We start from the raw sequence: 114,423 nt of genomic DNA, 5'->3' as shown, positions 1-114,423 counted from the left end.
CGGCCGCGGCGGTGAGGAGTGCGACCACGGCTAGCGATCGGGCGGCTCTCCGCATGACGCGAAGCTCCTTCCAGGCAGGGATCGTGTGACGCACGTTACTGGCTGGTCAAGGATTCGCGAAAGAGCTTCGCGTTTGAGGTGGGTGCGGTTGGTGGTCTTCGCCCGTCCGGGTGTGGAGTCTTGACCTATTGGCCTGATATTGGGAAAAAGGTCAACATGATGCGACGTCGATCGCTGCTCACCGGTCTCGCCGGCGCGGGGGTGCTCGTTGGTCTGGGCTCCTCGCCGGCCCTTGGCTCGCCCATCCTGCCCATCCGCAGTTGCGCCGACTGGGGCGCGAGGCCGCCGGCGCAGCCGACGAGCGTTGTGAACGAGCGGCCCGTGCGGATCCTCATCCACCACACCGCGTCGGCGAACGTGACCGATTACTCGCAGGCGGCGGCGTACGCCAACGCCAGGTGGATCCAGAACCTCCACATGGACACCAACGGCTGGATCGACTCCGGCCAGCACTTCACCAACAGCCGCGGTGGGTTCCTCATGGAGGGCAGGCACGGCAGCCTGGCGGCGTTGCGGGCCGGCGACCGGGTCGTGGTGGGCGCGCACTGCCCCGGCCAGAACACCGCGGCCATCGGAATCGAGAACGAAGGCCTCTACATGGACGTGGAGCCGCCCAAGTTGCAGTGGGACTCGCTGGTGTCGTTCTGCGTGTACACGTGCGAGCAGTACGGCATCCCGCCGTCGTCGATCCAGGGCCACCGGGACTACCGGGACACCCTCTGCCCGGGCGACAAGCTCTACGCCCTGCTGCCGCGACTGCGCCAGGAAGTTGCGCAGGTCCTGAGCTGACCTCGGTTATTTCCTGGCAACTGTGAACAGGCTGAACCCGCGTCTTTCCGTGGTGAGATAACGGGGAATTAACGTCAGCTTGCGTGTTCGTGCACGAGGCTGGGCGGGCACGGACACGAAACGCCAACGCGGGGAGGCGTCGTGATCAAGGTGATGCTGGCCGATGACGAAGACCTCGTCCGGTCCGGCCTTCGCATGATCCTCAGCAGCGCAGGCGACATGGAGGTCGTGGCCGAGTGCGACGACGGGCACCTGGTGGCCGACCTGGCACGCCGGCACCGCCCGCACGTCGTGCTGCTGGACATCCGGATGCGGTCGTCCGACGGGTTGATGGCGCTGCGCAGGCTGCGTGCCATCCCCGACCCGCCGAAGATCGCCATGCTGACCACGTTCGACGTGGACGAGTACGTGTCGGAGGCGCTGCGGTTGGGCGCTTCGGGGTTCCTGCTCAAGGACACCGAGCCCGAGCAGCTGGTGCGGGCCGTGCGCGACCTCGCGCTGGGCGGAGCGGTGCTCGACCCCGGTGTGGCGGCGCGGGTGCTGGCGGCGGTCGCCGACGGTGAGCGGGCGGCCGAGCCGGCTCGGCGGTTGCTGGCGTCTTTGTCCGAACGGGAGCGCGAGGTGTTGGTCCTCATCGGACAGGGGATGTCGAACGCCGAGATCGGTGGGACGTTGCACCTGTCCGAGGCGACGGTGAAGGGGTACGTGTCGTCGGTGTTGGGCAAGATCGGTGCGGTGAACCGGGTGCAGGCGGCGTTGGTGGCGTTTCGGGGTGGGTTGATCGCGTGAGGGTTGGGGCGGGGTTTCCGGGCGGGGCGGTGGTGGTCTCGTTCGGCTCGATTTGACATGGGGCCCTTACGGGTGCCCCAGGCAGGCCAAAGCCGGGCAGGCCTGGCGGGAAAAGCGTCCGCCAAGCCTGCCCGGCTTCGACCAGCCTATGGCACCCGAACCCATGTCAAATCGGGCCTCGGTGGGGCGGTTCCGGGTCCGTTGTGGGCGGGCTGGGTGTGGTGGACTCGGTGGGTGAGCTGCGGGTCCGTTGTGGGCGGGTGGGGGATGTTCCAGGGTGCCGGTTACGGGGCTGTTGGGGGGCAAGTGGTCTCAGTGGGTGCGGTGGCCGCGGAGGGAGCGGCTGCCGGCGTATTCGGCTTGTGAGCCCAGCTCCTGCTCGATGCGGATCAGTTGGTTGTACTTGGCGGTGCGGTCGGAGCGGGACAGGGAGCCCGTCTTGATCTGGCCGCAGTTCACCGCCACGGCGAGGTCGGCGATGGTGGAGTCCTCGGTCTCGCCGGAGCGGTGGGACATGACGACCGAGTAGCCGGCGCGGAAGGCCGTGTTGACGGTCAGCAGGGTTTCGGTGAGGGTGCCGATCTGGTTCACCTTGACCAGGATCGAGTTGGTGATGCCGAGGTCGATGCCCTTGCGCAGCAGGTCGACGTTGGTGCAGAAGACGTCGTCCCCGACCAGTTGGCAGCGGTCGCCGAGGGTGTCGGTGATCAGCTTCCAGCCGTCGAAGTCGTCCTGCGCCATGGCGTCCTCGATCGAGACGATCGGGAACTTGTCGACCAGTTCGGCCAGGTAGGCGACGTGCTCCTCGACCGACCGCTTGAGGCCCTCGCCCCGGTAGTCGTACACGCCTTCGGCGTAGAACTCGGAAGCGGCGGGGTCCAGCAGCAGCGCCACGTCCTCGCCGGGGGTGTAGCCGGACTTCTCGATCGCGTCGACCACGAAGGACAGCGCCTCGTCCGCGGAGTTGAGGTTCGGGGCGAAGCCGCCCTCGTCGCCGACGTTGGTGTTGTGGCCGGCGTCGTGCAGGCTCTTGCGCAGGGTGTGGAAGACCTCCGAGCCGACCCGCACGGCCTCCTCGAAGTTCTCCGCGCCGATCGGCGCGATCATGAACTCCTGGAAGTCGATGGCGTTGTCGGCGTGCGCGCCACCGTTGATGATGTTCATCATCGGCATCGGCAGCACGTGGGCGAACACGCCGCCGACGTAGCGGTAGAGCGGCTGGCGGTGCGCCGCGGCGGCGGCCTTGGCCACCGCGAGCGAGACGCCCAGGGTGGCGTTGGCGCCGAGCCTCGCCTTGTTCGCGGTGCCGTCCAGCTCGATCATCGTCTGGTCGATGACGGCCTGCTCCTCGGCGTCCAGACCCTTGACCGCGTCGGCGATCTCGCCGTTCACCGCGGCGACGGCCTTGCGCACGCCCTTGCCGTGGTAGCGGGACCGGTCGCCGTCGCGCAGTTCGACGGCCTCGTTCGTGCCGGTCGACGCGCCCGAGGGCACCGCGGCGCGGCCGAGCGAGCCGTCCGCCAGTTCGACGTCGACCTCGACGGTCGGGTTGCCGCGGCTGTCCAGGACCTGTCGTCCCACGACGCGCACAATCGCGGTCATGTCGCTCCTCAAGGCAGGTGTATCGGTCAAGACACATCCTGCACCGACCCGGCCCCGTCGAGCCACCCCGGCGGGTGGCTAGTTGCCGGAGACGGTCTCGGTGACGACCAGGTGGGGTTCGACCTCGACGCGGTTGCGGCCGTGGCGCTTCGCGCGGTACAGGGCCATGTCGGCGGCGGCGAAGAGCTCGTCCAGCTTGGCCGGGCCGGCGGCGACGCCGATGCTCACGGTGGGGTGGCAGGTGGCGCCCAGCACGACGGTCCAGTCGTGGCCGTCCACGGCGGCGCGGATGCGCTCGGCGACGGTCGGGCCCACTTCGACGGTGCTGCCGTCGGCGTCGCCGAGCAGGACCACGAACTCGTCGCCCGCCCACCGGGCCACGAGGTCGGCGGCGCGGCACTCGCGGCGCAGCAGTTGGGCGATCTCGCGCAGGGTGGCGTCGCCCGCGGCGTGGCCGGCGTCGTCGTTGACGCCTTTGAAGCGGTCGACGTCGACGAGGACGAGCCAGGGCACCCGGCCGCGGGCCGCGGTGCTCTCCAGCAGGCCCGCGGCGGCGCGCTCCAGGCCGAGGCGGTTGGCCAGGCCGGTGAGCGGGTCGCGGGCGGCGGCTTCCTGGGCGGCGACGGCCAGGCGTTGGGCCTGGACGGCGACGCGGCGTTGTTCCAGCGCTTGGCCGAGTCCTTCCTGGAGGGTCTCGGTGGCGGTCCGGCTCGCCGCCACGGAGCAGCGCAGCGCGGTGGCCTCGCCGACGTGGTCGCCCATCTCGGCGCAGATGTCGGCCAGGTCGAGGGAGAACCGCAGGAGCAGGGACGGGTCGTTGATGGACTCCGAGGCGGCGACCGCGCGGCTGGCGAGGGTGCGGGCGCTGACCAGGTCGCCCTGTTCGCGGCGGACCACCGCGAGGACCCAACCGGCCACGGCGGACGCCCACTTGTCACCGGCCTCCTGGGCCTGGCGCAGCGCCTCTTGGGCGTTCTCCTCGGCCTGGCCCAGCTCGCCGACGCCGGCCAGCGAACGGCTGTACGCGGCGAGCAGGGCGCGCCGCATCTGCTTCTCCTCGGCCAGGTCGAGGCCCTCTTTGAGGTAGCCGCGGGCCTCTTCGAAGATCGCGCGGGCCCGTTCGGGCGGTGAGGAGATCGCGCGGAAGTTCAAGGTGCCGCCCAGGCCCTGCAGGCAGTGGCCCAGGACCTCGACGGCGGACGGCGAGCGCTCGGCGGCGCGGCGGGCCACCTGGACGGACAGGCGGAGCATGTCCACCGCGGCACGGCGGTTGCCGATGCCTTCCAGCAGGTAGGCCAGGGCGTGCATCGCCTGGGCGGCGGCCGGGTTGTCGCTGTGCTCGCCCTCGAGGTCGGTCCAGCCCTCGGCGGCCAGCTCCAGCGCGAGCGGGATGCGGCCCAGGCGCCAGGCGAGCTTGGCGCGGTTGACCAGCACGGCGGAGCGCTGCCAGCGGTCGGCGCCCGGAGGCACGCGGCTCACCACCTGGTCGAACAGGGTGTTGGCCTCCGGCAGGCGGCCAGCGTTCAGCAACGCCTTGACCTCGAGGTCGAGTTGCGGAACCTGTCCGGCTACCAGCCGATCTCGCTGCTCCACTCGTGCTGACACTCCATTCCGACTCGGCGATGCGGTACGCGGTGACCGCTCGCCGCCGGCACGGCTACCACAGGCTACCGGCCCGAACGCCGGGTGTACCGCTCCTCGTGGAGCACTGCCTCCAGGGGCAGCCGGTTGCGCCAGCCGTGCCGCTCCAGGTCGGGCGTGTCCGGCAGGCACTCGACGGGGCCCACGCACAGCCAGGCCACCGGGCGCAGGGGCGGCGGGATGTCGAGCATCCGGCGGAGCACGTCCTCGCGGTAGAAGCTGACCCAGCCGACGCCGAGGCCCTCGGCGGTGGCGGCCAGCCACAGGTTCTGGATGGCCAGGCACACCGAGTACAGCCCGGCGTCGGCGATGGCGTGCCTGCCGAGCACGGCGGGCGAGCCGCGGTCGGGGTCGTAGGTGACGACGATCCCGACCGTGGACTCCAGGATGCCCTCGACCTTGATCCGGGAGAACAGCTCGGCCTGCCCGGCGTCCAGTTCGGAGGCGAAGACGCTGCGCTCGGCGTGGACGTGGTCGCGGAACGCGCGGCGGGTGTGCTCGTCGCGCACGACGATGAAGTCCCACGGCTGGGACAGGCCGACGCTGGGCGCGGCGTGCGCCGCGGTGAGCACCCGGCGCAGCACGTCGGGCGGGATCGGGGCGCCGGTGAACTCGCCCCTGGTGTCCCTCCGGCGGTGCAGGACGTCGTAGAAGCTCATTCGGACGATCGTGCCTCACGCGTTCCGGTGAACCTGACCGGGAGAGGGTGGCGTGCGTCTCAGCTCGGCGTTGAATGGCCGGTCATGGTCGGAACGGTGCACGGGTCCGCGCTGGGTTTCGCGGGCGGAGTGGTGGTGACCGCGCTGGCGGGGAGCTGGCCGGTGTTCGCCCTGCTCCTGCTGGTGGTGGTCGTGGTGGTCGTCTCGTGGTGGACGACCGTGCTCGGCGCGGCGCTGACCGCGGTGCAGTGCTGGGGCCTGTACGGGAGCTTCGTCGTCGGCGAGGAGGGGCACCTGGTGGCGGACTGGCCGGCGTTGGCGGTGCTGGCGGTGGCGGGCACGGTGTCGCTGAGTGGACTGGTGCGCGACCGCTCCGCCATGGTGGATTCCGCGGTCGGTTGACCTTCACCCCGGGTGAAGCCGCACGGTGGTCCCAGCCGGGCCGTCGGGGTCCGGCCGGGGGAGGGGTCGTGCAGCTGCTGACGATCGGCGCGTTCGCGCGCGCCGCCCGCCTGTCGCCGAAGGCGTTGCGCCTCTACGACGAGCTGGGGCTGGTGACGCCGGCCAGGGTGGACCCGAGGTCGGGCTACCGGCTGTACTCGCCGGACCAGCTCGAGCGGGCCCGGCTGGTGGCGTGGTTGCGCCGGCTCGGGATGCCGCTGGCCCGCATCCGAGGGGTGTGCGAGCTGGCGCCGGCGGACGCCGCGGCCGAGGTGCGCGCCTACTGGGCGCGGGTCGAGGCCGACACCGCGGCACGGCGGAGCCTCGCCTCCTTCCTCGTGGAACAGCTCTCCGGGAAGGACACCACCATGACCGTCGCGCTCAGGTACGCGGTGCGGACCGACCGAGGACTGGTGCGGGACTCGAACCAGGACGTCGGCTACGCGGGCGAGCGGCTGCTGGCCGTCGCCGACGGGTTCGGCGCCCGCGGCGAGCCGCTCAGCTCCATGGCCATCGACACGCTCGCCCCGCTGGACACCGCCATCCCCGCAGGCGAGTTGCTCAACACGCTGGCGGACGCCGTGCACCGGGCCGGCGCGGCGGTCGGCGAGTACCTGTCGGCCAACCCCGCCGACGAGTGCAGCGGGACGACGTTGACCGCGCTGGTGCTGTCCGGCTCACGGCTCGGCCTCGTGCACGTCGGCGACGCGCGGGTGTACCTGCTGCGCGGCGGCCGGCTGTTCCGCATCACGCACGACCACACGGTGGTGCAGTCGCTGATCGCCGAGGGCCGGCTGACGGAGGAGGAAGCGGTCAGCCACCCGCAGCGGTCGATGCTGCTGCGCGCCCTGCACGGCAAGGCGGTGGAGCCGGACCTGGCGCTGCACGACGCGCTGCCCGGCGACCGGTACCTGCTGTGCTCGGACGGCCTGCACACCGTCGTGCCCGAAGCCGACGTGCGGGACGTGCTGGCGTCGGAGCGCGAGCCGGAGGAGGCGACGCGGCGGCTGGTGGAGCTGGCCAACGCCGGTGGCGGGCCGGACAACGTGGTGTGCGTGGTCGCGGACGTCGTGCCGGGCTAGCCGATCGGTCCCTGGGTCTCGCCGTCCGGGGACTCCCGCCACTGGTCGAACGGCCGGTCCAGGCGCCACGCCCGGCCGTCGTGGGTCAGGACCCGGTCCTCGCACGTCTCCAGGTTCGACAGCGACTCGAACAGCTCGATGCTCCACCCGAACAGGCGGCGGCACAGCAGCCGGATGGTGAGGCCGTGCGAGACGACCAGGACCGTGCCGGGGTGCGCCGGGTCCCGCATCCGGGTCTCCAGGTCGGTCAGGAACGCGGCCAGGCGGTCGTCCACGTCCGCGCCGGACTCGCCGTTGGGCAGCCGGAAGAAGAAGTGCCCGAACGCGTGCCGCTGGTGCTTGAGCACCTCCTGCCGCACCGGGTCCTGGAGGTTGCCCCAGTCCTGCTCGCGCAACCTCGGCTCGGCGACCGTGCGCTCCAGCTGGTCGCCGAGGCCGAGGTTGCGCAGGGTGGCCCTGGTCCGCACGTACGGGCTGACGTACCCGGCCGCCCGGTCGCCGCCGAGGAGCTCCTTGATCCGCGGCCCGGCGGCCCGGGCCTGCTGTTCGCCCAGCTCGGTCAACGGGAGGGCGTGGTCGGGTATGCGGCAGTACGCCAGCTCGTCGACGTTGCCCAGGCTCTGTCCGTGGCGCAGCAGGATGATCCGCACCGCTCCATGGTGCCGGTGTTACATTCGCAGGCGAAACCGGACGGAAGGTGTCACATGGTCAAGTACGTCGCCCTGTACCGGAAACCGGCCGACGTCGAGGCGTTCGACGAGGCCTACTTCGCGTCCCACCTGCCGTTGGTCGACCGGACGCCGGGCCTGCTGCGCGCCGAGGTGGCGAAGGTCTCGCGCGTCTTCGCGCCCGGTTTCCTCGGCGAGCACGAGCCGCACGTCGTGGCCGAGATGTACTTCGAGTCCGCCGAGGCCATGAAGGAGGCCTTCCGCTCGCCCGAGTGGCAGGCCGCGGGCGCGAACCTGGCCGAGATCGGCGGCGTCGAGCTGGTGGCGATGTTCGCGGCGGAGGTCGTGGACCGGTGATCGCGGTGGTGATCGGCGGCGGCACGATGGGCGCCGGTGTCGCCCACCTGTTCCTGGCCGGCGGGCACGAGGTGGTGCTCGTCGAGGCGGGCGCCGACCGGGCGTCGGCCGCGCGGCGCGCGGTGGAGGCGTCGCTGGCCAAGGCGGCCGACCGGGGCAGGCTGGACGCCGTGCCGCACGAGCTGCTCCAGCGCCTGACCGTGGTCGAACGGCTCGACACGCGGGTCGGGCGTGGTGCCGCGCTCGTGGTCGAGGCCGTGCCGGAGGACCTCGGGCTGAAGCGGCAGGTGCTCGGCGACGCCGCGCGGGCCTGCCCGGACGCGGTGCTGGCGTCGAACACGTCGTCGTTGTCGATCTCGGCGTTGGCCGAGGGCCTGCCGGGCGAGCGGGTGCTGGGGATGCACTTCTTCAACCCCGTGCCCGTGCAGCAGCTGGTCGAGCTCGTGCACCACCCCGGGGTCGCCGCCGACGTGGTGGCGCGGGTCCGCGGGTGGGCCGAGGAGCTGGGCAAGACCGTCATCGAGGTGCGGGACGCGCCGGGGTTCGCCACGTCGCGGCTCGGGGTCGCGGTCGGCATGGAGGCGATCCGGATGCTCGAGGACGGCGTCGCCTCCGCCGAGGACATCGACACCGGCATGCGGCTCGGGTACGGGTGGCCGATGGGGCCGCTGCGGCTGACCGACCTGGTCGGGCTGGACGTCCGGCTGGCCATCGCCGAGCACCTGGCGGCCGAGCTGGGTCCGCGCTTCGAGCCGCCGGCGTTGTTGCGGGAGAAGGTGGCGGCCGGTCAGCTCGGCCGCAAGACCGGCCAGGGGTTCTTCACCTGGTGAGGAGGACGGCGTGCGGATCCGCGAGCTGACCCAGGACGACGTCGGCGAGGCCGACCGGCTGCGCCGGGTGGCGTTCGGCGGCATCGGCGAGCCGTCGTTGCGGCCCGGTCGGCGAGGGCTGCTCGCCGAGGTCGACGGGCACGTCGCCGGCCTGCTCACGATCAAGGACTTCCACCAGTTCTGGGGCGGCACGACGGTGCCGATGGGCGGGGTCGGCGGCGTGGCCGTCGACTCCTGGGCGCGGGGGCGCGGGGTGGCCGGGGCGCTGCTCGACGCGGCGTTGCGGGACCTGCGCGAACGCGGGCAGGTGCTGTCCGCCCTGTACGCGACCGTGCCCGCGGTGTACCGGTCGCGCGGCTGGGAGCGGTCGGGCGTGTTCGAGTGGCTGGAGTTCCCGCTGGACCGGATGCCCGCGGGCGCGCGGGCCGCCACCCGGCCCCTGGTCGAGGGCGACCTCCCGGCGGTGCAGGCGTGCTACCTCGACGTCGCGTCCACCGTGGACGGGCTCGTGGACCGCAGCCCGCCGACCATCGCGGTGGACGACCTGCTCAAGGAGACCGTGGTGTCGGTGGTGCCCGGCCACGACGGCGAGGTGCGCGGGTACCTGGCCGCCGAGCGCGACGCCGACGGGCTGCGGGTGCACGACCTCGTCGCCCGGGACGTGGCGACCCAGCTGGGGCTGCTGCGGGAGCTGGGCGGCTGGGCCGGGGTGCTGGACCGGGCCCGGCTGCTGGTCACCGACCCGGCCGTGACCGGCCTGCTGACGAACCAGGCGATCGAGCACACCGTGACCACGTCCACCTGGCTGCTGCGCGTGGTCGACCTGCCGGCGGCGGTGGCGGCGCGCGGCTGGCCGTCGGCGGCGTGGCTCAAGCCCGCCGCGGTGGACCTCGACGTGGTCGACGAGCACGCGCCGTGGCACGCCGGGCGGTGCCGCCTGGTGGTCGAGGACGGCGCGGTGCGCGTCGAGGCGGGTGGCACCGGCGCCGTGCGGCTGCACGCGCGTGCGCTGGGGCCGTGGTTCAGCGGGATGCAGAACAGCCACGCGCTGCGCCGCGCCGGGCTGCTCGACGGTGACGGCGCGCTGCTCGACCGGGTGGTCGGCGCACCTGGCGTGCCGCGCCTGGCCGACTACTTCTAACCTGACCAGCCGTGCTGCTCGCCGCGCTGGAACTGGTCGGCATCGCCGCGTTCGCCGCCTCCGGGGCGGTCGCGGCGGTGCGAGCCCGGCTGGACGTGTTCGGGGTCATCGTGCTGGCGCTGACCACGGCGTTGGGCGGCGGGATCATCCGGGACGTGCTGCTGGGCGTGCACCCGCCGGCGGCCTTGGTGAGCTGGCCGTACCTGGCGGTGGCGGGGGTCACCGGATTGGTGGTCTTCTGGTTTCACCCGACCGTGGCGAAGCTGTGGCGGGCGGTCCTGCTGCTGGACGCGATCGGGCTCGGCCTGTTCGTCACGGCGGGCACCACGACGGCGCTCGGGCTCGGCGCCCCGCCGTACGCGGCGTGCCTGGTCGGGATGACCACGGGCATCGGCGGCGGCGCGCTGCGCGACGTGCTGCTGCGGGAGATCCCGCTGGTCCTGCGCCGGGAGATCTACGCGGTGGCGGCGCTGTGCGGGGCGGTGGTGGTGGCGTTCGGCGACTACCTCGGCCTGCCCGCGGTGCCGGTGACGCTGGTCGGGTCGGCCGTGATCGTGGGCCTGCGGCTGCTGGCGCTGTGGCGTCGCTGGAACGCCCCGGTGGCCCGCGACGGGCCCGGCGCGTGACGGGGCGCGAAAACTTGACGGGTAGCTCACACCGGCTTCTCAGGCGGCTCTCAGGACCAGCGGCAAGACTGACCGCATGCGCATCCTCGTTGTCGACGACGACCGGGCCGTGCGTGAGTCGCTTCGTCGCTCACTGCAGTTCAACGGCTACCAGGTCGACCTTGCCGGCGACGGCCAGCAGGCCCTCGAGTCCGTCGTCTCCCAGCGCCCCGACGCCATGGTGCTGGACGTGATGATGCCCCGACTCGACGGGTTGGAGGTGTGCCGCCGGCTGCGCAGCACCGGCGACGACCTGCCGATCCTCGTGCTCACCGCCCGTGACGCGGTGTCCGACCGGGTGTCCGGGCTCGACGCGGGCGCCGACGACTACCTGCCCAAGCCGTTCGCGCTGGAGGAGCTGCTGGCACGGCTGCGCGCGCTGCTGCGGCGGGCGGCGTCGGACGCCGAGGAGCCCGCGGGCGCGGTGCTGCGGTTCGCGGACCTGGAGCTCGACCCGAGCACCCGGGACGTGCGGCGCGGCGAGCGCCCGATCAGCCTCACCCGGACCGAGTTCGCCCTGCTGGAGCTGTTCCTGGCGCACCCGAAGCAGGTGCTGACCCGCGGCCGGATCCTCGAGGACGTCTGGGGCTACGACTTCCCCACCTCGGGCAACGCGCTGGAGGTCTACGTCGGCTACCTGCGCCGCAAGACCGAGGCCGAGGGCGAGACCAGGCTGCTGCACACGGTGCGCGGTGTCGGCTACGTGCTGCGGGAGACCCCTCCGTGATCGGTGCCGCCAACGGGCGGCTCCAGCGGGTGTCGCTGCGGGCCCGGGTGACCCTGCTGGCCGCGTTCTGCGTGGCCGGGGCCGTCGCCGTCGTGTCGCTCGGCGCGTACATGACGGTGAGCCAGAACCTGCACGACCAGATGGACTCCAACCTGCGGCAGCGCGCCCAGGCCGCGGTGAACGCGCCGAAGGTCAACAACGACGTCACCGAGATCCCCGGCGCCTTCCTGGCCGCGGGCGACATCCGGATCGGCGTGCTGGACGTGACCGGGCAGATCCTGTACCCGAAGGGCACGGTCGCGCCGCCGACCCAGCCCGCGGACCTGGACGTGGCGCGCGGGTCGCGGCTGGAGAACATCTGGACCGACCTGCGCACCGACTTCCGGGTGATCGCGGTGCCGTACGGCGACGGCCAGGCGATGCTGATCGCGCAGTCCACCAAGCCGTTGAACGTCACGCTGGGCAAGCTGTCCGTGGTGCTGTTCGTGATCAGCGGGCTGGGCGTGCTGGTCGCGGCGGCGGCGGGGACGGCGGTGGCGCGGACCGGGCTGCGGCCCGTGCAGCGGTTGACGGAGGCCACCGAGCGGGTGGCGTTGACCGGCGACCTGCGGCCGATCCCGGTGTCGGGCGACGACGAGCTGGCGCTGTTGTCGCAGCGGTTCAACGCGATGCTGGGCGCGGTGGCGGACTCGCAGGAGCGGCAGCGGCGGCTGGTCGCGGACGCGGGGCACGAGCTGCGGACGCCGTTGACGTCCATGCGCACGAACCTGGAGCTGCTGCTGGCCTCGGAGCGGCCGGACGCGCCGACGTTGTCCGACGAGGACAAGGCGGAGATCAACGCCGACGTGCGGGCGCAGCTGGACGAGCTGACCACGTTGATCGGGGACCTGGTGGAGCTGGCGCGTGAGGACGCGCCGCAGGTCGTGCACGAGCCGGTGGACCTGGTCGAGGTGGTGGAGCGCGCGCTGGATCGCGCGAAGCGCCGTGCGACGGACGTGGACTTCGTGGTGGAAGTGCAGCCGTGGTCGCTGCTGGGTGACTCCAGCGCGCTGGAACGTGCCGTCCTCAACCTCCTGGACAACGCGGTGAAGTTCAGCCCGGCGCGCGGCGTGGTCCGCTTGTCCCTGAAGCAACTGGGCGACGGCAGCGCGGTGGTCGAGGTGGCCGACTCCGGTCCGGGCATCGCCGACGCCGACCTGCCGCACGTCTTCGAACGCTTCTACCGCTCGTCCGAGGCCCGCACCCTGCCCGGCTCGGGCCTCGGCCTGGCCATCGTCAAGCAGGTGGCCGAACGCCACGGCGGCCTCGCGTACGTCGGCCGCGCCCCGGAGGGCGGCGCGATGTTCACCATCCGCCTCCCCGGCCGCCCAGAGCCTGTCGTGCCGCAGTCGGTCGCGGGGTTCTGAGGGGCAGGTCCGGGTTCGGCGGACCTGCCCGGCGCGGTCAGGACAGGGCGGCGAAGACCATCGGGCGGGTCGAGGCGGGCCGGTACTGCGTCGTGACGTTCTCGTTCGGGCCCCACCAGTGGCCGGTGGGCACGTCGTCGGACCCGGTGCTGATGAAGATCCAGCCGCGGCCGACGCCGGTGTACTCGGTGGCGCCGACCCGGCGCGTGTCCGGGAACAGGTGGACCGGCGACCCGGCCCACGTGCTGGGCACGCCGTGCGGCTCCTTGGTGCTGTCGATCACCGGCACGGCGTACTCGCGGGTCGAGGTGTCGCCGTCGCGGTTGTAGAGCTGCGGCGTGCCGGCGACCACCATCACGTGACCGGTCGCGTCACCGGTGCCGCCCGCGGCGTCGAGGTACTCGACCGCGATGACGTCGCCCTGCGCCAGGCTCGGCACCGTCGTCTTGACCGTGAAGTGGTCGGCGCCGGCCTGAAACCCGTCGTGGTACTGCGCGGAGGTGGGGCTGGTGCTGCCGAACTCGGTGGTCAGGTAGCTGTCGGTGGCCCACGCGAACGCGTGCCGCAGGGCCAGGGTGAGCAGGGGCGCGCACTTGGTCTTGCTCTCGTACGTCGTGGGGCCGCCCGGCGTGCCCCACACGGCGGTCGACGCGCCGTCCGGGTGCCCCAGCTCGCCGGGGTAGTAGTTGTAGGTGTCCTGGTCGGGCCAGGGCAGGGAGTTCAGCTCGGCGGCCAGCTCGTCCACCTCGGCGTAGAGCGTGGCCGAGGTGGCCTGCGCGGGCGGTGCCGCCGCGAAGCCGACGGCTGTCGCGGCGGCGCAGGCGACCAGGATCCGACGGGCGAGCATCGGGACGTCCTCTCGACGGGGTGGTGGGTTCCTCGGACAGGGATCACCGCCGGGGGACCTGGATACCGCCGCGGTCGCGGACCACCCCAACGGCCTAGCCCTTGGTGGAGCCCAGGGTCAGGCCGCCGATGAACTGGCGTTGCAGGGTGAAGAAGACGACCAGGGTCGGCAGGGCGACGAGGAGGGAGCCGGCGGCGACCAGGTTGTTGTCCACGAAGAAGGTGCCCTTCAGGTTCTGCAACGCCGACGTGATCGGCATCTTGTCCCCGGTCTGGATCAGGACGAGCGCCCACAGGAAGTCGTTGTAGATCCACGTGAACTCCAGCGTCGCCAGAGCCGCCAGGGCGGGACGGCACAACGGCAGGATCACCTGCCAGTACTGCCGGAACACACCCGCGCCGTCGACGCGCGCGGCCTCACCGAGCTCGTGCGGGATGGTCTTCATGTAGTTGCTCAGCACGAACACGCAGAACCCCGACTGGAACGCCACGTGGATCAGCACCAGCCCCAGCTGCGAGTCCAGCAGCAACCCGCTGTCGCTCAACCACGACGGCAACGGCGTCAGCAGGTACAGCCGGTACAACGGCGTCACGATCACCTGCTGCGGCAACAGGTTCCCCGCCGTGAACAGCACCAGCAGCACCAGGTTGAACCTGAAGCTGTACCGCGACACCCCGTAGGCCACCATCGAGCTGAGCAGCAGCACGAGCACCACCGCCGGCAACGTCACGATCAACGTGTTCAGGTAGTAGTGCGGCAGGTCCGCCTGCGTCCACGCCGACGCGAAGTTGTCGAGCGTCAGGCTCTCCGCGATCGAGAAGTACCCGTTGCGCGCCGTGTCGTCGTACGTCCGCAGCGACGCGTACAACGCCCACAGCAGCGGGGCGAGCGTCGCCAGGCACGTCAGGACCAGGAACACGTGCAGGGCGATGCGCGCCGGTCGGAAAGCGAACGTCACGTCCGGTCCTCCTCGCGGAACACCTGGAACAGGTAGGTGATGATGAACCCGAGCGAGATCAGCAGCAGGACCACGGCCAGCGCCGAACCCCACCCGATCCGGCTCGACTCGCCGATGATGTTGTCCGTCACCAGCACGGACAGCAGCTCCAGCCCGTTGCGCCCCTTGTTGATCACGTACACGATGTCGAACGCCCGCAGGCCCTCGATCACGGTGACCACGAGCACGACCACGTTCACCGGCTTGAGCACCGGGAACGTCACCCGGAAGAACGTCTGCCACGCGTTCGCGCCGTCCAGCGCCGCGGCCTCCTTCAACGCCGGGTCGACCGACTTCAGCCCGGCCAGGTACAGCAGCATGATGTAGCCGGTGTGCCGCCACCCGGCCGCCACCAGCACCGCGTACAGGTTGATGTCCGGATCGCCGAGCCAGTTCACGGGGTCCGACGCGGCGGTGCCGAGCACGTTGTTCAGCAACCCCTGCTCGGGCTGGTAGATCAGCTGCCAGATGAACCCGACCAACGCCAGCGACAGCACCATCGGCAGGTACAGCGCGCTCTGGTAGATCCGCCCGAACCGCAGTTGGCGGTCCAGCAGCACGGCCAGCAGCAGCCCGGCTACGGTCGGCACGACGAGCAGGAACAGCAGCCAGATCAGGTTGTGCTGGAGCGCGGGCCAGAACCGGGGGTACCGGGTGAAGATGTCGACGTAGTTCTGGAAGCCGACCCACTCGATGTCGGCGAACCCGCCGATCCCGTCCCACGAGCTGAACGACAACCCGACCGAGCCGAGCGTGGGCACCCACACCAGCGCGATGTGCGCCAGCGACGGGATGCCGAGCATCAGCCCGAGCACGAGCTTGTCGCGCGGGGCCAACGCGGTGGCGCGGCGACGCCTGCCGCGCCGGGACGTCGGGGAGGGGGCCGACGTCCCGGCGGGCTCCGGTGGGGACTGCAGGGCGGTCACGGCGTCACCCGGTGAAGATCGTCTTGGCCTGGTCGGCCATGCCCTTGAGGATCGAGTCGAGGTCGTCGGGGTTCTGGATGAACGCGTTGAGCCCGTTGGTCGCCGCGTCGCTGGCGAAGCGCGGGTCGGTGTCCCGGTCGAGGAACTGCGTGATGTGCGCGGCTTCCTTGATCACCTGCGCCGACTTCTTCTGCAACGCGTTGTAGCCGGTCGTCTCGGCCTTGTTCGACGCGGCGACCTGGCTCGGGTCGGCCTTGACGTAGGCGAGCTGCGCGGCGGGCGTGGACAGGTACTCCAGCAGCTTGCGCGCGCCCTCGGGGTTGGCGGGCTTGCGGGACATCATGAAGCCGTCGATCGGCGCCTCCACGGTGTCCTGGCCGTGCTCGGGGTTGATCTCCGGGTAGGGGAAGAAGTCCAGGTCGTCCACCTCGGCGCCCTTGAACTGCTGCGCCACGAACGAGCCGAGCAGGTACATGCCCGCCTTGCCCTGCTGCAACGCCTGCGCGGCCTCCTGCCACTCCCGGCCCAGGGCGTTCTCCTGGTGGAACGGCAGCAGCCGCTTCCAGGTGTCGAACACCTCCCGCACCTTCGGCCCCTGCCAGTCCTCCTTGCCCGCCATGAGGTCGACGTGGAACTGGTAGCCGTTGAGCCGGAAGTTCAGCTGGTCGAACGTGCCCATGCCGGGCCAGCCCTGCTTCTGCGCGAACGCGATCGGCACCAGCCCGTCCGCCTGCATCCTCGTGGACAGCGCGACGAGCTCGTCCAGCGTCTTCGGCTGCTCGTACCCGCGCTGCTGCCAGACGCTCTTGCGGTAGAACACGCCCCACGGGTACTGGATGAACGGGATCAGGTACTGCTTGCCGTCCGAGGCGGTGGACGCCTCCTTCAACGCGGGCTCGTACCCGGCGGAGACCTTCGACCACACCTCGCTCAGGTCGCCGGTCAGGCCCTTCTCGGCGAAGAACCGCATCCGGTAGCCCGCGAACCACGCCAGCACGTCGTCCGGCTTGCCCTGCAGGTAGTTGTTGATCTGCTCCTGGTACTGCTCGTGCTGCTTGGTGTTGATCGCGACCTTGAGGCCCGACTCGCCCTCGAACGCCTTGAGCACGGCGGTGATCGCGTCCTTCGGCACCTGGTCGGACTGGTTGTTGCCGAACGACACGGTGTCGGTGGCGGCGGCCCCGCCGTCGGAGCCGCACGCGGCCAGGCCGGGCACGGCCGCGACGCCCGCGCCCGCGACGATCGCCCTCAACAGCGCGCGGCGGCCCAGCAGGGGGTGGGTGCTGGCGGAGAACCTCGTCATCGTCGCTCCTCCGGGTGACACTCAGCGGAAGCCAAGTGAACAAAGAGTCAACAAGAGGCCTCACAATGTGGGCTGCGCCACACGGAATGTCAAGCTATCCGACGGTTCTTGTTGGACTGTGTTGACGTTTTCGCCGCAAATCGACCACTCTTGTGCCATGACGACTTGGCCCACCCGCGTGCGAGGCCTGGCCTGGGGCGCCGACTACAACCCCGAGCAGTGGCCGGAGGACGTCTGGGACGACGACGTCGAGCTGATGCGCCGGGCCGGGGTCAACCTGGTGAGCGTGGCGATCTTCTCCTGGGCGCTGCTGGAAGTGGAAGAGGGCCGCTACGAGTTCGGCTGGTTGGACCGCGTGCTCGACCGTTTGCACGCGGGCGGCATCCGGGTCGACCTGGCCACCGCGACCGCCGCGCCGCCGCCGTGGCTGACCACCGCGCACCCCGAGATGCTGCCGGAGACCGCCGAGGGCGTCCGGCTCGTGCACGGCTCGCGCCAGTCCTACTGCCCGAGCTCGCCGGTCTACCGGACCAAGGCCGTGGCGCTGGCCCGCGCGCTGGCCGAGCGCTACCGCGACCACCCGGCGCTGTCCGCGTGGCACGTCAACAACGAGTACGGCTGCCACGTCCCGCGCTGCTACTGCGACCGGTGCGCGGTGGCGTTCCGCGCCTGGCTGCGCGCCCGCCACGGGACGCTCGACGTGCTGAACGAGGCGTGGGGCACGGCGTTCTGGAGCCAGCGCTACACGTCGTGGGACCAGGTCCTGCCGCCGCGGGCCACGCCGGCGCTGCACAACCCCGGCCAGCTGCTCGACTTCGACCGGTTCTCCTCCGACGCGCTGCTCGAGCTGTACAAGGCCGAGCGGGACGTGCTGCGCGAGGTCACCCCGGACGTGCCGGTGACCACGAACTTCATGGCCGCCGCGTTCTCCGGGCTCGACTACTGGAAGTGGGCCGCCGAGGTCGACTTCGTCTCCAACGACCACTACACGTTCGGCGAGGACCCCGACCGGCACGTCCACCTGGCGTACTCCGCCGACCTGGTGCGCGGCCTCGCGGGCGGGCGGCCCTGGCTGCTGATGGAGCACTCCACGTCGGCGGTGAACTGGCAGCCGCGCAACATCGCCAAGCTGCCCGGCGAGCTGCGCCGCAACTCCTACGCGCACCTGGCCCGCGGCGCGGACGGCACGCTGTTCTTCCAGTGGCGGCAGTCGCGGGCGGGCGCGGAGCGCTACCACTCGGCGATGGTGCCGCACGCGGGGCCGGACACGAAGGTGTTCCGCGAGGTCGAGCAGGTCGGGGCCGAGTACCAGCGGATCGCCGAGGTCGTCGGCTCCACGGTGGACGCGCCGGTCGCCGTCGTCTTCGACTGGGAGTCGTGGTGGGCGCTCGGCCAGTCCGCCCACCCGACGGAGGACTTCGCCTACCCCGAGCACGTCCTCGCGTACTACCGGGCGCTGTGGCGGGCGGGGGTGACGGTCGACTTCGTGCCGCCGGGCGCGGACCTGTCCTCCTACCGGCTGGTCGTGCTGCCGGCGCTGTACGCGGTGGACGACGCGACGCCGTACGAGGAGTACGTCGCGGCGGGCGGGCACGTGCTGGTCACGTACCTGTCGGGCGTCACCGACACGCGCGGCCACGTGCACCTGGGCGGCTACCCCGGCGCGTTCCGCGAGCTGCTCGGCGTGCGGACCGAGGAGTTCCACCCGCTGCGCGCGGGGCAGACCGCTTCGCTGGACGACGGCTCGTCGGCCGCCGTCTGGACCGAGCACCTGCACGCCCGCGGCGCGGAGGTGATCGCCTCCTACGCCGACGGCCCGCTGCCCGGCGTGCCCGCCGTGACCCGCAACGAGCGCGGCGGGGGCGTCGCCTGGTACGTGGCGTGCGGCCTGGTCGGCGACGGGCTGGAGCGGCTGGTGCGGACCGCGCTCGACCAGGCGGGCGTCCCGTCCGGGCCGGGCGGTGACGTCGAGGTGGTGCGTCGGCGCGGTGAGGTGGCCGGCTCCGCCGTATCGTGGCTGGTCGCGGTCAACCACTCCGACGGCGACGCCGAGCTGCCCGCGGTGGGTGTCGAGCTGCTGTCCGGCGCGCGTGCGTCCGGCAGCGTGGTCGTGCCCGCCGGCGGCGTGGTCGTGGTCCGGGAAGAAGAGGTGTGAGGTGCTGGCACGCCAGCGACAAGCGGTGATCCTGGAAGAGGTCCGCCGCACCGGCGCGGTGCGGGTGAGCGACCTGGTCGTCCGGCTGGGCGTCTCGGACATGACCGTGCGCCGCGACCTGGACGTGCTGGCCGCCCGCGGCCTGGTGGAGAAGGTGTACGGCGGCGCCACGTCCGTGGTCGGCCGCAGCACCGACGAGCCCGGTTTCGAGGCCAAGTCGGTGCGCCAGCTGCCGGAGAAGGAGGCCATCGCCGCGTTCGCCGCGGGCCTCGTGCGCCCCGGCACCGCGATCGGCCTGTCGGCGGGCACCACCACGTGGACGCTGGCCCGGTTCCTGGACGACATCCCGGACCTGACCGTGGTGACGAACTCGATCCGGATCGCCGACGTGCTGCAGCAGAGCGGGCGCACCGACCGCACGGTGGTGCTCACCGGCGGGGTGCGCACGCCGTCGGACGCGCTGGTCGGGCCGGTGGCCGTGCAGGCGCTGCGGTCGCTGCACCTGGACGTGGTGTTCCTCGGCGTGCACGGCATGGCCGAGCGCTCCGGCTTCACCACGCCCAACCTGAACGAGAGCGAGACCGACCGCGCGCTGGTCGACGCGGCCGGGCGGGTCGTCGTGGTCGCCGACCACACCAAGTGGGGCACCGTCGGCATCTCCACCATCGCCGCGCTGGACGAGGCGGACGTGCTGGTGACCGACGAGGGATTGGCCGAGCCGGCGCGGACGGTGCTCGGCGATCAGGTCGGCGAACTGGTCCTGGCGCACGTGCCGGGCCGCGGAGAGGAACTGGCGTGAGGCGCACGGCGGGGAAGCTTGCCGATGGTCGCGAGATCATCTACTTCGACGACACCCCGGACGCGCCGCCGCGCGACGCGGTCGACACCCGCGACCTGCCGCGCGCGCAGCCGCTGTCGGAGGTGCGGCGCGACCCGTTGACCGGCGAGTGGGTGGCGATGGCCGCGCACCGGCAGACCCGCACGTACAAGCCGCCGGCCGACCTGTGCCCGCTGTGCCCGTCGACGCCCGGCAAGCCGACCGAGGTGCCCGAGTCGTCCTACGACGTGGTGGTGTTCGAGAACCGGTTCCCCTCGTTCGCGCAGGGCGTGCCGGAGCTGCCGTCCACTGTGGACGGGATGCCGATGGTGGCGCGGGCGGCCGGGCGCGGCCGGTGCGAGGTCATGTGCTTCACGTCCGACCACGACACGTCGTTCGGCTCGCTGCCCGCCTCGCGGGTGCGCACGGTGGTGGACGCGTGGGCGGACCGCACGGCGGCGTTGAACGCGACCCCGGGCGTCGAGCAGGTCTTCCCGTTCGAGAACCGGGGCGAAGAGATCGGCGTGACGCTGTCGCACCCGCACGGCCAGATCTACGGCTACCCCTTCGTGACCCCGAAGACGGAACGGATGCTCGCCGTCGCGGCGGACTACCAGGCGTCACACGGTCGTCCACTGATGGGTGACATCCTGGCGGCTGAACGTGCGGCCGGGACCCGGGTTATCGCCGAAAGTGAGCACTGGACGGCGTTCGTGCCCGCCGCGGCCCGGTGGCCGGTCGAGGTGCACCTGGTCCCGCACCGCCAAGCGCCGGACCTGCCCGCGCTGACGGACGCCGAGCGGGACGACTTCGCGGGGCTCTACCTGACCGTGCTGCACCGCCTGGACGCCCTCTACGACCGCCCGCTGCCCTACATCGCGGCGTGGCACCAGGCGCCCGTGCGCACCGGCCGTGACCTGGCCTGGCTGCACCTGGAGGTGTTCTCGGTGCTGCGTGCGGCGGACAAGCTGAAGTACCTGGCCGGCTCCGAGTCGGGCATGGGCGTGTGGGTGAACGACGCCACGCCGGAGCAGATCGCCGAGAGGCTGCGCGGCTGAACCACGGCCCGGAAACCCGCACCGACTCACAAGGGATGCCCAGTTTCGTTTAAGGCTGCTCTCAGGCGGGCACCGCAGAGTGGTGGACATGACCGAAGACGAGCAGCCGAAGCAGCCACCGCAGTCTCAGCCGGCTCAGCCGCGGAGCCCGTGGGCGCGCGGGGGCGCCGGGCTCGGTCATGAGGACGCCGGCTCCCAGCAGCAGGGTGCTGGTCGGCCGGACAGCGACGACACCGGTGCCGTGCAGGGCGGCACCGGTGCGTCGTCGGAGTCCACCGGCGCGGGAGGTGCCTGGCAGGGAGCCTCGGCGCGGCCGGAGGACGTGACCGACGGGCCGGCGGTAGGGGCCGACCCGTCGGCGGCGGGGTCGGCCGGTGTTCCGCGGGGGAACACCGGCCACCCGGCCGACCTGTACCCGGACAGCGTGACGACGACCGCTGCCGCCTCGAACCCCGGCTCGCCGGCCGCTCCGCACGCGAGCGCCGCCGAGCCCGTGCCCGGGTCGCCGGACGCGTGGTCGCGTCCCGGTCGCCCGGATGACTTCGGCTCGCCGGCCGCCTCGCAGGGTGCCGCCGGCCAGTCGGGAACCGGTCAGGCCGGCGCTGTGCAGGGCGGCGCCGGCCCGACCGGAGCAGGTGTGGTCGGTGCTGTGCAGGGCGGCGCCGGCCATCCCGGAACCGGTGGTCCCGGCGCCGTGCAGGGCGGCGCCGGGCTGCCGGGATCCGGGCCGGAGGCCTGGCACGCGGGCTTCCACCGCCCGGAGCACGCGGGTCCGCACGGCGCTCCGCAGACCGGCGCCCCGGAACACCCGGGCTCGCCGGCCCACTCCCCTTCGGGGTCGGCGCAGCCCGGCGTGTCGGGCCCCTACTACGCGCCGCCCGGGTCGGTCGGCGCCGCACCGCGCCCGCCGCGGGGCCGCGGCAAGGTCGTGGCGGGCGTCGCCGCGCTCGTGCTCGCCGTCGGCGGCGTCGCGGGCGGTGTCGGCGGGTACGTCGGCTTCCAGGCCGCCGAGCAGTCCAGGCCCGTGACCAATGCGCTCAACCAGGCCCCGCCCGCCCAGCAGAGCACCGACGCCCCGGACGGCTCGATCGAGCAGGTGGCGCAGAAGGTGCTGCCGACCGTGGTGCAGGTGCAGGTCAACGGCGGCGCCGGGTCCGGCTTCACGCTCAGCTCCGACGGCTTGGTGCTCACCAACAACCACGTGGTCGAGAGCGCCGCGAACGGCGGGCCCATCGCGGTCCAGCTCCAGGACGGCCGCTCGTTCGACGCGAAGATCGTCGGCCGCGACCCGACGTCCGACCTGGCCGTGCTGAAGATGGAGGACGTCTCCGGCCTGCCCACGGCCGAGCTCGGCAACTCCGGCGACCTGCGGATCGGCCAGGACGTCGTGGCCGTCGGCTCGCCGTTCGACCTCAACGGCACGGTCACCTCCGGCATCGTCAGCTCGCTGAACCGCCCGGTGCGCGCCGGCGGCCAGCAGGGCGGCGTGGACACCGTGCTCAACGCCATCCAGACCGACGCCGCGATCAACCCCGGCAACTCGGGCGGCCCGCTGGTGAACATGCGCGGCCAGGTCGTCGGCATCAACTCGGCCATCTACAGCCCCAACTCCAGCCAGTCCGCGCAGGGCGGCTCGGTCGGCATCGGCTTCGCCATCCCGATCGACCAGGCCCGCCGCACGGCCAAGGAGCTGTCGGAGACCGGCAAGGCCACCCAGACCGTGCTCGGCGTCCAGGTGGGCGACTCGCCGCGGGGCGGCGCGGTGGTCCGCGACGTGACCGCCGGCGGCGCGGCCGAGGCGGCGGGCATCAAGTCCGGCGACGTGATCACCAAGTTCGGCGACCGGCCCATCGAGGCCTCCGACTCCCTGGTCGCGGCCGTCCGGTCCCGCGCGCCGGGCGAGAAGGTGCAGCTCACCATCGGCGAGGACCGCACCGTCGAGGTCACGCTCGGCAGCCAGCCCGTCGAGGTCCGCTAGCACCCGCGAGCCACCGGCTCCCGTGCCCCGAGCCGGTTGTGGAGGCCGCATGCCGACCCGGGTGACCGCCCCTCACCTGTCGGCGTGCGGCCTCTTGTGCCGTCGCACCAGGGTGACCGCGAGGACGCCCAGCCAGCTCACCCCGACCGCCACCAGCAGCCCGACCGAATAGTTCCGGTCGACCAGCCCGGGGTTGGGCCCGCCCGCGAACGGCCGCCAGAGCAGCGGCACGGCGAGCAGCACGAGCACGCCGGTGAACGTGCCGCCGACCACCACGGCCGCCCGCCACGGCTGCGGCACCCACCGGGCGACCAGCAGGCCGAAGCCGGCGAAGAGCGGCGCGAGCAGCGCGTCGTGCACGATCGGGCCCGCGACGAACCACAGCGCCAGGTCCACCGAGACCAGCGGCAGCACGAGGACCGCGCCCCACAGGCCCAGGACGACACCCACCGCGCCGATCACCCACCTCATCGCAGGACCTCCAGCCGGGTGACCCACTTGGTCTGCGTCACGCCCGGTCGGCTCGGTGCGATCAGCCGGCACGGGTAGCCGTGGTCCAGGGGCAGGGTCTCGCCGTTCAGCCGCAGCGCGAGCAGCGTCACCGGGTCGCGGGCGTGGGCGGCGGGCAGGGTGCTCGCGCGGTAGAGGCCGTCGCGTTCCAGCGACTCCACCCGGACGTCACCGGCTTCGAGGCCCGCCAGCGCCAGCAGGTCGCGCACGGGCACGCCGGTCCACCGCGCCGACGCGCTCCAGCCCTCGACGCACGCGATCGGCAGCTCGGCCGTGGTCTGCGGCAGGGCTTCGAGCTCCCGGCGGGAGAACCGGCGTTCGCCGACGGTCAGCCGCCAGTCGTCGTCCACCGCGGGCACGCCGGCGGCGGTGGCGGTGCGGTTGACGGGCAGTGCGGCCGACCGCGTGCCGAGGACGGAGGCGGTCCGCAGCCACGGCACCGTGCTGCCCGCCGTGGCCAGCACCGCGACCGCCGCCGCGCCGCCCGTGGTGAGCAGGAACCCGCGTCGGCTGAGCGCGCCTCGGCGGACCTCCTCGGCGGGCGTGCGCAGGAGCGGCAGCTTGACCGCGACGTGCACCAGCAGCGCGCCGACCGCGATCCAGGCCACGGCGTGGTGCGCAGTCGGGAAGAAGAACTGCCACGGGTAGTTCTGCGCGGCGTTGAACAGGCCGGTGACCAGCTCGAAGAACGACGCGCCGAGCAGCACGAAGATCGAACCGCGTTCCAGCGCGTGGGGCAGCGACTTCACCACCGGCCGTTCGAACAGCTTCGGGTAGACCGTCCACAGCTTCGCCAGGAGCAGCGGGATCGCGGCCACGCCCGAGGTGACGTGCACGCCCTGCGTGAACCGGTAGAGCCAGACCGGGCGGGTGGGCCAGGCGAACCACCCGGGCGGGTGCTGGAGGTAGTGGCTGAGCAGGCCGGTGACGAAGCACAGGCCGAACGCGATGCCCAGCCACAGGCCGATCCGGGTGGCGGTGTGGGGGCTGGAGGTGCGCTTCACGGCCGCACCAACTCGGCGAACCAGCGCCCGTCGCGCTCGACCACCCACCGCGGCTCCAGGCCCGCCCATGCGGCGGTCGGCACGACGGCCCGCGCGTCGACCCGCGCCCAGTCGAACCAGGTGCCACCGGCGACCCGCGCGCGTTCACGGCGCAGCCCGCAGCCGGGCGGCTCGACCTCGACCAGCGCGGTGCCGTGCCGGCGCAGGAGTTGGCGGGCGCGGCGGAGGAGCGCGACGGGGTCGCCGCCGATGCCGATGTTGCCGTCGGCGAGCAGCACGTGCGCCCACCGGCCCGCGCCGGGCAGCCGGCCGAACAGGTCGCGGTGCAGCGCGGGTCCGCCTCTCGCCCGGGTGAGGGCGACGGCGAGCGGCGAGTGGTCCACGCCCAACGCCACCACCCCGCGCCGGACGAGCGCGGCCACCATCCGCCCGGGGCCGCAGCCGAGGTCGACGGTCGGCCCGTGGCAGGCGTCGAGGAGGACGTGGTCGGCCCCGTCGGCGTCCTCGTGCCACCGGTCGACCGGCAGGGGCACCTGATCGCCGCCGGCCAGCTCGAGCCGGCACTCCGCACCGTTGAGGCCGACGTCGAACGCGGTCATCGCGGCGCTCCGCACACCTGACGCGACCTCCGGCGGTCGTGTGGTTCCGCGGCGAGCGGGGTTGTGCGGCATTGCGTATCGGGGTGCGTTTCTGCGGTGGTCATTGCAGTGCTCCCGAAGTCCGGCACGAAGTCGGACGTGCGTGGTGGGTTGCGTGTCGAGATGGGTACTGGCGGTGGTTATTGCAATGCTGCGTAAGTCTTGGGGCGCAGGCGGGTGCGAGTGTCGTGGTGAGCGGGTCCGGGCGGTGTTGCGGATCAGGGCGGGCGGTGGCGGTGGTCATCGCAGGGCTCCCAGGTGTGCGAGAGCGGCGGCGAAGCGGGTCGTCGGCACGGCGGCGGCGACGTCACGAGCGGTGGCCATGTCGTCCACATCGGACAGCACGGGCAGCAGGTCGATGTCCCGGCCGGCGCCGCCCAAGGCCCGCAGCGTCAACGCGCCCGTGTCCGACCGGGACATCGGCACGGAACGGAGGTTCGCGGCGACCGTCGGGTCGTCCAGCCCGAGCGCCCACCAACCTCCGTCGGCCGCCGGACCCAGCACCGCGCCCCGCGCGGCCAGCCGGTCGACCGACTCGGCCAGCAGCACCGGCGTGAGCTGAGGCGTGTCCATGCCGATCTGGAACACCGGCAGGCCGTGCGCCCGGTACGCGTCGGCGTGCGCGTTGGCCAACCGGTCGGCGAACGACCCGCCCCGCTGCGGCAGCACGGTGCACCGCCGCAGCACCGCCCGGATCTCGGCCGACCGCCGGGCGTCGCCGAGCGACCCGGTCACCGCCACCACCGGCCGGACGCCCGGCGTGCCGAGCACGGCGTCGAGCGTGTCCAGCAGCGCGGCGGCGGCGATGTCGGCCGCCTCCTCCGGCGTCGCGGGAGGGCAGAGACGGGTCTTCGCCAGGCCCGGCACCGGCGCCTTGGCCACCACCAGCAGGCTCGCGGAGTACGTCATCAGCGCACGCCCTCCTGCTCGACGCCCCGCTGGACCACCGCCGCCATGTCGCGCACCGCCCGCACGGTCCCGCGCACCGAGCCGGACACCTTCGACTTCGTGCCCGCCGCCCGCGGCCCGTACCGCACGTCCCGCTCGACCACCCGCCACCCGGCCGCCGCCGCACGCAGCAGCAGCTCCAACGGGTAGCCGAACGCCCGGTCCTCGACGCCCAGCTCCAGCAGGTCCCGCCGGCGGAACGCGCGCATCGGCGCGATGTCCCGCACCGCCAACCCCTTGCGCCGCAGCAGCCCGGCCAGCACCGCGTTGCCCGCCCGCGCGTGCCACGGCCAACTACCCGCCCCCGGCACCCGCCGCCCCACGGCCAGCTCCGCCCGCCCGAGCAACGCCACCAGCTGCGGCAGCTGGCCCGGGTCGAGCGAGCCGTCCGCGTCGAGCACGCACACCACTTCGGAGCGCGCGCGCTCGATCCCCGTGTGCACGGCCGCGCCGTACCCGGGCCGCGGCTCGTGCACCACCTCCGCGCCCAACGAGCGGGCGATCTCGGGTGAGCCGTCACGCGATCCGTTGTCCACCACCAATGGCCGGTAGCCGGCGGGCATGGCCCGCAGCACGCCCGGCAACGCCGCCGCCTCGTCCAGGCAGGGGAGCACCACGTCGATTTCGTCCACGCACCACAGCATGGGCCGTCGCGGGCGACCGAAAACCGTTGTGGCGCTTACCGAATCATGACGTGTGCGCCGTTTCTTACGGACCGCTGACGGATCCCGCCACGGGGCCTCCACCGGGCCTCCGCCGGCCTTACCGTGGGCGTGTGCTCCGTGTCCTGGCCGCCGCGGCCCTGGTCGCCTCGGCCGTCGTGGCCGGCGCGATCCTGCCCGATGACCGCGTCCACGCCCCCGCCCCGCCGCTGTTCGCCGAGTGGCTGCCGCACGTCGGCATCGGCACGCCGCTCGCCGTGCTGGTGGCGTTGGCGGTCGTGGTGTGGGGCCCGACGCTGGCCGGGCGGCTGTCGTGGCGCCTCGCCCTCGGCGCGGGTTACGCGACCGCGGTGGCGTGGACGTTCTCGCTGGCCCTGGTGGACGGCTGGGCACGCGGTTTCACCGGCCGGCTGACCACGGAGCACGAGTACCTGGACGAAGTCCCGGGCGTGACGGACGTGGGCGCGATGCTGCGCGAGTTCTCCTCCCGCATCCTGGACTACCAGCCCGACTCGTGGGCCACGCACGTCTCCGCGCACCCGCCGGGCGCGTTCCTGGTGTTCATCGGGCTGGACCGGGTCGGGCTGTCCGGCGGCGCGTGGGCCTCGGCGTTCGTGGTGCTGGTCGGCGCGCTGACGGCGGTCGCGGTGCCGGTGACGGTGCGCGCGTTCGTCTCCGAGGAGCACGCGCGGGCCGTGCTGCCGTTCGTGGCGCTGTTCCCCGGCGCGGTGTGGATGGGCGTGTCGGCGGACGGGCTGTTCGCGGGCGTCACGGCGTGCGGCATCGCGTTGCTGGCGACCCGGCGGGCGTTGGCCGGCGGGGTGGTGCTGGGCTTCGGCGTGTTCCTGTCGTACGGGCTGGTGCTGCTCGGTGTGCTGGCCCTGGTCGTGCTGTTGCTCCATCCTTCGGGGCGCGACTGGCGGCGGATCGGCGTGGCCGTGCTGGGCGCGTCGGCCGTGGTGGTGGTGTTCGCGGCGCTGGGGTTCTGGTGGCTGGACGGCTACCACCTGGTCGTCGAGCGGTACTACCAGGGCATCGCGACACCCCGCGCCTACGGTTACTGGGTGTGGGCCGACCTGGCCGCCGCCGCGTTCGCCTGCGGTTTGGCGCCGTTCGCGGCCCGGTGGCGCGGCAGCACCACAATGGCCAGGGGCGCCGTCACACTGGCGGCAGCGGCGGCGGTGGCGATCCTGGCCGCCGACCTGTCCGGCTTGAGCAAGGCCGAGGTGGAACGGATCTGGCTGCCGTTCACCGTGTGGCTGGTCGTGCTCGTGCCGGACCGGCGGCGGCTGTGGCTGGCGGCGCAAGCGGTGACCGCGCTCGCGGTCAACCACCTCCTGTTGACCAACTGGTGAGGCGCGGACATGGGTGAGACGACCGGGCGGGTGCTCGTCGTGGACGACGACGTGACCGTGCGCGACGTGGTGCGCCGGTACCTGGAGCTGGCAGGCCACGAGGTCGAGCTGGTCGGTGACGGTGAGAGCGCGCTGCGCCGGTTCGCCGAACGCGAGCCGGACCTGGTGGTGCTGGACCTGATGCTGCCGGGCGTCGACGGGCTGGAGGTGTGCCGCCGGCTGCGGCTGCGCAGCGCCGTGCCGGTGGTGATGCTGACCGCGTTGGGCGAGGAGGAGGACCGGATCGCCGGGCTCCAGCTCGGCGCGGACGACTACGTGACCAAGCCGTTCAGCCCGCGCGAGCTGGCGTTGCGGGTCACGTCGGTGCTGCGCCGGTCGCGGGTCGCGGCGGCGCGGACGGCGTCGGTGCTGAGCGACGGCGGGCTGCGGGTGGACGTCGGCGCGCGGTCGGCGTGGCTGGACGGGCGTGAGCTGTCGCTGACCACGCGCGAGTTCGACCTGCTGGTGTTCTTCCTGACCCACCGGGGCACCGCGTTCAACCGCGGCGAGCTGCTCTCGCGGGTGTGGGGCTGGGAGTTCGGCGACCAGTCCACCGTGACCGTCCACGTGCGACGGTTGCGGGAGAAGGTGGAGGTCGACTCGGCCCGGCCGGTGCGGATCGCCACCGTGTGGGGCGTGGGCTACCGGTACGACGGCGGTGCGTGATGCTGATCGAGATCTACCACATCCTCCCGTACGCGGTGCTGTTCTCGCTGCCGCTGGCGCTGCTCGGCGCGGTGCTGCTGCGGCGGTTGCAGAACGGGTCGCTGGCCACGGCGCTGACCGTGCTGGCGATCGTGCCGGTGGTGGCGACCATCGGCGGCGTGCTGGCGGTGAGCGGGTTCATGTTCACCCCGATCCTCACCACGACCGTGCTGGTGTGCCTGCTGGTGGCGTTGGTGACGGTGCCGACGGCCGTGCTGCTGGGTCGGGCGCTGGCGCGGCGCAGCGTGTGGGAGAGCGAGGCGCGGGAGCGGGAGCGCGCGGCCGAGGCGTCCCGGCGCGAGCTGGTGGCGTGGATCAGCCACGACCTGCGCACGCCGTTGGCCGGGATCCGGGCGATGGCCGAGGCGCTGGCCGACGGCGTGGTGTCGCGGCGGGACGAGGTCGCCGGGTACGCGGGGCGGATCTCGGCCGAGGCGGAGGCGTTGTCCGGGATGGTGGACGACCTGTTCGAGCTGTCCCGCATCACGGCGGGCGCGCTGAGGCTGACGTTGTCCGAGGTGCCGCTGGCCGACGTGGTCAGCGAGGTGGTGGCGGCGGAGAGCCCGGTGGCCTCGCGCAAGGGCGTGCGGCTGCGCGCGGACGCGGCGACGTGGCCGGTGGTGCTGGGCAGCGACCCCGAGCTGGCCCGGGTGGTGCGCAACCTGCTGTCTAACGCGATCCGCCACACCCCGCCGGACGGCACGGTGGCCGTGCGGGTGGACGTGGACGGGCCGTCGGCGCTGCTGCGCGTGGACGACGGCTGCGGCGGCATCCCGGAGGCGGACCTGCCCAGGGTGTTCGACGTGGCGTTCCGCGGCGCGCCGCACCGGCAGCCCGTCGGCGGCGGGCTGGGGCTCGCGATCGCGCGCGGCCTGGTGGAGGCGCACCAGGGCACGATCGACGCCCGCAACCACGGTCGCGGCTGCCGGTTCGAGGTGCGGTTGCCGCTCAGCGCAGGCGGTCCGTTGCCAACTGCTTGACCCCCGCGGCGAAGGTCGTTGCGGCGTCGAAGCCGAGGAGCTCGCGGGCCCGGGCGGGGTCGGCGACGACGTGCCGGACGTCCGCCGGGCGCGCGCCGCCGACGATGCGCGGCCGCGGACCGCCGCACGCCTCGGCCAGGTGGGTGGCGAGGTCGCCGACGGTGTGCGGCTCGCCGGAGCAGATGTTGAGCGGGGTGAGCGTGCCGGGCTCGCCCGGTCGGCTCAGGGCCAGGGCGTTGGCCCGCGCCACGTCCGTGACGTGCACGAAATCGCGGCGTTGGCGGCCGTCTTCGAGGACGGTGGGCGCCTCGCCGCGTTCGAGCGCGCTGCGGAACAGGCTCGCCACGCCCGCGTACGGGGTGTCCTTGGGCATCATCGGGCCGTACACGTTGTGGTAGCGCAGCGCCCACACCGAGCCGCCCGTCTGCCGTGCCCACGCCGCCGCGTAGTGCTCCTGGGCGAGCTTGCTGGCGGCGTACGTGCTGCGGGGGTCCAGCGGGGCGTCCTCGGGGACCAGGCGTGGCTCCAGGGGGCTGCCGCAGTGCGGGCACGGCGGCTCGTAGCGGCCCTGGTCGAGGTCGGCCTGGCGGCGTGGCGCGGCCCGGACGACGCCGTGCTCGGCGCACTCGTAGCGGCCCTCGCCGTACACGACCATCGACGACGCCAGGACCAGGTGCTCCACGCCCCGCTCGTGCATCGCGGCGAGCAGCACGGCGGTGCCGAGGTCGTTGTTGCGGGCGTACAGCGGCGCGTCGGACGGGTCGAGGCCGTGGCCGACGACGGCGGCCTGGTGGCAGACCGCGTTCACCCCGTCGAGCAGTTTTTTCACCGTGTCGAGATCGGTGACGTCCTGGGCCGTCGGTGGGCGGTCGCGGTGGGCCTGGGGCAGGTAGGCGTCGAGCACGACGACGTCGTGGTCCTGGGCGGTCAGGTGGTCGGCGATGTGTGAGCCGATGAACCCGGCCCCGCCGGTGAGGAGAACGCGCACGTCACCGAAGTTAGGGGTCCTCCGGCGGGAGCGGGCGGTGCGACAGCGTGACGTCACGGAACCGTCAGATCCTCCGATTGGCTACGGTGGCGCTCATGGAACGCAGCGCGCAGCGACTGGGACGCGCCCTTGTCGTGATCGTGGACGACCGGGTGGCGCACGGTGAGCACGACGACAGCACAGGACCGCTGGTCACCGAGTTGCTGGAGGAAGCAGGGTTCATCGTCGACGGGACGGTCGCGGTGGAGGGTGAGGTCGTGGGCATCCGCGCCGCACTGAACACCGCGGTGATCGGCGGTGTCGACCTGGTCGTCACCGTCGGCGGCACAGGTGTGTCGCCGCGCGACGTGACGCCGGACGCCACGCAGGGCGTGCTCGACCGGCCGATCAGCGGCATCGCCGAGGCGCTCCGGGCTTCGGGGCTGGCGGCGGGAGCCGTCGACGCGGGCATCTCGCGAGGGCTGGTCGGCGTGTCCGGCAGCACCCTCGTGGTGAACCTGGCCGGGTCGCGGTCGGCGGTGCGCGACGGCATGGCGACGTTGTCGGCGCTCGTGCCGTACGTGATCGAGCAGCTCTCGGGGTTGGACGAGGCATGACCGAGCCGGCTGACGACGCCGACGCCGCTGCCGCCGCCGCTTCGGCCGCGGCGGAGGCGGCGCGGCGTCGTCGGCTGGCCGAGGTGTTCGGCGACGTGCTGCCGGAGGGCTCGTCGGACGAACCACGACCGACCGGGCGTGACGACCGGTGGTACGAGGAGAACCGGCCACCTCACCACGGCGGGTAGTGCTCTTCACCGGACCGCGGCTGACCGGGCGCCGCCAAGGCACGCCCGGTCACCTCCGCATCACCCGACCGACCGCTTCCACCGCCGGCGGCTTCACTGCCGGCCGCTGCACCGCGAGCCGCTTCCGACCCGCCGATCGCTCTCGACCGGCCGTTCTCGACCGGCCGTTCTCGACCGCCGGCCCTTTCACCTCCGGCCGATCCCGGTCCGGCGCCGCGGCACGGGTCGCGCCGAGTCCCGTCACCAGTGAGCCCTGGCGCGGTCGGTGCCGGCGCGAGGACCGTCGGGCCGTCCATTCGGGCCGTCCACTCGCGCTGTCCGATCGGGCCGTCCGTTCGCGACGTTCACCTGTCCATCGTGACCGTCGCGGCTGTCCTGTCCGTCGTGTCGGTCAGTCCTGGCGCTGGCGCTGCGAGGCGAGGAGGTCGCGGATCTCCTTGAGCAGCTCGACGTCGGTCGGCTCCGCCGGGCCGGGCTCCTGACCGCGCTTGCGCCGCTCCTTCAGCTTGGTCATCGGCAGCACGAAGATGAAGTAGACGATCGCGGCCACGATCAGGAAGTTGATCACCGCGGTGATGATCGCGCCGAAGTCGATGATCGTCTTGTCGCTCTTGCCCAGCTGCACGGCCAGGCCGTTGACGTTGTTGCCGCCGAACAACGCGATGAGCGGGTTGATCAGGTTCGTGGTGAACGCGGTGACGATCGCGGTGAACGCGGCGCCGATGACCACCGCCACGGCGAGGTCGATCACGTTGCCGCGCATGAGGAAGTCCTTGAAGCCCTTGATCACGGTTGGCTCCTCCGTTCGGGGGTATGGGTGGGGTCAGCGGAGGGTAACGGGTCAGGGCCTGGTCGGTGACGCTCCGGGTACGTGTGTCGCGGGGAGTCCGAGCCGTTCGAACGTCGAGGGCCCGAACGTGGTGATCTCCGCGATCCGGTCGTCCTCGACGCGCAGGACGTCCAACTTGAACGCCCGGAACACCGTGTCGCCGTGTCGGCGCAGGTAGCTGGCAGCGGTCGGCATCCGGTTGGCCCAGGTCGGCACGAGCAGCCAGTCGCCTTCCCGGTCGGGGCCCAGCGCGCGGCGCATCAGCGTCGCGACCTGGTCGAGGCCGTCGAAGCACAGCGGCGCGGGCGGCATGGTGACCCGCAGGTCCTCGGCGGCGATCGCCACCGCCGCCTCCGCGTCACACCGCTGGTGGGCGTCGATGAACCGGCTCAGCAACTCGCGTTCCCGGGGGTTCGGCTCGCGGGCCGTCCAGTCGTTGCGGTGCGACGGCAGGTGCTCCCGCATCGTGGCACGGGCGCGCTGGAGGGCGCTGTTGGCGGCGGCCACGCTGATGTCGAGCAGCCCGGCCGTCTCCTGCGCCGTCATGCCCAACACCTCCCGCGCGAGCAACGCCGCCCGCTGCCGTGCGGGGAGGAGTTGGAGGGCGGCCAGGAAGGCGAGTTCGACGGTCTCCCTGGCGACCGCGACCACGTCCGGCTCGTCGTCGGACGGCGCCACCTGGTCCAGCAGGCGGTCCGGGTAGGGCGTGAGCCAGCTGATCTCCGGCTGGGTCCGGGGCGTGCGAGCCTTGGCCCGGATCAGGTCGACGCACGTGTTGGTGGCGATCTTGTACAGCCAGGCGCGGACGTTGCCGCCGTCGAAGGTGTCCCACGCCCGCCAGGCGCGCAGGAACACCTCCTGCACGGCGTCCTCGGCTTCTTCGTAGGAGGCGAGCATCCGGTAGCAGTGGACGTGCAACTCGCGGCGGTGCTGCCGGGTGGCCTGCTCGAACATCAGCGGACGGACTTCCCGACCTGCTGGACGGCCCAGGTGTTGCCGTCGGGGTCGTCGAAGAAGATGAAGGAGTTGTAGTCGCCGCCGGCCGGGTCCGGTCCGGGCACCATCGTGCCGTTCTCGAAGTGCTGCGGCCCGGAGTTCACCACGCCGTTCGCTTCGAGGTGCGCGTGTGCCTCCTGGATGTCGGAGACGATCAGCTGGCAGCCCTTGAGCGAGCCGGGCGCGCCGCTGTCGCCGAGGCCCTTGCCGAAGACGATCGAGCACGCCGAGCCGGGCGGGGTCACCTGGATGACGCGGAAGGCGTCGCCGGAGCGGTGGTCGGTGTCGAGCGTGAAGCCCAACGTGTCGGTGTAGAAGGTCTTCGCGCGCTCGACATCGGACACGGGGACGATGACGACTTCCAGCTTCCAGTCCACAGTGCTCTCCTCGGTAACGGGGCCGAACCCCACCCTGCAATCCATGTACCGGGTGGAACGACAGGCGCGCCGAAAACTCATCGGTCCCGCGATGAAAACTTCGTCCTCCCAGCTCACCCACCCTCCAACCCCGCCCACCCCGCCCGCCGACGGCCCCACCTTCCTGCTGGCCGCGCCACGACCGCTGGTCAGGACGGAACAGGTCAGGGAGCCGCAACGCAGGTCCTGAGAGCCGGCGGTTGTCGAAGCGGTAGGCGAGGGGGCCTGGCGGGTCGGAAAGGGGCCAGCGACGGGTGGGCCGGTGCCTCGAGAGTCGCGTGGGCAGCCAGCAGCGGCAGCCGGCAGCCAGCGGTTGGCGGCGGGCCGTAGGCGCGCGGTGGTCGGAGGGCGGAGGCGGCGCGGGCAGTGGGTTGATGGGTGCGCGGCGGTTAGCGGCCCAGTGGTCGATTGCGGGCCAGTGGCCGCTAGCCGGGTGGTTGGCGTGGGCAGGGCGGTCGGGCGTGCGCGGCGTTCGGTGGGTGCGCGGCGTTCGGTGGGTGCGCGGCGTTCGGTGGGTGCGCGGCGTTCGGTGGGTGCGCGGCGTTCGGTGGGTGTGCGGGGGTTTGTGGTTGGCGGAGTGGCGGCGTGCGCAGGGCAACGTGGTGGGTGGCGTGCGTAGGCACGGTCGGTGGGTGGGCTGGTCGGTGGTGGGTGCGCGGGGAGCGCGGTGCCGGCCGTGGGTGGTGCGGGTGGTGACCGTGGTGTGAGTGCTGGTGGGTGAGTAGCGGATGGGGTGTGGTCGGTTAGCGCAGGATCACGGCGACTGGGCCGGCCAGGGTTTCGGCGGCCAGGCGGTGGGCGGCGGGGCGGTCGGCGGAGAGGACGACTACCTCGCCCTCCCGCACGGCGACCACCGAGGCGTCTGTGGCCAGCACGTCCGACTCCGGGCCGACGACGTCCACCCGGCTCCCCGGCCGCAGCAGCCCGACCACGCCGGCGTCGGCCAGGCGCACGGCCACCGACGACACACCCGGGTCGGCCGTCGTCAGGCGGGCGTCGGTCAGCGGTTCGCCGGAACGGGCCGCGCTCACCAGGCTGCGGCCTAACACGTCGCCCGGCGAGAGCGCGCCGGCCGGCGACAAGGACGGTGGGACGGCGACCACGCGCACGTCCTCCGCACCGAGCGGCACGCCGGGGGCAAGATCGCGCGCCGCCACCAGGACGTCGACCGTCGAGCCGTCCGGCAGCACGGCCACACCCACGGCTACCAGGGCCAACAGGCCCGCCAGGATCCTTCTGAGGTGGAGGAGCATGGTTGCGACGGTAGGGGCGGAACAGGGCTCAGGACAGCGTCGACCCCCGAGCTGTGGACAACTCGGGGGCCTGTGGACAACTCAGGCTCAGGACGCGGCGGCGGCCGAGGCGGAAGTCGTCGAAGAGGAAGACGAAGCAGAAGAAGACTCCGACTTGGCGGCTGCCGGAGCCGGCGTGGCCGCGGGAGCGGCGGAAGAAGACGAACGGCTGTCGGTCCGGTAGAAGCCGCTGCCCTTGAACACGACGCCGACCGCGCCGTAGAGCTTCCGCAGCCTGCCGGAGCACTGGGGGCACTCGGTCAACGCGGAGTCCGAGAAGGACTGCACCGCGTCGAACCGGTGGTCGCACTCGGTGCAGGCGTACTGGTAGGTCGGCACGGTGAGCCCTCCACGAGTCCGGGTTGGCACTCCTCCGTCACGAGTGCCAACACCGATGATGCGCCACCCGGCATATGTGGCGCAAACATCACAGGTCAACGTCACAGGCCAAAGCCGGATCGCGACGCCACAGGCCAAGGCCGGGTCACGCCGACGGCAGCCGGACCAGGCCCCGCCCCGGCGTGAGCACCGCGTCCACCCGCACGTCGTGCGGCTCCACCGGCAACGACGGCACGAACTCGTCGTCCCGCACCACCGCCACCACCGGCCCCGCGGCCGACCCCAACGCCCGGTCGTAGTACCCGCCACCCTTGCCCAACCGCACCCCGGAGTGATCCACCGCCAACGCCGGCACCAGCACCAACGCCGCCGACCCCACCGCCTCCGCGCCCAGCAACGGCCCCTCCGGCTCCCGCAACCCGAACGCGCCCACCCGCAACCGCCCGTCGTACACCGCCCAGTCCAACCCGTCCCCGACCACCACCGGCAGCAACACCCGCACCCCGTGCGACCGCAACGCCTCCACCATCGCCAACGACCCCGGCTCCGCCGCCGAAGCGACATAAGCGCACACGGTCCCACCAGCGGAAACACCGAAAGCGGCGACGGCGGACAGCACCTCGTCCACCATCTCGGGCATCACCGCGCCACGCCGCCCGGCCCGCAGCCGTGTGCGCAGAGTCGCCTTCCGATCACGTTCACGGGACGTCATGGCAGGTCACCCTAAGCGCGCCGTTACGCTCGCAGGCCATGAGCGCCTTCCAGACAGCAATCGTGCCGGCGGCAGGCCTGGGCACGCGCTTCCTCCCCACCACCAAAGCGGTGCCCAAGGAGTTGCTGCCGGTCGTCGACACCCCTGGCATCGAACTCGTCGCCACCGAGGCCGCCGAAGCCGGCGCGACGAAGCTCGTCATCGTGACCTCCCCCGGCAAGGACGCCGTCGCGGAGTACTTCCGCCCGCAGCCCGAGCTGGAGGCGACGCTCGAGGAACGCGGCAAGACCGACCTGCTCGCCAAGGTCCGCCGCGCGTCGAACCTGCTCGCCGTCGAGACCGCGATCCAGGACAAGGCGCTCGGCCTCGGCCACGCGGTCGCCTGCGCGGAGGGCAACCTGACCGGCGCGGACGAAGCCGTCGCCGTCCTGCTGCCGGACGACCTCGTGCTGCCCACGGGCGCGCTGGCGAAGATGGCCGCGGTCCGCGAGAAGCTCGGCGGCAGCGTGCTGTGCGCGTTCGACATCCCCAAGGAGCAGATCTCCGCCTACGGCGTCTTCGACGTCAAGGACACCGGTGACGACGACGTCAAGCGGGTCGTCGGCATGGTCGAGAAGCCCAAGGCCGAGGACGCGCCGTCCACGTTCGCGGCGGCCGGCCGCTACCTGCTCGACCGGGCGATCTTCGACGCCCTCAAGCGCATCACGCCCGGCGCGGGCGGCGAGCTCCAGCTCACCGACGCCATCGCGCTGCTGATCAACGAAGGCCACCCGGTGCACGTCGTCGTCCACCGCGGCGGGCGACACGACCTGGGCAATCCGGGAGGATTCCTCAAAGCTGCGGTTGACTTCGCACTGGAGCACCCCGACTACGGGCCCGAGCTGGGGGAGTGGTTGCGGGCACGCCTCGCCAACTCCTAAAACGAGGTCAACTTATGAGGTCAGTGGACGAGCAGCTCGCCAGGGTGGTCGCCGCCGCCGTGCGGCCCGCCCCCGTGCGGGTGGCGATCTCCGAGTCGCAGGGGCTGCTCTGCGCCGAGGAGGTCGTCGCCGAGCGCGCGTTGCCCGGTTTCGACCAGGCGGCGGTCGACGGCTACGCCGTGCGCAGCGTCGACGTGCAGGCCGCCAACGAGGAACCGGTCACGCTCCCGGTGGTCGGCGAGATCCCCGCCGGGTCCCGCCAGCCCAGACGGCTGCAACCCGGCCAGGCGGTCCGGGTCGCGACCGGCGCGCCGCTGCCGACCCTGGCCGACGCCGTCGTGCCCGTCGGCTACACCGACGGGCACGCGGCGAAGGTCACCGTGCGCCGCTCGGTGCCGTCCGCGGCGTTCGTGCGGCGCACCGGCGAGGACGTGCAGACCGGTGACGTCGCGGTGCGCCGAGGCGCGTCCATCGGCGCCGCCCAGGTCGGCCTGCTCGCCGCGGTCGGCCGCAACAAGGTGCTCGTCCACCCCCGGCCGCGGGTGTCGGTGATCTCGATCGGCGAGGAGCTGGTCGACGTCGACCGCACCCCCGGCCAGGGCCAGGTCTACGACGTCAACTCCTACGCGCTGGCCGCCGCCGCGCGGGACGCGGGCGCCGAGGTCAGCCGGGTCGGCATCCAGTCGTCCGACCCGCGTCGGATGCGCGAGGTCGTCGAGGGCAGGTTGCTGCTGTCGGAGATCGTGGTCGTCGCGGGTGGCGTCGGGGGCGTCATCGGCGACGAGGTGCGCGCCGCGCTGGCCGACCTCGGCGACGTGGACGTGACCCGGGTGGCCATGCACCCCGGTTCGGTGCAGGGCTTCGGCCGGCTCGGACCGGACGCGGTGCCGACGTTCCTGCTGCCCGCGAACCCGATGAGCGCCCTGGTCGTTTTCGAAGTGCTGGTGCGTCCGCTGATCCGGGCCGCGCTGGGCAAGCGCAACCCGTACCGGCGGGCGGTCAGCGCGCGGCTGCTGTCGCCGCTGACGTCCACGAAGGGCCGGCGCGGCTACCTGCGCGGCCAGCTGCTGCGCGACGCGGACAACGGCGAGTACCTGGTGCAGCCGCTGGGTACCTCCGGGTCGCACCTGCTGGCGTCGTTGGCCGAGGCGAACTGCCTGATCATGGTCGACGAGGACGTCACGGACGTGGCGGTCGGCGAAGAGGTCGTGGTCAGCTTCCTCGCCCAGCGGGGATGAGACCCCCGACGGGCCCGAGACACGGTGGGGATGGATGAGTTTCGCGGGTGACGGCGGTCGGCACCCCGGCTGGCCCGCGCGGCTCGGGCCGCTGAGGGTCCCCGCGGGCCTGGTGGAGCTGCGCCCGCCGAAGCTCTTCGACGCCTCGGCGTGGTCGCGGGCCAGGCTCCGCGACCGGGCGTACCTGGAGGACTGGGAACCCACCGCGGCCGAGGGGTGGCACGAGCGCAACGCGCCGCTGGCGTGGCCGCCGCAGTGGTCGTCGCTGAAGTCGCTGGCCCGGCGCGGCCAGGCGCTGCCGTTCGTGATCACCGTGGACGGCGTGCTGGCCGGGCAGATCACCGTGGGCAACATCGTGCGCGGCTCGTTGCGCTCGGCGTGGGTCGGCTACTGGGTGGCGGCCGACCGGGCGCGCGGCGGCGTGGCCACGGCGGCGCTGGCGCTCGTGGTCGACCACTGCTTCGGCGAGGGCGGGCTGCACCGGCTGGAGGCGACCGTCCGGCCGGAGAACCGGGCGAGCCTCCGGGTGCTCGCCAAGGCGGGCTTCCGGGAGGAGGGCCTGTTCCTGCGGTACCTCGACGTGGCGGGCGACTGGCGTGACCACCTGTGCTTCGCGATGACCGCCGAGGAGGCGTCGCCCGAGGGTCTCGTACGCCGGTTGGTCGCACAGGGATACGCCCGAACTGCCTGATCTGCAGGCCATGCGGCTTATTCGGATCACCCGAAAGTGGGTGATACACCACACTTTGGTACGTACGCCGGTCGGCGTGCCTCCGACACAGGTGTGACTGTTGTGACTAGCGTGGCATGTGCACCACCGAGCGCGCCGCGGGGTAGGGGGAGGTGACGGGGATGCCGAGCTCGCTGATCGTCGTGGGACTGGTCGTGGCCTGGTTGGTCGTCCTCGTCCCGATGGTCGCGCGCAAGCGCGCCGACGCGTCGCGCGGCAGCATGGAGGAGGAGTACGACGCCATGCCCGAGGCAGACACGGACTTCGACGAGTACGACGACTACGACGAGGTCGACGCCGACTTCGTCGAGCACCGACCGTTCCGCCCGGGTCGCGGGGGCTACGACCCGGAGACGGCGGCGATCGTGGCGCAGGCCAAGTACGCCTTCCGCCGCCGCGTCGTCGGCACGCTGCTGCTGCTAGCCCTGGTCACGGGCGTCGTGGCGGGCGTGCTCTACCCGCTCGTCTGGTGGGGCCACGCCGCCGTCGACGTGACGCTGGTCTCCTACCTCGGCTACCTGCGCCGCCAGGTGCGGATCGAGGAGGAGATCCGCGCCCGCCGCCTGGCCAGGCACTCCCAGTCGCGCCGCCGCACCACCGCGCGGCAGGCCCCGGACGCCCAGCCGCACGCCGCCGCCACGCCGTCGGCCGAGGCCGAGCCGTCCCGTGACCAGCCGGGTCTGCCCCCGCAACCGAGGTTCCAGCACCAGCCCCGCCCCGGCACGGTCGTGGTGGACCTGGACGACGAGGACCCGCTGTTCGTCGAGCTGGACGGCCCCGAGGCCCTCCCGTACCGACGGGCTTCGGGCGAGTAGAGGGGGGTGGCAAAACCACCCCCCGACTACTGATATGCTTCCTCCCGCACGACAACAGAACACGGGGCTGTAGCGCAGTTGGTAGCGCGACTCGTTCGCATCGAGTAGGTCAGGGGTTCGATTCCCCTCAGCTCCACAAAAGACACAGCACACGAAGAGCGGGAACCGGTTCGCCGGTTCCCGCTCTTCTGCGTTGTGGCGGCGGAACGGCGCGGTGCGCTACGGCTGCGTTCCCGGTTCTGCCGGGGCGAAGTGGTCGATGTCGTCCAAGGCGTCCCCGGCCGTGCCGCCCATGGCGGGGTCGGTCAGCAGGGCGCGCAAGGTGGGCACCACGGTGCTCCTGGTGATCTTGCCGTGGATGCGTGCCAGGTGGCCGAGGCAGGTCGCGGCCAGCAGGCGCAGCCGGATGTCGTACTGCGGCGACAGGTGTTCGAGCAGGATCGGTTCCACCCAGTCGCCGTCGGGGTCGTCGTAGGTCAACTCCAGCAGAGCCGGGTTCGCCAGTTGCGGGTCGCCCGAGCCGATGGCGGTGAGCATCTCGGCACGCCAGGGCTCGTCGACGTCGACCGACGGGTTCATCTCGGAGTTCACGGGGGAGATTCTGCGCTCGCGGTTCGCTCATCGGCGAGTGCTATCCGGTTCACCGGTCTTGATCCGGCCCTTTGGTCCGTGGACGCCGGCCGGTCGTCCGGGGCTCAGCCTTCCGCGCCGGACGTCGAGGCGGGTTCCGCCGCGGGTGCGGCTTGGCCCAGGGGCTTGGCGTGGCGGAGCAGGACGAGCGTTGCCACGGTCAGGGCCGACAGGATCACGGTGCTGATGGTCGCGGCGAGCGTCACGCCACCGGTGAACGCCTCGCGAGCCTGGGCCAACAGGCCGGCGGCGGCGTCGGAGGGCAATCCCCCGGCCGCGGTCAGGGCGCCTGGCAGGGTGTCGCGGGCGTCGGTGACGGGCGAGGCGGCCATGTCGCTCCGGTAGGCCGCGACCGCCACCGTGCCGAAACCGGCGATGCCCAGCGCGGTGCCCAACTCGGTCCCCGTCTGCACCAACGAGGAAGCCGAACCGGCCCCCTCCGCGGGCGCCGTGCCGACGACCAGGTCGGTGCCCAACGACCCGCTGGACCCGATGCCGAACTGCACCATCACCGACCCGGCCACCAGGAGCGCGACACCGGTGGTCGTGCTCATCTGCGTCAGCACGGCGAAACCGGCGGTGGCGATCGCCAGACCGACCGCCATCACGTACCCGGGCCGCAGCCGGCGCGCGGCGATCGGCGACAACAGCGACGCCGTCACCAGCCCGATCGCCGGCACCACCAGCCAGAACCCGGCCCGCACGGCCGAGAACCCGAGCACCTGCTGCAGGTACTGGCTGGCCAGCAGCATCGAACCGGAGATGTTCGCCGACGCCAGCAGCATGATCGCGATCCCGCCCGCGAACGTGCGGTTGCCGAACAGCCTCAGGTCCAGCAACGGGTTGGGCAGCTTGTGCTGCCGCACCACGAACACCGCCCCGAAGCCGAGCCCGACCAGCAGCGCGACCGCGTGCACCGGCGTGACGCCGTCCCGGGCGAAACCCTTGAGCCCGTACACCACGGGCAGGATCGCGGCCAGCGACAGCACCACGCTCGGCAGGTCGATCCGCCCGGCCCGGGGGTTGCGGAACTCCGGCAGCGTCAGCGGGCCGAGCACCAGCAGGGCGACCATGACCGGCACGCCGACCAGGAACACCGCGCCCCACCAGAACGCGTCGAGCACCAGCCCGCCGATCACCGGGCCGACCGCGATGCCCGCCATGAAGCAGCTGATCCAGACGCCGATCGCGAGGCTGCGCTGCTTGGGGTTGGCGAACATGACCACCACCAGCGCCAACGTGTTCGGCAGCATGATCGCGCCGGACACGCCGAGCAGCGCACGGGCCGCGATGAGCATGCCGGGGCTGCCGGAGTAGGCGGTCAGGACCGACGCCAGCCCGAACAGCGCGCCGCCGACGAGCAGCAGCTTCTTGCGGCCGACCCGGTCGCCGAGGGTGCCCATGGTGACGAGGAAACCGGCGATCATGAACGGGTAGATGTCGCCGATCCACAGCAGTTCGGCGCTGTCGGGCCGCAGGTCGGCGCTCAGCTCCGGCAGCGCCAGGAACAGGACGCTGACGTCGAGCGAGAGCAGGACCGGCACCAGCGCCAGGACGGCGAAGCCCAGCCAGTCGCGTCCACCGGCGCGCGGTTCCGCGCCCACGTCACACCTTCCCCATCGACCGGATCACGCCGTGCGCCCGCGCCGCGCCGCTTCCTCCAGCCTCGCGACGAGGTCGTGCGGGCTGGGCATCGCCATCAGTTCCGAGTAGACCCGCTCGACGCCGTCGCGGACGTCCGACTCCTCGAGCACCATCTTGAGCCGCGTCGTGGCCTCTTCCGGGGCGTCGTGCACGTCCACGGTGAAACCCGCGCCGCGGTCGGGCACGTAGCGCGCGGCGTTCTTGGAGATCATGGTCCGGGCGGCGGCGGACCACTCGTCGCCGAACGCGGGGATCAGGTGCTGCGCGTGGGAGTCGATGATCAGCTGCGGCACCTTGAAGGTCGCCGCCGCGCCGAACGTCCCGATGGCGCCGTGGTGGATGATCGCGTCGCACGTGGGCAGCAGCACGTTCAGCGGCAGGTAGTCGATCAGGCGCACGTTGTCCGGCACCGCCCGCACGCCCGCCAGCTGGGTCGCGTTGAGCGTCGCCACGACTTCGACGTCCAGCCGGCCGACCACCTCCAGCACGTTCGCCACCGGGTCCCAGCCGTCCTCCACGATGACCAGCCGGCGGGACTGGCCGAGGGACAGCGCGACCCGCGGCCGGGAACGCTCGGCGTCCAGCCAGTCCGGGACGGTGGTGGTGCCGGTGAACGGCACCCAGCGCATCGGCATCGTCGTCGTGGCGTCCGGCAGGCGCATCGCGGTGGGCATCGCGTCCACGGTGAACTGCCCGAGCAGCAGCTCCTCGTCCACCTCCAGGCCGTGCCGCTCGGCGGCCGGGCGCACGGTCTCCGTGAACGGGTCCCAGCCACCGGGCGAGCGCTCCATCGCGCGCACCGCGAACGGGTAGTAGTCCTGGGTCCACATGAGCCGGGCGTGCGCGACACCGTTCACCCTGGCCGCGATGGAGCCGGCGATGGCCGTCGGGTCCCACAGGATCATGTCCGGCCGCCACACGCGGGTGTACTCGACGAGGTCGTCGACCTCCGGGTGCGGGTCGGACGCCGACGCGCCGAAGGGGTGGAAGTCCCACATCGGCGGCAGCATGAAGTAGCGGAAGACGTCCCAGGTGGCGCGCTCGTCCTCGGACAGCCCGAGCCGGGCGGCGAGGTCGTCGAAGCGCGCCGCGAGCTCCGGTGACGCGATCTTGCCCGGTCCGGTGGGCGTGCCCGAGCCGTCGCCGAGGGGCACCGCGGTGAGGCCGCAGGCGCGGATCGCGTCGGCCAGGGAGGGCGCGGACGCGACGCGCACCTCGTGGCCCGCGCCGATGAGCGCGTTGGCCAGCGGAACGAGCGGGAACAGGTGCGAAGGCGTGGGCCATGCGGTGAACAGAAAACGCATAAAACGCCTTTCCCGACCATTCGGCGAACGGCGCGCGGGCAGCCGTCCGGGTAAACGTCCCCATATTTTCTTTTCGGCACATGCTGTCAACCGGCGCGCGCGCCCGTCCAGGGTCTTCTTCGAAAATGCGGATTTTCCGGGACGGTGTACCGGGCGCGCGCGGCGGTGTGGCACGCTGCCGGTTCGCGACCGGAGGAAGGCGTTATGCATGCGGTGGTGGTAGGCGCGCGCGGGTTCCTCGGGTCGGCGCTCGCCGCCGGGCTGGAACGGGCATCCGCGCAGGTCTCACGGGTCACCAGGGGTGAACCTGCGCTCGTGGACGACGTGCTGTCGCCGGCGCTCCGCACCGCTGAGGTGGTCTTCTACGTCGCCACCAGCGTCACACCCGGAACGGCCGAGCGCTTCCCGGAAAGGGCCGACCGCGATCTCGCCGACTTCACCCGGCTCGTCGCGGCCCTGGGCGATCTCGGCACCAATCCGACGGTCGTCCTGGCCGGCAGCGCGGACTGCTACGACCGGGCCGCGGAGCCGCCATTCACGGAGCGCACGCCGTTGCGGCCGGGCACCGCGTACAGCCGGTGCAAGCTGGAGATGGAAAAGGTGCTGCGCGCCGCGCCGGGGGTGCGCCCGGTGGTGGCGCGGCTGGCCAGCCTCTACGGGCCCGGCCACCGGACCGACCCCGGGCACGGCGTGATCGCGCACTGGCTGACCGCGGTCGCCAAGGGTGAACGCCTGCGCCAGATCGGCGACGACGACATCACCCGGGACTTCGTGTACGTGGACGACGTCGTGGACGCCCTGCTCCGCATCTCCCGGCACACCGGTGACCTGCCGTTCGCCCTCAACATCGGCTCCGGCGACCCCGTCTCCCTCGGCCGGCTGCGACGCGAGGTCGAGGACGTGACCGGGGTGCGGTCGGCGGTGGACCGGTCACCGTCGCGCGGGTTCGACCGGCGGACGATCCTGGTGGACGTCGGGCTGGCCGAGGACGTGCTGGGCTGGCGGCCGGTCACCACGTTCACCGAGGGCCTGCGCCGCACCTGGAAAGCCGTGCAGGACGGCTAGACGACCGGCACACCACGCCGTGCCCCGCGCAACAGCCTGGTCATCGGCACCTCGACGAACCGGTACACCAACCAGGCCACGAAGACGGTGACGGCGAGCTGCACCACGAGGACGACCAGCGCGCCCCACACCGGCAGGACAGGCTGGCTGATCACCCCCAGGTCGGCGAGCCAGGTCTGCACGCGGCCGCCCATGGTGTGCATGATGATCAGCACGTGCACCGCGTAGAAGGCGAACGAGACCTTCCCGAGGAACACCAGCGGCCCGCCGCGCAACGGGGACCAGGCGCGCCGCGAGTCCGCCCGCGCCGCCGCCGCGATGAGCAGCGCGAACGGGATCAGCATCCCCGCCGACCGCTGCCACAGCGGCGGCAGCTCGCGGTTGACGAAGAACGCGGCCACGCACAGGCCGATCGCCACCGGCAGCGGCGGGCCGACCCACGCGCCGCGCCGCACCAGCAGCGCGACCACGATGCCGAGCGCGAACTCCGTGACGCGCATCAACGGGAAGACGTAGGTGAACCAGTAGGTGAACTGGTCCTCGAACCCGTCCAGCGGCACCAGCACCGGCGGAGCGGGCTCGCGCAGGGTGAACACCTCGCCCACGAGCACCGGCACCGCGAACGTGGCGACCACGAACAGCGCGCCGGCGACCCGCAGGCCGCGCGCCGACAGCCGGTCCAGCACCAGCAGCAGCGCCGGGAACGACAGGTAGAAGAACGCCTCGCAGCTCAGCGACCACATCACGGGGTTGAGGCCGAAGACGAAGGCCTGGTCCGGCGTCCACGCCTGGAGCAGGAGCACGTGGCCGAGCACCACGTCCCAGCCCGGCCGGACGCCGGTGACGACCAGTTGCAGCACGACCGCGACCAGCGCCGTCACCGCGAACACGGGGTAGATCTTGGCGAAGCGCCGCCGCCAGAACTCGCGCGACGCCTGGTCGCCCGGCGTCGACCAGGTCAGCACGAACCCGCTGAGCACGAAGAAGAACGACACCCCGATGAACCCGGTGCGGCCCAGGTCGTGGACCGCCTGGTCGAACCCGCTCAGCCCGGTCGACCCCGGCGGCGTGGTCAGCGCCATCCCGGTGAAGTGGATGCCGAACACGAGCAGCGCCGCGAACCAGCGCAACCCGGTGAGCGACGGCAGGTCCTGGCGCACGTGCTCAGACGACGTGCACGCGGGGCACGTAGAGGATCCACTTGCCGCCGGACTCGCGGAACGCGCGTTCTTTCGCCATGATCTCGTCGGCGTGGTTCCAGGCGAACAGCAGCGCGTAATCCGGGTAGGACTGCGTGAACCGCTCCGGCGGGACGATCGGGATGTGCGAGCCCGGCGTCACCCGGCCCTGCTTCACCGGTGTCGTGTCCGAGATGTACGGCACGAGGTCCGGCCCGATGCCGCAGTAGTTGGTGACCGTGGCGCTCTTCGACGTGGCGCCGTACCCGACGACGGTCTTGCCCTGGGCGCGCAACTCGGTCAGGAGGGTCGTCAGCTCCGACCGGATCGACTTGATCTCGTCGCGGAACCGCGCGTACACCGGGAGCCGGTCCAGGCCGATCTCGGTCTCCCTGGCGGCCAGGTCGAGCACCGCCCGGGTGACCTGGCGCCGGCCCGCCCGCGCGATCGTGTAGCGCATCGCCCCGCCGTGCACCGGGATGCGCTCGGCGTCCACGAGCTCGAACCCGAACCTGGCCACCATCGCGCCGACCGACTTGATCGCGAACAGGTAGAAGTGCTCGTCGTAGATCTGGTCGAAGTAGTTGTGCTCGACCACGTCGCCGAGGTAGCGGTCCTCCACGACGAACACGCCGTCGTCGGCGAGCAGCGCGTCGACGCCGCGCAGGATCGAGTCCATGTAGGCGATGTGGCTGACCGTGTTGGCGGAGAAGATCACGTCCGCCGGGCCGTCCTCGGCCCGGATCGCGCGCGCCGAGGACTCCTCGAAGTAGTCGACCCGGACGCGGATGCCCTTGTCCCGGGCGACCTCGGCCGGTCCGCCGGACGGGTCGACGCCGAGGTGGCGCACGCCCGCACGGCGGACGGTGTCGAGCATGATGCCGTCGTTGCTGCCGATCTCCACGACGAACGGGTCGGGCTTGGCCAGCTCCGTCTCCAGCAGCTGCTGCGCGGTCTGCTCGAAGTGCTTGCGCATCAACGCGGACATGCACGAGCGGTACGGGTAGTCGAACCCGAACATGGACTCGCGCGGCACTTCCTCCAGCTGCTGCACCATGCCGCACGAGTGGCACAACCCGACGGCCAGGTGGAAGTACGTCTCCCGGCCGATGTGCTCCGGCAGCAGGAACGCGTTCGACACCGGCTGCGTGCCGAAATCGAGGCATTGCTCGACGGTTCCACCGCAAATCCGGCAGACCGGTCCTCCGGGATCCACTGGGGTCATCGAGATCGCCTCCGGCTGCGAGGTGGGTGGGCAACCCATGGTCGGCGGCCCGGCCGGCGGCGCGCTACTTCGACAATGCGAGGTTTCCGCATGGTCCGAAGTGGTGATTCGGTCCAGCGCGGAGGCCGTGCGGTCCCGCTCGACCCGTCGGCCGGGCCTTGTCGCGGCCGGACGGTCCGCGATCGCATCGCTGGAACCCTTGCAGGGGCCCGAAGTCGGCGGGTCACGGCCCGGCCCACCCGTCCGTCCCGCGCCGACGGCCGGTCGGTCGGGCGGACCACGTGGCCGTAGCCGCGCACGATCGGTCCTGGTGGTGGAGCGCGTCCTGGCCGATGATGACCGCCGGGCGCACGTCGCGGACGCCAACCCGCGGATCCTGCTCCTGCCCGGCGGCGAGGAGCGCACGCCGGCCGGGCCGACCGGCATCGGGCGCGGGCCGGGCCGCGGCCGGAGTCGGTCATCCGACCCGCTCGCGCACGTACCCACCCGGTTCCGTCCCGACGCACGCGAGTCGGCCGAGCAGCAGGAGCGCACGCATGACCGTCCACGAGAAGCCGACACCGGAACGGCCGGTGTCGGGTGAACGCATCCGGCTCGACTCCCTGACCGCGCTGCGCTTCGCCGCGGCGCTGCTGGTGTTCGTCCTGCACGTCTACGTCTACGTCTGGTACGCGGGCGGCGACATGGAGCAGGCGCCGTTCGGCGCGGTGGCGCTGCGCTCGGCGCTGGCCGGGGTCTCCTTCTTCTTCCTGCTCAGCGGGTTCGTGCTGACCTGGTCGGCCCGCGAGGACGACACGCCGCGGGCGTTCCTGCGCAGGCGCCTGGCCAAGATCTACCCCAACCACGCGGTCACCTGGGTGGTGGCGCTGGTGCTGCTGCTGTGGGCCGGCGAGCAGGTGGGCGCGTTACGGGCGCTGAGCACGCTGCTGCTGGTGGAGGCGTGGATCCCCCTCCCGCAGGTGCAGAGCGGGGTGAACCCGGTCTCGTGGACGTTGGCCTGCGAGCTGTTCTTCTACCTCTGCTTCCCCTACCTGCACCGGCTCGTCGCCCGGATCCGGCCGGAGCGGCTGTGGTACTGGGCGGTCGGCTGCCTCGCGGCGATCGCCCTGGTGCCCCTGCTGGTCATGGCGGTCACCCCGGCGGAACCCAAGGGCGGTCCCTTCCAGACGACGCTGCTGCAGACCTGGCTCACCTACAACTTCCCGCCCGTCCGGCTCCTGGAGTTCGTCCTGGGCATCCTGCTGGCCCGGATCGTGATCACCGGCCGGTGGTACCCGAAGCGGCTCGGCCCCGCGCTGATCTCCGTCCCGCTCGGCTACGTCGTCGCCTTGCAGGTGGCGTTCCCGTACTTCGTCCACGCGATCCTCGTGGTGCCGCTGGCGATGATGGTCCTGTCCGCGGCGCACTCCGACATCACCGGCTCGCCCGGCCTGCGCCGGCGGAGCTGGATCTGGCTGGGCGACATCTCCTTCGCGTTCTACATGACCCACGTGCTGGTGATCCTGCACCTGCACGGGCTCCTGGACCCCGAGCGCGACGCGGGGGTCGCGGCGGACGTCGGGTTCACCGCGCTCTACCTGGTGATCTCGGTGCTGGTGTCCTGGCTGCTGTACCGCGCGGTCGAGCGGCCGGCCATGCGCCGGTGGGGCTCCGCGCGCGGTCGGCGGACGGCGGCGCGGTGAGTCCTCGCGGAACGCGCGAACGGCCCCCGCCCGGTCTCGGGCGGGGGCCGCTTCCGCGCTCGTCACGCCGTGCTCGTTACGGCAGGGACTCGCACGCGATGCGGTCGTTGTCGCTGTCCAGCTGCGCGACGTCGCCGTAGTACGGGTAGTAGAGGTCGAACCACGCCTGGGCGTCGCGCTGGGTGGCGAAGTCCGAGCAGTCCTTGCTGTTGCCGGGGTTCCCGGGCGCGCGGACCTCCGGCGCCGGGCTGCCCGCGCCGACCCACTCGGCGTAGCTCACGGGCCGGTGGAACGCGGGGCCCTGGTAGTAGATCGTCGGGGCGGTGCCGTACTTGTAGAAGTGGTCGTTCGCGACGCGGCGCACGACCTGCGGCGTCGGGAAGTCCTCCGCCCGCCACTCCTCGTAGCCGATCGAGTAGCCGGCGCCGGTGGCCAGGTTGGACATCCGCATGATGTTCGGCGCCCAGGACAGCTTCTGGAAGCCCTCGTTGGACCGCGGGTCGAAGGCGCGGAAGCCGGAGGCGGACCACTCGCCGTAGGTGAGCTTGTGGTTCACCCCGTCCTCGCCCTCGACGAAGAGCTCGTTGGACGTGCCCCACTGGTAGTAGTAGCTGCCCGCGATCCAGCCCGCGTTGCGCGGCGCGGGGCTGCCCGACGCCCGCCACTGGGACTCGGTGAGCCGGTCCCAGTCCCACGTCGACTGGGGGTCGCCCCAGAAGGTGACCGCGTAGACGGTGGGGGACCACGCGTACTTCACGTAGTCCGTCGGCGAGGCGGCGGGCTGCGGGAAGCCGGCGGCGGCCCACTCGTCGTAGGTGATGGCGCGGGCGTTGCCGCCGACGACGCGCCACACCGTCGGGTCGAAGGGCTGCTTGTAGTAGCCGTCGGCGACCGCCGCGCTCGCGGGCGCCGCCACGGCGACGGCCAGTCCCAGCCCGACAGCGGCGCCGACCAGCGCCGCCGCCACCCGTGTGATCTTGTTCAAGTGATCCGCCTTCCGTCCACCCCGAACCTGTCTGCGGTGGGACATTCGGTGTGCGCCGCCAGTTGTTACGCAACGCAGTCGAAAGCGGGCTCAATTAGCTCGATCGGACTAAGAATTGCGGCAATCGTGAGGATTCGTCATCACTTTCCGTGGGAATCTCGCTCGATGTCGTCCTCCTGCAAGGCCGTCACGTGGCGATGAGGCCTCGACGCGACCTCGCGCCCGCTCGGTGTCGATCACTCACTAGGCTGTGGCCGGTGCGCTTTGTGGCGGATCTCCACATCCACTCCAAGTACTCCCGGGCCTGCAGCCGTGACTGCGACCTCGAACACCTGACCTGGTGGGCCCGCCGCAAGGGGATCTCGCTGGTCGGCACGGGCGACTTCACCCACCCCGCCTGGTACGACCACCTGACGTCGAGCCTGGTCGAGGCGTCGCCGGGGCTGTACCGGCTGCGCGACGACCTCGACCGCGACATCGACCGCAGGCTGCCGCCGTCGTTGGCCGCCGCGCCGGTGCGGTTCATGCTCTCGGTGGAGATCTCCACCATCTACAAGCGCGGCGACCGCACCCGCAAGGTGCACCACCTGGTCTACCTGCCCGACCTGTCGTCGGCGGCGCGGTTCAACGCCCGGCTGGCCAAGATCGGCAACCTCGGGTCCGACGGGCGGCCGATCCTCGGGCTCGACTCGCGCGACCTGCTGGAGATCACGCTGGAGTGCGGCGGCTACCTCGTGCCCGCGCACGTGTGGACGCCGTGGTTCGCGGTGCTCGGGTCCAAGTCCGGGTTCGACGCGATCCAGGACTGCTACGTCGACCTCGCGTCGCACGTCTTCGCGGTGGAGACCGGCCTGTCGTCCGACCCGGAGATGAACTGGCGGGTGTCGAGCCTGGACCGCTACCGGCTGGTCAGCAACTCCGACGCGCACTCGCCGCCGGCGCTGGGGCGTGAGGCGACCGTGTTCGACACCGAGCTGGACTACTACTCGGTGCGGTCGGCGCTGGAGACCGGAGACGGGTTCGCCGGGTCGTTGGAGTTCTTCCCGGAGGAGGGCAAGTACCACGTCGACGGGCACCGCAAGTGCGGCGTGCGGATGGAGCCCGAGGAGACGCTGGCGCACCGGGGGATCTGCCCGGAGTGCGGCAAGCCGTTGACGGTCGGGGTGCTCAGCCGGGTGGCGGAGCTGGCCGACCGGCCGCACGGCCACCGGCCCGCCGGCGCGGCCGGGTTCACCAGCCTGGTGCCGTTGCCGGAGATCATGAGCGAGATCGTCGGGACGGGGCCGAAGAGCAAGAAGGTGGTCGCGGAGATCGACAAGCTGACCGCGGCGCTCGGGCCGGAGCTGGTGATCCTCCAGGACGTGCCGGTGGACGACATCGCCGTGCACTCGCCGTTGCTGGCCGAGGCGGTGACGCGGCTGCGGCGCGGTGAGGTGGTGCGCGACTCGGGGTACGACGGCGAGTACGGCGTGATCCGGGTGTTCGAGCCGGGGGAGCTCGAGCGGCGGCGTTCGGCGTTCGCCCTGTTCGACTACGCCGCTCCCGAGTCGTCCACTGTGGAGCGTGCTCGGCCGGCGCCCGTGGCTGCGCCTGTCGTCGAGCCCGCGCCCGTTCGGGAGTCGGGTGGTTCGTCGTTGCTGGACGGTCTGGACCCGGAGCAGCGGGCGGCGGCCGAGGTGGACGGCGGGCCGTTGCTGATCATCGCCGGGCCGGGCACGGGCAAGACGCGGACGTTGACGCACCGGATCGCGGACCTGGTGACGTCACGGGGCGTGCCGGCGTCGGAGTGCCTGGCGATCACGTTCACGCGGCGTGCGGCGGAGGAGATGGCGGAACGGCTGGCCCTGTTGGCGCCGGATGCCGTCGGCGAGTTGACGATCGCGACCTTCCACTCGCTCGGGGTGCTGATCCTGCGCGAGCACGGCGCGTACTTCGGGTTGTCGGCGTCGTTCGGGGTGGCGGATCCGGATCGGCAGCTGGCGGTGGCGTTGTCCGTCGTCGCGGAGGAGAAGGCGGCACGGGCGCTGATCGTCGCCGGGGACGCGCGGTACAAGAAGGCGTTGCGGGCGCAGGACCTGGTGGACTTCGACGACCTGATCACGTTGCCGCTGGCGTTGTTGGAGGAGTCGCCCGCGCTGGTCGCCGGCTACCGGGCGCGGTGGCGGTGGGTGTCGGTGGACGAGTACCAGGACGTGGACGAGCAGCAGTACCGGCTGTTGCGGCTGCTCGCGCCGCCGGACGGCAACCTGACCGCGATCGGCGACCCGGACCAGGCGATCTACCGGTTCCGCGGCGCGGACGTCGGGTTCTTCCTGCGGTTCCGGGAGGACTTCCCCGCGGCGCGGACCGTGCAGCTGACCAGGAACTACCGGTCGTCGTCGGCGGTCGTGACGGGCGCGTTGGAGGTGATCTCGCCGTCGTCGCTGGTGCCGGGGCGGGAGCTGCGGCCCATGGTGGACCACGGCGACGCGCCGATCGGCGTGCACCACGCGTCGTCGGAGGCGGCCGAGGCGGGGTTCGTGGCGCGGACCATCGAGCAGGTGCTGGGCGGCGCGTCGTTCCACGCGTTCGACAGCGGGCGGGTGGTGGGCGACGGGACGCAGGGGCTCGGATTCTCGGACTTCGCCGTGCTGTACCGGACGGATCGGCAGGCGCGGGCGCTCGTGGAGGCGTTGACGCAGTCCGGTCTGCCGTTCCAGAAGCGCTCGCACGACCGGTTGGCGGACCGGCCCGGGGTGGCGCGGATCGCCCACGACCTGAAGTTCGCGGCCGGCTCCACCGTGCTGGAGCGCGTGCGTGCCGTCGCGGGTGACGACCACACTGCGTACGAGCTGCTGAAACCTCTGGCCCTTGAGTGCGGGGCCGACTTCGAGCGCTTCCACACGGCGCTCGCGCTGGGGGTGGAGGTGGACACGTGGGATCCGCGGGCCGACCGGATCTCGCTGCTCACGCTGCACGCGTCGAAGGGCTTGGAGTTCCCGGTGGTGTTCATCGTCGGGTGCGAGGACGGGTTGCTGCCGTTGCGCTGGCCGGGGTCGGACGACGTGGAGGCGGTGGACGAGGAGCGTCGGCTGCTGTTCGTCGGGATGACCCGGGCGCAGCGGCACCTGTTCCTGAGCCACGCGGCGGGGCGACCCCGGTCTCCGTTCCTGGCGGCGCTGAAGGCTTACGACCAGCTCGGCGACACCCAGCCGCGGCGGAAGCGGAAGGGCACCCAGCTCAGCCTGCTGTGAGCGCTCCGGCCGGAAACTGTCGGACCCCGGGGCTACGGTCGCGGCATGGCGCACACCATTGGGCTGGCCCTCGACTGCCACCACCCGAGCGAGCTGGCGGCGTTCTGGAAACTGGCCCTGGGCTACGACGACGAACCCCCGCCCCCGCCGTTCCGGACGAGGGAGGAGTGGGCGGCGCAGTTCGCCGATCCGGAGGATGATCAGGAGGACGGCGCCTGGCTGCACGACCCGGCCGGTGTCGGTCCGAGGCTGTTCCTGCAGCAGGTGCGGGAGCCGAAGACCCAGAAGATCCGGCTGCACTTGGACGTGCGGGTGAGTTCGGAGGTGGCGGAGGAGGAGCGTTGGTCGGCGATCACGGCCATGGTGGGGCAGCTGGTGGCGGCCGGCGGCAGCGTGGTGAAGGAGCATCCGAACCACCACGTCGTCATGGCCGACCCTGAGGGCAACGAGTTCTGCGTCTGCTAACCCGTCACACCTTCGAGTGATCATCGCCCAAAACTGTACGAAAACACCGTCCCCGCACCTCGGTTAGAACGAGAGGCCGACCCCCGAACCACCCCAGCCCTCCACCCACCCATCACCCAACCCCACCGCCCGCCACCCAACCCACCGCCCGCCACCCAACCCACCGCCCGCCACCCAACCCACCGCCGCCTGCCGATCCCGCCGCCGTCCGGCACGACCGCCGTGCGGCACGACCGCCGTGCGGCACGACCGCCGTGCGGCACGACCGCCGTGCGGCACGACCGCCGTGCGGCACGACCGCCGTGCGGCACGACCGCCGTGCGGCACGACCACCGTCCGGCACGACCACCGTCCGGCACGACCACCGTCCGGCACGACCACCGCCCGGCACGACCACCGCCCGCCGATCCCGCCACGACCGCCGCCACCCGCCACGACCATCACCACCCGCCGATTCCGCCAGCCCCGCAGCCCTTTGCCCACCCCGCCCTGGCCGACCCGCAGCCGTCGCCCGCCCGCCCGCCTGGCCAGCGCCGCGCATCCACCGGTCCTGCCATCCGGTCGCGCGATTGCCCGGCGCCGCGCCGCCGCCTTTCCGCCGCCTTCCGCTGGGCCCGGTGTCCCGCTGGGTCCCGGCGAGGCACGATGGCGCCGCCTTCTCTGCCGTGGGGCGCCTTTCCGTCGGCCGCTTGGGGCCGCTCCTACCGCTCGCCGCCGTTGTGCTGCTCGCCGACTTCCGTCACGTCCCGTGGGCTCGCCGCCGTGTGCTGCTCGGCGCGTGCCGTCGCGTCCGTGGGCTCGCCGCCGCGGCGCCGCGTACTTGGCTGGGCTGTCGCGTGATCGCCGAGCTTCAGCGCCGGTCGGTGGTGCTTGCGGCTGCCGCGTTTGCGGCGGTTGATTGGCGTTGGCCGGGGTTGAACTGTGCGCGCTGGCGGGGGTGCTCGCGGTGGGTGGCAAACGTTTGCGGGCGGTGCGGTGCGGCGGTAGCGGTGCGGTGCGGCGGTAGTGGGGCGGTGAAGGTGGGGTGGGGTTGTTGGGCGGTGGGAGGTGTGTGGGTTGTGAGTGGTGGGTGTGAGGTTGATGGCCGGTGAGGTGCGGAAATGAGGGGGTGGAGATCGGGATTGGACTGGACCATAACGTGGCGTTATGACTTGACTGGCATATCCGCCCGGCGGTTTGGCCGGCTAGCGTCGGGTTCAACGGCCCCGCATCCCGTGTCACCACCCCTGCAAGGAGACAAGCGGATGACTCGACGTAGCGTCGCCGCGGTCGCCGTGGCGGTCTTGAGCGCTGCCGGATTGGCAGCTGCGCTGGCCACCACCGCGAACGCGGGTCCACCACCGCAACAACTCGCCGTCGACGGAGGCATGGTCGCGGCCATGGCGCGCGACCTCCACCTGACCCCCGACCAGGCCCGTGCCCGCATCGAACGCGAAGCGGTCGCGGCGCGGACCGAGAGCACGCTCAAGGCACGGCTCGGCCCGGGCTTCGCGGGGGCCTGGCTCGACGCCGACGCCACCCGACTCGTCGTCGGCGTCACGGCCGCGTCCCAGATCCAGACCGTCGAGGCGGAAGGTGCGCGGGCCACGGTGGTGCCGCGGTCACTCGCCCAGCTCGACGCCCTGAAGGACAAGCTCGACCGGAACGCGCGCAGCGCACCCCGGTCCGTGCCCGGCTGGTACGTCGACGCACCCACGAACACCGTGGTCGTCCTCGCCCGCGACACCGCCGCCGCGAAAGCCTTCGCGCACGCCAGCGGTCTGGCCGAGACCGACGTCCGGATCGAACGGTCCACTGAGGAGCCGCGCCCGCTGATCGACGTGATCGGCGGCAACGCCTACTACATCGGCAGCGGCTCCCGCTGTTCGGTCGGGTTCGCGGTCAACGGTGGCTTCGTCACCGCCGGGCACTGCGGCCGCACGGGCGCGACCACGACCCAGCCCAGCGGCACGTTCGCCGGCTCCAGCTTCCCCGGCAACGACTACGCCTGGGTCCGCACGGCCGCCGGCAACACCGGCCGCCCCCTGGTCAACCGCTACCCCGGCACGGTGCCGGTCGCCGGTTCCACCGAAGCGCCGGTCGGCGCCTCCGTCTGCCGCTCCGGCTCCACCACGGGCTGGCGCTGCGGCACCATCCAGCAGAAGAACGCCTCCGTGACCTACCCCGAAGGCACGATCACCGGCCTCACCCGCACGAACGCCTGCGCCGAACCCGGCGACTCCGGCGGCTCGTGGCTGACCGGTGACCAGGCGCAGGGCGTCACCTCCGGTGGCTCCGGGAACTGCACGTCCGGCGGGACGATCTACTTCCAGCCGGTCAACGAGATCCTCCAGGTCTACGGCCTCCAGTTGATCGTCAGTGGCGGCACGCCAACCAGCACCACCTCGCCGACCACGACGACCACCACGGACCCCGGTCAGACCACCTGGCAGCCAGGCGTCGCGTACACGACCGGCTCCCTCGTGACGTACGACGGCGTCGGGTACAGGTGCTTGCAGGGGCACACGTCCCAACCAGGCTGGGATCCGCCGACGGTGCCCGCCTTGTGGGAGCGCGCGTGAGCTAGCGGCAAGCGCACGCGCGGGGCCCGGCTCGCACCCTGTGGGCCGGGCCCCTTCCCGCCGAGGTCACGTCACAAGTGGGCGCCTCCTGTCGCATCGAGCCACGCTCCCGTCATCCACCGCGAGTTCTCCGATGCCACAAACGAGACCACGTCGGCTATATCCTCCGCGTAACCGATTCGCCCCAACGCCGAGCGCGCCGCCATCGCCGCCTCCGCCGCCGGGTTCCCGCGCAGCCAGGACGCGTTCGCGTCGGTGTCGACCACCCCCGGCGCCACGGTGTTCACGGTGATCCCGCGCGGCCCCAGGTGGTGGGCCAGCGTCCGCGTGAACGTGTCCAGCGCCCCCTTCGTCATCGAGTACGCGATGCCGACCGGCATGGCGATGCGCGTCGCCCCGGACGAGATGTTCACGATCCGCCCACCGTCCCGCAGCAGCGGCAGTGCGCGCTGCACCAGGAAGAACGGCGCCCGCACGTTCACCGCGAACACCGCGTCGAACGCCTCGGGTGTCACGTCCTCGATCGGCGCCGGCAACCCGATCCCGGCGTTGTTCACCAGCACGTCCAACGGCGGCAGCGCCGCCACCAAGACGTCGAGCTCCGCGGGCAACGACGCCCGCACCGCGAACGCCCCACCGCCGGCCTGCTCCACCACCGCCCGCGCCGCGTCGTCGTCCCGCGCGTAGTGCACGACCACCCGCATCCCGTCCGCCGCCAACCGCAACGCGATCGCCCGCCCGATCCCACGACTCGCCCCGGTCACCAAAGCCGTCTTCACCAGCACTCCAATCTGTAACGACCACTACACAACGCCGAACTGTAGCGGACGTTATAAAATGAGCGCCGTGGTGGGGCGCAAACGCGGGTTCGACCGGGACGACGTGCTGGACCAGGTCACGCGCGCCTTCTGGCGCGACGGCTACCAGGCGACCTCCGTCGCCGACCTCACCGCGACCACCGGCGTCAACCCGCCGAGCCTCTACGCCGCGTTCGGCGACAAGCAGGCCCTCTTCGCCGAAGCCGTCGCGCGCTACCAGCAGACCTACGGCGCGTTCACCGCGCGCGCCCTCGACGAGGAGCCCACCGCACGTCATGCCGTCGAACGGATCCTGACCGAGGCCGCGATCGAGTACACGACCCCGGACCGGCCCAAGGGCTGCCTGATCCTCAGTGCACCCGAGCTGACCGGCCCGCGTGACCAGGCGAGACAGGCGGTCGAGGCCAAGATCCGGCACGACGTCGCGACCGGCGTGCTCCCCTCGGGCACCGACGCGCACCGCCTCGCCGTGTTCGTCGCCGCCACCGTCCGGGGCATGTCGTCGCTCGCCCGGGACGGCGCCACGCGGGCTGAACTGCACGATGTTGCCCGGACGGCGCTGTCGGTGTGGCCCGCACCCGTACCCTGAGAGGCGACGAGAAGGGGTGGTGCGGGTCGTGGAGCTGGCCGAGTCGCTGCTGGCGTGGCTGCACGGCTGGTCAGGTGTGCCCCTCTGCCCCGGCGACTGGGCGTGGACCGTCACCGCGTTGGGCGCCCTGATCGGCGTGCTGCCGACCGTCGCCGCGCTGCTGTCGATCACCGTCCGCCGCGTGGTCGGCAACTCCTACGGGCCGTTCACCGGCGCGATCTTCGCCGTGCTCGGCGTGGTCAGCACGCTGGTGCTGCCGTGGATGGCGTTCTCGGCCACCTACAAGCTGCTGCGCACCCGCGCGCTGCCGGGCACGGAGTCGCTGGACGGGTCGCCGTGCATGGTGACCACCCAGTACGACTACCTGATCGGCACCGACCCGATCATCACCGCGATCACCGGCCGGTCCGGGGTGCCGGACGTGGTCTTCGCCGGTGCGACGGCGCTGCTCGCCCTGCTCTGCCTGCTGTTCGTGATGCTCCAGGCGGGCTCGGCGTTCCGGCTCGGCCCGAACTGGCCGCGCCGGGTGTTCTGGCCGCCGTTCCTGGTCCTGCTGCTGTCCACGTCCGCGCTGCCGGTCACGCTGGTGGGCCACCTGCTGCTCGGGTTCTTCCCGATCGCGGTGTTGGGCTCCCTCGTCGTGCGGGTTTTCGGGTTGACTACCGCCATGCTGAACCGCCCCGGTCGCGATCGCGGGAACCCGAGCCCGCAACCCGCGGTGTCGAGAACGCCACCGCCGTCGTCCCAGCAGCCGCACCAGTCGTCGTCCGCGTCCCAGCAGCCGCGGCAGTCGTCGTCGCAGCCGCCGCGCCAGCCGCACCAGCCGCCGCCCTACAAGGTGGAGAAGCCGCCGCCCTACCAGCCCGCGCAGATCCCGCCGTACCAGCCGGTCCCGCCCTACCGGCCGACACCGCCGGCACGGCACTACCCGCCGACGCGGGTCGCCGACGTGCCCGTGGAGGCGCCGAGGCCGACCAAGCCGGAGCAGCCCGCGCCGTTGGCCGACACGCCCGGTCCGCTGCCGTTCGGCCCCGGCGGCGGCAGCAGCGCGCCGGTGCCGACGCCGACGCCCGACTCCGGCAAGGTGTGGAACCCGGCGGGCGGCCGGTTCCGGCGGATCCGCCAGCTCGGCCGCGGCGGGTTCGGCACGGTGTGGCTGGCCGTGGACGAGCAGTTGGCGCGCACGGTCGCGGTGAAGCTCGCGCACGCGCCCGACAACGACACCGAGCAGCGGATGCTGCGCGAAGCGCGCGCTCTGGCCGCCGTGCGGCACCCGAACTGCGTGCGCGTGTTCGACATCGTGCAGGACCCGGACGGCCTCGCGATCGTCATGGAGTACATCGACGGCCAGCCGCTGTCGGACGTCGTGCGCGACAGCGGTCTGCTCGCCGACACGCTCGCCGCCCGGCTCTGGGTGAACATGGCGGACGCGCTGGCCGCCGCGCACGAGCAGGGCGTGCTGCACCGGGACGTGAAGCCGTCCAACGTCATCGTGGACACCCAGGGCACCGCGCACCTGATCGACTTCGGCATCGCCAGGTCGAAGGGCGACAGCACGCTCACCGCCACCGGGATGATGGTCGGCACGCCCGACTTCCTGGCGCCGGAGACCGCCCGCGGCGAGGCGGCCAGCCCGGCGTCGGACGCCTGGCAGCTGGCCGCGACGGTCAGCTACGCGCTCACCGGCCACCCGCCGCGCGGGTCGAGGGAGAACCCGATCTCCTCGCTGATGGCCGCCGCGCAGGGCGAGCCGTGCGTGAAGCTGCCGCAGCACAGCGCCCACGCCCGGCTGCTCACCAGCGCGCTGGACGCCGACCCGGCCAGGCGGCCGGCGCTGGGCGCGATCCGCACCGAGCTGAGCGCGTGGCTCTCGCAGGCGGGGTTGAGCAAGGAAGGACCGGTCACGAGGATGATCGACCGGCCGGAACCGCCGCCGCGACCCGTGCGCTGACCAGGGCCGCGACCCCGATCACCAGCGGCACGGCCAGGAGCGCGCCCGAGAAGACCAGCACCAGCGCGGTGCAGCCGAGGGCGAACGCGGCCGCGCGGCTGCGGAGGAGTGCGACGGCGGCGGCCAGTCCCGCCGCCGTCACCGCCGCGAGCGCGGTCGACGCGACGCGCATCAACGTGTCCAGCTCGACGTGCAGGCGCAGCGTCACGGCGGTGAGCACCGCGCACAGCACCAGCAAGCCGGTCAGGCCGTGCCGCCCGCCCAGGCGCGCGCCGCCCGCCAGGTAGGTGTTGATCGCGCCGAACGTGAGCAGGGTCGCGGCCACCGCCGTGACCAGCCGGGCGGACGGCCCGAACACGCGTTCCAGCAGGTCGGCGAGCGGGACGTCGCTCGCCGTGCCCGCCGTCGTGACCGCCAGCCCCAGGTACAGGACGGTGACGACGGCGAGCGTCCGCCGGGTCGCCCGACGCGGGTCGCCGAACTCGTCGGCGAGGTTGCCCGCCGCCTCCCAGCCGGAGAACGCGAAGAACAGCACCACGGCGGCGTGCCCGACGGCGAGCCACCCGTGCGGCGCGAAGGGCTCGAAGTCCTCGCGCGACACGGCCGGCACGTTGCCCGCGACGGCCACGGCCAGCAGCACCGCCAGCAGCCCGACCAGCAGGACCTGCGCGCCCGCCGACACCCGCAGCCCCGCGTAGTTGGCGGCGAACGCCGCGGCCAGCAGCACGACCCCGATCACCGCGGGGTCGCCGCCGCCGAGCGCGTGGGCGACGTAGCGGCCGCCGACCAGCGCGCCGCCGAGCACCCCGAACGGCACGCCGACCAGGCAGAACCACCACGCGACCGGCTGCGCGGCCCGTTCGCCGAACGCCGTGCGCACGAACCCGACCACGCCGCCCCGGTGGAGTTCACCCAGCCGGGCGAACGACACCGCGATCGGGACGCTCAACGCCAGCAGCGCCGCCCACGCCAGGACGGAGGCGGGCCCGGCGGCCTCGGTGGCCAGGGCGGGCAGCACCAGCACGCCGGGGCCGAGCACCGCGCCCACGTACATCGCGGTGAGCCTCATGCCATCAACGGGAGCTTGCGGGTCAGCCGGGTGACCTCGGCGCGCGGGCCGTAGAGGGCGACCGCGACGAAGTCCGGGTCCTCGGTGCGGGCGAGGGCTTCCAGGTACTCGGGGTAGGCGCGGGAGCGGCGGGCGACCTCGGTGAAGCCGATCTTCAGCACGCCGTCGGCGCGGTGCAGGGCCTTGAGGTGGTCGGCGGACGTGGTCAGCACCGGCACCGGGTGGGTGTTGAGGCCGAGGTGCAGGGCGCCGCCGGCGTCCTCGGCGTCGTCGCCGAGCAGGTCGGGCAGGCGGGCGCCGAGGGTGAGGCCGAGGACGACGGCGGCGTTCGCGGCGAGGTTGGGCGGCAGGTCGTCACGCAGGATCAGGGCGAGTTTGGTGGGCAGCACGTCCGGTCCGTTCGTTCGGTGGATTGCGCCCAGACTTACCCATCTGAATGACTGGATCCAGGGTCACCGAACTTCGTTCGGCGACGCTTGCCATGATCGGGACGTGGACGAACTTGATTCGGCGATCATCAGGAATCTGCAACTGGATGCGCGGCTGACCAACCGCGAGCTGGCCCGGCGCCTCGGCGTCGCGCCGTCGACGTGCCTGGAACGCGTGCGCGCGCTGCGCGAACGTGGGGTGATCAAGGGCTACCACGCGGACGTGGACCTGAGCGCGCTCAACCGCCCCGTCCAAGCCTTCGTCGCCGCCCGCCTGCGCCCGATGAGCCGTGCGGTGATCGCCAACTTCAAGGCGGCGATCGGCGCCCTGCCCGAGGTGACCGCGATGTACGTCGTGGCGGGCGACGACGACTTCCTCATCCACCTCGCCGTGCCGGACCTGGAACACCTGCACGCGTTCCTCATCGACCGCCTGAGCGAACGCCGCGAGGTCATCAGCTTCCGCAGCTCGGTGATCTACGAGAGCATCCGCAACCCCGTGCTCACCGAGCTGCCGGCCCGACCCGCCCGGTGATCAGTTCCAGGATGGAAGCCACTTCTGGGCGTCCCACACTTCCGGGGTGATCGGGATGCCGTTGAGGATCGGCCACAGCCACACGAAGTTGGCCACGACCAGGCCCACGTACAGCGCCACCGCGAGCAGGCCGGTGCCGCGGCGTTCCTTGCCGTCGGTCCGCCTGCCCAGCACCTCGCCCAGCGCCAGCGCGATGCCCAGCACCAGGAACGGCGCCATCGGCATCGCGTAGAAGTAGTACATCTGCCGGTCGACGTTGAGGAACCACGGCAGGAAGCCCGCGCCGTAGCCGACCAGCACCGCCGCGTACCGCCAGTCCAGCTTGGCGATCGACTGCCACATCGCCCACGCCAGCATCGGGAACGCCAGCCACCACAGGGCGGGCGTCCCGATCAGCATGATCGCGCCGACGCAGCTCGGCCCGCCGCAGCCCTGCACCGAGCCCTCGAAGTAGTAGAGCATCGGCCGCAGGCCCATCGGCCACGTCCACGGCTTCGACTCCCACGGGTGGCGGTTCGTCTCCGACGTCACCAGCTTGGTGTGGAAGTCCAGCACGTTGCCGCTGTAGTACCAGAGCGCCCGCAGCGGCGCCGGGATCCAGCCGTCCTCGGGGATCTTCGTGCCCGCGATGTGCCGGTCGATGGCCGTCTCCGACGCGAACCACGCCCACCACGTCGCCAGGTACGCCAGCATCGGGATCACCAGCAGCGCGAACAGCGACGGCAGCAGGTCCTTCGCGAACGCGCCGAGCCACGGCCGCTCCACCCCCGCCGCACGACGCGCCAGCGCGCTCCAGAACACCGACAGCACGCCGAAGAACGCGATGTACCACAGGCCGGACCACTTCACGCCGCACGCGAGTCCGAGCGCGACCCCGCCCGCGAACCGCCACCAGCGGAAACCCAGCCACGGGCCGTACGGCGAGTTCGTCACCCAGCCCTCGCGCACCGCCTCGGCCAGCCGCGACCGCACCTGGTCCCGGTCCACCACCAGGCAGGCGAACGCCACCACCACGAAGAACGTCAGGAACGCGTCCAGCATCCCCATCCGCGACTGCACGTGGCTCATGCCGTCCGCGATCAGCAGCACGCCCGCGATCGCCGCGATCAGGTCCGACCGCGTCATCCGCCGCGCGATCCGCACCACCAGCAGGATCGTCAACGTGCCCACGGCGGCCGACGCGAACCGCCAGCCGACGCCGTCGTAGCCGAACAGCCACTCGCCGATCGCGATGAGCTGCTTGCCCAGCGGCGGGTGGACGATCAGCTCGTAGCCGGGGTTGTCCTCGTACCCGCCGTTGCGCAGCACCTGCGCGCCCTGCGGCACGTAGTGCTTCTCGTCGAAGACCGGGGTGCCCTTGTCGGTCGGGAACCCGAGGTTCCAGAACCGCACCACACCGCCGATCAACGCCACGGTCAGCGTGATGAGCCAGCCCCTCAGGGCGTCGCTCATCCTCCCGGGTTCGAGCTGGCGGGCCCGCTGTTCGCGGTCGTTGCCCGGTGGCGGGCTCGTCGGCGGCACGTCGCCGGCGTCGACCACGTCGTCTGCGGACTGCGGTGCGATCAGGCTCACGCGCACGATCGTAGGGTGAGAGGCGTGAGACCTGTATCTGGATCAGGCCGTTTGGTGCTGGCCGCTACTCCGCTCGGCGACGTCCGGGACGCGTCACCACGCCTGGTGGAGGCGTTGGGCGCGGCCGACGTGATCGCGGCGGAGGACACCAGACGGCTGCGGTCGCTCGCTTCGGCCCTCGACGTCACGCCGTCCGGGCGGGTGGTCAGCTTCTACGACCAGGTCGAGACGGCCCGGCTGCCCGGCCTGCTGGAGGCGCTGCGGGACGGTCGGACGGTGCTCCTGGTGACCGACGCCGGCATGCCGAGCGTGTCCGACCCCGGCTACCGGCTCGTGGCCGCGTGCGTCGAGGAGGACATCCGGGTCACGTGCCTGCCCGGCCCGTCCGCGGTGACGACCGCGCTGGCCGTGTCGGGCCTGCCGTCGGACCGCTTCTGCTTCGACGGCTTCCCGCCGCGCAAGCAGGGCGAACGCCGGCGGTGGTTCGCGGCCCTGCTCGAAGAGCCCCGGACGTGCGTCTTCTTCGAATCACCCCATCGGCTGGCGGACACCCTCGCCGACGCCGCCCACGTGCTCGGCCCGGACCGCCGCGCCGCCGTGTGCCGGGAGCTGACCAAGACCTACGAGGAGGTCAGGCGGGGTGGCCTCGGCGAGCTGGCCGAGTGGGCGGCCGAGGGCGTGCGCGGCGAGATCACCGTCGTGCTGGCGCCCGCCGAGGTCCGCGAGACCCCGCCGATCGAGGCGCTGGTGGCCGAGGTGAGGCAGCGCGTGGCCGACGGCGAGCGGATGAAGACGGCGGCCGCGGAGGTCGCCGAGGCGGCGGGGGTGAGCAAGAAGGCCCTGTACGACGCCGCGATCAGCAAGAGCTGAGACGGGCGGGCGGTCTGCCGCGCACGGCGCCCCGGGCACTGCCCAACCCGCGGAAACCCGCTGGAAGCGGCTCCGTAGGCTTGGCCCATGAGTGCCTCCGTGCTGACCGCGGTGGCGTGGCCCTACGCCAACGGCCCCCGCCACATCGGTCACGTCTCCGGTTTCGGTGTCCCCTCCGACGTGTTCTCCCGCTACATGCGCATGTCGGGCAACCGGGTGCTGATGGTCTCCGGCTCGGACGAGCACGGCACACCCATCTCGGTGCAGGCCGAGAAGGAGGGCATGTCCACCCGCGAGCTCGTGGACAAGTACCACCGCGTGATCGCGAACGACCTGCACGGCCTCGGCCTGTCCTACGACCTGTTCACCCGGACCACCACCGGCAACCACTACAAGGTGGTCCAGGAGCTGTTCCTGGCCCTCTGGCGCAACGGCTACGTCGTCCCGAAGACCGAGATGGGCGCGATCAGCCCGTCCACCGGCCGCACCCTGCCCGACCGCTACATCGAGGGCACCTGCCCGATCTGCGGCTACGACGGCGCCCGCGGCGACCAGTGCGACAACTGCGGCAACCAGCTCGACCCCGTCGACCTGAAGAACCCGCGCTCGCGCATCAACGGCGAGACGCCGAAGTTCGTCGAGACCGAGCACCTGTTCCTCGACCTGCCGCAGTTCATCGACGCGCTCGGCGGCTGGCTGCAGACCCGCACCGAGTGGCGGCCGAACGTGCTCAAGTTCAGCCAGAACCTCATCGGCGACCTGCGCCCCCGCGCCATCACCCGCGACCTGGACTGGGGCATCCCCATCCCGCTCGACGGCTGGCGCGAGCAGCCGATGAAGCGCTTCTACGTGTGGTTCGACGCCGTCATCGGCTACCTCAGCGCGTCCGTCGAGTGGGCCCGCCGCAGCGGGGACGACGACGCCTGGAAGGAGTTCTGGACCGGCGACGCCCAGGGCTACTACTTCATGGGCAAGGACAACATCGTCTTCCACTCGCTGATCTGGCCCTCCCTGCTGCTCGGGCAGAACGGCCAGGGCGCGAAGGGCGGCGAGCCCGGCTCCTTCGGCACGCTGAACCTGCCCACCGAGGTGGTCTCCAGCGAGTTCCTGACCATGAGCGGCTCGAAGTTCTCCACCTCCCGCGGCACGGTGATCTACGTCACGGACTTCCTCAAGGAGTTCGGGCCGGACGCGCTGCGCTACTTCATCTCCGTGGCCGGCCCCGAGAACCAGGACGCCGACTTCACCTGGGACGAGTTCGTCCGCCGGACGAACTTCGAGCTGGCCAACGAGTGGGGCAACCTGGTCAACCGGTCGATCTCGATGGCGCACAAGAACGTGGGCGCGATCCCGAAGCCGACCAGCCCGACCCAGGCCGACCACGAGCTGCTGGAGCTGTCCCGCAAGGCGTTCGACGTGGTGGGCTCGAACCTGCGCCGCTCCCGCTTCAAGCAGGCGTCCACCGAGGCGATGAAGGTGGTCGGCGCGGCCAACCGCTACCTGTCCGACCAGGAGCCGTGGAAGCTCAAGGACGACCCGGAGCGCCGCGACACCGTGCTGCACACCGCGTTGCAGGTCGTGCAGGACGCCAACACCCTGCTGACGCCGTTCCTGCCGCACTCGGCGCAGAAGGTGCACGAGGCGCTGGGCGGCACGGGCGTGTGGGCGGCCCAGCCCGAGCTGACCGACGTGCCCGACCTGGACGTGCCCGACCGCGAGTACCCGGTGCTGACCGGCGACTACGCGGGCGAGCGGGCGACGTGGGCGTCCACCCCCATCGAGGTGGGCAGGCCGCTGGCCAAGCCCGCGCCGCTGTTCGCGAAGCTCGACCCCGAACTGGGTGAGACCGGCCCCGAGTGGGCCCCGATCGCGAAGTGACGAAACGCCGAGGCGAACGGCCACCGGTCCCGGAAGCCCTTCCGGCGCCGGTGGTCGACGCCCACACCCACCTCGACGCGTGCGGGGCGAAGACGCCCGAGCAGGTGCGCGAGGTGCTCGACCGGGCCGTCCGGGCGGGCGTGGACCGCGTGATCACGGTGGCCGACGACCTCGACGCCGCCCGCTGGGCCGCCGAAGCCGCCACGTGGGACGACCGGGTGTTCGCCGCGGTCGCCCTGCACCCCACGCGCACGTCGACGTTCGGCGAGGTCGAGCAGGCGGAGCTGGAACGGCTCGCCGCCCGGCCCAGGGTCGTCGCGATCGGCGAGACCGGGCTGGACTACTACTGGGACTACGCGCCGAAAGCCGCGCAGCACGAGGCCTTCCGCTGGCACATCGACCTGGCCAAGCGGGTCGGCAAGCCGCTGATGATCCACGACCGGGACGCGCACGACGACATCCTCGAGGTGCTCGACGCCGAGGGCGCGCCGGCCACCGTGGTCTTCCACTGCTTCTCCGGCGACCTCTCCTTCGCGCGCGCGTGCGTGGAGCGCGGGTTCGTGCTCTCGTTCGCGGGCACCACGACGTTCCGCAACGCCCACGCCCTGCGGGAAGCCGCACTGTGGGTGCCGGAGGACCACGTGCTCGTCGAGACGGACGCGCCGTTCCTCACGCCCCACCCGTACCGAGGTCGCCCGAACGAGCCGTATTGCGCGAACTACACGCTCCGGGACATGGCGACGCTGCGTGAGACCGACCTGGGTGAGTTGGCCACGAAGATCACCCGAAACGCCGAACGCGTCTTCGGTCTTCGTGACGCGGTGAGGTCGTAGTCCTCCTTACGACGAATGGCGGACAGACTTGCTCCCCTAACGGAGTGACTGAACTCACAAGGGTTGTCGGGGTGTTGGCACAACCCCCGTGAACCCGTTACGGTCCCGTGACCGTGCCCCGAGTCGTGATTCGGGGCGCACCCGCAGTCGGGGCGGGTCACGTTGACACCAGAAGCGAGAAGCCGAGAACGCACGGGAGTTGCCGGAGATCACCAGCTGACCACCGACATCGACCGTGCGCGTCGCCGGACTTCGCGCCTTCAGGAGGTATGGCAACCCGTGAACTCGTTCAACGAGGACACCGACTGGTTTACGCCCGTGCAGTCGACACCCGCGACCGGTGTCGACGTCCTGGACAGACCCGGGCCGCCGTCCGAATGGGACACCGCGGTGTTCACCATCACCCCGGACGACGTGCTGGAAGTGCTGGGACCGGACGCCGACGCGCTGCTGGAGAGCGCGAACGTCGACGTCGACGAGCTGATCCGGCTGATCAACGCCGAGACCACGCTCCTGCCACCGATCATCATCCCCGACGAGGTCTCCCAGGACCGGGTCGCGGGCAGCCTGGCCGCCGAGCGGCCGAGCGCCCCGCCCGCCGCACTGGTCGAAGCCGCGGGGAAGTGGAAGCGGCGCTTCCTGAAGGCCGCGGTCCTCACCGTGCTGGTCACCATCTCCGGCGGCGGCGCCACCGCGATCGCGATGGACAAGTCCGTCACGGTCGACGTCGACGGCGAGGCCACCACCGTCCGCACGTACGAGTCGACCGTCGGCGAGATCCTCGCCGACGAGGGCATCGCGATCGGCGAGCACGACGCGCTGAGCCCGTCACCCCAGGCCAAGGTGAGCGACGGCGGGAAGATCTCGCTGGACCGCGGCCGCCTGGTGAAGATGACGGTCGACGGCGAGCAGCGCGAGGGCTGGGTCCGCTCGGTCACCGTGGACGAGGCGCTGGACCAGTTGCAGGTGAACGACGAGGGCGCCTGGCTCTCCCACGACCGCAACATGGACGTCCCCCTCGACGGCCTGTCGCTCGAGGTCAAGAGCCTCAAGACCATCACGCTCTACGACGGCGGCAACGCGCCCCGGCAGATTCAGACGACGGCCGTGACCGTCGACGAGCTGCTGAAGAACGAGAACCTCTCGCTCGGCCCCGAGGACAAGCTCGAGACGGCGGTCGACCTGCGCGTCACCAACGGCGCCGAGGTCCACATCACGCGCACCGGCGTGTCGGTGATCAACGCGACGGAGGCCATCCAGCCGCCCGTCGAGGAGGTCAAGGACGACACGATGATGAAGGGCCAGAAAGAGGTCCTGGACCCGGGCGAGGCCGGCGAGCAGATCGTCACCTACCGCGTCACGGTCAAGAACGGCCAGGAGGTCGGCCGGGAGAAGCTGGGCGCGAAGGTCACCAAGGAGCCGAAGCCGAAGAAGGTCAAGGTCGGCACCAAGCTCCCGCCCGACGGTGCGGTGTGGGACGCGTTGGCGCAGTGCGAGGCGACCGGCAACTGGGCCATCAACACCGGCAACGGCTACTACGGCGGCCTGCAGTTCAACAAGGGCACCTGGGACGCCTACGGCGGCAGCCAGTACGCCGCGTACCCGCACCAGGCGACCCGCGAGCAGCAGATCGCCATCGCCACCAAGCTCCGCGACGCGCGCGGCGGCTACTCGGCGTGGCCCCACTGCCAGCAGAAGCTCGGCTTGCCGTAACAATGTGCCGGTGACACAGGACTCGACGTCGGCCGGTTCGGGGAGCCACCTCCTCGGGCCGGCCGACGTGCGTCGGCTGGCCGCCGAACTGGACATCCGCCCCACGAAGAAGCTGGGGCAGAACTTCGTGCACGACCCGAACACGGTGCGGCGCATCGTGGCGGCGGCCGACCTGCGCCCGGACGACGTGGTGCTCGAGGTCGGGCCCGGCCTGGGCTCGCTCACGTTGGCGTTGCTGCCCTCCTGTCGCGCGCTGGTGGCCGTGGAGATCGACGGCGTGCTGGCCGACCGCCTGCCGGTCACGGTGGCGGAGCGGGCCGCTGAGCTGGCCGACCGGCTGTCCGTCGTGCACGCCGACGCGATGCGCGTCACCCCGGAGCAGCTCCCGGTCGCGCCGACCGCCCTGGTGGCGAACCTGCCGTACAACGTGGCCGTGCCCGTGGTGCTGCACCTGCTGGCCGTGCTGCCGTCGTTGCGCACGGGCCTGGTGATGGTGCAGTCGGAGGTGGCCGACCGGATGGCCGCCGGTCCCGGCAGCAAGGTCTACGGCGTGCCCAGCGTGAAGCTCGCCTGGTACGCGGACGCCCGCCGGGCCGGTCCCGTGCCGCGCTCGGTGTTCTGGCCCGTGCCGAACGTGGACTCGGCGCTGGTCGCGTTCGACCGGCACGAGCAGCTGTCCACTGTGGACCAGAAGCGGCTGTTCGCCTTGGTGGACGCGGCCTTCGCGCAACGCCGCAAGATGCTGCGCGGCGCGCTGTCGGGCTGGGCAGGCTCGGCCGCCGAGGCGCAGCGGCTGCTCGTCGAGGCGGGCGTGGACCCCTCGGCGCGCGGCGAACAACTGGCCGTCGGCGACTTCATCCGGATAGCCGAGGCCGCGTCCGCCCGCTAGTCGTTGATCTTTCGGCCGAAAGTGTGATTTGCCGGACGATCCTGGTTCGGACTTGCGTCAGCCGGGCCCGGTCGGGTCTACTCGTGGTGCCATCCCGAGCGGCCGAGAGACCTGGCTCCACGACGCCGCAGCAACCACCCCTCCACGGGGGCAGGTGCTTCCGCCAGGAACGATGGAGGAATCACGTGCCCAGGATGCGAATGCTCACCCGCCGGCGGGTGGTCGACCACGGTCGCCGCACGTCGTCCGCCTGTCGCAGCCGCTGAGCAGCCGCAGGCGCCTCGAATCCCCGCGTCCTTCACCCAGGACACCTTTCCGAGCTGAGCCGTCGGTCACGCACGCCCCGGGCGTGCGCTGCCGCATGCCGTCGTGGAGCGAAAACGTGATCACTGTCGAGAACCTCACCAAGACCTTCCCCGGGAGTACCGGGCAGGTTCGCGCGCTGGACGGCGTGAACCTGGACGTCGCCGCGGGCACCGTGCTCGGCGTCGTCGGCCCCAGCGGGGCGGGCAAGTCCACCCTGGCCCGGTGCGTCGCGCTCCTGGAGCGGCCCGACAGCGGCGCGATCCGCGTCGACGGCACCGACCTCGTCTCGCTCGACGGCACCGCGCTGCGCGCCGCCCGCCGGCAGATCGGCGTGGTGCCGCAAGGGGATTCCCTGCTGCGCCAGCGCACCGCCGCGGGCAACGTCGCGCTGCCGCTGGAAGCCGCGGGCGTGGCCGGGCCGCAGCGCCGCACCCGCGTCGCCGAGCTGCTGGACCTGGTGGGGCTGACCGACAAGGCGGGCTCCTACCCCGACCAGCTCTCCGGCGGCCAGCGCCAGCGGATCGCGGTCGCGCGGGCGCTCGCCGCGTCGCCGTCCGTGCTGCTGGCCGACGAGCCGACGTCCGCGCTGGACCCCGAGACCACCGGCTCGGTGCTCGCCGTGCTGGACCGGGCGCGCGCCGAGCTCGGCGTGACGGTCCTCGTGGTCACGCACGACATGGGCGTGGTCCGGAAGATCTGCGACGACGTCGCGGTGCTGGAGGACGGCCGCGTGGTGGAGCACGGCAAGGTGCTCGACCTGGTGTCGGACGCCGCGAGCCGCACGGCCGCGTCGCTGCTGCCCGCCGTGGACCAGAACCCGGCGGCGGAGTCCGCGTTCGACCGGGTCGCGGACGTCGTGCTGATCGGCTTCGCCGCCGTGGGCGCGCTGCTGCCCGAGGCCACCGGCCGGTTCGGCGTGGAGCTCAACCTGCTCGGCGGCGGCCTGACCAGGCTCGGCGAGACCCCGGTGGCCCGGTTCCGGGTCGGCCTGAAGGGCGAGCGCGCCGACTCGGCGCTGGAGTGGATCTCGGAAGCGGGCGGCTCGGTGCGCCGGACCCTGTCGGGTCCTCAGGGAGTAGCTGCGTGAGGTCCGCAACACCCTGGTCCATCGTGTTCGACGACCTGCTGGTCGCCACCGGCGAGACGTTGTACATGGTGGTCGTCTCCACCCTGATCGCCGTTCTGCTCGGAGCACCTGTCGGCATCTGGCTTCAGCTCACCGCACCCGGTGGGCTGAGGCCCCGGCCGGTGCTGCACAAGGTGCTCGGGTTCGTCGTGGACCTGGGCCGCTCCATGCCGTTCCTGGTCCTGCTGGTGGTGCTCACCTCGCTGACCAGGCTGCTGCTCGGCAGCACCATCGGACCGACGGCGGCCATCGTGCCGCTCGCCGTGGGCGCGATCCCGTTCGTCGGCAGGCTGGTGCAGAACGTGCTGGCCGAGGTGCACGTGTCGGTGGTCGAGGCCGCCGTCACCACCGGGTCGTCCACGGTGCGGATCGTGCGCAGCGTGCTGCTCCGCGAGTCGTTGCCCGCGCTGGTCAACGCCATCGGCGTGACCGCGATCGCGCTGTTGGGCTACTCGGCAATGGCCGGCGTGGTCGGCGGCGGCGGGCTCGGCGACCTCGCCGTGCGCATGGGCTACCAGCGGTTCAACGACCGCTACCTGTGGAGCACGGTCGTCGTGCTGGCGGTCATCGCCACCGCGATCCAGTTCACCACCAACCGCGTGGCCCGCGGCGTCGACCGCCGCCGCACCGCGTCCGTCTGATCGTTTTTCTCCTCACCTAAGGAATGAAATGCGTATTCGTGCTGCCCTGCTGGCCGTGCTGCTGACCGCGGTGGGCTGCGGTAGTGGCGACACCGGCGCCGCGTCCGACCCGAACGCGCCGCTCAAGGTCGGCGTGAGCCCGGTCCCGCACGCCCAGGTCCTGCGGTACGTGGCGGACAACCTCGCCGCGTCGAAGGGCCTGAAGATCGAGGTCGTCGAGTTCACCGACTACGTGCAGCCGAACACGGCGCTGGTGGACGGGTCGCTGGACGCGAACTACTTCCAGACCGTGCCGTACCTGGACACGTTCAAGGCGGAGAGCGGCGCGTCGCTGGAGTGGATCGGGCCGGTCCACCTGGAGCCGCTCGGCGTGTACTCGAAGAAGCACAAGTCGCTGGCCGACCTGCCGTCCGGCGCCCGCGTGGCCGTGGCGAACGACGCGACCAACGAGGCGCGCGGCCTGAAGCTGCTGCAGGACAACGGGCTGATCAAGATCACGCCGGGCGCGGAGAAGACGGCGACCGTCCGGGACGTCGCGGAGAACCCGCGCGGGCTGGAGTTCGTCGAGCTGGAGGCCGCGCAGCTGCCGCGTTCGCTGGACGACACCGACGCGTCCGTGGTGAACGGCAACTACGCCATCGACGCCGGCCTGAACCCCGCGTCCGACGCGCTGGCGCTGGAGAAGGCCGAGGGCAACCCCAACGCGAACGGCCTGGTCACCCGAACCGACCTCAAGGACGACCCGCGCGTGAAGGACCTGCTCGCCCTGCTCCAGTCGCAGCAGGTCAAGGACTACATCAAGGAGACGTTCTCGGGCTCGGTCCTCGCGGTGTGACGTCGGAGGGTCCTGCTGTATGACCCGAGGGTCCTGAAGGGCGGGAGAGCGTCCTCGCCGGACGGGCGGAGAGTTCTGGAAGGCGGGAGAGCGTCCTCGCCGGACGGGCGGAGAGTCCTGGAGGACGAAAAGAGCGTCCTCGCCGGACGGGCAGATCAGCAGGATGACGGCGGTGGGTGGTTTTGTGCCGGGTCCGTTGTTGGTCCGGGTTTCGTGTCATCCCACCGACCTCCCGAAGGGCTACCACACGTGTCAAGGGGGGCGGCATCGGTTCAGGCCGTGGGTATCGCTGGAGGTGCCCCCCTTGACACGTGCGGTAGGGCTGCGCCAGGTCGGCGGGATGACACGAAGCCCTTCCTTTGTGTAGGCAAGCGGGTGCGTGAGCGGGAGTGCGTGACGGTTGGGTGGGCGTGCGGCTGCGTGAGGGGGAGTTGGTGGGCACGCGGGTGCGTGAGCGGGAGGCGAGTGTTCCGTCGCAGGTCAGAGGTTGGTAGGAGCGGGCAACCCGGAAACGCCCGTACGCTTCATGGCGTGCTCGCTGTCGTCCCACCCCCGGTCACCGTCCGCGTCCCGGCCAAGGTCAACCTGCACCTGGCCGTAGGCGACTCCCGCGAGGACGGCTACCACGACCTGGTGACGATCTTCCAGGCCTTGTCGCTGACCGACGAGGTGACCGTCGCCATCGCCGAGGACCCCGGTGTCGAGGTGCACGGCGAAGGCGCCGACTCGGTGCCCACCGGCGCGTCCAACCTGGCGTGGCGGGCGGTGCGGGTGCTGGCCGAGCACGTCGGCCGCGACCCCGACGACCCGAAGGTCCGCGTCGTCATCCGCAAGTCCATCCCGGTCGCCGGCGGCATGGCGGGCGGCAGCGCGGACGCGGCGGCGACGCTCGTCGGGCTGGCCTCGCTGTGGCGGCTGGAGATCAGCCGGGACGAGCTGGCCGGCCTCGCGGGCAAGATCGGCGCGGACGTCCCGTTCGCCATCTACGGCGGCACGGCCCTCGGCACGGACCGCGGCGACCGGATCGTGCCCGTGCTGTCCCGCCACACGTTCCACTGGGTGCTGGCGTTCGACCGGCGGGGCCTGTCCACGCCCGAGGTGTTCGACGAGCTGGACCGGCTGCGCGCGGACGGCGACCCGCCCCGCGTAGGCGAGGCGGAAGCCGTGCTCGAAGGCCTGTCCTCCGGCGACCCGCGCCAGCTCGCGCTCCTGCTCGGCAACGACCTGCAGGCCGCCGCCGTGTCGCTGCGCCCCAACCTGCGCCGCACGCTGCGCGCGGGCGTGAACGCGGGCGCGTTGGCCGGCATGGTGTCCGGCTCGGGCCCGACCTGCGCGTTCCTCTGCACGGACGGCGACTCGGCGGTGCGGGTGGCGGCCGAGCTGGCGGGCGCGGGGGTCTGCCGGACGGTGCGCGTGGCGCAAGGGCCGGTGCACGGCGCGCGCGTCATCGGCACCGAGGAAGCGCCCCGGCCGATCCCGCCCGAAGTGCACGCGTGACCTACTCGCCCGCCTTCTTCGCCGACAGCGTGACCTCGGTGTCGCAGTCGACCACCTGACCGGCGGCGACGCTCTGCGCGGTGGTGGTCCAGTTGCGGTCCACCACCAGCAGGCGCCCCTGACCGGTCGCGTCCTGCTCGCGCAGCCGGTACAGGCCGGCGGACTGCATGGTGTCCTGGGCGGTCTGGTGGACCATGCCGACCACGTCCGGCACCGTGCACATCCTCGCGGCCTGCGTCACGGTCGGAGGTGGCTCGGTCACCGCGGTGGAGGTCGAGGTGGTGGTCACCGAGGTCGAGGTCGAGGTCGTGGTGGTGGTCGTCGCAGGTGGAGTGGCCGCGGTGCCGCATCCTGCGGCTGACAGGACGGCGAACGCGCCGACGACCCTGCTGAGCTGTGACATCGGACTCCCTGGTTCGGTCGTGGCCGGTGCGTCGAGCCGGGGCGGGCCGTCGTCACCGGCGCGATAGCTAGGCTGGCGTACTGCGTTGTCACCCCGTTCTCGATGAAGGTGCTGGTACATGGCCAACTTGGTCAACTTGGAGAACGTCTCCAAGTCGTTCGGCGTGCGTCCGTTGCTCGACGGCGTGTCCCTCGGCGTCGGCGAAGGCGACCGCATCGGGGTCGTCGGCCTCAACGGCGGCGGCAAGACGACGCTGCTGGAGGTGCTGGCCGGGCTCGCCCCGCCGGACGAGGGACGGGTCAGCCAGAACCGCGGGCTGCGGATGGCGGTGGTCACGCAGCGCACCGAGCTGCCCGAGGGGTCGACGGTGCGCAACGCCGTGATCGACCCGCTCGGGTTCGACTCCGAGCACGAGTGGGCCTCCGACGCGCGCGTGCGGTCGATCCTCGACGGGATCGGCATCACCGGGTTCGGGCTGGACTCGCCTGTCGCCACGATGTCCGGTGGCGAGCGACGCCGGGTGGCGCTGGCGGCGGCCCTCGTGCAGGACCTCGACCTGGTCGTGCTGGACGAGCCGACCAACCACCTCGACGTCGAGGGCGTGCGGTGGCTGGCGGAGCACCTGCTGGCCCGGCGCACGGCACTCGTCGTGGTGACCCACGACCGGTGGTTCCTGGACACGGTGTGCAGCCGCACGTGGGAGGTCGTGAACGGGAAGGTCGAGCAGTACGAGGGCGGCTACGCGGACTGGATCTTCGCCCGCGCCGAACGCGCCCGACTGGCCGACACGATCGAGGAGAAGCGCCGCAACCTGGCCCGCAAGGAGCTGGCGTGGCTGCGCCGCGGCGCGCCCGCCCGCACGTCCAAGCCCCGCTACCGCATCGACGCCGCCGAGGCGTTGATCTCCGACGTGCCGCCGCCGCGCGACTCGGTGGAGCTGCTCGCGTTCGCCAAGCGGCGGCTCGGGCGCACCGTGCTGGAGCTGGAGGACGCGACGCTGACCGTGCCCGACCGGGTGCTGGTGCGCGACCTGACGTGGCGGATCGGGCCGGGCGACCGGGTCGGGATCGTCGGGGTGAACGGGTCGGGCAAGACGACGTTGCTGCGGGCGTTGGCCGGTGAGCGCGAGCTGGAGGGCGGCAAGCGCGTCCAGGGGCAGACGGTGAAGCTCGCGCACCTCAGCCAGGAGCTGCACGACCTGGACGGGTCGATGCGGGTGCTGGAGGCCGTGGAGGAGGTCGCGCGACGGGTCGTGCTGGGCAAGCAGGAGATGTCGGCGTCGCAGCTGGCGGAGCGGTTCGGGTTCTCGTCGCAGAAGCAGTGGACGCCGGTGGGCGACCTGTCCGGCGGTGAGCGGCGGCGGTTGCAGCTGTGCCGGCTGCTGATGGCCGAGCCGAACGTGCTGCTGCTCGACGAGCCGACCAACGACCTGGACATCGACACGCTGCAGCAGCTCGAGGACCTGCTGGACTCGTGGCCGGGCACGCTGGTGGTGATCTCGCACGACCGCTACCTGGTGGAACGGGTGTGCGACCAGGTGGTGGCGCTGTTCGGCGACGGCGGGCTGACCGACCTGCCGGGCGGGATCGAGGAGTACCTGCGGCGGCGGGACAAGCAGAAGGAAGCCGCCGTCGTGCCGAGCGCGAAGCCCGCGTCCGCGCCGTCGTCGGCGGCGGACCAGCGCGCGGCGCGCAAGGAGCTGTCCCGCCTGGAACGCCGGCTGGAGGCGTTGCAGAAGAAGGAGACCCAGCTGCACGCGGCGCTGGCCGAGGCGGCCACCGACCCCGAACGCCTGCTGGCCCTGGACGCCGAGCTGAAGGCCGTCCTGGCCGAGGCGGAGGACGTCGAAGCCCAGTGGCTGTCCGCCGCCGAGTCCGCCGAAGCCTGACCCGCGAGTCCTGAAACTCCAGGACCCCCGAGTTCAACGCTCAGGACCACCCTGAACGGCGAACTCGGGGGTCCTGAGCGTTCGACACGCGAGGGTCAGCGGCCGCGGCGGCGGAGCTCGGTGACGAGCAGCGGCATCAGCTCGTCCACGTAAGCGCAGTCGTAGCCCTGACCCGCGATCAACGCGGTGGCGAACTTCGTCGTCGCCACCTCCGCCGACGACGCGCCGAGCATGCCGTCGAGCGCGATGCCGACCTCCTCCAGCACCCGGTCCACCTGGGACGTCCGGTACCCGCGCTGCGCCGGCCCCGCCAACGGGATCTTGATCGACCGCAGCTGCTTCCACGACGTGATCGGCGGGATGGCGCTCGGGCGCGGCGGTCCCTCGCCCAGCTGCTTCTCCACCCGGGCCAGGAACGCGTCCACCTCGGTCTCGTCGTACCCGCGCCGGCCGAACATGGGCCGGCTGAAGCGGACCTCGCGGACCTCGCGCGCGGTCAGGTCGTCCTGCCCGAGCAGGGTGTTCTCGATCCGGTCGAGGAACTTGTCGACCTGCGACTCCTGGTAACCACGCCGGCCGCGCGGCGGCTTGCCGAAGGCGGCGGTGCGGACGTCACGAGCGGTCAACGGGCGCGTGCCGGGGCCGGGACGGGGTCGCACCGGGGGCGCGGGAGGGGGCAGGGGTGAGGAGGGTGGCGCGAGGGCGGCGGGGGAGGTGAGGGGAGAAGGAGGTACGGGGAAAAGTGGTGCGGGCATTCGCTCCAAGGTCACCACGACGAGGTCGAGGAACGTGTCCACGTCGTCCTCGTCGTACCCCACCTGACCTGGAGGGGCGTAGCTGAACTCGAAGTCCTGCACCTCCCGGGCGGTCAGGTGGTCGCGACCCGCCAGGGTGTTCTCGATCCGGTCGAGGAAGGCGTCGATCTCGCCCTCGTGGTAGCCCCGGTTCCCCGGTCTGGGCTTGTGGAACCGCACGCCGCGCACGTCCTGCGGCGTCAGCCGGGCCGCCGGGCGCATCCCGGTCGACGTGGCGTGCGCGCCCTGCGCGGGAGCGGTGGCCTGGCGCCGCTGCGGCGTCGAGCCGAGCGTCTCGGCCGCCAGGTCCATGAACGCGTCGACCTCGGCCGCGTAGTAGCCGGGCCGCGAGGGTCTGAACCGCACCTCGCGCACGTCCTGCTCGGTCACGTCGTCCCGACCGAGCAGCGTTGCCTCGATGCGGTCCAGGAAGGCGTCCACCTGACCCTCGTCGTACCCGGGCTGACCGGGCGGGGGGCGGTGGAAGGCGACCTGCCGCAGATCCCGCGCGCCCAACAGCGGCGCCGGATGTGCCGGCATGTGCTGGCGAGCGTCGAACCCGGCCACCCCATTACCTCCTTCGTGTGGTGTACCGGGGAGTATCGCCGGACGACGCACCCGATGTTTCGCCCTATCGGCTCAATGCGCCGGAAGATCGCTCTACCCTGACGGGCATGAGCCGGTTCGTGGACACGATGGTGGCAACCGCTACGGGCGCCGGAGGACGGGCGCGGGGCATGACCACGGGGGAGCCGAACGCTCCGGTCCGCAGGTCGTGGGCGGAGGTGCACCAGCAGGCGACCCGCATGGCCGGCGCGCTCGTGGCGGAGGGGGTCGCGCGCGGCGAGTCCATCGCCGTCCTGGCGGGCGACCCGGCCGAGATCGCGCCCGCCGTGCAGGCGGTGTGGCTGGCCGGCGGCAGCACGACCATGCTGCACCAGCCGACGGCGCGCACCGACCTCGCCGAGTGGGCCGGTGACACGTTGCGCGTGCTCACCATGATCGGCGCGAAGCTGGTGCTGCTCGGCGCGCCGTTCGACGCGCTGTCGGGCGTGCTGGACGAGCACGGCGTCTCCTACCGCAGGCTGGCCGAGCTGGACGGCGAGCCGCTGGCCGCGCCCGTCGAGGTCGACGAGGACCTGCCCGCGCTGCTCCAGCTGACCAGCGGCTCCACGGCCGACCCGAAGGCCGTCCGCATCACGCACGGCAACCTGTGGTCCAACGCCAAGGCGATGGAGGTCGCCGCCGAGCTCGACCCGGAGACCGACCGGATGGTCTCCTGGCTGCCGCTGTTCCACGACATGGGGATGGTCGGCTTCCTGACCGTGCCCATGCTGTTCGGCATCGACCTGGTCAAGGTCACGCCGGTCGACTTCCTCGGCCGGCCCACCCTGTGGCCGGACCTGATCAGCCGCTACCAGGGCACCATCACGGCCGCCCCGAACTTCGCCTACGCCATCGCCGCCCGCCGCATGCGGGGCGTGGACGACGGCGCGTTCGACCTGTCCAGGCTGCGGATCGCGCTCAACGGCGCCGAGCCCATCGACCCGGCCGCGGTGAAGATGTTCACCGACGAGGGCGCGCGGTTCGGGCTGCGGCCCGAGTGCGTGCTGTGCGCGTACGGCATGGCGGAGACGACGCTGGGCGTGGCGTTCGCGCCGGTGTTCACCGGGCTCTCGGTCGACGTGGTCGACCCGGAGGAGCTGGAGGCGGGCCACCGCGCCGTGCCGGTGCCGCCGGACAGCCCCAACGCGCGGGCGTTCCCGCTGCTCGGGCCGCCGCTGCCGGGCCTGGAGGTGCAGGTCGTGGACGAGCAGGGCAAGCTGCTCGGCGAGCGCGAGGTCGGTCAGCTGCGGGTGCGCGGCGAGGCCGTGACGCCCGGCTACCTCACCGTGGACGGCCCGAGGGACACCCAGGACGCCGAGGGCTGGCTGGACACCGGCGACGAGGGGTACGTGGTGGACGGCCAGGTCGTCGTCTGCGGGCGGCGCAAGGACGTGATCATCATGGGTGGGCGCAACATCTACCCCACGGACATCGAGCGCGCCGCGACCGCCGTGGAGGGCGTGCGCGCGGGCAACGCGGTGGCCGTGCGGCTGGACGCGGGCACGCGACGGGAGCGGTTCGCCGTGGTGGTCGAGTCGAAGCTGGCCGGTGAGGACGACGCGGTGCGGGCGTTGAGCAAGGAGATCAGCGCGCGGGTCGTGGACGCGGTCGGGCTGCGGCCGTTCTCGGTGGTCGTGCTCAAGCCCGGCAGCCTGCCCAAGACGCCGTCCGGCAAGCTGCGCCGTTCCGCCGCCGCGGGCCTGGTGCCCACCGTGTGATGTCGCCGGCGGAGCGCGCTCTGAGGCACGTGAGGGCGCGGTCGACCGGCACACCGCTCGACCGCGCCCTGCGCGTCACCCTCAACTTCCACCCCGAACGAGTGGTCGCCGCCCTCGCGGACACGGGGCGTTACGTCTCGCAGTTCGTCACCGGCACCGGCAACGGCGGCCTGACCGCGTTCGCCGGTGGTGACCGGTGGCGGTGGGAGAGCCGGATGTTCGGCGGCGCCTACGACGACGCGTCGCCGCACGAGAGGCCGGTGTACGGCGGGCTGAACTTCCGACTCAGCCCGTACGGCGCGTCACCGCGGTTCGGGTCGTCGCACTTGCGGCTGACCCGGGACGTGGTGGACCGGACCACGTTCTGCTACCCGGACAGCGTGCTGGAGCCGGAGACGTTCGGCACGGCCGACCGGATGGCGTTGATCGAGCTCGCGCGGGCCGACCGCCGCGACCCGCTGGACGACTACGTCGAGGCCCACGTGCACGGTCCCGTGTCGCTGGAGGCCGACGCGGAGGCGCTCGTGCTCGACCCGAGCTACCGGGGCACGGAGGTGGAGGAGGCGGCCTACCGCCTGCCGTGCGCGGTCGAGTGGCACACCGGGTTCCGGCTGCCCGTGGCCGAACTGCGCCGCCACCCGGACTTCCGGGGCCCCGAGTACGTCGAGTTGGGCGTGGCGGTCGCGGTGGACGGCGTGCTGACGCCGAAGGTCATCGGCGACGCCCGCGACCGCTACGACCAGCAGGACCTGAAGAAGGTCTGGCACCTGCTCGCCCGCTTCGGCCGCGCCTGACCTCGTTCCCGGCGGAACTTGTGCTCAGTGGAACTTGTGCTCAGTGGAATTTATTCTGGGCGGCTTCCAGCCCCAGCTCCAGCAGCGCCTCCACGGCGTCCGCCGCCCGGTCCAGCTCCAGCGCCAGCTGCTTGCGCTCCACCAGCGAGAAGTCGCGCAGCACGTAGTCGGCGGGGTCCATCCGGCCCGGCGGCCGGTCCACCCCGAACCGCACCCGGTGGTAGTCCTTGGTGCCCAACGACTTCGTGATCGACCGCAGCCCGTTGTGCCCGTTCTCGCCGCCGCCGAGCTTGAGCCGCACCACGCCGAACGGCAGGTCCAGCTCGTCGTGCACGACGATGATCGACGACGGCGGCGCCTTGTAGAAGTTCGCCGTGCCCGCCACCGGACCGCCGGAGGTGTTCATGTAGCCGCGCGGCTTCGCCAGCACGACCCGGCGGCCGGCCAACCGGCCCTCGAGGACCTCGGCGCCGCCCTTGTGGGCCTTGAACTTCCCGCCCACGCGCGCGGCCAGCTCGTCCAGCACGAGGAAGCCGACGTTGTGCCGGTTGCCCTCGTACTTGGGGCCGGAGTTGCCCAGCCCGACGACCAGGGCGACGTCATCGACCACGGAACCGCAACTCCTGCTCAAGCTCGTCCAACAGGGCGTCCACCGCGCGGACCTGGTAGCCCCGCCGCAGCCCGGACGTGGTGGTGAACCTGGTGTGGCGCACCTCGCTGGAGGTCATCCGCCCCCGCCCGTCCAGCGCCGCGGCGGCCCGGCCGAGGAACGCGTCGACTTCGCCGCGATCGTAGCCGTTCGGCGCGCGCGGCAGCTTCACCGCCAGCACCGCCTCGCCGGTCTGCAACGTGGTCGGCGGCACGTGACCGGACCGGAGCTGGTGCTCGCACGCGGCCAGGAAGTCGTCCACGGTCCGCTGGTCGTACCCGCCGGCGATCTCGGTGAACGCGATCGTGCGCACCTGGTCGGGGTGCAGCGGCACGCGTCCGGCCAGCGCGTCGGCGATGCGCAGCACGAACGCGTCGACCTGCGCCGGGTCGTAGCCCTTGCCCCTCTTGCGGGGGAACCGGGTGGCGCGCACCTGCGCCGGGCTCAGAAACGGGAACGGCACGCCGCCCCAGCCGTGCGGCGGGGGAGGCGTGCCGTTCGAGTTGCCCGACGTGATGGGCTCAGCCTTCTTCGGTGGCCTCGGGCTCGGTGCCCTCACCGGTGTCGCCGTCCAGCTCGGCGGCGGTCGGCGCGGCGTTCACCGCGAGGACCATCGCCTCGCCGTCGGTCACCAGCGTGGTGCCGGCCGGCAGGACCAGGTCGGAGGCGTGCACCTGGGTGCCCGCGGCCAGGCCCGCGATGGAGTACTCGACCTGCTCGGGGATGTTGAGCGCGTCGGCCTCCACCTGGATGGTGGTGAGGTCCTGCGTGAGCAGGGTCGCCGCGGCGGCGTCGCCCGTGAGGACGATCGGCACCTCGACGGTGACCTTCTCGCCCCGCTGCACGAGCAGCAGGTCGACGTGCTCGATGTAGTTCTTGATGGGGTGCGTGGTGACGGTCTTGGTCAGCGCCAGCTCGGTGGAGGACTCGATGTCCAGCGTGAGAACTGCGTTGTGACCGTGCTCGCGGACAACACGGGCGAACTCGAGCGCCGGCAGGGCCAGGTGCTTCGGGTCGGAACCGTGGCCGTAGAGCACCGCGGGGATCTTGCCGGCGCGGCGGGTGCGGCGGGCGGCGCCCTTGCCGAACTCGGTGCGCTGCTCTGCGGCGAGACGGACCTCGGACACGGTGGGGCTCTCCTAACGGTCTGGCCTGGTAAACGTCGGCGGGTACGTCGGGCGGGGCGAAGCGGGGGTTGGCCTGCGGCGGCGGGCGGCGCGGAGGGTGAACACGCGCGGCATCACAACCGCCGCGTCGATCACGCCGAGCGTGATGCTCGCCCTCGCCGAGGCAACCTGGCCAGTGTAGGCCGACTCTCGGGACGGGGCCTAATCGGGGTTGCCAACGCGCCGATCCGGCACTAGGCCGGGCCACTCGCCCGCTCGATGACGGCGAGTTCGCCCAGGATCGCCGGGAGCGCTTCCGGGACCATCCGGCAGAGGGCGCGGATGCTCGACGTCCAGTCCAACACCCGTCCCTCGGACGCGAGGACGCGGGCCAGCAGGCGTCGCCCTGGCCCTGGTTCGACGGCGTCGACCAGGTGCAACGCCCTGGTCGGCTCGTCGGCTGTGGTAATCGAGTCGACGAGGGCACCCGCGCGGTCCGGGTCGCCCGACTTGAGCAACGCCGAGGCGACGGCGGCGAGTGCGTCGCCACGCCACCACGGATCCGCGATCGACCAGGCGAGTTGGTGCGCCCGGTCGTGGTCGCCGAACGCTATGACGGCTTCGGTCACCGCCACGAGCGCTGTCGCTTCGGCATGCGCCTCGCTCGCCGAACGGGCCGCGGCCTCGGCACGGTCCAGCAACAGCTCCGCCCGGTCGAGGTTGCCTGCGGCCACCATCGCGGTGATCACCTTTGTGATCTGCCGGCTGGAGCGCCCAGACTCGATCAGCGAGAGGACGATCGCCTCGGCCCGGTCGAGGTCACCGGCTCTGATGGCGGCATCCGCCACCCGGCCGGTCATGTCGTCGCGGGAGTAGCGCGTGGTGATGGAGCCGGCCAGCGTCTCGGCCCGGTCGAGGTCGCCGGACGCGATCGCGATCTCGACGGTCAACTCGGCCGCTGTCTCCCGGTGGTCGGCCTCCCAACCGGCGACGAGTTCCGCCGCCCGGTCGAGGTCCCCGGTGGCGATCGCCGCGCGGACCACGTTGGCGACCGCGAACCGCTGACGTGCCGGCTGGGGGATTCGGGCGACAAGGCCCGCCGCCCGCTCCAGGTCACCGTCGAGGATCACGTCCCGCACGAGCGACTCCAGCAGGTGGCTGCGGTAGTCCGGGTCCGGGATGGAGAGGGCCAGTTCCTCGGCGCGTTCGAAGTCGCCGTCGGCCGCCGCAGCGTGGACCCGTGACGCGGCCGTCTGGTTGTCCTGCTCCGGCTCCGCCGAACCGTGTCGTCGAGTTCGCAGGCGGTACGTGTCCGATGTTCGCCCGAGTGCCCCGCTGCGGAAGATGGGCTCGATCACCGAGTAGGCGAGCGCTTCCGCTTCGGCGCCCCGACCCGCCGCGCCGAGGTGCCGGACGAGAGCGGAAATCGCGTCGTCGCGTCCGAAGAGGTTCGTGATGCCCAACGCGGCGGCCTTGGCCTTGTCGAGCAGCACGTCGGCGCGTTCGGGATCGTTTTGACGCGTGGCGGTGGACAGGGTGGCCAGCACTTTGCTGCGGCTGCCCGGCTCAGCGATGGAGTCCGCCATGGCCTCGGCCTGCCCGATGTCGCCGGTTCGGACCACTTCGTCGATCAACGCGGCCAGCACCCGGCTCTGACGGGTGGCGTCGGCGGCGCGTCGCGCGACGGCGGTGGCCTGGTGAAGCGCCCGCCGCGCCGTCTTCACGTCGCCGCGCCCGGTCGCTGCCCTGATGACGGCGGCGAGCGCCCAGCCCCGGTACCCGGGTGTCGAGATCGACTCGGCGAGCGCCTCGGCCTGGTCGAGGTCGCTGTCGACCAGGGCCCGCGTCACCAGGACGAACGCTCGGTCCCGGGAGTCGGCGTCGATGATCGAACCGGCCAGGCGCCGTACCCGGTCGACCTCACCGACCGCGATCCCGGCCTGGACCACCGCGTGCAGCGCCCAGCTCTGTGCGCTCGCGTCCGGCAGGGCGCGGGCGGCGGTCTCGGCCCGCGCGAAGAGCCGTTCGACCCGATCCCGGTCGTCGGCGGCGATCGCTGCGCGCAGCGCCCACGCCAACGCCTGGCTGTAGCGGATCGGGTGACCGGTGAACTCGACGAGCGCCTCGACCCGGTCGAGGTACCCGGCGGCCCGGTCGGCGGCCCCGAGGCCGAGCGTCGCTTCAGTCAGGGCGTGCAACGCCCGGCTGCGGTGCCGAACCTCGGTGATGCTGTCGGCCAGCGCGTCGGCGCGGTCGAGGTCGCCGGCTGTGATGGCCGCGTAGACCGCTGCGAGCAGCACGCGGCCCTGGTGCATGGCGGCCACCTCGGTGCCCAGGCTGCCCGTGCGGGTGAGGAAGTCGGCCTCTTCTTCCGGGTCATCGGTGCGGATCACCTCGCGCACCGCGGTGGTGAGCGACTGACCCGGGGCGGTGGCGTCGGTGGTCGACCGCGCGGTCGACAGGACCAAGTCGAACACCTGACCGGCCAAGACGTGCCCGGACACCGCCCCGGCCACGCGGACCAGGGAGTAGCCGCGTCGCGCGGTGTCCACGATCTGGTGCGCCGCGGCTGAAGCACGCTGGAGTTCGCCACGCTCGACCAGGCGGCGGACCACCGTGTCCAGCACCCGCCCTTGAGCCGCAGAGTCGGTGATCGACAACGCCAGGGCCTGCGCACGATCGAGGTCGTCGACCTCGACCTCGACCACGGCTTGCAGAGCTTGACCACGGCTGCGGGTGTCCTCGATCGAGCGGGCCAGGTCGGTCGCCCGCGCCAGGTCACCCCGCTCGGACTCGACCACGGCACGGAGCGCTTCGCCGCGGAACCGGCGGTCCGCGATCGACGCGGCCAGCCGTTCGGCGCCGAGGTGATCTCCGAGACGGATCATCGACCGGGACAGAGCCGCCATCGCCCTGCCTTGCCGATAGGCGTCCTTCACCAGCCGGAAGGTCCCTTCGGCCCGTGCGACCAGCGTTCGGGCCTGATCGAGGTCGCCACCTTCCACGGCCGCCTTGATGATCGACTCCAAAGCGTCACCGTAGTAGTCGATCCCACTGATGGCCGAGGCCAGGTCGACGGCGCGGTCCAGATCACCGAGTCGGATCACCGCTTCGACGGTCGTCCGCAACGCGCGGTCACGTTGGTTGCCTTCGCTGAACGAGGTCGCGAGCGCCTCGGCCCGGTCGACGTGACCGATGCCTGCCCAGAGCGAGGGCAGGTCGCGGGGAAGCCACTTGTTGCGGCCGGTGAGGTGGTCGCGGTGCACGGCCAGCTTGCTCATCGTGACCAGGTCCGGCTCCTCGGCGGCCAGCACGACCTGCTGCGTGGCGGCGAGCTCGGCCAGCGCCGCACCGTCGCCACCGGACAGCTCCAGCATGCGGTCGTGCCGGTTGGGGTCTGTGCAGCACCGAATCATCGAGTCCAGGTCACCGGCGGCGGTCAGCATCGCGAAGTAGCCCCGGAGCAGGTACTCCGGTGTCTCGGCGGGCCACTGCCGGTCGCGGTAGGTCCGGACCCAGTCATGGATGCGGTCGCGGTACTCGCGCATGCGGCCGGGGCCGAGCATGTCGATGGCTTTCACGTGCAGGTCCTCATGGCCGAGGAGGTAGACGTCCGGTGACCGGTCCGGCGCGTAGTGGGCGTTGCGCCTGCTGAAGCTGCGGCCCGTCACCGCCCGCAAGTGGTCGTCCACGTCCCACTCCGACCAGCCCGTCAGCTCCGCCAGGTCGGCCGCGGTGAGGCCGCCGCCCGCCGCGGTGAGCAGGCCGAGCAGGTCCTGCTCGGTCGGCGAGCCGTGCAGCAGGCGCTTGAGCTCGCGTTCCATGTCGGCGCGTTCGGCCTGCGCGGCCGGTGACGTGGTCAGCGGCCGGACGACGTCCGGGTCGCGCAGCGGGTGGTGGTCGGGGACGTCGCTCGGGATCGGCGGGTTCGGGCGGCCGGCGACGACCACCCGCAGGCCCGCCGGCGGGTCGACCGGCAGCAGCGCCGCGATGCTGTGGGCGTCCGGGCCGGTCGTCACGCCGCGGTCCTCGTCCAGGCCGTCCACCAGCAGCACGAGGTGCTCGCCGCGGTCCCGGCACGCCTCGGCGGCCTCGGTCAGCAGGCCGAGCAGGTGGGCCTCGCGGGTCGACTCGGTCAGCAGCGGCGGCAGGTCCTGCCCGAGGATCGTGACCAGCTGCTCCAACACGTTGTCGATGAACGCGTTGCGGTCGTTCTGGGCGGCCAGGCGGGCGGTGATGAAGAACGACACCACGCGGACGCCTGGCGGTGGGCTCAGCACGAACGTCGACATCAGCGCCGACTTGCCCGACCACGCCGGCGCACGCCACCAGCGGTAGGGAGTGGGAGAGGACGTGCTGAACGAGGCCAGGTCGGCCAGCTCGGCCTCACGACCGATCAACTTCGGCGGCGCGATCCGCCGCACCTGCTCCCGGTACCTGGTCTTCACCGGGGCGCCGGTCACCAGGTTCACGTCGCCGTGCACGACGCCGATCTGTGCGACCGGGCCGTGCACGGTTCCCGACACCGAGTTGGACGTCGAAGGGCCCGGCACGTCGCGCGTGCCGGGCCCTTCGCGTTCGAGCGCCATCCGGGGATCATCCCGCAGGGCGCGCGGGGTGTCAGGCGTTGCCGTCGAACAGCGAGGTCACCGAGCCGTCCTCGAAGACCTCCTGGATCACGCGCGCCAGCAGCGGCGCGATCGGGAGGACGGTCATGGCGTCGAAGCGCTTCTCCGCCGGGATCGGGAGGGTGTCGGTGAACACCACTTCACGGGCGCCGCAGTCGCGCAGCCGCTCGATGGCCGGGCCGGACAGGACCGGGTGGGTGGCGGCGATGACGACGTCCGACGCGCCCTCGGACAGGAGCTGGTCCACCGCCTTGGTGATCGTGCCGCCGGTGTCGATCATGTCGTCGATCACGACGCACAGCCGGCCCTCGACCTGGCCGACGACCCGGTTGGCGACGACCTCGTTCGGCCGCAGCGGGTCGCGGGTCTTGTGGATGAACGCGATCGGAGTGCCGCCGAGGGTGTCCGCCCACTTCTCGGCCAGCTTGGTGCGGCCGGCGTCGGGCGAGACGACGGTGATCTCGCGGCCCGCGTACTTGGCCTTGATGTGCTCGGCCAGCAACGGCATGGCCCACAGGTGGTCCACCGGGCCGTCGAAGAAGCCCTGGATCTGCGCGGTGTGCAGGTCCACGGCCACCAGGCGGTCCGCGCCCGCGGTCTTGAACAGGTCCGCGACCAGGCGGGCCGAGATCGGCTCGCGGCCGCGGTGCTTCTTGTCCTGCCGCGCGTAGGGGTAGAACGGCATGATCACGGTGATGCGCTTCGCGGACGCGCGCTTCAGCGCGTCCACCATGATCAGCTGCTCCATCAGCCACTGGTTGATGGGCGCGCAGTGGGACTGGATCACGAACGCGTCGCAGCCGCGCACGCTCTCCTCGAACCTCACGAAGATCTCGCCGTTGGCGAAGTCGTACGCCGACTGCGGGGTCACCGACACGTTCAGGTGCTTGGCCACCTGCTCGGTCAGCTCGGGGTAGGCCCGCCCGCCGAAGAGCATCAGGTTCTTCTTGGGTGTCCCGGCCATCGTGGGGTTCACGTCAGCGCCCTTCATCGGTTGTGCCTGCATTCTCGGGCGTCAGAGCGCGCTCCGCCGCTTCGGCCGAAGGCGTGCCCGCACGGCGGGACACCACCCATCCGTCCAGGTTGCGCTGGGGTCCGCCGGACACGGCCAGCGCGCCGGGCGGCACGTCGCGCCGCACCACGGTCCCCGCGCCGGTGTACGCGCCGTCGCCGACGGTGACCGGCGCGACGAACATGTTGTCCGAGCCGGTGCGGCAGTAGGACCCGATCGTGGTCCGGTGCTTGTGCACGCCGTCGTAGTTCACCGTGACGCTGGCCGCGCCGATGTTGGAGTGCTCGCCGATGGTCGTGTCACCGATGTAGCTCAGGTGCGGCACCTTGCTGCCGGCGCCGATCTCGGAGTTCTTCGTCTCCACGAAGGTGCCGATCTTGCCGCGCTCGCCGAGCCGGGTGCCCGGCCGCAGGTAGGCGAACGGGCCCACGGACGCGCCCGCGCCGATCTCCGCGCCGGAGCCGTGCGTGCGCACCACGGTCGCGCCCGCGCCGATCACGCACGCCGACAGCGTGGTGTCCGGGCCGACGACCGCGCCCTCGCCGACGGTGGTGCCTGCCCGCAGCTGCACGTTCGGCTCGATCAGCACGTCCCGCTCCAGCCGCACGTCGGCGTCCAGCCACGTGGTGGCCGGGTCGACGACGGTCACGCCCGAGCGCATCGCGGCCTCCACCAGCCTGCGGTTCAGCTCGGCGCCCAGCCTGGCCAGCTGCACGCGGTCGTTCACGCCCTCGACCAGCCAGGCGTCCGACGTCACCAGCGCGCCCACGCGCCGGCCGTCGCCGCGCGCGATGGTCAGCACGTCGGTCAGGTACAGCTCGCCCTGCGCGTTGTCGGTGGACAGCCGGGACAGCCCGTCGCGCAGCACGGCCGCGTCGAACGCGTACACCCCGGAGTTGATCTCGGTGATCTCCCGCTGCTCGGGCGTGGCGTCCTTCTGCTCCACGATGCCCTCGACCGAGCCGTCCGCGGACCGCACGATCCGCCCGTACCCGGTGGGGTCGGCCACCACGGCGGTCAGCACGGTGACGGCGTTGCCGCGCGCGCCGTGCTCGGCGAGCAGGCCGCGCAACGTGTCGGAGTCCAGCAGCGGCACGTCGCCGTAGGTCACCACGACCGTGCCGCCGAGGTCGGCGGGCAGCTCGGCGAGCCCGCAGCCGACCGCGTGCCCGGTGCCCTTCTGCTGCTCCTGCACCGCCACGGTGACCTTGCGGTCCAGCGCGGTGGACAGGCTGTCGAGGTGGTCGGCGACCGCGGCGCGGCCGTGGCCGACCACGACGGCGAGGTGGTCCGGGTCCGTCCCGGCGGCGGCGCGCACGGCGTGCTCCACCAGGGAACGACCCGCGACGCGGTGCAAGACCTTCGGGGTGGCTGAGCGCATGCGGGTGCCTTCACCCGCTGCGAGGACGATCGTGCTGACTGGGGTGGGGACACCCTCGAGCATCAGCGCTCTCCCTAGCTGAGTGCGTGCCTTCAGCGGGAGGGGCCTGGCTTCCCGCCAGGTGCCGATACTAAGCCTCCGAGGAGGGCTCTACTTCCACGGCCGCAACCTGGCAGCCACCTCGGCGCTTCGCGGCGTACATCGCCGAGTCGGCTCGGGCGAGGGCCGCGTGGGCCGCCTCGCGCGGGCGCACGGAGATCACGCCCACCGACAGCGTGACCCCCCTGGACAGGTCGGAAGGCAGTGCGGCGACGGCATCCACGGCTCGGGCGAGGGCCGCTTCGGCGGCGTGCAGGGGCGCGCCGGGCAGCAGCACGACGAACTCGTCGCCGCCGTAGCGGGCCACCAGGTCGTCACCCCGCAACGCCTGGCGCAGTGTGCTCGCAATCACGCGGAGGACGTCGTCACCCTCGGCGTGCGAGTGCTTGTCGTTGACGACCTTGAACCCGTCGAGGTCGACCAGCGCGATGGCCATCGGGTGGGTCTGGGCGTTGATCAGCGCGGCCAGCCGGTCGTCGAGCGCGCGGCGGTTCGGCAGCCCGGTCAGCGGGTCCTGCAACGCCTGCTGCGCGATCGCGCCGTGCGCCCGCGTCAGCCGTTCGTGGTCGCGCCGGGTGAGCAGGGTGGCGGTGCGCGCCTCCTGCATCAGCCACAGCTCCACCTCCAGCGCGTTGGCGTAGGTCTGCAACGCCGAGATGGTGCGCTCGCCGTGCGGGCCGGACATCCGGGCGTACTCCCGGGTCAGGCACAGCATCAGGGTCGGCTCGGACGTGTCGTGCTCCAGCCGGTCCTGCGCGTCGTGCAGCACCTGCAACGCCTGCTGCGGCAGCTCCTCCATCTCCAGGCAGCGGGCCAGCGCGATCGACACGATGATCAGCTCGCGGGCGTACATGGCCAGCTCGCGCAACGCCCACAGCCGCGCGATGTGCTCCGCGCCGGGCTTGGCCAGCGCGTGCGCCGCGCCGATCACCGGCACCTGCTCGGCGGCGGTGCGGTCGCGCCTGCCGGGGTGCAGCGACTCGCGGAACGGACCCTCGACGGCGGTGGCGATGGCCGACGCGGTGGCGAACCGCTCGGCGGCCTCCTCGAAGTTGTCCACCCGCTCCAGCCGCAGGCCCCAGCCGATCAGCAGCCGGGCCCGGTTGACCAGGTGGACGTAGATCTGGTGCGGGTTGGCGCTGTCCCGGATCGCGTTGTGCGCCCGCGCCAGCACCTCGTCGGCCATCTCGTAGACGCCGAGCTGGGTGAGCACGAGCCCGGTCGACTGCAACGCCGAGGCGAGCAGCCGGTCCCAGGTGCGCTTGTCGATCATCGGGTCGGGGCTGAGGTCCTCCTCCAGCATCGCGAGGCCCGCGGCGACCTCGGTCAGCGCCTTGTCCTCGAACCCGCCGAGCAGGTAGCGCCGCCCGCGCAGGGCGTGCGCCTCCGCCTCCAGCACCAGCAGGCCGTGCCGGCGGCAGTGCGCCAGCATCTCGTCCAGGACGGAGTCGGAGAGGTCGACCAGGCCGGGGGTGACGATCCGGACCACCGCGGCCGCGCGCAGCAGCTGGCCGACGATCCGCGGCTCGCCGCGGCCCTGCGCCTCGGCCAGGATCTCGTCGACCTCGTGCGCCGCGTCGAGCTGGTCGGACAGGTGGCTGCTCTGGGCCACGGCCACGAGCTCACTCGCGCGGCCGACCAGCCACGCGTCGGACATCTCGTGGAGCGCCGGCGCCACGTTGTCCTGCTCGTCGACCGCTTCCTCGTGCAGCGACTCACACCCCCATGCAGACGCAGGGCGGCCGGGGCCCTCGTGGCCCGGCCCCTCGCTCCGCCACCAGGATTCGAACCTGGACCATCGGAACCAAAATCCGAGGTGCTGCCTTTACACCATGGCGGAACGGTCGAGGCTCGCCCCGACCGCGCGAACACATGTTGTCACGAGTCTCCCTCGAAGGTCAGCACCACCACTCAAGTGGCGGCAAGCCCACCGTGACTCGATCATGACACTGCGTGTTTATGCACGTCAGAGCGGCGGACGACGTGGCCTACATCACGGCTGGGTGAACTTCTCGCCGCTTCGGGTCGACGCTCGGCGGCCTCGCCGGGAGGTCTTCCGGCCCCTGTTCGCCACGATTTCGGGCGAAACAATCACCCGCTTAACTACCTTGTGTAGTCGTACGGGCACAAGCAGATGCCCGTCGCGCTACCGAATCGCGTCGACCGAGTCGAGGAACTCCGTCAGCGCGCGGTCGTAGGCCTCCGGGTCGACGTTCCACGCCGCCGTGTGCTCGGCCGCGGGCACCTCCACGTACCGCATCGGCCAGTCGAGCCGGTCCGCCGCCGCGGCCAGGTCGCGCGAGGCCTGCACGGGCACGGTGCCGTCCGCGCCGCCGTGGAACAGCAGCGTCGGCGGCCTGCGCGCGGGCGGGTGGTCGAGCAGGTCGAAGCGGGTGAACTCCAGGTCGACCCGCCAGTCCGAGACCAGCTCCGCGATCGGTGCCAGCTGCACCGGCACGCCCCGGTTGCGCGACTGCAGCTCCAGCGTCTTCGTCCAGCTCACGACAGGTGCGTCGAGCACGACCGCGGCCACGTCGCGCGCCTCCGCCGAGCGGCCGAGGAACTGGCCGACGATCGCGCCGCCCATCGACCACCCGTACAGCACGACGCTGTGCGCGCCGTGCTCGCGGGCGTACCGGACGGCCGCCTCCACGTCACGCCACTCCGTGTCGCCGAGGTGGTAGAGGCCGTCGGGCGAGCGAGGCGCGCCCTCGTCATTGCGGTAGGTCACGGCGAGAACGGGTAGTCCCAGTTGGTGCAACGCAGGCATCACCCGCAGCGCCTCGGCCCTCGTGCCACCCCGACCGTGCACCGCGACGACCCACGTGTCCGACGTCGCGGGGACCAACCACGCGGGCGCGTCACCCAGTTCGGTCGGAATTCGCACATCCGTGTACTCCAGGTCGAGCGCGGTGGCGGGGTCCGTGCTCCAGACCGACGTCTCCAGCCGCACCTGCGTGCCGTCCGCCGGGGCCTCGCCCTGCAACTCGCGCACCACCGTGCCCTCGGACCGGTGGGTCACCGGCCCGACCTTCGCTCCGCCGCCCGGCCACACCAGACCCCACGTGCCGGGGAGCACGGTGACCCTGGACTCCGCCAGCGCGACGGTCCCCGAAGCCGACGACGTGACCGTGTCGCGGTAGCCGGGACGGGCGTTCTCCGGGTCGAGCAGCTGGCCGCTGTAGTACCAGCCGAACCCCAGCAGACCTCCGATGACCAGCAGGAACACCACCGCGAACGTGACCAGTGCGAGGCGGAGGCGGCGGCGGGCGCGGACGTTCGGTGACCCCATCACCGAATGATGCCCCCACCGTGATCGACACGCCCGACTTCCTGAGAACACGCCGTGACTTTGGCCCCGCCTATGGCGGCACGAGGTTGGCCTAACTTACGCTGCCGTAAGTTACGGTTCCGTAGGTAGCCCCGAGCACACAACGAGGTACATGTATGACCAGCACCCTGGAGAGCAGGTCCACGCCGCAAGGTCCCGAGGATCGTGGACCCAAGCCGATGATCGAAGGGCGACGGGGACACGTCGAGCAGTTCGGCGTGTACGTGTTCGTCATCGTGCCGTTCCTGGCTCTGCTCGCGGCCGTTCCGCTCGCTTGGGGTTGGGGCCTGGGCTGGGTGGACGTCGCGCTGTTCGTGGCCTTCTACTACCTGGCCGGCCTCGGCGTGACGATCGGGTTCCACCGGTACTTCACGCACGGCTCGTTCAAGGCGAACCGCGCGCTCAAGATCGGCTTGGCGATCGCGGGCATGATGGCGCTGCAGGGCCCGGTGATCGTCTGGGTCGCCGACCACCGCCGCCACCACGCGTTCTCCGACCGCGAGGGCGACCCGCACTCGCCGTGGCTGTTCGGCCGCGGGCCGGTCGCGCTGGCCAAGGGCTTCTGGCACGCCCACATGGGCTGGCTGTTCGACCGCGACAAGACCAACGCGGAGCGCTTCGCGCCGGACCTGCTGGCCGACAAGGACCTGGTCCGGATCGACAAGCTGTTCCCGCTGTGGACCGCGATCAGCCTGCTCGCGCCCGCCGTGCTCGGCGGTCTGATCACCATGTCGTGGGCCGGCGCGCTCTCGGCGTTCTTCTGGGCCGGTCTGGTCCGGGTCGCGTTCCTGCACCACGTGACGTGGTCGGTCAACTCGATCTGCCACATGGTGGGCGACCGCCCGTTCGCCGCGCGCGACCGCTCCGCGAACGTGTGGGCGCTGGCGATCCTGAGCTTCGGCGAGTCGTGGCACAACCTGCACCACGCCGACCCGACGTGCGCGCGGCACGGCGTCAAGCGCGGTCAGATCGACACCTCCGCGCGGCTGATCTGGCTGTTCGAGAAGTTCGGCTGGGCGACCAACGTGCGCTGGCCGAACCAGCAGCGGTTGGCCCGCATCAGCGCCAAGAAGTAGAAGCAGTCGGGCAAGCGACCACCTGCCCCTCGCGACTCACGCGGGGGGCAGGTGTTTAGGGTGGTCTGGGTGGCGGGGAGACGGCGCGGCGACGGGGCACCGGTGCCGCGCGTGCGGATGACGGGCAAGGAGCGGCGCGAGCAACTGCTCGACGTGGCCCGGGCGTTGTTCGCCGAGAAGGGCTTCGAGGTCACCTCCATCGAGGAGATCGCGCACCGGGCGGGCGTGTCCAAGCCCGTGGTGTACGAGCACTTCGGTGGCAAGGAAGGCATCTACGCGGTCGTGGTGGACCGCGAGATGCAGTACCTCATGGACCACATCGTCAACGCCCTGTCCGGCGGGCACCCGCGTGAGCTGCTGGAACAGGCGGCGTGCGCGTTGCTGGACTACATCGAGGGCTCGACGGACGGCTTCCGGATCCTGGTGCGCGACTCTCCCGTGGCGTCCTCCACCGGCACGTTCTCGTCGTTGCTGAACGACATCGCGTCCCAGGTGGAGTCGATCCTGGGCCTGCACTTCTCCCGCCAGGGCTACGACCGCAAGCTGGCCGCGCTCTACTCGCAGGCGCTGGTGGGCATGGTGGCGCTGACCGGCCAGTGGTGGCTCGAGGTCCGCAAGCCGAAGAAGGACGAAGTGGCCGCCCACCTGGTCAACCTGGCCTGGAAGGGCCTGTCCCACATGGACCACAAACCCCGCCTGCGCACCCGCTGACCCCCGCGTGTCGAACGCGCGGAGGTCAGGGGTTGGGGTTGGTGATGCGGAGGAGCTTGTCGTCGGTGCCGTTCGAGGTGGTGACGTAGAGGGCGCCGTCGGGGGACAGTTCGGCGCCGCGCAGTCGGCCGTGGGTGCCGTCCAGCTCCGGCGGGATGGAGACGGAGTGGACGCCGCCCTCCTGGGTGACGGTGAACAGCAGGAGCTTCGAGCCCTTCAGGGCGGTGACGGCCAGCACGCCGTTCAGCGAGCCCCACTGGTCGCCGGAGAGGAACGCGGCGTCGCAGATCGCCTCCGTCGGACGGCCGGAGGACCACACGGCGGGCACGGCGTCCGGGAAGCGCTCCAGGTCCGTCATCGGCACGTCCTCGTCGTACCCGCCGACCGTGCCGCCCTGCGACGGGTCCCAGCCGTAGTTCGCACCCGGCTTGAGCACGTTCACCTCGTCGTCCACCGACGGCCCGTGCTCGGCGGTGAACACCATCCCGTCCTGCCGTACGGCCACGCCCTGCACGTTGCGGTGCCCATAGGTGTAGATCCGGTCGCCGAACGGGTTGCCCGCCACGCCCTCGCCGGTCGCGAGGTCGACCCGCAGCACCTTGCCGCCGAGGCTGGACCGGTCCTGCGCCACGTCGCCGCGCGCGGTGTCCCCGGTGCCGACGAGCAGGTTGCCGTCGCGGTCCAGCGCCATCCGGCACCCCGAGTGGCGTCCGCTCGACGCCGTCGGCAGCCCCGAGAGCAAAGGGTCCTTCACCCTCGTCGCCCTCGTGCCGTCCAGCTCCCACGTCACCAGCCGCACGTCCGAGGACGTGTTGAAGCACGTGGTGAACCGACGGCTGGTCGCGAAGTCCGGGTGCACGACCAGGCTCATCAGCCCGCCCTCGCCCCGCGCCTCCACGTCACCGAGTTCGGCCTCCACGTCGCTCACCCGACCGTCCGCGACCAGCGCGATCCGCCCCGGCCGCTGCGGCACGAGCATCCGCCCGTCGGGCAGGAACCCCACGTCCCACGGGTGGCTCAGCCCGGAGGCGACCACCTCGACCTTCAGCCCTTCGGGAGTGGTCGTCGAGGGCGCGCTGCCACCGGAGCCCTCCGCCGAACACGCCGCGCACGCGGCCAGCACCGCGGCGAACCCGACAAACCGACGCATGACGCCCAGCATGGCAACCCCCGTGTGTGCTCCCCGTTCACGCGACCCGGTCACGCGCCCCTCGAAGCGTCCCCTCGAAGCGACCCGTCGACGGCCCGTCACTGACCCGTCACCCGCCGGGCATCGGGTAAGGCCGTTCCACCGGCAGCAACGCCCGCGCCCCGTCCAGGTCGCCGGCACGCACCAGCGCGTGCACCTCGTGCGCCAGCGGCGTCACGTCCGTCAGCCCCACGACCCACTCGTCCACGTACCGCCGCGACGCCTCACCGGCCAGCCCCAGCTGCAACGACCGGTGCGGCAGCGCGCCCAGCCGCAGGCTCCGCTCCGGGTCCCACTGCACCCGCACGTCCGGCTTCCGCCCGATCCCCTCGTCGCTCGGCACGGCCGACCGCACCGCCCAGTCGAACCCCGATCGGGTGATTCGCACGGCCAGCACGCACTCCTGGTCCGGCTTCGTCCCCCACCCGGACCGGTACATCATCCAGAGGAAAGACGGCTTGATCCACGTCATCCGCCCCGGTTTGAACGGCGGCACGAACCGCCCCGCCGCCAGTGCGGGAACGGCGATGGCGGGGGAGTACGCCTGGTACACGGTGATGTGCCGATCGTCGTAGTCGGCCCTGATCTCTCTTTGCTCCACGTACCCAGCGTCACCTCGCCGTCAACCGAAATGACGGGGCACCCCGCCCGGAAGGGCCGTAGGCTGGCAGTCGAGCACCCCTCCGGTGGACGCGCGTCCTCGTCCAGTCCCGGGCAGGGGTCTGTCCGCGTTTGATCCCCCGGGGAGCCACCGCAATGCCCCAGCCCGGCCCGCTGTCCGGCCTGCTGACCGCTGTCCTGCCCGACAAGGCGCTGCGCGCCCTCGCCGACTCGGTCGGCGTGCCCGACCTCGAACTCGAAGGACCACCGGCGGCCCGGCCGCTGGTCGCGGCGGCCCTGTCCCAGCACGCGCCCGTCCTCGCGGTCACCGCGACCGGCCGTGAGGCCGACGACCTCAAGGCCGTGCTCTGCGACCTCATCGGGCACGAGCAGGTCGCCCTGTTCCCGTCCTGGGAGACGCTGCCGCACGAACGGCTGTCGCCGCGGGCCGACACGGTCGGCGCCCGGCTGGAGGTGCTGCGCCGCCTCGCCCACCCCGGCGAGCACCCGCTCAAGGTCGTCATCACCACGGTCCGCAGCCTCATCCAGCCGATGGCGCCCGGCCTCGGCGACCTCGAACCGGTGCACCTGGCCGTCGGCTCGGAGCACGACTTCGACGCGCTGCCGGCCAACCTGACCGAGATCGCCTACACCCGCGTCGACATGGTCGAGAAGCGCGGCGAGTTCGCGGTCCGCGGCGGCATCCTGGACATCTTCCCGCCGACCGCCGAGCACCCCCTGCGGGTCGAGTTCTGGGGCGACGAGGTCAGCGAGATCCGCCCCTTCGCGGTCGCCGACCAGCGGTCGCTGCCGGAGGAGGTCGCGGGCTTCATCGCGCCACCGTGCCGCGAGCTGCTGCTGACCCCGCAGGTGAAGGCCAAGGCCGCCGCGCTGGCCGAGGAGCACACGGCCGACGCCCACCTGCACGAGCTGCTGACCAAGATCGCCGAGGGCATCCCGTCGGAAGGCATGGAAGCCCTCATCCCCGCCCTGTGCGAAGGCGAGCTGCAGCTGCTCACCGACGTCGTCCCCGACGGCACGCACGTCGTGCTCAACGACCCGGAGAAGATCCGCGCCCGCGCCGCCGACCTCGTGCGCACCGGCCAGGAGTTCCTGGAGGCCTCCTGGATGGCCGCGGCGGGCGGCGGGCAGAGCCCCATCGACCTCGACTCCAGCGCCTACCACAGCCTCGCCGACGTGGCCGGGTCCGCGCGGGCCCAGGGCAGGCCCTGGTGGACGCTCAGCCAGCTCACCACCGAGGGCGAGGACGTCGTCCGGCTCGAGCTCAAGCAGGTCGAGGCCTACCAGGGCGACATCGACCGGGCGTTCGCCGACCTGCGCGCCCACACCGCCTCCGGCGGCACGGCGGTCCTCGTCGTCCCCGGCGCGGGCACGGCCCAGCGCGCCACCGAGCAGCTGCGCGAAGCCGACGTCGCCGTCGTGCTCCGGGACACCCTCGACACCCGGCCCAAGAAGGGCGCCGTCACCGTCGTGCGCGGCGCGCTGGAAGACGGCTTCTCGCTGCCCGAACTGGCCCTGGTCGTGCTCACCGAGACCGACCTCACCGGCGGCCGGCACGGCACGTCCACCAAGGACATGCGCCGCATGCCCAGCCGCCGCCGCAACGCGGTCGACCCGCTGGCCCTGCGGCCCGGCGACTACGTGGTGCACGAGCAGCACGGCATCGGCAAGTACGTCGAGATGGTGCAGCGCACCGTGGCCGGCGCGACCCGCGAGTACCTGGTCCTGGAGTACGGCTCCAGCAAGCGCGGCCAGCCCGGCGACCGGCTGTTCGTGCCCACCGACCAGCTCGACGAGATCTCCCGCTACGTCGGCGGCGAGCTGCCCACGCTGAACAAGCTCGGCGGCAGCGACTGGAAGAACACCAAGGCCAAGGCGAAGAAGGCGGTCAAGCAGATCGCCGCCGAGCTGGTCCAGCTCTACGCCGCCCGCCAGGCCGCGCCCGGGCACGCGTTCGCGCCCGACACGCCGTGGCAGCGCGAGCTGGAGGACGCCTTCCCGTTCACCGAGACCCTCGACCAGATGGCCGCGATCGACGAGGTCAAGGCCGACATGCAGCGCACCGTGCCGATGGACCGGGTGATCTGCGGCGACGTCGGCTACGGCAAGACCGAGATCGCGGTGCGGGCGGCGTTCAAGGCGGTGCAGGACGGCAAGCAGGTCGTGGTGCTCGTGCCGACCACGCTGCTCGCCCAGCAACACCTGAACACGTTCACCGAGCGGATGCGCGCGTTCCCGGTGACCATCAAGGGCCTGTCCCGGTTCACCGACGCCCAGGAAGCCGAGCAGACGATCACCGGCCTGGCCGAGGGCGAGGTCGACATCGTCATCGGCACGCACCGGCTGCTGCAGAAGAGCCTGCGCTACAAGGACCTCGGCCTCGTGATCGTCGACGAGGAGCAGCGGTTCGGCGTCGAGCACAAGGAGCACATCAAGGCCCTGCGCACGCACGTCGACGTGCTCACGATGTCCGCCACGCCGATCCCGCGCACCCTGGAGATGTCGCTGGCCGGCATCCGCGAGATGTCGACCATCCTCACCCCGCCCGAGGAGCGGCACCCGATCCTGACCTACGTCGGCTCCTACGACGACAAGCAGGTCGCCGCCGCCATCCGCCGCGAGCTGCTGCGCGACGGCCAGGTGTTCTTCGTGCACAACCGCGTGTCCTCGATCGAGCGCGCCGCCCGGCACATCCGCGAGCTGGTCCCCGAGGCCCGCGTGATCACCGCGCACGGCCAGATGAACGAGGACAAGCTCGAGAAGATCATCCAGGGCTTCTGGGAGAACGAGTACGACGTGCTCGTCTGCACCACCATCGTCGAGACCGGCCTGGACATCTCCAACGCCAACACCCTCATCGTCGAGCGCGGCGACCTGCTGGGCCTCGCCCAGCTGCACCAGCTTCGCGGACGCGTCGGCCGCGGCCGGGAACGCGGCTACGCCTACTTCCTCTACCCGCCCGAGGCGCCGCTGACCGAGACCGCGCACGACCGGCTCGCCACCATCGCCCAGAACACCGAGCTCGGCGCGGGCATGGCCGTGGCCATGAAGGACCTGGAGATCCGCGGCGCCGGCAACATCCTCGGCGCCGAGCAGTCCGGCCACATCGCGGGCGTCGGCTTCGACCTGTACGTGCGGCTGGTCGGCGAGGCCGTCGAGGCGTTCCGCAAGCACGCGGGCGCCGACGGCGAGGCCGAGGAGGAGCTGGCCGAGGTCCGCGTCGACCTGCCCGTCGACGCGCACATCCCGCACGACTACGTGCCCGGCGAGCGGCTCCGGCTGGAGGCCTACCGCAAGATCGCCGCCGCGAGCGACGCCGAGGCGCTGCAGAGCGTGTGGGACGAGCTGAAGGACCGCTACGGCACCCCGCCGCTGCCCGTCGAACGGCTGCTCGCGGTGGCCCGGTTCCGGCAGACGTGCCGCGCCCACGGCGTCACCGAGGTCGCCACCCAGGGCCAGACGATCCGCTTCGCGCCGCTGGAGCTCAAGGACAGCCAGCTCGTGCGGCTGCGCCGGCTGTTCCCGAAGGCGGTCTACAAGCAGGCCGCGCACACCGTCAGCGTGCCCCGGCCGACGGAGGGCGCGGCCGGCGGCCGGATGGGCGCACCGCAGTTGCGTGATCAGGAATTGCTGGATTGGTGCGCGCACTTCCTGGAGTCTTTGGCGGGGACTCCCGTGAGCGGCGTCACGAGGACGTGAGAAGGTACTGGTCGTGAGGACTGTGCAGAGGCGCTTCACCCTGATCGGCGCGGCGGTGGCACTCCTGGTCGCGGGCTGCGGCACGGGGCCCGGCCACGTCGGCTCGGCCGCGATCGTCGGCGACACCGTGCTGCCGTTGCAGCAGGTGCAGCAGCGGCTGGACGTCGTGCTCAAGAAGGAGCCCGAGGCCCAGAAGCTGCACGACCAGCGCAAGCTCGACCAGGTCGCCCGGCAGCTGGTGACCCTGGGCGTGCAGCACGAGCTGATCGAGCAGGCGGCCCGGCGCGAGGGCGTTTCGGTGTCCGAGGAGGCCGTGACCGAGTCGGTCGAGCAGGCCGGCGGCGCGGAACTGGCCTCGCAGAACACCGTGTACGACGCGGCGACGTTCCGCGAGCGGGCCAGGGACCAGCTGCTGCTGGTCGAGCTGGCGCGCAAGTACGTGGACCGGATGGAAGTCACGTTCGACTACTTCTTCACCAAGGACAACGCGGACGCGATCGCGAAGGCCAAGCAGGTCGCGGCCGACCCGGCGAAGATGGCCGAGTTCGTGGCCGACGCGCCTTCCGGCACCCAGGGCCAGACCCTGTCCAAGGAGGGCCAGCGGGTGCGGTCGGCCGAGTCGCCGCAGGCCGCCCAGTCGCCGTTGTTCGGCGTGCCGGCGGGCACCGTGGTGGCGTTCGCGCCGGACCCGAGCAGCGCGCAGTGGATCGTGGCCTACGTGACCGACCGCAAGACCGACGTGCGGCCGTCCGGCGAGTCGTCCACCGAGCAGTTGACGCCGCAGCTGCTGGAGCAGATCGGCCTGCGGCTCGTGCAGACGCTGGCCGGCGACCCCGAGATCGAGGTCAACCCGCGCTACGGCCTGTGGGACGGCACCGCCATCTCGCTGGCGGCGAGCGAGGGTGAGATGAGCGGCTACCAGGCGCCGGTGCGGCAGAAGTCGCCGTGACCGTTGTCGTCGTAGGCACCGCCCCGGTTCTGCCCGCCGCCGCGCTACCCGCTCTGCGGGGCGCGGCGGCGGTGTACGCGGGGGAGGGCGTGGACGCGGCGCTGTGGTCGGCCGAGCCGGTGTCGGAGCTGGTCGCGGGTCCGTCGCTGGTGCTGATCACCACGAACCCGGACGAGCCCGCCGCGCTGGAGCTGATCTCGGCCGGGTCCGCCGTGATCCGCACCCCGGCCGTGCCGCTGCTGGACGCGGCGGCCGTGATGGACCGCCTGCGCTCGCCCGGCGGCTGCCCGTGGGACGCCGAGCAGGACCACAAGTCGCTGCGCCAGTACCTGGTCGAGGAGACCTACGAGCTGCTGGAGGCGATCGAGGACGGCGACCGGGCGTCGTTGCGCGAGGAGCTGGGCGACGTGCTGCTCCAGGTGCTGTTCCACGCTCGGATCGCGGCGGAGGACGCCGAGGAGCCGTTCGGGATCGACGAGGTGGCGGGCGACCTGGTGGCCAAGCTGGTCGGACGGCACCCGCACGTGTTCGCCGGCCACGACCCGGCCGTGCACGACGCGACGTCCCAGCAGCACCGGTGGGAAGAGCTCAAGCAGGTCGAGAAGCAGCGCCAGTCCAGTGTGGACGGCGTGGCGAGCGGGCAGCCCGCGGTGGCGCTGGCGGGGAAGCTGGCGCAGCGGGTGGCGCGGGCCGGGTTCCCGGTGGACCTGCTGCCGGAGGGTGACGACGCGGGCACGACGCTGTTCGCGGTGGCGGCGCTGGCGAAGCTGGCCGGTGAGGACCCGGAGACGGAGCTGCGCGCGGTGGCGCGGCGGTTCGAGGCGAACGTGCGTGCGGCCGAGCGGTCGGCTCGCGCGGCGGGGCTCACCACCCTGACCGCCGCGGACTGGCGAGCCCACTGGCCCTCCTGAGCCCACCGGCCTGCCCGAGCCCGGCGCTTGAGCCTGCTTGCCCCGAGCCCTGCTTGAGCACGCCTGCCTGGGCCCACGGCCTGGGCCCTCGGCCTGCCCGAGCCCCGCTGATCCCGCCTGCCTGCCCGAGCCGCGCTTGAGCCCGCCCGAGCCCAACCCGCTGCCTGCGCCCCTGCCTGCCTGAGCCCTTGCCTGGGCCGCCCGCCCGTCCGAGCCCCGCTGAGCCCGCCTGCCCGAGCCCGCAAGGCCCAGGCCCTGGGTGCTCCAGCGCTACCGCCTGCACCCTCCGCTCCTGCCGCTCGGCTCTGGCCGCTCGACTCCTCCCGCAACTCGCCCGCCAGTCCTCCCCGCCGCCGTGGCCGCCGTTTTTCCCGGCTAACGGGAGAAATGCGGTTCGGGTTGTCCCGGGTTGCAGGATTCGCCTGTCCGAGTGATCCGGTTGGCCCGCGCGCCGGTCGTTGATCTCGATGCCGCAGCGACCTGGCCGGGGCGGGTCGGGTGGGGATCACCGGAGCGCTAACGTCGAAGAGGTGACCGAGGCCTACCTCCGCTTCCCGCACCTGCACGGCAACCTCGTGACCTTCGTGGCCGAGGACGACGTGTGGCTGGCCCCCCTCGACGGCGGCCGGGCCTGGCGGGTGACCGCCGACCAGGTGCCCGTCTCCTTCCCGCGCTTCGACCCGACCGGAACCCGGTTGGCCTGGACCAGCCGCCGCGACGGCGCGCCCGAGGTCCACCTGGCCCCGGTGGACGGCGGCGAGGCCACCCGGCTCACCTACTGGGGCGACTACTCCACCGGCGTGCGCGGCTGGACGTCCGACGGCGAGGTCGTCGCCGTCACGTCCACCGGCCAGGCGACCACGAACCGGCAGTGGGCGCACGCCGTCCCCACCGACGGCGGCCCGCCCCGGCGGCTGCCCTTCGGCTGGGTGGACGACGTCGCGTTCGGCCCGTCCGGCCAGGTGGTCGTCACCTCCGTGTACGGCCGCGACCCGGCCTGGTGGAAGCGCTACCGGGGCGGCGCGGCGGGCAAGCTGTGGGTCGACGTGGACGGTGACGGCGAGTTCGCGCGCATCCTGCCCGAGCTGACCTCGTCGTTGACCTCGCCGATGTGGATCGGCGACCGGATCGCGTTCCTGTCCGACCACGACGGCGTCGGCAGCCTGTACTCCGTGCTGCCCGACGGCTCCGACCTGCGGCGGCACACCGAGCAGGAGTTCTACGCCCGGGTCGCGTCCAGCGACGGCGAGCGGATCGTCTGGCAGCACGCGGGCGAGTTGTGGGTCCTGGACGGCCTGGAGGCCGAGCCGCGGCGGTTGGAGGTCGCGCTCGGCGGACCGCGCACGGCGCGCAGGCCGCGGCCGGTGCCGTCGCGGCCCGACGACTTCCACCCCGACAAGACCGGCCGCGGCAGCGTGGTCGAGGTGCGCGGCACCGTGCACTGGGTGACCCACCGGGACGGCCCGGTGCGCGCGTTGGCCGAGCAGCCCGGCGTCCGGGCCAGGCTGCCGCGCGTGGTCGGCGACAACGTGGTGTGGGTGACCGACGCGGACGGCGAGGAGGCCCTGGAGTTCTCGCCGGTCGGCGGCGTGGAGCCCGGCAACGAGCCCCGCCGGGTCGCGGTCGGCAAGCTCGGGCGGGTGCTGGAGCTGGCCGTCTCGCCGGACGGGCGCAGGCTCGCCGTGGCCACGCACGACGGGCGGCTGCTGCTGGTCGACGTGGAGTCCGGCGAGGTGCGCGAGGTGCTGAAGGGCGCGAACCCGCACGTCAGCGACCTGGCGTTCTCCCCGGACTCGAACTGGCTCGCGTGGTCGCACCCCGGGCCGCGCCCGTTGCAGCACATCCGGATGACCAACACCACCGACCTGTCCGTGGTGGACGTGACGCCGCTGCGGTTCTCCGACTTCTCGCCGACGTTCACCGAGGACGGCCGCTACCTGGCGTTCCTGTCGGTGCGCAGCTTCGACCCGGTCTACGACGCGCACGTGTTCGACCTGTCGTTCCCGACCGGCTGCCGGCCCTACCTGCTGCCGCTGGCCGCGACCACGCCGTCGCCGTTCGACCCGCTGCGCCTCGGCCGGCCCGTGGGCGACGACTCGTCGGAGAAGGACAAGGACAAGGACGACGAGAACCCGATCACGGTCGTCGACCTGGACGGGCTGGCCGACCGGGTGGTGACGGTGCCGGTCGCCGCCGCCCGCTACTCCGGCCTGACCGCCGCCAAGGGCGGGCTGCTGTGGCTGCGGTCGCCGTTGCGCGGTGTGCTCGGCGACAACCTCGCCTCCCCGACGGCCCGGCCGCCGAGGTCCGTGCTGGAGCGGTTCGACCTGGCCAAGTCGCGCACCGACGTGCTGGTGGACGGCGTCGACGCGTTCGACGTGACCGGCGACGGGCAGCGGATGGTCGTGCAGGACGGCGGCGACCTGCGGGTCGTGCCGACCGACCGGAAGGTCGACTCCGACGACCACGACTCGGTGGACGTCGACCTGTCGCGGGTGCGGGTGGTGGTGGACCGGGCGGCCGAGTGGCGGCAGGCGTACGCCGAGGCCGGGCGGCTGATGCGGGACCACTTCTGGCGCACCGACATGGGCGGCGTCGACTGGGCGGGCGTGCTGGAGCGCTACCGGCCGCTGGTGGACCGGCTGGGCAGCTACAACGACCTGGTCGACCTGCTGTGGGAGGTGCAGGGCGAGCTGGGCACGTCGCACGCCTACGTCATCCCGGCGCACGGGTCGCGCGGGCGTGCCGTGGGGCTGCTCGGCGCCGACCTGGAGCGGGACGAGGCGGGCGCGTGGCGGATCGCGCGGGTGATCCCGGGCGAGACGTCGGACCCGGCGGCGCGGTCGCCGCTGGCGGCTCCCGGGGTCGCGGTGCGGGCCGGTGACGCGATCGTGGCGGTCGACGGGCGGCAGGTGGACCCGTTGACCGGGCCCGCGCCGCTGCTCGTCGGCACGGCGGGCAAGCCGGTGGAGCTGACCGTGCGGCCCGGCGGCGGTGGCGAGCCGCGCCGGGTCGTGGTCGTGCCGCTGGAGGACGACGAGCCGTTGCGCTACCACGCGTGGGTGGCCGACCGGCGGGCGCGCGTGCACTCGCTGACCGACGGGCGGGTCGGGTACCTGCACGTGCCGGACATGATGGGCGCGGGCTGGGCGCAGCTGCACCGCGACCTGCGGGTGGAGCTGGGGCGCGAGGCCGTGGTGCTGGACGTGCGGGAGAACGGCGGCGGGCACACGTCCGAGCTGGTGGTGGAGAAGCTGGGCAGGCGGATCATCGGCTGGTCGGTGGCGCGCGGGTACACCACGGCGGACAGCTACCCCGGCGACGCGCCGCGCGGGCCGGTGATCGCGATCGCGGACGAGTTCGCCGGGTCCGACGGCGACATCGTGAACGTGGCGATCAAGGAGATGGGCATCGGGCCGGTCGTCGGCACCCGCACGTGGGGCGGGGTGATCGGCATCGACATGCAGTACCACCTGGTCGACGGGACGTTGGTGACGCAGCCCCGGTACGCGACGTGGTTCGCCGGGCCGGGGTGGGGCGTGGAGAACCACGGCGTCGACCCGGACGTCGAGGTGGTGGTCACGCCGCAGGACCGGGTGGCCGGGCGCGACCCGCAGCTGGACACGGCGGTGCGGCTGGCTCTGGAGGCGTTGGAGGCGCGGCCGGCGGCCGTTCCGCCGCAGCTACCGCCCCTCGCCTGATCGAGTTCACCCGGGCGTGTGACGGCGTGGTGGTTGCGGCCGGTGGTCCGAAACCGACCAATGGGTACCACGCAAGATCGGGTTCGGGGGGCGGGGTAACGGGTGAGTCATCGTGAGTCGCCGCGCAGTGGGCGCGGGTGCATGGCGGCGGTCGTGGTGCTGCCGCTGGCGGCGGTGGGCGGGGTGGCGGCGCTGGTGCTGACGTTCGGTCAGCCGGCGCCGCCACCGTCGGGCCAGGCGCCACCGTCCGGCCGCCAGACCCTGGTCAGCGCCCGCACCCAGGTCCCGCCCGTCCCGCTGACGCACCGGACCGGAGCCGCCACGACCACCCCGCCGCCCCCGTCCGTGCCGGCCCCGTCACCGAGCCCCGCCCCGTCCACGGACCGCCGGGCCCTGCACCACCCGCCGCTCCCACCGCCCACCTCGACGCACGCCGTCACCGCCCGCGCCCGAACCGGCGCCGAACCCCTCCCACACCCCACTCCGACACCATCCACCTCCCCATCACCTTCGGCCACCGCCAGCACCCCGACCCCCACCTCTCCCACGTCCACCTCACCTTCACCTTCACCCGACCCCACCACCTCACCCTCACCAGCCCCGACAACCCCCACCGACCCGACCGCCACCTCGCGCCTGTCCTACGTCCTGACCGCGCGCGTCCTACGCCCAGGACCCCCGCGTTGAACGCCCGGAACACGGTGAACCGGCCCCCTCGGCTGGAATCCCGGCGGTCTCCGGGCGTCTGATCGGGGGTTTCGGGCGGCGACGGCGCCGAGCACGCCCGGGCACCCGGGTTCAGCACGTAGCCTGGGGCGGTGGTCGTTCCGCCGCCGTCCAAGACCGAGTCGCGCCCGCCGTCGCGCGGCCGCGCCGGCGACCTCGCCGGACGCCTGGCGCTGGTGTTGTTGCTGCTGGCGTTCGTGGCCGGGGGCGCCTGGGCCCTGAGCACGCTCAACCGGTCCGGGCCCAGGCCCGCCGCCGACCCGCCGTTCCCGGTGCCGTTCCTCGAGGTCCAACCGGGCGCCGCCGCGCCGGGCTCCGCGGGTGACGTGCCCGCCGGCGAACCACAGGCCTCCTCGGCCGCCGCGGGCGACGCCGAGCCCCTGACCGCGTGGGCGACCGCGTTGTCGGAGAAGACCGACATCCCCGTCCGGGCCCTGCGCGCGTACGCCGTCGCCGACCTGGTGATGCGGTCGCAGAACCCCGCGTGCCGGGTGTCGTGGGCGACGCTGGCGGGCATCGGCCGCATCGAGTCGCACCACGGCACGATCGGCGGCCTGCGCCTGGGCGAGGACGGCCGGCCGTCAAGCCCGATCATCGGCATCCCGCTGGACGGCTCACCGGGCGTGAAGGCGATCGCCGACAGCGACGGCGGCGCGCTCGACGGCGACACCCGCTGGGACCGCGCGGTCGGCCCGATGCAGTTCATCCCCACCACGTGGGCCCGCTACGCGGTGCGCGCGAACGGCGACGGGCAGAACCCGGACCCGCAGAACATCGACGACGCCGCCCTGGCCGCCGCCCGCTACCTGTGCTCGGGTGGACGTGACCTGGGCACGGGCGCCGGCTGGTGGGCGGCCGTGCTGGCCTACAACAACTCGACCGAGTACGGCCAGAACGTCTACAGCGGAGCCGACGCCTACGCCCGCGCCAGCATCGGCGGCTGACCCGTCAGGCGGGCACGGTCAGGCTGACCCGTCGGGCCGGCACCGTCAGGCGGGCACGTGCGGGTCGACGGTCAGGCCCAGCTCAGGCTGCCCGAGCCAGTCGAGCTCGACCGACGCCTGCGCCGCGCGTGCGGCCAGGTCCAGGCGCACGCGGTACACGCTGAGCAGCAGGGCTTGCAGGGAGTCGACGCCGAACGCCGCGCCGACGGCCTCGTCGCCGAGACCGAGGACCTGGTGGGGGCAGCACCAGTCGCCGTTCGCGCTCAGCGGGTCCGGGTGGGGCGTCCCGATCCTGATCACGACCGCCGTGCGGGCGCCGTCGCCGGCCACGCACTCCAGCCGGCGTTCGGCCACCACCGGACCGAGCTCGTAGGCCGTCATCGGTCCCGTTCCACCGCGAGCCGGGCGCTGACCTCGCCCAACGCCTCCTGGTACTCCGGTGACGGGTTCATCGCCGCCGCCATCCGCAGCTGCGTGAGCGCCTCGGGCAGCCGGCTCTGCCGCTGCAACGTCCGACCGAGCGCGAACCGCGCGTAGTGATCACTGGGGTCGAGGTCGAGCACCTTCCGGAACGCCGCCTCGGCACGCTTGAGCTGGGCCGATCCCAGGTAGGCCCGACCCGCGAGCAGCTGCACGCCCACCTGGTCCGGCGCCGCTTCGAGCACGACTCGCAGCTCGCGCAGCGCCTCCAGCGGTCGGCGGTCCGCGAGCAGCGCCTCGGCTCGGCGGAACGCCTCGAAGGTGCTGTCCGTCATGGTTCGATCAACGCTACCCGGCCATCCGGCCGGCACACGACAGCCGACCGGATGACGGGATCGGTGTGTCACGCCACGAGAGCGCCGTGCAGCCGGTCGAGCACCGGCTTGATCGACAGCGGCTGCTCCACGTGGGCGTTGTGACCCACCCCGGGCAGCACCACCCCGTCCGCCCGCGCCGCGAGCAGGTGCTCCGGCGGGCACATCCCGTCGGACTCGCCCGCCGCCAGCACGACGGGCGCCTTCGCCACCGCCAGCAGCCCCGCCACGTCCGGCGCGCCGACCCCGAACGCCGCCGGGTCCAGCGCCGCCCGCCAGCCGCCGTCCACCTCGACCACGCCGTCCTCCAACGGCACGCCGGCCAGCTTCGACGCCCACGCCGACGCCTCCTCGCGGGTCGGGAACACCCGCGCGGGCTTCGCGGCCAGCGAGGCGGCCCGCGCCAGCTCCTCCGCCGTCCACCGCAGCTTGATCCCGAGCCCGCCGACCGCCCGCACGTCCACCCCGAACCACCCGCTGGCCAGCGTCAACGCGACCACGCCGCCCAACGAGTGCCCGAGCACGGCCACCGGCCCGGAACCGACCGCCCCGGCCACGGACGCCGCCAACGACCCGAACGAGTACCGCGCCGCCGGCGCCGACCGGCCGTGGCCGGGCAGGTCGACCGCCAACCACGCCCCGGGCCAGGCCGCCGCGGCGCCGCGCCACACCGACCCGGTCCCGCCGAGCCCGTGCAGCAGCACCAGCAGCGGCCCGTCCCCACCCCGCGCCACGTGAACCACGCGTGCACCGTCCTAACGTCACCGAGCCGGATCCCGCACCATTGTCGGTCCCCGCGCGCCCCGAGCGGTGGCGGACGCGCTCGGCCGCCGCGTCCCCGTCCCGCCCGGCGGTACGCCCCGCCGCCCGTCGCCCGGGCGAACGGCGGGCGAACGCCGCTCGAACAGGCGAGCCGGGGCCGTCCCACACCTTGCACCAACTAGGCTCGGCATCGATACACAGATGGTCTGACGAGGGAGCGCACGTGGCGGTCATCGAGCAGGTCGGCGCCCGCGAGATCCTGGACTCGCGAGGAAACCCGACCGTCGAGGTAGAGGTGGCGTTGGACGACGGCACGCTGGAGCGCGCCGCGGTTCCGTCCGGCGCGTCGACCGGCGAGCACGAGGCGGTCGAGCTGAGGGACGGCGACGCCAAGCGCTACCTGGGCAAGGGCGTCGAGCGCGCGGTCACGGCGGTGCTCGACGAGATCGGTCCCGAGCTGGTCGGCATCGAGGCCGTCGAGCAGCGGGTGGTGGACCAGAAGCTGGTCGACCTGGACGGCACGCCGGACAAGTCCCGCCTGGGCGCGAACGCGATCCTCGGCGTCTCGCTCGCGGTGGCGAAGGCGGCGGCGGCGTCCAGCGGCCTGGAGCTGTTCCGGTACATCGGCGGCCCGAACGCGCACGTGCTGCCGGTGCCGATGCTGAACATCCTCAACGGTGGCGCGCACGCCGACACCGACGTGGACATCCAGGAGTTCATGATCGCGCCGATCGGCGCGGAGACCTTCCGCGAGGCCCTGCGCTGGGGCGCGGAGACCTACCACGCGCTGAAGTCGGTGCTGAAGTCCAAGGGCCTGGGCACGGGCCTGGGCGACGAGGGCGGCTTCGCGCCGTCCCTGTCGAGCAACCGCGACGCGCTGGACCTGATCCTGGTCGCGATCGAGAAGGCGGGCTTCACGCCGGGCCGCGACATCGCGCTGGCCCTGGACGTGGCCGCCACGGAGTTCTACGCCGACGGCGCCTACACGTTCGAGAAGACCAAGCGCAGCGCCGAGCAGATGACCGGCTACTACACCGAGCTGGTCGACGCCTACCCGATGGTGTCCATCGAGGACCCGCTGTCGGAGGACGACTGGGACGGCTGGGTGCAGATGACCGCCGAGCTGGGCGAGCGCGTGCAGATCGTCGGCGACGACCTGTTCGTGACCAACCCGGAGCGGCTGGAGGAGGGCATCTCCCGCCGCGCGGCCAACGCGCTGCTGGTGAAGGTCAACCAGATCGGCACGCTGTCCGAGACGCTGGACGCGGTCGCGCTGGCCACGTCCTACGGCTACAAGTCGATGATGTCGCACCGGTCCGGCGAGACCGAGGACACCACGATCGCCGACCTGGCCGTGGCCGTCGGCGCGGGCCAGATCAAGACCGGCGCGCCCGCCCGCGGCGAGCGCACCGCGAAGTACAACCAGCTCCTGCGCATCGAGGAGGCCCTGGGCGACGCCGCGCGCTACGCCGGCGACCTGGCCTTCCCGCGGTACACGCCGGAGAGCTGATGGCACGACGGGAACGGGAACCCCGGCGCGGTCGCGAGGCCGCGTCGGGGTCCCGCCCTGCGCGGGCCCATCGCGGCCAGGCACGCAAGGGCGAGCCGGGCAAGGGCGAGCCGCGCAAGCCGGAACCGCGCAAGGGCCGGGCCGACGGGGCGCCGCGCACCACCCGGCCCGCGGCGCGCAAGCCGCAGTCCAGGGCGCGGACCAGGGCCGGCGCGGGCACGGGCGGCGCGTTCGGCATGACCGGCACGCGGCGGGCCGCGTTGCTGGCAATGGTGGTGTGCGCGTTGGCGTTGAGCATCGCCGTGCCGCTGCGGACGTACCTGGCGCAGCGCGAGGAGCTGCGCGAGGTCACCGCCTCGCAGGAGACGCTGCGGGCCGAGGTGGGGCAGCTGGAGCAGCGCAAGCGGGAACTGGCCGACCCGGCGCACGTGGAGGCCGAGGCGCGGCGCAGGCTGCACTACGTGCGGCCCGGTGAGACGCCCTACATCGTGCAGCTCCCCGGTGACGCGGAGCGTGAACTGGACCAACAGCGACCGGAGACCAAACCGGCCGAGGACAAGGCGTGGTACGAGCAGTTGTGGGATTCGGCGGCGGCACGATGACGGTGAGCGACGAGGACCGGGCGGCGGTCGAGGCGCAGCTGGGCCGCGCGCCGCGGGGGATGCGCGAGGTGGCCGCGCGCTGCCCCAGCGGGCACCCGGCGGTCGTGCAGACCAGTCCCCGGCTGGAGGACGGCACGCCGTTCCCGACCCTGTACTACCTGACCTGCTCCCGGTTGAACTCCTACGTCAGCAGGCTCGAGGGCGCCGGGCTGATGAAGGAGATGACCGACCGGTTGGCCACGGACGAGCAGCTGGCCGAGCGGTACCTCCGGGCGCACGAGCTGTACCTGGCCGAGCGGGACGCGATCGAGCCGCTCGGCACGACCGTCACCGCCGGTGGCATGCCGACGCGGGTCAAGTGCCTGCACGTGCACGTGGCGCACTCGCTGGCCGCCGGCCGGGGCGTGAACCCGTTCGGCGACGAGGCGCTCGACCTGCTCGCGCAGTGGTGGCCGAGCGGTGATTGCGCGTCAAAGGTGAAAAACTGACCGTAGGGGCAGTTCTTCGGGCACAAAGCTCAGCCGTGCCCGTGACACCGCCGTTCGGATCAGGCAGGCTGGTCTGCAGGCCGGGTGACGAGTCGATGGGGAGTTCGTGGCTGTGCCGAAGTCGAAGCGTCGGGGGCGGAAGCGGACCAAGGTCCATCCGGGCACGATGACGCCTCGGCAATGGGGCTTCGCGGCGACCGCGACCGCCGCGCTGCTCGTGCCGGCGCTGCTGCACACGGCCACGCCGATGGACTGGTTCGCCTCCGCCGACCGCGCCGACGTCGAGGCCGTGCCGCCCGGTCCGGGCGACGTGCTGGGCACGCTCGCGCTGGACGCCCAGGGCAAGCTCGGCGCCACCGGCCGGCTGCCCGAGACCGACGAGCTGAGCGCGGCCCTGCTGGCCGACGCCGACGACCCGTCGGAGTTCGAGGACGACCTGCCCCCGCTGGAGGGCGGGTTCCTGCGCGAGGGCCAGCACGGCATCCCCGGCGTCATGCTCGACGCCTACATGCGCGCGGCCGACCGGCTGGGTCGGACCACGCCGGGCTGCAAGCTGGACTGGCCGCTGCTGGCGAGCATCGGCCGCATCGAGTCCGGGCACGCCCGCGGCGGCCGGGTCACCGAGAGCGGCACCACGGTCGAGCGGATCGTGGGCCCCGTGCTCGACGGCTCGCCCGGCGTGGCCGCGATCCGCGACACCGACGGCGGCCGGTTCGACGGCGACCGCACCTGGGACCGGGCCGTCGGCCCGATGCAGTTCATCCCGTCCACGTGGGCCGGTTACGCGGCCGACGGCAACGAGGACGGCGACCGGAACCCGAACAACATCTACGACGCCACCATCGGCGCGGGCAACTACCTGTGCGCCAACAACGCCGACGTGAGCGATCCGGTGCAGCGCGCGCGTGCGGTGTTCCGCTACAACCAGTCCAACGAGTACGTCGCCACGGTGCTGTACTGGGCGGAGGTGTACGCCAGCGGCGTGCCCGTGCTGCCCGACATCATCGGCTCGGACGACGACTTCGGGCCCGACCCGGGCAACGGCAACACCCCGTCGGACAACAACAACAACGCCTCGCCGCCCGGCAACACGACGCCGCCGTCCTCCGGCACGTCGAACCCGACGACGACGTCGACCACGACCACGACGCGGCCCGGTGTGACGATCACGTTCACCCCGACCGTGCCGACGAGTCCGACCACGACGACGCCGACGTGCCCCACGCAGCCGACGGAGACGACGACCACCACGCCGACGACGACGCCCACCACGACGCCGTCGATCCCGCCCGGCTGCCCCACGCCGACCACGACGACGACCACCACCACGACGACGACCGAGGCGCCCGCGACCACGCCCGCCGAGACGACCTCGGCCGGCACGTCGCCCGACGGCACGTCCGGTGGCACGACGGGCGGCACGTCCAGCGGCACGTCGGGGAGCACGTCCTCAACCGGTTCAGGTCCGACCTACCCGACGTCGTCGTCCATGCGGGCCACCTGAGTCGCCTGAGAGCCACTTTTCCCGCACCGGGTGATCCCACAGAGCGCTTAACGGATTAAGACAGGCGCTTTCGCAACGTTTCGACAAGCGTTGACAACGCCGTGGAGTCGGTCGAACACTACCCGCATCGGCAGATCCCGATCCGCCGGTCCGGTCACCCGCCGTGCTTCGGTGATCCGGTCGTCGGGCCGCACGACGACCGACCGAACCCGCCGCGGCGCAACGACCCCGGTGTGAGGCGGCCGCCATCCCGCCACCGGTCGAAGCAGGCTCGCCGAGTGCTGTCCCGCTGCCCTCAACGAGGAGGACGCATGCCCGTGGACCACGCCGCCGGTCGTCCGATCAGCCGCGAGGGGTTCCGCCGCGGCGCTCGCGCTTCTTCCCGGCGTTGACGGCAACCCGAATCCACCCTCACCCCGCGATGCCCTGAGCCGCCGCACGGATACCGGCTACACCTTGATGGAGGGCAGAAAGACCATGCGCAGATACAGGTTCAGATTCTTATCGGCAGTGGCGGTCGCCGCGGTCGGCGTGGGGAGCACGGTGTTCGTGGCGCAGGCCGCCGCCACGGGCTGCGGCGTCACCTACTCCGTCCCGTCGCAGTGGAACAACGGCTTCACCGCGAACGTGAACGTGACGAACCTGGGCGATCCGATCAGCTCCTGGACGCTGACCTGGAGCTTCGCCTCCGGCCAGCAGGTCACCCAGGCGTGGAACGCCACCGCGACCCAGAGCGGCGCCCAGGTGACCGCGCGCAGCGTCAGCCACAACGCCAACCTGGCGACCGGCGCCACCGCGACGTTCGGCTTCAACGGCTCGTGGACCGGCAGCAACCCGGCGCCGACCTCGTTCGCCCTCAACGGCACCGCGTGCACCGGCGCGCCGGTGACCACCACGACGTCCTCGCCGACCAGCGGGCCGACGTCGACCACGTCGTCCACCACATCGCCCACGTCGACCACGTCCGTGCCGCCGACCGACAACCCCGCGTGGGGCAAGTCGGTGCCGCCGGCGGACGCGCAGAGGAGCATGGCGTACGACATCGTCGCGTCGGAGAGCGGCAGCGGCTACACGCCGAAGGCAGGCGAGTGCTCGCGCGAGATCCACGCCCGGTACTGGACGTACGGCCCGGACGGCAAGGTCTACCCGACGTGGCACCCGCCGCGTGACGCGAGCGGTTGCGCGTTCGGCCACGAGCACGGCGACGACCCGCGCACGTCGGACCTGTTCGCCGACGCGAAGTGGCCGTACTTCGGCTACACCAGTGAAGTGATGATGTCGAGCAACCCCGGTGGCGCGCACCGGCACGAGGACCACGTCGGCCACAAGGTCCTCGCGGTCGACAACTCGAACGTCATCCAGGGCGACAACGGGACGAGCTTCTTCCCGCCGCAGGGCACCACCATCGCCACCTGCGACATCCTGCTGAAGTTCCACCAGGGCACGCACTCGCCGGACGCCTTCACCAACAACGTGCACGAGCTGATCTACAACAACAAGTGCACGCACCGGGACAACAACCAGGTCACCGAGGCCAAGTTCACCGCGTTGATCCCGAACGGCCGTCCGGGCGGCTTCGGCGCGACCGACTGCCCCGGCCCGTTCAACAACAAGTTCACCAACGTGGGCCCGGCCATCCCGGCGGACTCGCCGTCCGACACGCGCTCGCTCGGCCGGCTCATCACCGACGCCTCGTGCGTCCAGGCCATCCGCGAGGGCAAGACGCACTTCGAGGTCATCACCGGCACCGAGGTGCCGTTCGACACCAACGACCTGCACGAGTTCTGGTTCTCCGACGTCACGATCAGCACTTCGCAGCTGTCGTTCGCCATCCAGCCCTTGTTCTACGTGCTGAACCCGGCGCGCTACTACGACGCGTCGAAGCCGAACAAACTGGCCCGCCAGGTCGACCTCTGCTACGAGGGCATCCGGGGCGACTACTGCAACACGGTCCGGCGGATCACCGAGCAGACCGGCCAACGGGTGGCGTGGGACGACCCGCGCTCGCCTTTCAAGGGCACGCTGCGGGAGTTCCGGGCGGGTGGCTTCAAGCTGCGCAACTCCGGGCCGACCACGGTCTACACGGACGTGTACGGCCGCAACGCCTCCACCACGCCGTTCAACGGCTCGATCAAGCAGTACTTCTCCGGTAACCACGCCGAGCAGAACATGTTCGTGCGTGGGGCGACGCGGGACTACGCGGCCAACTCCGCAGACCAGATCCACGCGCCCAACTGACAGGCGATGGGCTGACAGGCGATCAGGCTGACGTACGGGCGGGCGCTCGCAATCTCGCAATCACTCGGCGAGCGCCCGTTCGTTCGTTCGTTCGTGCGTTCCGATGGCTGTGTCCAGGCCAAAGAGGAAAGATCAAAAGCCTTAAAAGCATGTCCTCGCCGGACGGGCAGATCAGCAGGATGACGGCCCGTTCGGTGGTTCTGCGCCGGGTCCGTTGTGGGTCCGGGTT

103 protein-coding genes, 2 tRNA genes and 1 riboswitch (1 of these 106 only partly in view) are annotated in these 114,423 nt (G+C 72.2%); of the genes, 57 read left to right on the top strand and 48 right to left on the bottom strand.

Features of this window, described 5'->3' with window-relative positions; all coding sequences use genetic code 11:
- Positions 1 to 55: the 5' portion of a penicillin acylase family protein gene (locus AB0I91_RS21490; protein ID WP_499638377.1), read on the bottom strand. The gene continues 3,137 nt to the left of window position 1, outside the view; only the first 55 of its 3,192 coding nucleotides appear in the window; its start codon is at positions 53 to 55; the stop codon falls past the left edge of the window.
- Positions 56 to 381: 326 nt separating this feature from the next.
- Here AB0I91_RS21490 and AB0I91_RS21485 point away from each other — a divergent pair, with 326 nt between their 5' ends.
- Positions 382 to 849: a peptidoglycan recognition protein family protein gene (locus AB0I91_RS21485; RefSeq protein WP_498781264.1), complete on the top strand. Its 468-nt coding sequence runs from the start codon at positions 382 to 384 to the stop codon at positions 847 to 849.
- A gap of 141 nt (positions 850 to 990) precedes the next feature.
- The gene (locus tag AB0I91_RS21480; protein WP_230572793.1) at positions 991 to 1,638 is read left to right on the top strand and encodes a response regulator; all 648 of its coding nucleotides are present in this window, start codon (positions 991 to 993) and stop codon (positions 1,636 to 1,638) included.
- 312 nt (positions 1,639 to 1,950) lie between these two features.
- On the opposite strand, the gene eno (AB0I91_RS21475) is transcribed toward AB0I91_RS21480, so the two are convergent.
- The 3 genes from eno (AB0I91_RS21475) to bluB form a co-directional block, all read right to left on the bottom strand.
- Positions 1,951 to 3,240: a phosphopyruvate hydratase gene (eno, locus tag AB0I91_RS21475; protein WP_499638375.1), complete on the bottom strand. Its 1,290-nt coding sequence runs from the start codon at positions 3,238 to 3,240 to the stop codon at positions 1,951 to 1,953.
- A 78-nt stretch (positions 3,241 to 3,318) separates the two neighbouring features.
- On the bottom strand, positions 3,319 to 4,833 hold the full coding sequence (locus AB0I91_RS21470) for a GGDEF domain-containing protein (RefSeq protein WP_499638373.1): 1,515 nt from the start codon (positions 4,831 to 4,833) through the stop codon (positions 3,319 to 3,321).
- Between the two features lie 74 nt (positions 4,834 to 4,907).
- Positions 4,908 to 5,540, bottom strand: a complete 633-nt coding sequence (gene bluB / locus AB0I91_RS21465) for a 5,6-dimethylbenzimidazole synthase (RefSeq protein ID WP_498781269.1) — start codon at positions 5,538 to 5,540, stop codon at positions 4,908 to 4,910.
- Between the two features lie 84 nt (positions 5,541 to 5,624).
- On the opposite strand from bluB, the gene AB0I91_RS21460 reads away from it, so the two are divergent.
- Positions 5,625 to 5,942 carry a hypothetical protein gene (locus AB0I91_RS21460; RefSeq protein WP_499638371.1) on the top strand — a complete coding sequence of 106 codons (318 nt, stop codon included), beginning with the start codon at positions 5,625 to 5,627 and terminating at the stop codon, positions 5,940 to 5,942.
- Positions 5,943 to 6,010: 68 nt separating this feature from the next.
- Positions 6,011 to 7,063 (top strand): MerR family transcriptional regulator, encoded by a 1,053-nt coding sequence (locus tag AB0I91_RS21455; RefSeq protein WP_498781272.1) that lies wholly within the window; start codon positions 6,011 to 6,013, stop codon positions 7,061 to 7,063.
- Here the strand turns inward: AB0I91_RS21455 and AB0I91_RS21450 are convergent.
- On the bottom strand, positions 7,060 to 7,713 hold the full coding sequence (locus AB0I91_RS21450; protein ID WP_498781274.1) for a histidine phosphatase family protein: 654 nt from the start codon (positions 7,711 to 7,713) through the stop codon (positions 7,060 to 7,062). The two genes, AB0I91_RS21455 and AB0I91_RS21450, sit on opposite strands and share 4 nt — an antisense overlap.
- A 54-nt stretch (positions 7,714 to 7,767) precedes the next feature.
- Between AB0I91_RS21450 and AB0I91_RS21445 the strand changes: the two genes are divergently transcribed.
- The 6 genes from AB0I91_RS21445 (at position 7,768) to AB0I91_RS21420 (ending at position 12,857) form a co-directional block, all read left to right on the top strand.
- Complete coding sequence (locus AB0I91_RS21445) at positions 7,768 to 8,088, top strand: EthD family reductase (RefSeq protein ID WP_498781275.1); 321 nt, start codon at positions 7,768 to 7,770, stop codon at positions 8,086 to 8,088.
- Positions 8,085 to 8,918, top strand: coding sequence for a 3-hydroxyacyl-CoA dehydrogenase family protein (locus AB0I91_RS21440; protein WP_498781277.1), 834 nt, complete (start codon positions 8,085 to 8,087; stop codon positions 8,916 to 8,918). The genes AB0I91_RS21445 and AB0I91_RS21440 overlap by 4 nt, the downstream gene beginning before the upstream one ends.
- A gap of 10 nt (positions 8,919 to 8,928) precedes the next feature.
- Complete coding sequence (locus tag AB0I91_RS21435) at positions 8,929 to 10,059, top strand: GNAT family N-acetyltransferase (protein WP_498781278.1); 1,131 nt, start codon at positions 8,929 to 8,931, stop codon at positions 10,057 to 10,059.
- An 11-nt stretch (positions 10,060 to 10,070) separates the two neighbouring features.
- The gene (locus AB0I91_RS21430) at positions 10,071 to 10,685 is read left to right on the top strand and encodes a trimeric intracellular cation channel family protein (protein ID WP_499638367.1); all 615 of its coding nucleotides are present in this window, start codon (positions 10,071 to 10,073) and stop codon (positions 10,683 to 10,685) included.
- A 76-nt stretch (positions 10,686 to 10,761) separates the two neighbouring features.
- Positions 10,762 to 11,451: a response regulator transcription factor gene (locus tag AB0I91_RS21425; RefSeq protein ID WP_230572782.1), complete on the top strand. Its 690-nt coding sequence runs from the start codon at positions 10,762 to 10,764 to the stop codon at positions 11,449 to 11,451.
- Positions 11,448 to 12,857: a sensor histidine kinase gene (locus tag AB0I91_RS21420; RefSeq protein ID WP_498781282.1), complete on the top strand. Its 1,410-nt coding sequence runs from the start codon at positions 11,448 to 11,450 to the stop codon at positions 12,855 to 12,857. The genes AB0I91_RS21425 and AB0I91_RS21420 overlap by 4 nt, the downstream gene beginning before the upstream one ends.
- A 37-nt stretch (positions 12,858 to 12,894) precedes the next feature.
- Here AB0I91_RS21420 and AB0I91_RS21415 read toward each other — a convergent pair whose 3' ends face one another.
- From AB0I91_RS21415 to AB0I91_RS21400, 4 genes are all read right to left on the bottom strand, one after another.
- Complete coding sequence (locus AB0I91_RS21415) at positions 12,895 to 13,704, bottom strand: hypothetical protein (protein ID WP_499638363.1); 810 nt, start codon at positions 13,702 to 13,704, stop codon at positions 12,895 to 12,897.
- 94 nt (positions 13,705 to 13,798) lie between these two features.
- Positions 13,799 to 14,662 carry a carbohydrate ABC transporter permease gene (locus tag AB0I91_RS21410; protein ID WP_498781285.1) on the bottom strand — a complete coding sequence of 288 codons (864 nt, stop codon included), beginning with the start codon at positions 14,660 to 14,662 and terminating at the stop codon, positions 13,799 to 13,801.
- On the bottom strand, positions 14,659 to 15,627 hold the full coding sequence (locus AB0I91_RS21405) for a carbohydrate ABC transporter permease (protein ID WP_499638360.1): 969 nt from the start codon (positions 15,625 to 15,627) through the stop codon (positions 14,659 to 14,661). The genes AB0I91_RS21410 and AB0I91_RS21405 overlap by 4 nt, the downstream gene beginning before the upstream one ends.
- Before the next feature lie 4 nt (positions 15,628 to 15,631).
- Positions 15,632 to 16,930, bottom strand: a complete 1,299-nt coding sequence (locus tag AB0I91_RS21400; protein WP_498781289.1) for an ABC transporter substrate-binding protein — start codon at positions 16,928 to 16,930, stop codon at positions 15,632 to 15,634.
- 157 nt (positions 16,931 to 17,087) lie between these two features.
- Here AB0I91_RS21400 and AB0I91_RS21395 point away from each other — a divergent pair, with 157 nt between their 5' ends.
- The 4 genes from AB0I91_RS21395 to AB0I91_RS21380 all read left to right on the top strand — a co-directional run bounded on the left by AB0I91_RS21395 (position 17,088) and on the right by AB0I91_RS21380 (position 22,938).
- Positions 17,088 to 19,085, top strand: a complete 1,998-nt coding sequence (locus AB0I91_RS21395) for a beta-galactosidase (protein WP_499609736.1) — start codon at positions 17,088 to 17,090, stop codon at positions 19,083 to 19,085.
- Between the two features lies 1 nt (position 19,086).
- Positions 19,087 to 19,884, top strand: coding sequence for a DeoR/GlpR family DNA-binding transcription regulator (locus AB0I91_RS21390; protein WP_498781291.1), 798 nt, complete (start codon positions 19,087 to 19,089; stop codon positions 19,882 to 19,884).
- Positions 19,881 to 20,960 (top strand): galactose-1-phosphate uridylyltransferase, encoded by a 1,080-nt coding sequence (galT, locus tag AB0I91_RS21385; RefSeq protein WP_499609739.1) that lies wholly within the window; start codon positions 19,881 to 19,883, stop codon positions 20,958 to 20,960. Before AB0I91_RS21390 ends, galT begins: the two co-directional genes overlap by 4 nt.
- A gap of 88 nt (positions 20,961 to 21,048) precedes the next feature.
- Positions 21,049 to 22,938 (top strand): S1C family serine protease, encoded by a 1,890-nt coding sequence (locus tag AB0I91_RS21380; protein WP_498781294.1) that lies wholly within the window; start codon positions 21,049 to 21,051, stop codon positions 22,936 to 22,938.
- 72 nt (positions 22,939 to 23,010) lie between these two features.
- On the opposite strand, the gene AB0I91_RS21375 is transcribed toward AB0I91_RS21380, so the two are convergent.
- The 5 genes from AB0I91_RS21375 to AB0I91_RS21355 form a co-directional block, all read right to left on the bottom strand.
- The gene (locus AB0I91_RS21375; protein ID WP_499638356.1) at positions 23,011 to 23,409 is read right to left on the bottom strand and encodes a hypothetical protein; all 399 of its coding nucleotides are present in this window, start codon (positions 23,407 to 23,409) and stop codon (positions 23,011 to 23,013) included.
- A complete protein-coding gene (locus tag AB0I91_RS21370; protein ID WP_498781297.1) occupies positions 23,406 to 24,452 on the bottom strand; it encodes a molybdopterin-dependent oxidoreductase in 1,047 nt (348 codons plus the stop codon). The genes AB0I91_RS21375 and AB0I91_RS21370 overlap by 4 nt, the downstream gene beginning before the upstream one ends.
- Positions 24,449 to 25,051: an SAM-dependent methyltransferase gene (locus tag AB0I91_RS21365; RefSeq protein ID WP_498781299.1), complete on the bottom strand. Its 603-nt coding sequence runs from the start codon at positions 25,049 to 25,051 to the stop codon at positions 24,449 to 24,451. The genes AB0I91_RS21370 and AB0I91_RS21365 overlap by 4 nt, the downstream gene beginning before the upstream one ends.
- 279 nt (positions 25,052 to 25,330) lie before the next feature.
- Positions 25,331 to 25,999 carry a TIGR04282 family arsenosugar biosynthesis glycosyltransferase gene (locus AB0I91_RS21360; protein WP_498781300.1) on the bottom strand — a complete coding sequence of 223 codons (669 nt, stop codon included), beginning with the start codon at positions 25,997 to 25,999 and terminating at the stop codon, positions 25,331 to 25,333.
- Complete coding sequence (locus tag AB0I91_RS21355) at positions 25,999 to 26,661, bottom strand: glycosyltransferase family 2 protein (protein WP_499638398.1); 663 nt, start codon at positions 26,659 to 26,661, stop codon at positions 25,999 to 26,001. The genes AB0I91_RS21360 and AB0I91_RS21355 overlap by 1 nt, the downstream gene beginning before the upstream one ends.
- A gap of 152 nt (positions 26,662 to 26,813) precedes the next feature.
- On the opposite strand from AB0I91_RS21355, the gene AB0I91_RS21350 reads away from it, so the two are divergent.
- Genes AB0I91_RS21350 through AB0I91_RS21340 form a run of 3 tightly spaced genes read left to right on the top strand, consistent with a single transcriptional unit; the run spans position 26,814 to position 29,779 of the window.
- Positions 26,814 to 28,055, top strand: coding sequence for a hypothetical protein (locus AB0I91_RS21350; protein WP_499638351.1), 1,242 nt, complete (start codon positions 26,814 to 26,816; stop codon positions 28,053 to 28,055).
- A 9-nt stretch (positions 28,056 to 28,064) separates the two neighbouring features.
- Positions 28,065 to 28,760: a response regulator transcription factor gene (locus AB0I91_RS21345; RefSeq protein WP_498781301.1), complete on the top strand. Its 696-nt coding sequence runs from the start codon at positions 28,065 to 28,067 to the stop codon at positions 28,758 to 28,760.
- On the top strand, positions 28,760 to 29,779 hold the full coding sequence (locus AB0I91_RS21340) for a sensor histidine kinase (protein ID WP_499638349.1): 1,020 nt from the start codon (positions 28,760 to 28,762) through the stop codon (positions 29,777 to 29,779). The genes AB0I91_RS21345 and AB0I91_RS21340 overlap by 1 nt, the downstream gene beginning before the upstream one ends.
- Here AB0I91_RS21340 and AB0I91_RS21335 read toward each other — a convergent pair.
- On the bottom strand, positions 29,748 to 30,767 hold the full coding sequence (locus tag AB0I91_RS21335) for an NAD-dependent epimerase/dehydratase family protein (protein WP_499638346.1): 1,020 nt from the start codon (positions 30,765 to 30,767) through the stop codon (positions 29,748 to 29,750). The two genes, AB0I91_RS21340 and AB0I91_RS21335, sit on opposite strands and share 32 nt — an antisense overlap.
- 95 nt (positions 30,768 to 30,862) lie before the next feature.
- On the opposite strand from AB0I91_RS21335, the gene AB0I91_RS21330 reads away from it, so the two are divergent.
- Together AB0I91_RS21330 and AB0I91_RS21325 are read left to right on the top strand one after the other, a co-directional pair.
- Entirely contained in the window at positions 30,863 to 31,363 is a 501-nt protein-coding gene (locus AB0I91_RS21330) for a MogA/MoaB family molybdenum cofactor biosynthesis protein (protein WP_123748144.1), read from the top strand.
- Positions 31,360 to 31,551 carry a hypothetical protein gene (locus AB0I91_RS21325; RefSeq protein ID WP_230572767.1) on the top strand — a complete coding sequence of 64 codons (192 nt, stop codon included), beginning with the start codon at positions 31,360 to 31,362 and terminating at the stop codon, positions 31,549 to 31,551. The genes AB0I91_RS21330 and AB0I91_RS21325 overlap by 4 nt, the downstream gene beginning before the upstream one ends.
- Positions 31,552 to 31,942: 391 nt before the next feature.
- Here the strand turns inward: AB0I91_RS21325 and mscL are convergent, their stop codons facing one another.
- The 6 genes from mscL to AB0I91_RS21295 form a co-directional block, all read right to left on the bottom strand.
- A complete protein-coding gene (mscL, locus tag AB0I91_RS21320) occupies positions 31,943 to 32,341 on the bottom strand; it encodes a large-conductance mechanosensitive channel protein MscL (protein ID WP_498781306.1) in 399 nt (132 codons plus the stop codon).
- Positions 32,342 to 32,392: 51 nt separating this feature from the next.
- Positions 32,393 to 33,334, bottom strand: a complete 942-nt coding sequence (locus AB0I91_RS21315; protein ID WP_499609751.1) for an RNA polymerase subunit sigma-70 — start codon at positions 33,332 to 33,334, stop codon at positions 32,393 to 32,395.
- The gene (locus AB0I91_RS21310) at positions 33,334 to 33,753 is read right to left on the bottom strand and encodes a glyoxalase superfamily protein (RefSeq protein ID WP_498781309.1); all 420 of its coding nucleotides are present in this window, start codon (positions 33,751 to 33,753) and stop codon (positions 33,334 to 33,336) included. The genes AB0I91_RS21315 and AB0I91_RS21310 overlap by 1 nt, the downstream gene beginning before the upstream one ends.
- 782 nt (positions 33,754 to 34,535) lie before the next feature.
- Positions 34,536 to 35,045 carry an SAF domain-containing protein gene (locus tag AB0I91_RS21305; RefSeq protein WP_499609755.1) on the bottom strand — a complete coding sequence of 170 codons (510 nt, stop codon included), beginning with the start codon at positions 35,043 to 35,045 and terminating at the stop codon, positions 34,536 to 34,538.
- Between the two features lie 87 nt (positions 35,046 to 35,132).
- Positions 35,133 to 35,423 carry an FmdB family zinc ribbon protein gene (locus AB0I91_RS21300; RefSeq protein WP_498781312.1) on the bottom strand — a complete coding sequence of 97 codons (291 nt, stop codon included), beginning with the start codon at positions 35,421 to 35,423 and terminating at the stop codon, positions 35,133 to 35,135.
- A gap of 145 nt (positions 35,424 to 35,568) precedes the next feature.
- On the bottom strand, positions 35,569 to 36,135 hold the full coding sequence (locus AB0I91_RS21295) for a 5-formyltetrahydrofolate cyclo-ligase (protein ID WP_499638343.1): 567 nt from the start codon (positions 36,133 to 36,135) through the stop codon (positions 35,569 to 35,571).
- Between the two features lie 38 nt (positions 36,136 to 36,173).
- On the opposite strand from AB0I91_RS21295, the gene AB0I91_RS21290 reads away from it, so the two are divergent.
- From AB0I91_RS21290 to AB0I91_RS21270, 5 genes are all read left to right on the top strand, one after another.
- On the top strand, positions 36,174 to 37,055 hold the full coding sequence (locus tag AB0I91_RS21290; RefSeq protein ID WP_499609759.1) for a UTP--glucose-1-phosphate uridylyltransferase: 882 nt from the start codon (positions 36,174 to 36,176) through the stop codon (positions 37,053 to 37,055).
- Between the two features lie 14 nt (positions 37,056 to 37,069).
- Complete coding sequence (gene glp / locus AB0I91_RS21285; protein WP_498781315.1) at positions 37,070 to 38,293, top strand: molybdotransferase-like divisome protein Glp; 1,224 nt, start codon at positions 37,070 to 37,072, stop codon at positions 38,291 to 38,293.
- 34 nt (positions 38,294 to 38,327) lie between these two features.
- A complete protein-coding gene (locus AB0I91_RS21280) occupies positions 38,328 to 38,984 on the top strand; it encodes a GNAT family N-acetyltransferase (protein WP_498781317.1) in 657 nt (218 codons plus the stop codon).
- A gap of 161 nt (positions 38,985 to 39,145) precedes the next feature.
- Complete coding sequence (sepX, locus tag AB0I91_RS21275; RefSeq protein ID WP_498781318.1) at positions 39,146 to 39,838, top strand: divisome protein SepX/GlpR; 693 nt, start codon at positions 39,146 to 39,148, stop codon at positions 39,836 to 39,838.
- Positions 39,839 to 39,901: 63 nt separating this feature from the next.
- Positions 39,902 to 39,974, top strand: a tRNA-Ala gene (locus AB0I91_RS21270).
- An 83-nt stretch (positions 39,975 to 40,057) separates the two neighbouring features.
- On the opposite strand, the gene AB0I91_RS21265 is transcribed toward AB0I91_RS21270, so the two are convergent.
- The 3 genes from AB0I91_RS21265 to AB0I91_RS21255 form a co-directional block, all read right to left on the bottom strand.
- Positions 40,058 to 40,429, bottom strand: coding sequence for a hypothetical protein (locus AB0I91_RS21265; RefSeq protein ID WP_498781319.1), 372 nt, complete (start codon positions 40,427 to 40,429; stop codon positions 40,058 to 40,060).
- A gap of 104 nt (positions 40,430 to 40,533) precedes the next feature.
- Positions 40,534 to 42,072: an MFS transporter gene (locus AB0I91_RS21260; RefSeq protein ID WP_499638339.1), complete on the bottom strand. Its 1,539-nt coding sequence runs from the start codon at positions 42,070 to 42,072 to the stop codon at positions 40,534 to 40,536.
- Positions 42,073 to 42,096: 24 nt separating this feature from the next.
- The gene (locus AB0I91_RS21255; protein WP_499638336.1) at positions 42,097 to 43,416 is read right to left on the bottom strand and encodes a nucleotide disphospho-sugar-binding domain-containing protein; all 1,320 of its coding nucleotides are present in this window, start codon (positions 43,414 to 43,416) and stop codon (positions 42,097 to 42,099) included.
- Between the two features lie 204 nt (positions 43,417 to 43,620).
- Here AB0I91_RS21255 and AB0I91_RS21250 point away from each other — a divergent pair, with 204 nt between their 5' ends.
- Positions 43,621 to 44,481, top strand: a complete 861-nt coding sequence (locus AB0I91_RS21250; protein WP_498781323.1) for an NAD-dependent epimerase/dehydratase family protein — start codon at positions 43,621 to 43,623, stop codon at positions 44,479 to 44,481.
- On the opposite strand, the gene AB0I91_RS21245 is transcribed toward AB0I91_RS21250, so the two are convergent.
- Positions 44,478 to 45,641 carry an acyltransferase family protein gene (locus AB0I91_RS21245; RefSeq protein WP_499638333.1) on the bottom strand — a complete coding sequence of 388 codons (1,164 nt, stop codon included), beginning with the start codon at positions 45,639 to 45,641 and terminating at the stop codon, positions 44,478 to 44,480. The genes AB0I91_RS21250 and AB0I91_RS21245 overlap by 4 nt on opposite strands.
- Before the next feature lie 4 nt (positions 45,642 to 45,645).
- Positions 45,646 to 46,884 (bottom strand): methyltransferase domain-containing protein, encoded by a 1,239-nt coding sequence (locus AB0I91_RS21240; RefSeq protein WP_499638330.1) that lies wholly within the window; start codon positions 46,882 to 46,884, stop codon positions 45,646 to 45,648.
- Between the two features lie 310 nt (positions 46,885 to 47,194).
- On the opposite strand from AB0I91_RS21240, the gene AB0I91_RS21235 reads away from it, so the two are divergent.
- Positions 47,195 to 47,467: a hypothetical protein gene (locus AB0I91_RS21235; protein ID WP_498781328.1), complete on the top strand. Its 273-nt coding sequence runs from the start codon at positions 47,195 to 47,197 to the stop codon at positions 47,465 to 47,467.
- The gene (locus AB0I91_RS21230; protein WP_499638327.1) at positions 47,421 to 48,566 is read left to right on the top strand and encodes an acyltransferase family protein; all 1,146 of its coding nucleotides are present in this window, start codon (positions 47,421 to 47,423) and stop codon (positions 48,564 to 48,566) included. The genes AB0I91_RS21235 and AB0I91_RS21230 overlap by 47 nt, the downstream gene beginning before the upstream one ends.
- A 76-nt stretch (positions 48,567 to 48,642) precedes the next feature.
- Here AB0I91_RS21230 and AB0I91_RS21225 read toward each other — a convergent pair whose 3' ends face one another.
- Positions 48,643 to 49,551, bottom strand: coding sequence for a hypothetical protein (locus AB0I91_RS21225; protein WP_498783337.1), 909 nt, complete (start codon positions 49,549 to 49,551; stop codon positions 48,643 to 48,645).
- A gap of 257 nt (positions 49,552 to 49,808) precedes the next feature.
- Between AB0I91_RS21225 and AB0I91_RS21220 the strand changes: the two genes are divergently transcribed.
- Together AB0I91_RS21220 and AB0I91_RS21215 are read left to right on the top strand one after the other, a co-directional pair.
- On the top strand, positions 49,809 to 52,784 hold the full coding sequence (locus AB0I91_RS21220) for a UvrD-helicase domain-containing protein (RefSeq protein WP_499638324.1): 2,976 nt from the start codon (positions 49,809 to 49,811) through the stop codon (positions 52,782 to 52,784).
- 45 nt (positions 52,785 to 52,829) lie between these two features.
- Positions 52,830 to 53,249: a VOC family protein gene (locus AB0I91_RS21215; RefSeq protein ID WP_499638321.1), complete on the top strand. Its 420-nt coding sequence runs from the start codon at positions 52,830 to 52,832 to the stop codon at positions 53,247 to 53,249.
- Positions 53,250 to 53,312: 63 nt separating this feature from the next.
- Here the strand turns inward: AB0I91_RS21215 and AB0I91_RS21210 are convergent, their stop codons facing one another.
- A complete protein-coding gene (locus AB0I91_RS21210) occupies positions 53,313 to 53,696 on the bottom strand; it encodes a hypothetical protein (RefSeq protein WP_499638318.1) in 384 nt (127 codons plus the stop codon).
- A gap of 797 nt (positions 53,697 to 54,493) precedes the next feature.
- Here AB0I91_RS21210 and AB0I91_RS21205 point away from each other — a divergent pair.
- Positions 54,494 to 55,810: an alpha-lytic protease prodomain-containing protein gene (locus AB0I91_RS21205; RefSeq protein ID WP_499638315.1), complete on the top strand. Its 1,317-nt coding sequence runs from the start codon at positions 54,494 to 54,496 to the stop codon at positions 55,808 to 55,810.
- 71 nt (positions 55,811 to 55,881) lie between these two features.
- Here AB0I91_RS21205 and AB0I91_RS21200 read toward each other — a convergent pair whose 3' ends face one another.
- The gene (locus AB0I91_RS21200) at positions 55,882 to 56,589 is read right to left on the bottom strand and encodes an SDR family oxidoreductase (protein ID WP_499638312.1); all 708 of its coding nucleotides are present in this window, start codon (positions 56,587 to 56,589) and stop codon (positions 55,882 to 55,884) included.
- 58 nt (positions 56,590 to 56,647) lie between these two features.
- On the opposite strand from AB0I91_RS21200, the gene AB0I91_RS21195 reads away from it, so the two are divergent.
- Complete coding sequence (locus AB0I91_RS21195; protein WP_499609925.1) at positions 56,648 to 57,217, top strand: TetR/AcrR family transcriptional regulator; 570 nt, start codon at positions 56,648 to 56,650, stop codon at positions 57,215 to 57,217.
- A 16-nt stretch (positions 57,218 to 57,233) separates the two neighbouring features.
- The gene (locus AB0I91_RS21190; RefSeq protein WP_499638309.1) at positions 57,234 to 59,168 is read left to right on the top strand and encodes a serine/threonine-protein kinase; all 1,935 of its coding nucleotides are present in this window, start codon (positions 57,234 to 57,236) and stop codon (positions 59,166 to 59,168) included.
- Here AB0I91_RS21190 and AB0I91_RS21185 read toward each other — a convergent pair.
- On the bottom strand, positions 59,119 to 60,237 hold the full coding sequence (locus AB0I91_RS21185) for an APC family permease (RefSeq protein WP_499638307.1): 1,119 nt from the start codon (positions 60,235 to 60,237) through the stop codon (positions 59,119 to 59,121). The genes AB0I91_RS21190 and AB0I91_RS21185 overlap by 50 nt on opposite strands.
- Positions 60,234 to 60,626 (bottom strand): DUF2000 domain-containing protein, encoded by a 393-nt coding sequence (locus tag AB0I91_RS21180; protein WP_499609936.1) that lies wholly within the window; start codon positions 60,624 to 60,626, stop codon positions 60,234 to 60,236. Before AB0I91_RS21180 ends, AB0I91_RS21185 begins: the two co-directional genes overlap by 4 nt.
- A gap of 103 nt (positions 60,627 to 60,729) precedes the next feature.
- On the opposite strand from AB0I91_RS21180, the gene AB0I91_RS21175 reads away from it, so the two are divergent.
- Positions 60,730 to 61,200 (top strand): Lrp/AsnC family transcriptional regulator, encoded by a 471-nt coding sequence (locus AB0I91_RS21175; RefSeq protein WP_499638304.1) that lies wholly within the window; start codon positions 60,730 to 60,732, stop codon positions 61,198 to 61,200.
- Here AB0I91_RS21175 and AB0I91_RS21170 read toward each other — a convergent pair whose 3' ends face one another.
- A complete protein-coding gene (locus tag AB0I91_RS21170) occupies positions 61,201 to 62,772 on the bottom strand; it encodes a dolichyl-phosphate-mannose--protein mannosyltransferase (RefSeq protein ID WP_498783317.1) in 1,572 nt (523 codons plus the stop codon).
- Between the two features lie 24 nt (positions 62,773 to 62,796).
- On the opposite strand from AB0I91_RS21170, the gene rsmI reads away from it, so the two are divergent.
- From rsmI to AB0I91_RS21125, 9 genes are all read left to right on the top strand, one after another.
- Positions 62,797 to 63,642, top strand: a complete 846-nt coding sequence (rsmI, locus tag AB0I91_RS21165) for a 16S rRNA (cytidine(1402)-2'-O)-methyltransferase (protein ID WP_498783315.1) — start codon at positions 62,797 to 62,799, stop codon at positions 63,640 to 63,642.
- Between the two features lie 87 nt (positions 63,643 to 63,729).
- Complete coding sequence (gene metG, locus AB0I91_RS21160) at positions 63,730 to 65,520, top strand: methionine--tRNA ligase (protein ID WP_498783313.1); 1,791 nt, start codon at positions 63,730 to 63,732, stop codon at positions 65,518 to 65,520.
- Complete coding sequence (locus AB0I91_RS21155; RefSeq protein WP_498783311.1) at positions 65,517 to 66,353, top strand: TatD family hydrolase; 837 nt, start codon at positions 65,517 to 65,519, stop codon at positions 66,351 to 66,353. The genes metG and AB0I91_RS21155 overlap by 4 nt, the downstream gene beginning before the upstream one ends.
- Positions 66,354 to 66,632: 279 nt before the next feature.
- Entirely contained in the window at positions 66,633 to 68,066 is a 1,434-nt protein-coding gene (locus AB0I91_RS21150) for a resuscitation-promoting factor (RefSeq protein ID WP_498783309.1), read from the top strand.
- 10 nt (positions 68,067 to 68,076) lie between these two features.
- Positions 68,077 to 68,955, top strand: coding sequence for a 16S rRNA (adenine(1518)-N(6)/adenine(1519)-N(6))-dimethyltransferase RsmA (gene rsmA, locus AB0I91_RS21145; RefSeq protein WP_499609946.1), 879 nt, complete (start codon positions 68,077 to 68,079; stop codon positions 68,953 to 68,955).
- An 86-nt stretch (positions 68,956 to 69,041) separates the two neighbouring features.
- A riboswitch (SAM riboswitch) is annotated at positions 69,042 to 69,134 on the top strand.
- Positions 69,135 to 69,337: 203 nt separating this feature from the next.
- Complete coding sequence (locus tag AB0I91_RS21140; RefSeq protein WP_499609949.1) at positions 69,338 to 70,348, top strand: methionine ABC transporter ATP-binding protein; 1,011 nt, start codon at positions 69,338 to 69,340, stop codon at positions 70,346 to 70,348.
- Positions 70,345 to 71,028: a methionine ABC transporter permease gene (locus AB0I91_RS21135; protein WP_498783303.1), complete on the top strand. Its 684-nt coding sequence runs from the start codon at positions 70,345 to 70,347 to the stop codon at positions 71,026 to 71,028. The genes AB0I91_RS21140 and AB0I91_RS21135 overlap by 4 nt, the downstream gene beginning before the upstream one ends.
- 28 nt (positions 71,029 to 71,056) lie before the next feature.
- Complete coding sequence (locus AB0I91_RS21130; protein ID WP_499638300.1) at positions 71,057 to 71,863, top strand: MetQ/NlpA family ABC transporter substrate-binding protein; 807 nt, start codon at positions 71,057 to 71,059, stop codon at positions 71,861 to 71,863.
- A 531-nt stretch (positions 71,864 to 72,394) separates the two neighbouring features.
- The gene (locus AB0I91_RS21125; protein ID WP_498783299.1) at positions 72,395 to 73,360 is read left to right on the top strand and encodes a 4-(cytidine 5'-diphospho)-2-C-methyl-D-erythritol kinase; all 966 of its coding nucleotides are present in this window, start codon (positions 72,395 to 72,397) and stop codon (positions 73,358 to 73,360) included.
- Between the two features lies 1 nt (position 73,361).
- Here the strand turns inward: AB0I91_RS21125 and AB0I91_RS21120 are convergent, their stop codons facing one another.
- Entirely contained in the window at positions 73,362 to 73,763 is a 402-nt protein-coding gene (locus tag AB0I91_RS21120) for a PASTA domain-containing protein (protein ID WP_498783297.1), read from the bottom strand.
- Positions 73,764 to 73,881: 118 nt separating this feature from the next.
- Between AB0I91_RS21120 and AB0I91_RS21115 the strand changes: the two genes are divergently transcribed.
- A complete protein-coding gene (locus AB0I91_RS21115; protein WP_498783295.1) occupies positions 73,882 to 75,651 on the top strand; it encodes an ABC-F family ATP-binding cassette domain-containing protein in 1,770 nt (589 codons plus the stop codon).
- Between the two features lie 95 nt (positions 75,652 to 75,746).
- Here AB0I91_RS21115 and AB0I91_RS21110 read toward each other — a convergent pair whose 3' ends face one another.
- Positions 75,747 to 77,012, bottom strand: a complete 1,266-nt coding sequence (locus tag AB0I91_RS21110; protein ID WP_498783293.1) for a DivIVA domain-containing protein — start codon at positions 77,010 to 77,012, stop codon at positions 75,747 to 75,749.
- Positions 77,013 to 77,119: 107 nt separating this feature from the next.
- Between AB0I91_RS21110 and AB0I91_RS21105 the strand changes: the two genes are divergently transcribed.
- Positions 77,120 to 78,769: a fatty acyl-AMP ligase gene (locus tag AB0I91_RS21105; RefSeq protein ID WP_498783292.1), complete on the top strand. Its 1,650-nt coding sequence runs from the start codon at positions 77,120 to 77,122 to the stop codon at positions 78,767 to 78,769.
- A complete protein-coding gene (locus AB0I91_RS21100) occupies positions 78,769 to 79,563 on the top strand; it encodes a DUF3626 domain-containing protein (RefSeq protein ID WP_499638295.1) in 795 nt (264 codons plus the stop codon). Before AB0I91_RS21105 ends, AB0I91_RS21100 begins: the two co-directional genes overlap by 1 nt.
- Positions 79,564 to 79,603: 40 nt before the next feature.
- On the opposite strand, the gene pth is transcribed toward AB0I91_RS21100, so the two are convergent.
- The 9 genes from pth to AB0I91_RS21055 form a co-directional block, all read right to left on the bottom strand.
- Positions 79,604 to 80,173, bottom strand: a complete 570-nt coding sequence (gene pth / locus AB0I91_RS21095) for an aminoacyl-tRNA hydrolase (RefSeq protein ID WP_498783288.1) — start codon at positions 80,171 to 80,173, stop codon at positions 79,604 to 79,606.
- Positions 80,163 to 80,771, bottom strand: a complete 609-nt coding sequence (locus AB0I91_RS21090; RefSeq protein WP_498783286.1) for a DivIVA domain-containing protein — start codon at positions 80,769 to 80,771, stop codon at positions 80,163 to 80,165. Before AB0I91_RS21090 ends, pth begins: the two co-directional genes overlap by 11 nt.
- Positions 80,734 to 81,339, bottom strand: a complete 606-nt coding sequence (locus tag AB0I91_RS21085) for a 50S ribosomal protein L25/general stress protein Ctc (RefSeq protein WP_498783284.1) — start codon at positions 81,337 to 81,339, stop codon at positions 80,734 to 80,736. The genes AB0I91_RS21090 and AB0I91_RS21085 overlap by 38 nt, the downstream gene beginning before the upstream one ends.
- Positions 81,340 to 81,572: 233 nt before the next feature.
- Entirely contained in the window at positions 81,573 to 85,907 is a 4,335-nt protein-coding gene (locus AB0I91_RS21080; RefSeq protein ID WP_499638292.1) for a hypothetical protein, read from the bottom strand.
- A gap of 31 nt (positions 85,908 to 85,938) precedes the next feature.
- On the bottom strand, positions 85,939 to 86,910 hold the full coding sequence (locus tag AB0I91_RS21075) for a ribose-phosphate diphosphokinase (RefSeq protein WP_498783340.1): 972 nt from the start codon (positions 86,908 to 86,910) through the stop codon (positions 85,939 to 85,941).
- Positions 86,911 to 86,923: 13 nt separating this feature from the next.
- Positions 86,924 to 88,402 carry a bifunctional UDP-N-acetylglucosamine diphosphorylase/glucosamine-1-phosphate N-acetyltransferase GlmU gene (gene glmU / locus AB0I91_RS21070; protein WP_499638289.1) on the bottom strand — a complete coding sequence of 493 codons (1,479 nt, stop codon included), beginning with the start codon at positions 88,400 to 88,402 and terminating at the stop codon, positions 86,924 to 86,926.
- A 67-nt stretch (positions 88,403 to 88,469) separates the two neighbouring features.
- Complete coding sequence (locus AB0I91_RS21065; RefSeq protein ID WP_498783278.1) at positions 88,470 to 90,116, bottom strand: GGDEF domain-containing protein; 1,647 nt, start codon at positions 90,114 to 90,116, stop codon at positions 88,470 to 88,472.
- Positions 90,117 to 90,207: 91 nt separating this feature from the next.
- Positions 90,208 to 90,278: transfer RNA gene (locus AB0I91_RS21060), tRNA-Gln, on the bottom strand.
- 306 nt (positions 90,279 to 90,584) lie between these two features.
- On the bottom strand, positions 90,585 to 91,730 hold the full coding sequence (locus tag AB0I91_RS21055) for an alpha/beta hydrolase family protein (RefSeq protein ID WP_499638286.1): 1,146 nt from the start codon (positions 91,728 to 91,730) through the stop codon (positions 90,585 to 90,587).
- Between the two features lie 155 nt (positions 91,731 to 91,885).
- Here AB0I91_RS21055 and AB0I91_RS21050 point away from each other — a divergent pair, with 155 nt between their 5' ends.
- On the top strand, positions 91,886 to 92,845 hold the full coding sequence (locus AB0I91_RS21050; protein ID WP_498783275.1) for an acyl-CoA desaturase: 960 nt from the start codon (positions 91,886 to 91,888) through the stop codon (positions 92,843 to 92,845).
- Between the two features lie 117 nt (positions 92,846 to 92,962).
- Positions 92,963 to 93,556, top strand: a complete 594-nt coding sequence (locus AB0I91_RS21045; protein WP_053719425.1) for a TetR/AcrR family transcriptional regulator — start codon at positions 92,963 to 92,965, stop codon at positions 93,554 to 93,556.
- Between the two features lie 25 nt (positions 93,557 to 93,581).
- Here AB0I91_RS21045 and AB0I91_RS21040 read toward each other — a convergent pair whose 3' ends face one another.
- Both AB0I91_RS21040 and AB0I91_RS21035 read right to left on the bottom strand, forming a co-directional pair.
- The gene (locus tag AB0I91_RS21040; protein ID WP_498783273.1) at positions 93,582 to 94,706 is read right to left on the bottom strand and encodes a PQQ-dependent sugar dehydrogenase; all 1,125 of its coding nucleotides are present in this window, start codon (positions 94,704 to 94,706) and stop codon (positions 93,582 to 93,584) included.
- 109 nt (positions 94,707 to 94,815) lie between these two features.
- Entirely contained in the window at positions 94,816 to 95,346 is a 531-nt protein-coding gene (locus AB0I91_RS21035; RefSeq protein ID WP_498783271.1) for a DUF4291 domain-containing protein, read from the bottom strand.
- Positions 95,347 to 95,501: 155 nt separating this feature from the next.
- Between AB0I91_RS21035 and mfd the strand changes: the two genes are divergently transcribed.
- The 5 genes from mfd to AB0I91_RS21010 all read left to right on the top strand — a co-directional run bounded on the left by mfd (position 95,502) and on the right by AB0I91_RS21010 (position 106,296).
- Positions 95,502 to 99,065 carry a transcription-repair coupling factor gene (gene mfd, locus AB0I91_RS21030; protein WP_498783269.1) on the top strand — a complete coding sequence of 1,188 codons (3,564 nt, stop codon included), beginning with the start codon at positions 95,502 to 95,504 and terminating at the stop codon, positions 99,063 to 99,065.
- Between the two features lie 13 nt (positions 99,066 to 99,078).
- Positions 99,079 to 100,014 carry a SurA N-terminal domain-containing protein gene (locus AB0I91_RS21025; protein ID WP_498783267.1) on the top strand — a complete coding sequence of 312 codons (936 nt, stop codon included), beginning with the start codon at positions 99,079 to 99,081 and terminating at the stop codon, positions 100,012 to 100,014.
- Positions 100,011 to 100,925: a nucleoside triphosphate pyrophosphohydrolase gene (locus AB0I91_RS21020; protein ID WP_499609980.1), complete on the top strand. Its 915-nt coding sequence runs from the start codon at positions 100,011 to 100,013 to the stop codon at positions 100,923 to 100,925. The genes AB0I91_RS21025 and AB0I91_RS21020 overlap by 4 nt, the downstream gene beginning before the upstream one ends.
- 530 nt (positions 100,926 to 101,455) lie before the next feature.
- Positions 101,456 to 104,626, top strand: a complete 3,171-nt coding sequence (locus tag AB0I91_RS21015) for a S41 family peptidase (protein ID WP_498783263.1) — start codon at positions 101,456 to 101,458, stop codon at positions 104,624 to 104,626.
- Between the two features lie 818 nt (positions 104,627 to 105,444).
- Positions 105,445 to 106,296, top strand: a complete 852-nt coding sequence (locus AB0I91_RS21010) for a lytic transglycosylase domain-containing protein (RefSeq protein ID WP_499638281.1) — start codon at positions 105,445 to 105,447, stop codon at positions 106,294 to 106,296.
- A 45-nt stretch (positions 106,297 to 106,341) separates the two neighbouring features.
- On the opposite strand, the gene AB0I91_RS21005 is transcribed toward AB0I91_RS21010, so the two are convergent.
- The 3 genes from AB0I91_RS21005 to AB0I91_RS20995 form a co-directional block, all read right to left on the bottom strand.
- A complete protein-coding gene (locus AB0I91_RS21005) occupies positions 106,342 to 106,677 on the bottom strand; it encodes a DUF6968 family protein (RefSeq protein WP_498783260.1) in 336 nt (111 codons plus the stop codon).
- Positions 106,674 to 107,051, bottom strand: coding sequence for a tetratricopeptide repeat protein (locus AB0I91_RS21000; RefSeq protein WP_498783258.1), 378 nt, complete (start codon positions 107,049 to 107,051; stop codon positions 106,674 to 106,676). Before AB0I91_RS21000 ends, AB0I91_RS21005 begins: the two co-directional genes overlap by 4 nt.
- Positions 107,052 to 107,119: 68 nt before the next feature.
- A complete protein-coding gene (locus tag AB0I91_RS20995; RefSeq protein ID WP_498783256.1) occupies positions 107,120 to 107,833 on the bottom strand; it encodes an alpha/beta fold hydrolase in 714 nt (237 codons plus the stop codon).
- Between the two features lie 242 nt (positions 107,834 to 108,075).
- On the opposite strand from AB0I91_RS20995, the gene eno (AB0I91_RS20990) reads away from it, so the two are divergent.
- The 5 genes from eno (AB0I91_RS20990) (at position 108,076) to AB0I91_RS20970 (ending at position 114,194) form a co-directional block, all read left to right on the top strand.
- Entirely contained in the window at positions 108,076 to 109,362 is a 1,287-nt protein-coding gene (gene eno / locus AB0I91_RS20990; protein WP_123744164.1) for a phosphopyruvate hydratase, read from the top strand.
- A complete protein-coding gene (locus AB0I91_RS20985) occupies positions 109,362 to 109,964 on the top strand; it encodes an FtsB family cell division protein (RefSeq protein ID WP_499638278.1) in 603 nt (200 codons plus the stop codon). The genes eno (AB0I91_RS20990) and AB0I91_RS20985 overlap by 1 nt, the downstream gene beginning before the upstream one ends.
- Entirely contained in the window at positions 109,961 to 110,452 is a 492-nt protein-coding gene (locus AB0I91_RS20980; RefSeq protein WP_499609991.1) for a DUF501 domain-containing protein, read from the top strand. Before AB0I91_RS20985 ends, AB0I91_RS20980 begins: the two co-directional genes overlap by 4 nt.
- Positions 110,453 to 110,618: 166 nt before the next feature.
- On the top strand, positions 110,619 to 111,956 hold the full coding sequence (locus AB0I91_RS20975) for a lytic transglycosylase domain-containing protein (RefSeq protein WP_498783251.1): 1,338 nt from the start codon (positions 110,619 to 110,621) through the stop codon (positions 111,954 to 111,956).
- 510 nt (positions 111,957 to 112,466) lie between these two features.
- Positions 112,467 to 114,194 (top strand): cellulose-binding domain-containing protein, encoded by a 1,728-nt coding sequence (locus tag AB0I91_RS20970; protein WP_499638275.1) that lies wholly within the window; start codon positions 112,467 to 112,469, stop codon positions 114,192 to 114,194.
- Positions 114,195 to 114,423 lie beyond the last annotated feature (229 nt).

It is taken from the genome of Actinosynnema sp. NPDC049800, from assembly GCF_040656635.1.
Classification (GTDB): domain Bacteria; phylum Actinomycetota; class Actinomycetes; order Mycobacteriales; family Pseudonocardiaceae; genus Actinosynnema.
This window is presented reverse-complemented; position numbering and strand designations above follow the sequence as displayed.

Bases quoted from the DNA above. Each gene is read 5' to 3' on its own strand.
- eno (WP_499638375.1), bottom strand. From the start codon at position 3,240: ATGACCGCGATTGTGCGCGTCGTGGGACGACAGGTCCTGGACAGCCGC.
- bluB (WP_498781269.1), bottom strand. From the start codon at position 5,540: ATGAGCTTCTACGACGTCCTGCACCGCCGGAGGGACACCAGGGGCGAG.
- AB0I91_RS21460 (WP_499638371.1), top strand. From the start codon at position 5,625: ATGGTCGGAACGGTGCACGGGTCCGCGCTGGGTTTCGCGGGCGGAGTG.
- AB0I91_RS21445 (WP_498781275.1), top strand. From the start codon at position 7,768: ATGGTCAAGTACGTCGCCCTGTACCGGAAACCGGCCGACGTCGAGGCG.
- AB0I91_RS21425 (WP_230572782.1), top strand. From the start codon at position 10,762: ATGCGCATCCTCGTTGTCGACGACGACCGGGCCGTGCGTGAGTCGCTT.
- AB0I91_RS21415 (WP_499638363.1), bottom strand. From the start codon at position 13,704: ATGCTCGCCCGTCGGATCCTGGTCGCCTGCGCCGCCGCGACAGCCGTC.
- AB0I91_RS21400 (WP_498781289.1), bottom strand. From the start codon at position 16,930: ATGACGAGGTTCTCCGCCAGCACCCACCCCCTGCTGGGCCGCCGCGCG.
- AB0I91_RS21395 (WP_499609736.1), top strand. From the start codon at position 17,088: ATGACGACTTGGCCCACCCGCGTGCGAGGCCTGGCCTGGGGCGCCGAC.
- AB0I91_RS21380 (WP_498781294.1), top strand. From the start codon at position 21,049: ATGACCGAAGACGAGCAGCCGAAGCAGCCACCGCAGTCTCAGCCGGCT.
- AB0I91_RS21375 (WP_499638356.1), bottom strand. From the start codon at position 23,409: ATGAGGTGGGTGATCGGCGCGGTGGGTGTCGTCCTGGGCCTGTGGGGC.
- AB0I91_RS21365 (WP_498781299.1), bottom strand. From the start codon at position 25,051: ATGACCGCGTTCGACGTCGGCCTCAACGGTGCGGAGTGCCGGCTCGAG.
- AB0I91_RS21360 (WP_498781300.1), bottom strand. From the start codon at position 25,999: ATGACGTACTCCGCGAGCCTGCTGGTGGTGGCCAAGGCGCCGGTGCCG.
- AB0I91_RS21345 (WP_498781301.1), top strand. From the start codon at position 28,065: ATGGGTGAGACGACCGGGCGGGTGCTCGTCGTGGACGACGACGTGACC.
- AB0I91_RS21340 (WP_499638349.1), top strand. From the start codon at position 28,760: ATGCTGATCGAGATCTACCACATCCTCCCGTACGCGGTGCTGTTCTCG.
- AB0I91_RS21330 (WP_123748144.1), top strand. From the start codon at position 30,863: ATGGAACGCAGCGCGCAGCGACTGGGACGCGCCCTTGTCGTGATCGTG.
- AB0I91_RS21325 (WP_230572767.1), top strand. From the start codon at position 31,360: ATGACCGAGCCGGCTGACGACGCCGACGCCGCTGCCGCCGCCGCTTCG.
- AB0I91_RS21315 (WP_499609751.1), bottom strand. From the start codon at position 33,334: ATGTTCGAGCAGGCCACCCGGCAGCACCGCCGCGAGTTGCACGTCCAC.
- AB0I91_RS21305 (WP_499609755.1), bottom strand. From the start codon at position 35,045: ATGCTCCTCCACCTCAGAAGGATCCTGGCGGGCCTGTTGGCCCTGGTA.
- AB0I91_RS21295 (WP_499638343.1), bottom strand. From the start codon at position 36,135: ATGACGTCCCGTGAACGTGATCGGAAGGCGACTCTGCGCACACGGCTG.
- AB0I91_RS21290 (WP_499609759.1), top strand. From the start codon at position 36,174: ATGAGCGCCTTCCAGACAGCAATCGTGCCGGCGGCAGGCCTGGGCACG.
- glp (WP_498781315.1), top strand. From the start codon at position 37,070: ATGAGGTCAGTGGACGAGCAGCTCGCCAGGGTGGTCGCCGCCGCCGTG.
- AB0I91_RS21280 (WP_498781317.1), top strand. From the start codon at position 38,328: ATGAGTTTCGCGGGTGACGGCGGTCGGCACCCCGGCTGGCCCGCGCGG.
- sepX (WP_498781318.1), top strand. From the start codon at position 39,146: ATGCCGAGCTCGCTGATCGTCGTGGGACTGGTCGTGGCCTGGTTGGTC.
- AB0I91_RS21255 (WP_499638336.1), bottom strand. From the start codon at position 43,416: ATGCGTTTTCTGTTCACCGCATGGCCCACGCCTTCGCACCTGTTCCCG.
- AB0I91_RS21250 (WP_498781323.1), top strand. From the start codon at position 43,621: ATGCATGCGGTGGTGGTAGGCGCGCGCGGGTTCCTCGGGTCGGCGCTC.
- AB0I91_RS21240 (WP_499638330.1), bottom strand. From the start codon at position 46,884: ATGACCCCAGTGGATCCCGGAGGACCGGTCTGCCGGATTTGCGGTGGA.
- AB0I91_RS21230 (WP_499638327.1), top strand. From the start codon at position 47,421: ATGACCGTCCACGAGAAGCCGACACCGGAACGGCCGGTGTCGGGTGAA.
- AB0I91_RS21215 (WP_499638321.1), top strand. From the start codon at position 52,830: ATGGCGCACACCATTGGGCTGGCCCTCGACTGCCACCACCCGAGCGAG.
- AB0I91_RS21205 (WP_499638315.1), top strand. From the start codon at position 54,494: ATGACTCGACGTAGCGTCGCCGCGGTCGCCGTGGCGGTCTTGAGCGCT.
- AB0I91_RS21195 (WP_499609925.1), top strand. From the start codon at position 56,648: ATGAGCGCCGTGGTGGGGCGCAAACGCGGGTTCGACCGGGACGACGTG.
- AB0I91_RS21185 (WP_499638307.1), bottom strand. From the start codon at position 60,237: ATGAGGCTCACCGCGATGTACGTGGGCGCGGTGCTCGGCCCCGGCGTG.
- metG (WP_498783313.1), top strand. From the start codon at position 63,730: ATGAGTGCCTCCGTGCTGACCGCGGTGGCGTGGCCCTACGCCAACGGC.
- AB0I91_RS21130 (WP_499638300.1), top strand. From the start codon at position 71,057: ATGCGTATTCGTGCTGCCCTGCTGGCCGTGCTGCTGACCGCGGTGGGC.
- AB0I91_RS21120 (WP_498783297.1), bottom strand. From the start codon at position 73,763: ATGTCACAGCTCAGCAGGGTCGTCGGCGCGTTCGCCGTCCTGTCAGCC.
- AB0I91_RS21115 (WP_498783295.1), top strand. From the start codon at position 73,882: ATGGCCAACTTGGTCAACTTGGAGAACGTCTCCAAGTCGTTCGGCGTG.
- AB0I91_RS21105 (WP_498783292.1), top strand. From the start codon at position 77,120: ATGAGCCGGTTCGTGGACACGATGGTGGCAACCGCTACGGGCGCCGGA.
- AB0I91_RS21100 (WP_499638295.1), top strand. From the start codon at position 78,769: ATGTCGCCGGCGGAGCGCGCTCTGAGGCACGTGAGGGCGCGGTCGACC.
- AB0I91_RS21080 (WP_499638292.1), bottom strand. From the start codon at position 85,907: ATGGCGCTCGAACGCGAAGGGCCCGGCACGCGCGACGTGCCGGGCCCT.
- AB0I91_RS21075 (WP_498783340.1), bottom strand. From the start codon at position 86,910: ATGGCCGGGACACCCAAGAAGAACCTGATGCTCTTCGGCGGGCGGGCC.
- glmU (WP_499638289.1), bottom strand. From the start codon at position 88,402: ATGCTCGAGGGTGTCCCCACCCCAGTCAGCACGATCGTCCTCGCAGCG.
- AB0I91_RS21055 (WP_499638286.1), bottom strand. From the start codon at position 91,730: ATGGGGTCACCGAACGTCCGCGCCCGCCGCCGCCTCCGCCTCGCACTG.
- AB0I91_RS21050 (WP_498783275.1), top strand. From the start codon at position 91,886: ATGACCAGCACCCTGGAGAGCAGGTCCACGCCGCAAGGTCCCGAGGAT.
- AB0I91_RS21045 (WP_053719425.1), top strand. From the start codon at position 92,963: ATGACGGGCAAGGAGCGGCGCGAGCAACTGCTCGACGTGGCCCGGGCG.
- AB0I91_RS21040 (WP_498783273.1), bottom strand. From the start codon at position 94,706: ATGCGTCGGTTTGTCGGGTTCGCCGCGGTGCTGGCCGCGTGCGCGGCG.
- mfd (WP_498783269.1), top strand. From the start codon at position 95,502: ATGCCCCAGCCCGGCCCGCTGTCCGGCCTGCTGACCGCTGTCCTGCCC.
- AB0I91_RS21005 (WP_498783260.1), bottom strand. From the start codon at position 106,677: ATGACGGCCTACGAGCTCGGTCCGGTGGTGGCCGAACGCCGGCTGGAG.
- AB0I91_RS21000 (WP_498783258.1), bottom strand. From the start codon at position 107,051: ATGACGGACAGCACCTTCGAGGCGTTCCGCCGAGCCGAGGCGCTGCTC.
- AB0I91_RS20985 (WP_499638278.1), top strand. From the start codon at position 109,362: ATGGCACGACGGGAACGGGAACCCCGGCGCGGTCGCGAGGCCGCGTCG.
- AB0I91_RS20980 (WP_499609991.1), top strand. From the start codon at position 109,961: ATGACGGTGAGCGACGAGGACCGGGCGGCGGTCGAGGCGCAGCTGGGC.
- AB0I91_RS20975 (WP_498783251.1), top strand. From the start codon at position 110,619: ATGACGCCTCGGCAATGGGGCTTCGCGGCGACCGCGACCGCCGCGCTG.